The sequence below is a fragment of the Conexibacter arvalis genome, assembly GCF_014199525.1.
GTDB lineage: Bacteria > Actinomycetota > Thermoleophilia > Solirubrobacterales > Solirubrobacteraceae > Conexibacter > Conexibacter arvalis.
The window spans coordinates 1182202-1294413 of the sequence record NZ_JACHNU010000001.1; the positions used below are offsets into that span (position 1 = coordinate 1182202).

Genomic DNA, 112212 nt, shown 5'->3' on the forward strand with positions numbered 1-112212 from the left:
GAGGGTGTCGAGGATCGGCAACGTTCGTTGCTCAAGCCAGCGACGACGAGCGTCGCCCAGCGCCTCGTCGATCTTGTCAGCGTCCAAGCCGACCGACTCGAGTCGGTCGTAGAACGAAGCCAGCAGAGCGGGGTGGACCCCATTCATCATCGTGCTCACACCGTCTGCTTGCGCGAACGCCTTGACCAGCGCGTTACGCGGGCCGTGGCAGCCGCCTGTTGCGATCTCCCAGTAGCGGAGTCCTGGAATGCCCACGCCGTCGAACGTGAACTCGACGTATCTCGGCCAGAACGCGCCATCCGGGAAGCTGACCAGGACCAGCCCGCCTGCCGTCGGGGAACCGACGTCGTTGGGTGTGCGACGGGTCAGGGACAGCAACGCCACATCCTCGATCGCACGAGAGGTCGACGCGTCGACCGGCACGTCGGAGAGGACGTCTCGCCGGACATCGGCGATCAATCGCCGATGTCTCCTGTGGAGTGCGCTCTCGGCTGCGGCGTCGAGCCCGGGAAGTCGCTCGGACGCCCTCCACGCCCGTCGCTCGATCGCGACGATCTCTCTCAGCTGCTCGGCTACCCCAGCCGGCACTGGCTCGTCCGACTCTGCTTCCATCGATTCCTGCATGAAGCGGTCCTGCGCTTCGTGCAGAAGCGTCGTGACGAGGCCGGCCGTTCGTGCCCGGCGCAGTTCGGGCCCTGCCGTCGCGATCCGCTCGGCGAGGCGTGCGTCGAGGAAAGAGAGGAGATGCTCTGCCTGCTTCACGATGTCTTCGTGCGCGTCGCCACCGAACTTGTGGCGATACTCGCTGAGGAGCGTTCCCCACGGGACGTCGATGAGCGTCGCGAGACCGTAGACCAGCGCTGCGGTCGGCTCATTGTCCGAAAGCGGGTGGATCTTCTCGACGCCGGTGTAGACCTTCTGGCCGGCGGGACCCGAGATCGTGACCGCGCTATCGGCAGCAAGGACAGCGCAAGCAGAAGTCATGATCGCGACCTGTGCCGTCATCCAGGCGAACCTATCGACCTCCTGGGAGCGGCGTCGCATACAACAACACTTATCGGTGCAAAGGTGGCGCCGCCGTCGGCGCCACCGGGCCGCGGGCGTCGGCCATCGGCAGGCGCGGGTCGGTCGGCTGACCCTCCCAGCTGGCGCGGACCCAGGCGTGGGCCGGGTCGTCGAAGAAGGCGAGCGAGCGCGCGCCCGCGGGGCCGGCGAGGACGTTGAGGTAGTAGAGGTCGTAGCCGGGCAGCGCCACGCACGGACCGTGGTAGCCGCGCGGGATCAGGAAGGCGTCGCCGTGGCCGACCTCGACGGTCGCGTCGATCTCGCCGTCGGCGGTGTAGGTGCGGTGGAGGCCGACGCCGCCGGGCGAGCGCAGCTCGAAGTAGTAGATCTCCTCCAGCACCGCCTGGCCGCGGCCGCTCGGCTCGTCGTCGTCGTGCTTGTGCGGCGGGTAGGAGGAGGTGTTGCCCTCCGGCGTCAGCAGCTCGACGCAGGTCAGCCGGTCGGTCTCGAACGCGTCCGGGTGGAGGAAGTTGTTGACCTGGCGGGTCGCCGAGCCGGCGCCGCGCACCTCGACCGGCACCTCCTCGGCCGGGCCGTAGCGGACCGGCAGCCGTCTGCGCGCGTTCGCGTACGGCAGCGCCAGCCGCGCCGGCGCCGACCCGCGGTTGACGATCCGCGCCACGCAGTCGCGCGGGAGGTAGGCGAAGTCGGTCACGCGCGCGAACGGGTCGTCGCGGCCGATCAGCTCGATCCGCTCGCCGTCGGCCTCGACGACGATCGCGCCGCCGGCGAGCGGCAGCACGGCGTGCTCGTCGGCCTCGGTCTCCAGCGTGCGGGCCTCGCCCGGCGCCAGCTCGACGACGCGCAGGCCGCAATGGGCCCAGCCGGCGTCGGCCGGCGCGATGTGGAGCGGGTCGTCGCCGTCGCGGGCGCTGCCGGCGGGGCGGTGGAGGGGATGGGTCACAGGTGGGCCTCGACTTCCTCGGCGGTGGGCATGGCGGCGGCGCACAGGAGGCGGCCGGCGACGATCGCGCCGGCGGCCGAGGCGAAGCGCAGCACGCGCTCCAGCGGCCAGCCGGCGAGCAGTCCGTGGCAGAGCGCGCCGCCGAAGGCGTCGCCGGCGCCGAGGCCGCAGACGACCTCGACCGGCGTCGCCGGCAGCTCGACGACCTCGCCGGCGCGCGTCGCGCCGAGCACGCCGGCCGGTCCCTGCTTGACGATCGCGATCTCGGGACCGAGCTCCAGCAGCGCCTGCGCCTGCTCGCGCGGCGGCAGGTCGCCGACGGCGACGGCCGCCTCGGCGCGGTTGCCGACGACGACGGTCGCGTGCCTGACCGCCTCCGCGGACCAGTCGGCGTGGCGCTCGCCCTCCGGCCACAGCATCGGGCGGTCGTCGAGGTCGTGGACGGCCAGCCGGCGGCGCCCCTCGCCGGTGCGGAGGTCGAGCGCCGTCAGCACGGCGGTGCGGCTCGGTTCGCGCGAGAGCCCGGTGCCGGTCGTCCACACCAGCCCGGCGGCGGCGATCGCGTCGGGGTCGAGCTGCTCGACCGACACTTCGAGGTCGGGCGCCGTCGGCTCGCGGTAGAACAGCAGCGGGAAGTCGTCGGGCGGGTGGACCTCGCAGAAGGTGACCGGCGTGCGCAGCCGCGGGTCGGTGCCGACCCAGCGGGCGTCGACGCCGTACGCGGCGAGCGCCTCGCGGCAGTAGACGCCCCACGGGTCCTCGCCGACGCGCGTCACGACCGCGCTGCGGCGGCCGAGCCTCGCGGCGGCGACCGCGACGTTCGTCGCGCTGCCGCCGAGGCCCTTGCGGAAGCTCTCGACGTCGGCGAGGCGGCGGCCGTGCTGCTCGGGGTAGAGATCGACGCCGATGCGGCCGATCGCGATCACGTCGAGCGCGCTCACGCCGCCACCTCGCTCAGCAGCGCCCGCATCCGCTCGGCGCTGCGCCGCACGTCGACGACCGGGCCGCCGCCGGCCGGCGGCTCGGCGTCGAGCATCACGTCCTGCTCCAGCACGTACCAGCCGTCGTAGCCGGCGCCCTCCAGCAGCGCGACCAGCGCGGCGACGTCGACGTCGCCGTCGCCGAGCGGCCGGTAGATGCCGGCGCGGACGGCCTCCGAGTAGGGCAGCTCGCCGCCGGCGACGCGCGCCGCCAGCGCGGCGTCGACGTCCTTCACGTGCACGTGCGCGACGCGGTCGGCGGCGGCCCGCGCGAGCGCGACCGGGTCGGCGCCGCCGACCATCAGGTGGCCGGTGTCGAGGCACAGCTCGACCGCCGACCCCTCCAGCACGCGCTCGACCTGTTCGCGGCGCTCGACCAGCGTGCCGGCGTGGGGATGGAGCGCGCAGCGCACGCCGGCCTCCGCGCACAGCTCGCGGGCGGCGTCGAGGCCCTCCAGCAGCGCCGTCCAGCCGGCGTCGTCGAGCGCGCCGGCGGCGTCGTAGCCCTCCTCGCCGGTCGTTGCCGACAGCACCAGCATCCGCGCGCCGGCCTCGGCCAGCAGCGCGGCGGCGCGGCGGACCGGCGCCAGCCCGCCGGGCAGGTGGAGCGCCGCCGGCACGAAGGCGCCGACCAGCGCCATGTCGCCGCGCGCCAGCAGCGCGGCGGCGGCGCGCGGGTCGGTCGGCAGGAAGCCCTCCGGCCCGGCCTCGGTCGCGTGCAGGCCGAGCGCGCGCATCTCCTCCAGCACCCGCGCGGGCTCCAGCTGGACGCCCCAGCCGGGCACCTCGCAGACGCCCCAGGAGATCGGCGCCGCGGCGATCCGCTCGACGGCGCTCATGCGGCGCGCGCGAGGTCGACGACGGCCTTGACGACGCTGTCGCCGCGGACCGCCTCCAGCGTCGCCGGCAGCTCGTCGAGGCCGACCCAGTGGGAGATCAGCGGCGTGAGGTCGACGACGCCCGACTCCAGCAGCCGGATCGTCGCCGGGAAGGTGTGGTCGCCGATGTAGGTGCCGAAGACGACCAGCTCGCGGCGGGTGATCTCGACCTGCGGCACCTCGCCGTGGGCGCGCGCGTCCATCCCGAACAGCAGCACCCGTCCGCGCGGCGCGGCGTGCCCGATGGCGGCCGGCAGCTGGCTGCCGACGGCGTCGACGACGACGTCGGCGCCGACGGCGGTCCCGAGCGCGGCCTCCAGCGCCTCCGCGAAGCCCTCCGCGCGCGGGTCGAGCGCCGCGCTCGCGCCGATCCGCAGCGCGATCTCGCGGCGCAGCTCGCCCGGCTCGACGACCACGACGCGGCTGGCGCCGCCGGCGCGCAGCAGCGCCGCGAACATCAGCCCGATCGCGCCGGCGCCGAGCACGACGGCGGTCTCGCCGGGGACGAGGCGGGCCTGCTCGATCCCGTTGTAGACGCACGACAGCGGCTCGACGAGCGCGGCGACCCGCGCCGGGAGCGCGTCGGAGATCCGGTGGCAGGCGTGGGCCGGCGCGACGACGTGCGACGCCATCCCGCCGTCGCGGAAGATGCCGATCGTCGTGAACCGCTCGCAGTGGGCGAGCAGCCCGCGCTTGCAGGCGTCGCAGCCGCCGCAGTTGAGGTTGGGGGCGACGACGACGCGGTCGCCGACGGCGACGTCGAGCGCCTCCGGGCCGACCTCCGCGATCCGGCCGACCAGCTCGTGGCCGAGCACGCAGCCGGCCTTCGCCGGGTGGCCGGGCGGGTCGGCGAGGATGTGGACGTCGGTGCCGCAGACGCCGCACGCCTCGACCGCGATCAGCACCTCGTCGGGCGCCGCGATCGCGGGCACCGGCCGCTCGCCGAGCACCAGCCTGCCGGGGCCCTCGAAGATCGCGGCGCGCATCGTGCGCGCCGAGGTGGCGGTGGTCATCGGGCGACCTCTCTCTCGGTGGCGGTGGATCGGGCGGCGGCCGGTGCGGCGGCGGGCGGGGCCGGAACGGGGGCCGGCGGGGCGGCGTCGGCGGGCGGGGCGGCGGGGTCGGCGGCGGGTTCGGCCGCGTCGGGGCGCGAGGCGGTCCCGTCGGCCGGTGGGCCGTGGAAGCGCTGCAGGCGGGCGCGGTCGGCCTCGTACTCGGCCCGCAGCCGCTGCACGACGGGGTCGCCGGAGACCTCGGAGGGAGCGACGTCCCACCACACGCCGGCGCCCGGCAGGTCGACGTGCGGCAGCGTCTCGGCGACGACCACGGCGGAACCGTCGTGGGCGCGGGCGGCATCGAGCGCGGCGCGCAGCTCCCGCGGCGTCCGCGCCCGCCAGGCGCGCGCGCCGAGCCCCTCGGCGACGCGCGCGAGGTCGAGCGGCAGGTAGTCGCCGTCGAGGCGGCCGCCCGCCGTCGCGCCGCCGCTCGCCGCCGCGTCGCCCGCCGCCGCGCCGCCCCCGCTCGCCCCGTCGCGGGCGCGGAACTCGTTGCCGAACGAGCGGCCGGCCCGCATCATCTGCAGCCGGCGGATCACCTGGAAGCCGTGGTTCTCGCTGATCACGACGGTGATCGGCAGCCGCTCCTGCAGCGCCGTCGCCAGCTCCGAGGGCGCCATCAGGAAGGTGCCGTCGCCGATCAGCGCGATCACCTCGCCGGCCTCGCCCTGCGCCATCCGCACGCCGAGCGCCGCCGGCAGCTCGTAGCCCATGCAGGAGAAGCCGAACTCGATGTGGGCGTGGCGGCCGCCGGTCGCGTCCCACGCCTTCAGCACGTCGCCGGGCGGACCGCCGGCGGCGGCGATCAACGTGTCGCCGGGGCGGGCCGCCTCCTGCAGCACGCCGAGCAGCCGGCCCTGGCTCATCCCCTCCGGCCGGTCCTCGAACAGCGCCGCGGCGCGGGCCTGCGCCCACGCCGCGGCGCGTTCCTCGACGGCCGCTCGGTACGTCGCCGAGGGTGAGCGGCCGCCGTCGGCGAGCGCCGCGTTCAGCGCTCGCAGCGTGTCGCGGGCGTCGGACTCGAGCGCGAGCGCGCCCTGCTTATGCGCGTCGCGGCCGTCAACGTTGATTGCGACGAAGCGCACGTCGGGGTGCTGGAAGAGCGACTGCGACGCGGTCGGGAAGTCGGTCAGGCGGGTGCCGACGGCGATCACGAGGTCGGCCTCGGCGGCGACCGCGTTGGTCGCCGGCGTCCCCTCCAGGCCGATCCCGCCGAGCGCCCACCAGGCCGCCTCGCGCACGGCGCCCTTGCCGGCGAAGGTCTCGGCGACGGGGACGCCGAACCGCTCGCCGAGCTGCTCCAGCTCCGCCTGCGCGTCGCTGTAGAGGACGCCGCCGCCGGCGATCGCGAGCGGCCGCTCGGCCCGCGCGATCAGCGCCGCCGCCTCGGCGACCGTCGCCGGCTCGGGCTGCGGGCGGCCGATCCGCCAGGTCCGCTCGGCGAACAGCTCGGCGGGGAAGTCGTACGCCTCCGACTGGACGTCCTGCGGCAGCGACAGCACGACCGCGCCGGTCTCGCGCACGCTGGTCAGCACGCGCATCGCCTCCGGCAGCGCGGTCACGAGCTGCTCGGGGCGCTGGATCCGGTCGAACAGTCGCGCGACCGGGCGGAAGGCGTCGTTGACGGAGAGGTCGAGCGCGCTCGGCGCCTCGAGCTGCTGGAGGACCGGGCCCTGCCGGCGCGTCGCGTAGGTGTCGGAGGCGAGCAGCAGCAGCGGCAGCCGGTTGATCGTCGCCAGCGCGGCGGCCGTGACCATGTTGGTCGAGCCCGGGCCGATCGAGGCGGCGCACGCGAGCGTCTGACGGCGGCGGGTCGCCTTCGCGAAGGCGGTCGCGGCGTGGGCCATCGACTGCTCGTGGCGGGCCTGCAGGTAGGGGAGGCCGGCGCCGTGCTCCTCCAGCGCCTGTCCGAGGCCGGCGACGTTGCCGTGGCCGAAGATGCCGAACAGGGCCGGCACGAGGCGGCGGCGGTCGCCGTCGCGCTCGCTGTGCTGAGCGGACAGGTACCGCACGATCGCTTGGGCGGTGGTCAGGCGGACGGTGGGCACGACCGGTCTCTCCTCGGACGGGCGGGGTCAGTGACAGCTGACAACAGCTCTGGACAAAAACTAACACCATGATGTTCGGACGTGGTAGAAGTGTTGCGTCCATGTGAGAGAGATGTGGTCGGGCGCCGGGGCCGACCGGTCCGCGAAGGGAGATTCATGGAAGGTCGCTGGACAGTCGTACGGAGAGCCGGAGCGCTGGTCGCGCTCGGCGCCGCCGCTGCGCTGGCCGCCGCCGCGTCGCCCGCCGCAGCGGCGGAGGAGCCGGCGAAGCTCAACGCGATGTTCATCGGCGCCCACCCCGACGACGAGGCCGGCCTGCTGCCGACCTACGGCATCTGGGACGAGGCGTTCGGGGTCCGCACCGGCGTCATCACGGTGACGCGCGGCGAGGGCGGCGGGAACGCCGCCGGCCTGGAGGAGGGCGCGCCGCTCGGCATCCTGCGCGAGCGCGAGGAGCGCCGCGCGGTCGGCCGCGCCGGCATCCGCAACATCTACAACCTCGACCTGCAGGACTTCTTCTACACCTACTCGGTCCCGCTCACGAGACAGGTGTGGAACTACGACGTGGCGCTCGAGCGCACCGTCCGCGTGATCCGCCAGACCCGGCCCGACGTCGTCGTGACGATGAACCAGATGCCCTCCCCCGGGCAGCACGGCAACCACATCGCCGCCGCCTGGCTCGCCTACGAGGCCTACAACCTCGCCGGCGACCCCTCCGCCTATCCGACGCAGCTCCTCACCGAGGGGCTGAGACCGTGGCGGATCAAGGCCGTCTACCAGTCCGGCGGCACCGTCACCGGCTCGCCGGCGACCGGCCAGGCGTGCGAGACCACCTACACGCCGGCGCCCGGCAGCGAGGTCTACCGCGTCTGGCAGGGCCGTCGCTCGACCTCGCCCGACCCGCACAACAGAGGCAAGACGTGGGCGCAGATCGCCGTCGAGGGCAACCGCGAGTACGTCTCGCAGGGCCGCGCCGGCCGCGCCGACAACGCCAACCCGCCGGAGAGCCTTGGCTGCCAGCAGCTGCGGCTGATGGTCTCGCGCGTCCCGCACGACCCCGACGTGCGCCGCGCCGACGGCGCGCTCGTCGGCGCCGCCGTCGCGCAGCCGGGCGGCTTCCGCCTCGGCACCGAGCTCGAGCTCGACACGAGCAGCTACGAGGTGCTGCCGGGCCAGCCGTTCACGCTGACGGCGACGGTCCGCTCGACGCAGGAGCTCGACGACGCGCAGATCCGCCTCGAGCTGCCCGACGGCTGGAGCGGCGGCGCCGCGCAGGCCGTCGGCGCGCCCAACCGCGACGGCGAGTCGAAGGTCCGATTCACCGTGACGCCCTCCGACAGCGTCGCCGCCAACGCCACCACCCGCCTGTACGCGGTGATGGAGCAGGGCGGCCGCAGCGGCCGCAACGGCATCGTCGTGCGCGTCGCGCCGCCGGTGCGCGGCGAGCTGGAGCCGCGCAGAACGGTCGCCGACTACCGCGCGTGGCTGGCCGACCAGGACCTCGAGCAGCTCGGCGACACCGTCACGCCGGTCTTCTCGCTCGGCGTCGGCGAGTCCAAGACGGTGAACGTCAGGGTCCGCAACCACTCCGACCAGACCGAGTCGGGCACGGTCAGACTCGACGTGCCGGCCGGCTTCGCCGTCGATCAGGCGACCAAGCCCTACAGCGGCCTCGCCGCCGGCGAGGAGACCGCGGTCGCGTTCACCGTGACGAACACGGACACGTCGCTTCCGACCGGCAACGTCCGACAGGACGGCGAGTCGAGCGCGCCGTCGTACCCGCTCACGATCACGACGACCTCGACGGCGACGCCGGGGAGCGGCGAGATGAGCGGCGCGATCGACCTCGTCCCGGTCACGGTCGTGCCCAGAGCGGAGGTCGAGCCGACGCTCGACGGTGAGTTCTCCGCCGCCAAGTACCCGGGCCAGCCGATCGACCTCTCCAAGACGTGGGAGGGCTCGGCCGCCGCCGGCAGAACGAAGGCGAGAGGGGTCGCCCACGCCTCATGGCACGGCGACGCGCTGTACATGCACGTCAGCGTCGAGGACGACACGCTCGGCACCGTCCTCGCGCCCGAGGACGCCAAGCGCCACTGGCGCGCCGACGCGGTCGAGATCGCGATCGACCCGCAGCCGGAGTCGTTCGACACCGGCACGACGTTCAAGGTCGGCGTCTTCCCGACGACGACCGACGGCAGACCGGCCGCCTACCGCGACGCCGACGGCTACCAGGGCCCGATCTCCGAGACCGCGCCCGGGATGAGAGTCGTCTCCAGGATCGACACCGAGAACTACCGCGGCTACGAGCTGGAGGTGAAGATCCCGTTCGCCGACCTCCCGGCCGCCGCGCGCAGCGACTGGACCGGGCTGAACGTCTTCATCTACGACTCCGACACGCAGGACAAGGTCGGGCAGTCGCGCCAGGGCTGGTCGACGTTCGGCGGCGTCCAGGCCGACCCGTACCGCTGGGGCCACGCCAAGCTCGACGGCTACTCCGCGCCGCCGGAGCTGCCGACGACGCCGGTTGACCCGACGCTCGTTCTGGAGGCGGCGCAGAGCCTGCTGTCGCCGCAGTCGATCCTGCAGGCGGCCGTCGACGGGACCGGCCTCGGCGGCGCCAAGCGGGCGCCGAGCGACGCGACGCTGCGCGTCAGCGGCGAGCCGAAGCTCGTCGGCGACGAGGTCGTCGTCTCGCTGGTGGCGACCGGGCCCGGCACGGCGAACGTCTTCGTCACCGACGCCGGCGCCGGCCGTCCCGACCCGCGTGGGACCGACCCGAACCTCTACGGGGCGGAGAAGGTGCTCGGCTCCGAGACCGGTCTGCTCGTGCCGGCCGCCGGCCGCGTGATGCAGGTGCGGATCCCGCTCGACGCCGCCGCGCGCGACGCCGTCAGGGCCGAGGGCGCGCTCGTGCTGCTCTCCTACGAGGCGCGCGCGGGCGGCACGACGCCGCTGGCGATCGGCCTGCCGGCCGACGACGGCTCGGTCCCGCCGGTCGGCGAGCCGGGCCCCGAAGGTCCGCAGGGCCCGGCCGGCCCGGAGGGCCCGCAGGGTCCCGCCGGCCCGAGCGGCCCCGCCGGCCCGCAGGGCGATCCCGGCCCGGTCGGCGCGACCGGCCTGCAGGGCCCGGCCGGCCCGCAGGGCGCGACCGGCCCGCGGGGGCCGGCCGGCAGAGACGGCCGGAACGCCCCGCTGCCGAAGGTCACGTGCAGGCTGGTGCGCAGAAAGCGCGCGGTGACCGGCGTGCGCTGCACGGTCAAGGCGGCCCGCTCCGCGACGCGCGTCGTCGCCAAGCGCGGCAAGCGGACCGTCGCGAAGGCGTCGGCACGCAAGGGCGTCGCGCGGCTGACGCTGCCGGCCCGCTCCAAGCGGGTGACGTTCAAGGCGCTCGACCGCCGCGGCAAGGTCGTCGGCTCCGCGGGGGTGCGCGTCCGCCGCTAGACCGCCCGGTCACACGATCGCACCGGCCGGGCGCCCATGCGCTCGGCCGGTGCCCAACACTTTCGAACAGTTGCTTGTTGACCAGTGAATGAATCTGTGCCCATAGTCCCGCCCATGCTCCCCGCTCAGCGTCGTCAGAGAATCCTGCAGGCCGTCCGCTCCGGCAGCGCTCACGTCTCAGAGCTCGCCGGCACCTTCGGCGTCTCGGAGATGACGGTCCGCCGCGACCTGCGCACGCTCGAGCGCGAGGGCAAGCTCGAGCGCGTCCACGGCGGCGCGATCAACGCGACCGACGAGCGCCCCTTCGAGGAGATCGAGGTCGAGCGCTTCATGGCGAAGGACCGCATCGGCGCCGCCGCCGCCGCGCTCGTGCAGGACGGGCAGACGATCATGGTCGACATCGGGACGACGACGCTGCAGCTCGCGCGCCATCTCCACGGCCGCGACATCACCGTCGTCACCACCAGCCTCGCGGTCTACGAGGAGCTGGTCGGCGACGACGCGATCCAGCTGATCCTCCCCGGCGGCCTGGTCCGCCGCAACTACCGCTCGCTCGTCGGCGTGATCGCCGAGGACTCGCTGCGCCAGCTGAAGGCCGACGTGGCCTTCCTCGGCACCAGCGGCGTCGACGCCGAGCTCGGCGTGTGGGACACGACGATGGTCGAGGTCCCGATCAAGCGCGCCATGATCGCCGCCGCCGACAGCGCCGTGCTGCTGGCCGACGCGGCGAAGTTCTCGATGGGCGCCGTCGTGCGCGTCTGCGGCGCCCGCGAGATCGACCACATCGTCACCGACGCCCAGCCGCCCGCGGCCCACGCGGCGTCGATCACCGAAGCAGGAATCGAGGTAACCGTCGCATGAAGCTCACGATCGTCGGCGGAGGCGGGTTCCGCGTCCCGCTCGTCTACGGCGCGCTGCTGGACAAGGCCGAGCGCCTCGGGCTCGACGAGGTCGTGCTGCACGACGTCGACGAGGCGCGCATGGCCCGCATCGCCCCCGTCCTCCAAGGCCTGGAGGAGGAGCGCGGCGGCCGCCTGCCGTTCCGCGCCACGACCGACCTCGACGACGCGCTCGAGGGAGCCGACTTCGTCTTCTGCGCGATGCGCGTCGGCAACCTCGAGGGCCGCGTCGCCGACGAGTCGGTCCCGCTCGGCCACGGCGTGCTCGGCCAGGAGACGACCGGCCCCGGCGGCATCTGCTTCGCGCTGCGCACGATCCCGGTGATGGTCGAGCTGGCGCAGAAGATCCGCGAGCGGGCGCCCGGCGCGTGGCTGATCAACTTCACCAACCCCGCCGGCATGGTCACCGAGGCCGTCCAGCAGGTGATGGGCGACCGCGTCGTCGGCATCTGCGACTCGCCGTCGGGCCTCTGCCGCCGCGTCGCGACGGCCGTCGGCCGCGACGCCGGCGAGCTGTGGTTCGACTACTTCGGCCTCAACCACCTTGGCTGGCTGCAGGAGGTGCGCGACGGCGAGCAGCCGCTGCTCGACGGGCTGCTGCGCGACGAGGCCGCGCTGGCGACGTTCGAGGAGGGGCGCCTCTTCGGCGGCGACTGGCTGCGGACGCTCGGGATGATCCCGAACGAGTACCTCTACTACTTCTACTACGCCGCCGACACGGTCAACGCGATCAAGCAGAGCCCCCATTCGCGCGGCGCCTTCCTGCTCGAGCAGCAGGCCGCCTTCTACGCGCAGAACGGGCAGGGCCCGGCCGAGGCGCTCGCCGCCTGGCGCAAGACGCGCCACGACCGCGAGCGGACCTACATGGCCGAGGCGCGCAACGCCGCCGGCGACTGCGGCGAGCACGACCTCGACGAGAACGCCGGCTACGAGAGCGAGGCGATGGCGGTGCTGGAGGCGATCGCGCTCAACACGCGCGCGGTGCTGATCCTCAACACCGCCAACCGCTCGGCGCTGCCGTTCCTCGACGCGCGGGCGGTCGTCGAGGTGCCGGCGATCGTCGGCAGAAGCGGCCCGGTGCCGGTCGCGATCGGCGAGGTCCCGGCCCACGCCCGCGCGCTCGTGGAGACGATGAAGGACGTCGAGCGCACGACGATCGACGCGGCCCTCTCGGGATCGGAGGAGCTGGCGATCAAGGCGCTGGCGCTCCACCCGCTGGTGCCGTCGGTGACGACGGCGCGCGAGCTGCTGGCCGGCTATCGCGCGCGGATCCCCGAGCTGAAGCAGACGTTCGGGTCGTGAGCGCCGAGCCTCCGATCGATCTCGCCTGCGGCGAGCCCTCCTTCGTCGACCTGACCTTCGTCGGGCTCGACGCGGTGCCGGCCGCCGGCGAGGAGCGCCACGCGCACGACCTCGTGCGGGGCCCCGGCGGGGCGGCGATCACCGCGATCGGCGCCGCGCGGCTGGGGCTGTCGGTCGCGCTCGCCTCGCCGCTCGGCGACGACGCCGAGGGCGACTTCGTGCGCGCCGCGCTGGAGGCCGAGGGCGTCCGCTGGACCGGGCGGCGCGTGGCGCGCACGTCGCTGACGGCGGTGATGCCGGCCGGCGGCGAGCGCGCGATGGCGACCTTCGACAACGGCGCCGAGACCGGCGCCAAGGAGCTTGGAGCGGGCCGGCCGCGCGCTGTCGTGCTGTCGGTCGACCGGCTGGCGCTCGCGCCGGCCGGCGCCGCCGTCTACGCGACGGTCGGCGACGAGACGGCGCGCCGCTGCGGCGCCTCCGGCGAGCTGCCGGAGGAGGTCGCGACGGCGCGCGCGCTGCTCGTCAACGAACGGGAGGCGCTGCTGCTGAGCGGCGCCGACGACGCCGAGGCGGCGGCGCGGGCGCTCGCGACCCGCACGCCGCTGGTCGTCGTCACGTTGGGTCCGCGCGGCGCGCTCGCCGTCGCGGAGGGAGGAGAGCGAGCGGTGCGGGCCGAGGGCGTGCCGGTCGAGGCGGTCGACACGACCGGCGCGGGAGACCTCTTCTGCGCCGCCTACGTGTGGGCCGACCTCAACGGCGCGCCGCTGCCCGACCGCCTGCGGTGGGCCGTGCTGCACGCGGCCCTGTCGGTCCGCGTCGCGACCGCTGTGGCGGGCGCGGCGCCGCTGGAGGCGCTTGCCGAGGCGGGGATGCGACGGGGCCTGGTGCTGCCCGACCCGCGCGCGATCACATCGATGAAGGAGGAATGGTGAAGCTGACGAGGGCGATCATGCTCGCGCTCGCCGCGCTGGTCGCGGCGTTCGCGGTCGGCTGCGGCTCGCCGGGCGAGTCGTCGGACGACGCGGAGACGACCGCGACGACGAGCGCGACCGAGAGAGTCGACGTCGCCGCGGCCGGCGACGTCACCCTGACCGTGTGGGACCAGGAGGTCCGCGGCGGCCAGGACGCGCAGATCAGACGTCTCAACGAGCAGTTCCAGGAGAAGTACCCGAACGTCACGATCAGACGGGTCGCGAAGTCGTTCGAGGACCTCAACACGACGCTCAAGCTGGCCGTCTCGGGTCCGAGAGCGCCCGACGTCGTGCAGGCCAACCAGGGCCGCCCGGTGATGGGCTCGCTCGTCAGAGCGAGACTGCTGCGCCCGCTGACCGACTACGCCGAGGTCTACGGTTGGGACGATCGCTACTCGAAGCTGCTCATCGACCTCAACAAGTTCTCGGCCGACGGCAGGCAGTTCGGCACGGGCGACCTCTACGGCCTCTCGCAGATGGGCGAGATCGTCGGCGTCTTCTACAACAAGAGACTCGTGAGAAGACTGCCCGAGACGCTCGAGCAGTTCGAGGCGCAGCTGGCCGAGGCCAAGAGAGCCGGTCAGACGCCGATCCAGTTCGGCAACCTCGACAAGTGGCCCGGGATACACGAGTACGAGACCGTGCTCGGACGCTACGCCTCGCCGCAGGCGGTCTCCGACTTCGTCTTCGCGGCCGACGGCGCGTCGTTCGACACGCCCGAGTTCACCGAGGCCGCGAGCGCGATCCAGGGGTGGGCGAGAGCGGGCTACTTCACCGAGGACTTCAACGGCGTCGGCTACGACCCCGCATGGCAGCGCTTCACCAGAGGCGAGAGCCCCTACCTGATCGCCGGCACGTGGCTGGTCGCCGACCTCGCCAGAGCGATGGGCGACGACGTCGGCTTCATGGTCCTGCCGGGCCAGAGCGCCGACGACGAGCCGGTCGCGCTCGGCGGCGAGGGCCTGCCGTTCACGATCACGACCGCGTCGAGAAACCCGGACGTGGCGGCCGCGTACATCGACTTCATCACCGATGCCAACGCCGCCAGAGTGCTCGTCGAGACCGACAACCTGCCCGCGATGTTCGTGCCGGAGGGGGTCGCGCCGACCGACGGGCTGATCGGCGACGTCTTCGCGGCGTGGAGAGCGCTCAACGAGGCGAACGGGATCATCCCGTACCTCGACTACGCCACCCCGACGTTCTACGACGACATCTCCGGCGCGATCCAGGAGCTGCTCGCGGGCAAGCAGAGCCCGGAGCAGTTCACCGCCGGCGTGCAGTCGAAGTTCAGCGAGTTCACCGGCTCGCTCTGATCGGAAGGACCCCATGAGCGCCATCGAACCCGCCACGCCCACCTCGCCCGCCTCGGCGGTCGCGGGCGGCGCGGCGGGAGCGGAGGCCAAGCCGGACTGGCCGCTCGGCGGGACGCGCCCGGAGGCGCGCCCGCCGGGCGAGCCGCGCCGCGTCGGCTACCTCTACATCCTCCCGGCGTTCCTGATCCTCGCCGGGCTCATCCTCTATCCGCTCGGCCACGCCGTCTACCTGTCGCTGTGGCACTGGGACGGGCTCACGACCGGGACCTGGGCCGGGCTGGAGAACTACGCCGACGTCGTGTCGGACCCGGCGCTGCGCTCGTCGTTCGCGCACGCGCTGGTGCTGCTGGCCTTCTACGCGCTGCTGCCGGTCGCGATCGGGCTGCTGATCGCCGGCCTCGTCGCGCGGGCCCAGGTGCGCGGGCTGGCCTTCTTCCGCACCGTCATCTTCCTCCCGCAGGTGATCGCGATGGTCGTCGTCGCGGTCATGTGGCGGATGATCTACGAGCCCGAGAACGGCGCGCTCAACGAGCTGCTGCGGGCGGTCGGGCTCGGCTCGCTGACGCAGTCGTGGCTCGGCGACTTCGACCTCGCGCTGCCGTCGGTCGGCGGCATCGCGACGTGGGTCTACTACGGCCTCGCGATGGTCCTGCTGACCGCCGGGGTGCAGAAGATCCCGCAGAGCCTCTACGACGCCGCGCGCGTCGACGGCGCCGGCCCGGTGCGCGAGTTCTTCGCCGTCACGCTGCCGGGCCTGCGCGGCGAGATCGCCGTCGCGCTGACGCTGACGACGATCTTCGCGCTGCGCAACTTCGACCTCGTCTACATCACGACGAAGGGCGGCCCCGGCGACGCCACCTCCGTGCCGGCCTTCGAGGTCTACGACCGCGCCTTCCAGACCGGCCAGGTCGGCTCCGCGGCGGCGATCGGGATCTCGCTCGCCGTCGTCATCTTCCTCATCTCCGTCCTCATCAACCGCGTCGCCGAGCGAGGTGCACGTTGACCTCCAGAACCGAGCAGACGCTCACCTACACGATCCTTGGGCTGTTCTCGCTGCTGGCGCTGGCGCCGATCGTCGGGATCGTCTTCACCGCGCTGCAGAACCCCGACAACGTCAACGCGTTCGGCTCCTTCGACGGGATCCACCTCGGCAACTTCAAGGACGCCTGGGAGCAGGGCAACTTCGGCTCCTACCTGAAGTCGAGCGCGATCGTCACCGTGACGGTCGTGGTCGTCGCCGGAACGCTGTCGATCCTCTCGGGCTACGCCTTCGGGCTGATGCGCTTCCGCGGCTCGGGCGTGCTCTTCTACGTCTTCCTGCTCGGCCTGATGGTTCCGATGGAGGCGATGATCGTGCCGCTCTACTACGACCTGCGCGACCTCTCGCTGACCGACACCTACTGGGCGCTGATCCTGCCCCAGATCGCGACGTCGGTCGCCTTCGGCACCTTCTGGATGCGCGCCTTCTTCCGCTCGGTCCCGCGCTCGCTCGTCGAGGCGGCGCGGATCGACGGGGCCACCAGCTGGTTCACGCTCTGGCGCGTGCTGCTGCCGCTCGCCAAGCCGGCGGTGCTGACGATGACGGTGCTGCTGTTCATGTGGACCTGGAACGAGTTCCTGCTCGCGCTCGTGATGGTCACCGACGAGGGGCTGCGGACGGCGCCGCTGGGCCTCAGCTTCTTCCAGGGGCGCAACACGTCGAACCTGACATTGCTCGCCGCCGGCTCGGTGATCGTGGCGACGCCGGTCGTCGTCGTCTACATGTTCCTCCAACGCCATTTCATCCGGGGCATGCTCTCCGGTGCCGTGAAGGGATAGCCAATGGCCGAAGTTCGCTTCATCGACGTCGACAAGCGCTACGGCGGCGTGGACGCCGTGCGCGGCGTCTCGCTCGACATCGCCGACGGCGAGTTCATGGTCTTCGTCGGCCCCTCCGGCTCGGGCAAGACGACGGCGCTGCGGATGCTCGCCGGGCTGGAGTCGATCAGCGGCGGCCAGATCACGATCGGCGACCGCGTCGTCAACGACGTCGCCCCGCGCGAGCGGGACATCGCGATGGTCTTCCAGGACTACGCGCTGTACCCGCAGATGACGGTCTTCGACAACCTCGCATTCGGCCTGCGGCGCCGCAAGGTGCCCAAGGACGAGATCGCCAGACGGGTCGCGCGCGCCGCCGAGGCGCTCGACCTCGGCAGATACCTCCGGCGCAAGCCCGGCCAGCTCTCCGGCGGCCAGGCGCAGCGGGTCGCGCTCGGCCGCGCGCTGGTGCGCGACCCGCAGGTCTTCCTGATGGACGAGCCGCTCTCCAACCTCGACGCGAAGCTGCGGACGCAGACGCGCGGCGAGATCAAGCGGCTCCAGCAGGAGGTCGGCAGAACGACCGTCTACGTCACCCACGACCAGGTCGAGGCGATGACGATGGGCGACCGGATCGCCGTCATGAACGACGGCGTGCTGGAGCAGGTCGGGACGCCGGAGGAGCTGTACGAGCGGCCCGCCAACCGCTTCGTCGCCGGCTTCATCGGCAGCCCGGCGATGGCCTTCTTCGACGCCGACGTCGTCGCCGCCGACGGCGGCGCGCGCCTCCGCTGCGGCGCCGTCGACGTCGTCCTGCCGGGCGTCGGCGGCCTGCCCGCCGAGGTGACCGTCGGCGTGCGGCCCGAGTGCGCGCGGCCGTGGGAGGAGGGCGACGGGCGGCTGGTCGGGCCGGTGAGCGGCGTCGTCGAGTACGTCGAGGCGCTCGGCCGCGAGACCTTCGTCGGCGTCGACGCCGGCGGCGCCCGCGTCGTCGTCCACTGCGAGGGCCGCGCCGCGCTGCAGCCCGGCGACGCGATCGAGTTCGGGATCGCGCCGGCCGGCCTGCGCTTCTTCGCGTGCGACAGCGGGCTGGCGCTGCCAACCGCGGTCGAGGCGGCGCGATGAGCGCGCGTCGTTCTGCGTCCGCGAGCGGCGCCGAGCTGCTGCTCGACGAGATCCGCGAGCAGCCGGCCGCGTGGCGGCGGCTGCTCGAGCGCGAGGAGGAGATCGCCGAGCTGGGCGGCCGCCTCGCCGCCGCCGATCCGGTGCTGGTGCGGATCGCCGCCCACGGCACCTCCGACCACGCTGCGGCGTACGCGATGTACGCGCTGCGGCTGCTGTGCGGCTGGACGGCGATGCGCGACTCGATGTCGCTGCCGCTCTCCTACGGCGCAGCCGCCGCCGCGCCCGGCGAGCTGGCGATCGGGCTGTCGCAGTCGGGCGAGACGCCTGACGTCGTCGCGTGGCTGGAGGCGGCGCGCGCGGCCGGCGCGACCGCGGTCGCCGTCACCAACGCCGACGAGGGCTCGTCGCTGGCGCGCGCCGCCGACGGCGTCGTGTCGCTGAGCGCCGGGCCGGAGCGCTCGATCGCGGCGACGAAGACCTACACCTGCACGCTGGCGGCGCTCGCGCTGCTCGGCGCGCACGCGGCGGGCGGCGAGCGCGGCACGGCGCTCGCCGCGTCGCTGCGCGAGACCGCCGACCTCGCCGAGTCGGCGCTGCCGGCGCTGGAGGCGGCGGTGCTGCCGGTCGCCGACGTGCTCGCCGGCACCGAGCGCCTCTACTCGATAGCGCGCGGCCTCGAGCTGGCGACGGCGGCCGAGGTGGCGTTGAAGCTGACCGAGGTCGCCTACCTCTGCGCGAAGGCGCTGACGGCGACGTCGATGGCCCACGGGCCGGTCGCGGCGCTCGACCGCGCCTTCCCGGTGTGGGCGGTCGCGGCCGACGACGACACGCTCGCCGGGGTGCGGGAGGCGGTGCGGCGGGCCCGAGACGCCGGCGCGCCGGTGATCGCGACCGGGCCCGCCGCGGCCGCGCTCGAGGGCGCCGCCTTCACGCTGCCGACGCCGGCCGCGCCCGACCCGCTGCTGTCGCCGCTGCTGTCGGTCCTCCCCGGTCAGCTGTTCGCCCGCGCGCTGGCGCTGGCGAAGGGGATCGACCCCGGCGCCCCGCGCCACCTGCGCAAGGTCACGCTGGCGGCGTAGCGGCGGCGCACGGCGGCCGGCCGGCGCCGGCCGTCGCGGCGGGGCTCGGCGCCGGGCGGCTCAGCGGCCGGCGCTCGGCGGCAGCCAGCCGTCGCGCACCGGGCGGTCGTCGCGCGGAGGCGCCGCCGGGGCGGGGGCGGGCTCCGGAACCGGAGCCGGCTCGTGCGCAGCCGGCTCCTGCGGCGCGAAGGGCTCCTCGGCGGCGGGGAAGGCCGGCGCCGCCTCGCGCGCCGTGAACGAGCCGCCGGGATGGCCGGCGGTCGGCTCCAGCCGCACGACGCGCGTCTGCGCGACCTTGTCGTGCAGGCACTGTCTCGATCTGTCCCACAGCGGCCACAGGTAGTCGACGACCGCGTAGAAGCCGTAGGTGAAGGCGACCAGCAGCTGGCGCCCGATCACCTCGCGCAGGACCGCGTTGCCGAGCGTCACCTCCTCGCCGCTCTCGCGCACGACGCGGATTCTCATCACCTGCTTGCCGAGCGTCTGGCCGTTGCGGGCCCCTCTGCGCACCATCAGCAGCGGGGCGTAGGCGAGGCTGATCGGCAGCACGATCGCGACGCCGATCGTCTCGGCCGCCCGGCGCGCGTCGTCGGCGTCGCTCTCGACCAGCACGATCCCGAACGCGATCAGGACCGCGAGCGCGACGAAGACGAGCAGGTCGATCAGGTACGCCGCGGCGCGGACGCCCCAGGTCGCGAGCTCGTAGGTGACCGGGCCGCTGCGCGGCGCGGAGGCGAGCGAGCTCACCGCAGGTCGCCCACTCCCGGGGGCAGCTCGGGACGGCTGAGGTCGCCGCCGGGGCCGTGCCCGTTGGTGCCGGCGTCGTCGCGGTCGCGCGCGACCCGCTCGGTCCGCTCCGGCTCGGCCGGCGGCGCCGGGCGCATCTCCGGGAGGCCGGCCGCCTCGTAGGCGTCGGCCTCGTCGAGCGTCTCCCTGTCGAGCAGCGCCGCGACGAGCGAGTCGAGGTTCTCGCGGTGCTCCCTGAGCAGTCTCGTCACGTCGGCATGGGCGCCGTCGACGATCCGGCGGACCTCCTCGTCGACCAGCCGCTGCGTCGACTCCGACGTCTCCGCGACGCCCGGCAGCAGCGGCCCGGCGCCGTCGGAGGAGAGGACGGCGATCGGGCCGATCGCGGGGCTCATGCCCCAGCGGCCGACCATCTGGCGGGCGATCCCGGTCAGCTGCTGGATGTCGGACTCGGCGCCGGTCGTGAGATCGCCGTAGACGACCTCCTCGGCGACGCGCCCGCCGAGCGCGACCTTGATCTTGCCGACGAGGTAGCGCTCGTCGTAGTTGTACTTGTCGGCGTCGGGCGAGGAGAAGGTGACGCCGAGCGCCTGGCCGCGGGGGATGATCGACACCTTGCGGACCGGGTCGGCGCCGGGCGTGAGCATCCCGACGATCGCGTGGCCGGCCTCGTGGTAGGCGGTCCGGCGGCGGTCGTCGTCGCTCATCACGACTCTGCGCTCGGCGCCGAGCACGACCTTCTCGAGCGCGTCGGTGAAGTCGGCGCTCTGCACGGTTCTGTGACCGCGCCGCGCGGCGAGCAGCGCGGCCTCGTTGACGAGGTTGGCGAGGTCGGCGCCGACCATGCCGGGCGTCGTCGAGGCGATCGCCTCGAGGTCGACGTCGCCGGCCAGCGGGACCGAGCGCGTGTGGACCCTGAGGATCATCAGGCGGCCGTTGCGATCGGGCGGCGCGACCGTCACGCGGCGGTCGAAGCGGCCGGGGCGCAGCAGCGCCTGGTCGAGGATCTCCGGGCGGTTGGTCGCGGCGATCACGATCACGGCCGTGGAGGGCTCGAAGCCGTCCATCTCGGTCAGGATCTGGTTGAGCGTCTGCTCGCGCTCGTCGTTGCCGCCGAAGGAGCCGCGGCCGCTGCCGCGCGCGCGGCCGATCGCGTCCAGCTCGTCGATGAAGATGATCGCCGGGGCGGCCTCCTTCGCCTGTCTGAAGAGGTCGCGCACGCGGGAGGCGCCGACGCCGACGATCATCTCGACGAACTCGGAGGCCGACATCGAGAAGAACGGCACGCCGGCCTCGCCGGCGACGGCGCGCGCCAGCAGCGTCTTGCCGGTGCCGGGCTGGCCGCTCAGCAGCACGCCCTTCGGGATCTTGCCGCCGAGCCGCTGGTACTTGTCCGGGTTCTTGAGGAAGTCGACGATCTCGTTCAGCTCGGCCTCGGCCTCGTCGATGCCGGCGACGTCTCTGAAGGTGACCGGCGACTCCCCGCCCTCCGAGCGGCGGGCTCTCGAGCGGCCGAACGACATCATCCCCCCGCCGGCCGCGCCGGCCATCCGCCGGGAGAGGAAGACGAACAGCGCGATGATCAGGATCACCGGGCCGAAGCCGAGCAGGACCGACAGCAGCAGCGACGGGCCGTCGTCGGGCGGCTCGGCGTTGACGACGACGTCGTTCTCCTGCAGCAGCTTCGTCAGCTGGTCGGGGTCGGCGAAGGCCGGCACCTCGGTCGAGAACTTCGTCGCGGTGACCGAGTCCTCTCTCCCTCTCGGCGGGTAGGTGACGTCTCTCTTGAAGTCGCCCTGGATCGACGCGCCGGTCGAGAAGATCTCTCTGACGTTGCCGTCTCTGACCTCCTGGATGAAGTTCGGCGTCTCGGCCGAGCCGCTGTAGGGCACGCGGACCCGCTCGCTCGGCGACAGCGCGCGCGAGGAGATCCACCAGTTCAGCGCCAGCAGGACGAGGACGAAGATCAGGATCCCCCAGCGGCCGCCGGGCATCCGCGGCGGTCTGACGCCGCCCCGCTGCTGTCTTCTCGGCGGCGCGCCGCGCCCGTCGGGTGCGGGCGTCACACGCCAGTCGGGGGGCGAGCCGGCCCCTCTCGGGGCAGGCGGGCGCTGCGGCGAGCTCTCCTGCGGGGAGGTTCGCTCGGCTGGCAGTCGGTCGGCGCTCGGGCGGCGCTGAGGGGGATCGCCGGACATCTGGATGAGAATTCTGTCAGGGCGGGCTACACAACGGATAAAGCCGGACGCCGCCGGGCGACGACGACCGCCGCGCCGGCCTCCGGCGCCCACGTGATCGCGTGACGTCGGATCCGCTCCGGCGCCGGCCGCGCCGGCCGCAGCTCGGTCTCGCGCACGATCGTCGCGAGCACCGTCTTCAGCTCCAGCAGCGCGAAGCTGGCGCCGAGGCAGCGGCGCGGGCCGCCTCCGAACGGGAGCCACGTGTAGGTGCCCGCCGGGCGCTCCAGGAAACGTTCCGGCCGGAAGGCATGCGGGTCGGGGTAGAGGTCGGGGCGGCGGTGGGTCAGGTAGATGCACGGGGCGATCTCGGTGCCGGCCGGCAGCGTCCGCCCGCGCAGCTCGAACGGCTCGGCCGCCCAGCGCGCGACGATCGGCAGGATCGGCCGCAGCCGCAGCGTCTCCTTCGCGACCGCGTCGAGCCAGTCGCCGCCGGCGGGCTGCTCGGCCAGCTCGTCGCGCAGCCGCCGCAGCGCCGCGGGATGGCGCAGCAGCCGCTCGACCGCCCACGCGAGCGCGGTCGCGGTCGTCTCGTGGCCGGCGATCAGCAGCGTCACCAGCTCGTCGCGCAGCTCGGCGTCGGTCAGCGCGCCGCCCTGCTCGTCGCGCGCCTGGAGCAGCAGCGACAGCACGTCCTCGCGCGCGGCGAGCGCCGCCGGCGGCAGCGCGCGGCGGTCGCGCGCCTCGGCGTCGAGCAGCTCGTGGACCGGTCGCAGGACGGCGCGCAGCCCGCCGAGGCTGCGTGCTCTCAGCGGCGTCGCGGAGGCGAGCGCGAGCGCGATCAGCCGCCGGCGGTCGGCGCTCCAGTCGAGCAGCTCGCGCAGGCGCGCGCGCAGCAGCTCCAGCCGCGCGCCCTCCTCGACGCCGAAGACGACCCGCGCGATCGCCTCAAGGGTCAGCGCCTGCATCCGGCTCATCAGCGCCAGCGGCTCGCCGAGCGGCCACGACGCGACCTCGCGCACGGCGAGCGCTTCGATCGCGCCGCGCAGGCGCGCGATCCGCTCGCCGTGGAACGAGGGCAGCATCAGCCGCCGCTGGCGCAGGTGGCGCTCGCCGTCGAGCAGCAGCAGCGAGTTGGCGCCGAGCACCGGCTCCAGCAGCTGGTTGGCGACGCCGGCGCGCAGCACGCCGGGGTCGGCGGTGAAGACCTCGCGCAGCGCCTCCGGGTCGGAGACGAAGACCATCGGCGGGCTGTTCAGCAGCCGCACGGTGAAGGTGTCGCCGAAGCGGCGGGCCTGCTCTTCCATGAACGCGGTCGGACGGACGATCCAGCGGAGCGTCTGCGCGGCGCGCGGAAGGCGCGGTCCTGGCGGGAGCGGATCCATCGCGTCGCTCCACCGTAGCGGGCGCCTGGCGCGTTCTTCCAATCGCGACGGGAGCTGGCCGGGTACCGTCCGCGCCATGGAACGAAACGCTGACACGATCCCCGCCGCCGCGAGCGGCGCCGGCTACACCCGCGTCAACCTGGAAGCGGTCGAGGACAGCGCCGCCAAGCACGGCTTCGGCGACTTCGGCGAGGCCCGCTTCGCGACCGGCGACCTCGAGGCCGAGCGCACCGGCGTCAGCTTCCACCGCGTCCGCCCGGGCAGACGGCAGTCGTTCGGCCATCGCCACGAGCAGGCCGAGGAGGTCTACGTCGTGATCTCCGGCAGCGGCCGCGTGAAGATCGACGACGAGATCGTCGAGCTCGCGCCGCGCGACGCGATCCGCGTCAGCGCGACCTCCGCGCGCTGCTTCGAGGCCGGCGAGGACGGCATGGAGATGCTCGCCGTCGGCGCCCGCCACGAGGGCGACGGGGAGATCCTCCCCGGTTGGTGGAGCTGAGCTCCCGCCCCGGGCTCGATCTCGTCGCAGGCGGTCCCTGAGGGCTCGCGCTGCCGGCCGGTCGCGCTACGCAGCGGCCGGCGTCTCGACGGCCGTGACCGGCCGCTTCGCCTCGATCCCGTTGCGGGCGAAGGCGGCCCGCGCGGCGAGGCCGGCGGCGACGGCGACCGCGCCGCCGAGCGCGAAGGCCGCCCGCGGGCCGGCGGCGTTGGCCAGCCAGCCCATCAGCGGCGCGCCGATCGGCGTCGAGCCGAGGAAGACGACCGAGTAGAGCGCCATCACGCGCCCGCGCATCGCGGGCGCGACGGCGAGCTGGAGCGCCGAGTTGACGCTCGCCGAGAAGGCGACGCTGGCGGCGCCGATCGGCACGAGCGCGACGGCGGCGACCAGCTCGCTCGGCGCGCCGGCGAGCGCGACCATCAGCGCGCCGAAGGCGAGCGACGCGCCGACCAGCATCGCCGGCTTGACGCGGGCGCGCGCGCCGTTCGCGAGCGCGCCGGCTATCGCGCCGACCCCCATCGCCGTCGTCAGCGTCGCGTAGACGCCGGCGTCGCCGTGGAAGGTGAAGCTGGCCAACAGCGGCAGCAGGATCTGGAAGTTGAAGGTGAAGGTGCCGACGACGGCGGTCAGCGCCAGCGGGATCCACAGCTGCGGCGTCGCGCGCACGTAGCGCAGCGCGCTGCGCACCTGGCCGGGCGCCCGCTCGGTCACCGGCGCCGGGTTGAGCGCGCGGCGGTCCATCCGGCGCAGCGCGGCGATCATCGCGAGGAAGGAGAGCGCGTTGACCGCGAAGCAGGGCGCGACGCCGACGGTCGTGATCAGCACGCCGGCGATCGCCGGGCCGATGATCCGCGCCGAGTTGATCACCGCGCTGTTGAGGCTGACGGCGTTGAGGACGTTGTCGGGGCCGACCAGCTCGACGAGGAACGCCTGGCGGGCGGGGTTGTCGATCGCCAGCACGACGCCGCGGGCGAAGATCAGCAGGTAGAGCATCCACAGCGCGATCGCGCCGGTGGCGGTGAGCGTGAAGAGGGCGAGCGCCGGCAGCGCCATCGACAGCTGCGTGATCGTCAGCAGCCGCCGCTTCGGGAAGCGGTCGGCGACCGCGCCGCCCCATGCGCCGGCGAGCAGCATCGGCGCGAACTGGAGCGCGGCGGCGACGCCGACGGCGAAGCCGCTGTTGGTCAGCTGCAGCACCAGCCACGTCTCGGCGACCGTCTGGACCCAGGTGCCGGAGACCGAGACGATCTGGCCGCTGAAGTAGCGGCGGTAGTTGGGGATCGAGAGCGAGCTGAAGGAGCGCCGCAGCGCGCCGCTCACGGCGCCGGCTCCTCCAGCAGCCGCTCCAGCAGCTCGGCGGCTTCGGCGAGCGTCGCCTGCTCCTCCGGCGTCAGCCTCCGCAGGCGCTTCGCCAGGTACTCGCTCTTGCGCGAGCGGATCCGCTTCAGCAGCACCCTGCCGGCGCGCGTGATCTCGACGCGCGCGACGCGCCCATCGTCGGGGTCGGCGCTGCGCGAGACCAGCTCGCGCTCCTCCAGCTTCGCGACGATCCGGGTCGCCGTCGGGCGCTGGATGCGCTCCGCGTCGGCGAGCGCGCTCGGCGTCAGCGGGCCGCAGCGGTCGATCGTCGCGAGCGCCGCCGTCAGCGTCGGGGAGATCTCCGGCCCGACCACGCCCGCCTCCTGGCGCAGGCGCCGCGCCATGCGCGTCACCGCCAGGCGCAGGCGCGTGGCCAGCTCGGGATCGGATGTCGGTGCGGGAGGACGTGTCTGCTCGTCGGTCGCCATCGCAGGTCGTTAGCGAGGCTAGTTAGCGTTGCTAACCATTCTAGCAGCGCGGCCGCGGCCGCCCTGGGGGCGGCCGCGCGAGCGGGCGTCAGGCGGGTCGAGCGGCCCGCGGCGCCGCTATCTCTCGTCGAGCTCCAGCGCCGCGCTGTTGATGCAGTAGCGCATCCCGGTCGGCGCCGGCCCGTCGTCGAAGACGTGGCCGAGGTGGCCGCCGCAGCTCGCGCACAGCACCTCGGTGCGCACCATGAAGTGGCTCGTGTCACGCTCGGTCGCGACCGCCTCCTCGCCGGCCGGCGAGGTGAAGCTCGGCCAGCCCGAGCCCGAGTCGTACTTCGTCTCGGAGGAGAACAGCTCCGCGCCGCAGCCGGCGCAGCGGTAGGTCCCGGACGCTCTCTCGTTGACGTACCGTCCGGTGAAGGGGCGCTCCGTTCCCTTCTGGCGCAGCACGGCGTACTGCTCCGGGCTCAGCTGCTCGCGCCACTGGGCGTCGCTCTTGTCGACCTTGCTCGCCATCGTCACACCGTCCGTTCTCGAATCGCTCTGATTCGAGAGTAGCGGTGCGGCGGGCGAGCTCAGGAGCGGTGGGCCGAGGCCCAGATCATGAGCGCGTAGGTCGCGGCGGCGAGCACGGCGACGATCGCGCCCGCGACGGTGATGACTGCCTCTTCCATGCCCGGCATGATCGCCCGCCGCGCGCAATATGTGCTCAACGGCACATGAAGCGACGCTAAAGGGGTGTGCTGGACAGGCCGTCGCCGGCGTCCCGCGTGGCCGGTCTCGCCTGCGCGGCGAGCCGCATCCGCGCCAGCGCGGTCCGGATCAGGCGCGAGACGTGCATCTGCGAGACGCCGACGCGCTCGCCGATCTCGCTCTGCGTCAGGTCCTCCTCGAAGCGCAGCCGCAGGATCTCGCGCTCGCGCTCGCCGAGGCCGGCCGCCAGCGTCTCGAGCGTCGCGCGGTCGCGCACGCGCGCCAGCGCGTCGTCCTCGCCGCCGAGCGTGTCGACGATCGCCGGGCGCTCGTCGTCGGCGTTGCCGGTCGGCGCGTCGAGCGAGAGGGCGCGATGGGCGCCTGCCGCCTCGAGCGCCTCCAGCACCGACTCGACGTCGAGGCCGGTCTCGCGCGCCAGCTCCGCGGGCGTCGGCGCGCGGCCGCCGTGACGGGAGAGCGCCGCCTCGACCCTCAGCACCGCCTCCTTCAGGTCGCGCGGGACGTGCACCGACCAGCCGCGGTCGCGGAAGTGGCGCCGCAGCTCGCCGAGGATCGTCGGGACGGCGAAGGAGGTGAAGCTGGCGCCGTGGTCGGGATCGAAGCGGTCGACCGCCTTCAGCAGGCCGAGCGACGCGACCTGCACGAGATCCTCGAGCGGCTCGCCGCGATCGGCGTAGCGGCGCGCGAGATGGTGGGCGAGGCCGAGGTGGCGCTCGACCATCGCGCTCCGTTCGTCGCCATCCGAGCGCGGGTACGTTGACGATCGTCGATGCGACCGCTCTCGACCCAGCCGATCGAGTTCCTCTTCGTCATTGATCGCCAACGCGCATGCCCTCCGGCCGCAAGGAGCGCCGGGGGTCTGGGGCGCTGCGATGTGCCCGGCGTCGAGCGCCGAGCCGTGGAGCGGAAGTCTAGCCGGCCGTACAAGGGGAGTCGATCGCTGTGAGCGGCCGGACGCTGCGGATCCTGGTCGCCGACGAGGACCTGGCGGCGCTGGAGCGGCTGAGCCTGACCCTCCGCCAGCTCGGCCATCGGGTCGCGGCCTACGCGATCGAGGTCGGCGAGGTCGCGCGCAAGCTCGTCGGGGAGGATCCCGACCTCGCGATGGTGGTGCTGCACGCCGACGACGACCATGCGCTCGCGCTGATCGAGGAGATCGCCGCGTACGCGGCCGGGCCGGTGGTCGTGCTGACGCTGCGCGAGGACCCGGAGTTCGTCGCGCGCGCGGCGGAGCGCGGGATCGACGCGTACGCCCGGCCCGAGACCCCCGACGCGGTCCAGAGCGCGATCGAGCTGGCGCTGCGCCGCCGCAGCGAGCTGGAGCGCCTCACGACGAAGGTCGACCAGCTCGAGGGCGCGCTGGAGCGGCGCGCGGTGATCGAGCGCGCCAAGGGGATCCTGATGGAGCGCCACGGCATCGACCAGCTGACGGCGTTCGAACGGCTCCGCACGCACGCCCGCGCCGGCCGCCGCCGCGTCGTCGACGTCGCCCGCGAGGTCGCCGACGGGGTGCTGGAGCTGCCGTAGCCAGGGGGCCTCCGCAGGCCTCTGCTTGGCGCCCAGGGTCAACGCTGTCCCCAATCACGACGCCGACGAGAACGCGAGAGGGCCGCCCGCAGGCGGCCCTCTGGAACGACGTACGTCACGGCCCGCCCGCCGGGCGGTCAGGCCGTGCGCGCCGGCATCAACCGCAGCCGGTGTTGTTGCCGCAGCTCGAGCAGGTGTAGCAGGAGCCGGTGCGCTGCATCATGCCGCCGCACTGCTCGCAGGCGGGGCCGAGGTCGAGGCCGAAGTTCCCCTTCGTCATCCGCGCCGGGACGACCGGCGGCGTGTCGGTGAGGGCGGAGGCGGCCGGCTGGGCGGCGCCGTTGGCCGGCGCGGCGGCCTGGCCCGACGGCCCGGCGGTGTCGCCGCTGAGCGAGATCGCCGTCTCCTGCGCGCTCTTGCGGGCGCGCACGGCCGGGGTCAGGATGCCCAGCTCCTCCTGGATCTCCTCGTCGAGGAAGCGGGAGGCGAGCCAGCGCATGATGTAGTCGGGCATCGACTTCGCGAACGGGATCTCCGGGTTGGAGGTCATCCCCTCCGGCTCGAAGCGCATGTAGCTGAACTTCTGCACGAGCGTCTCGAGCGGCACGCCGTACTGCAGCGCGATCGAGACCATCGTCGCGAACGAGTTCATCATGCCGCGGAGGGTCGAGCCCTCCTTGCCGATGTCGGTCAGGAAGATCTCCCCGACCGTCCCGTCCTCGTAGAGGCCGGCGGTGATGTAGCCCTCGTGGCCGGCGAGCGAGAACTTGTGCGTCAGCGACTGGCGCTCGCGCGGCATCCGGCGGCGGGCCGGCGCCAGCTGCGCCCTCGTCTGCGCGACCGCCTCGGCGACCGCCTGCTCGAGCTCCTCCTCGGTGAACTTCGCGCCGGGCTTGGCGTCCTCGCCCTTCTGCGCGTCGGTCCGCAGCGCCTGCGCCGTCTTGGAGCCGTCGCGGTAGATCGCCAGCGCCTTGACGCCGAGCCGCCACGCCTGGATGTAGGCGTCGGCGATGTCCTCGACGGTCGCCGTCTGCGGCAGGTTGACGGTCTTGGAGATCGCGCCCGAGATGAACGGCTGGACCGCGCCCATCATCTTGATGTGGCCCATGTGCGAGATCGCGCGCTCGCCGACCGCCACGTCGAAGACCGGCAGGTGCTCGGCCGCGAGGCCCGGGGCGCCGACGATCGAGCCGTTCTCGTTGATGTACGCCTCGATCTGCTCGATCTGCTCGTCGGAGTAGCCGAGCGTCTGCAGCGCCTGCGGCACGGTGCGGTTGACGATCGTCATCTGGCCGCCGCCGACCAGCTCCTTGAACTTGACAAGCGAGAAGTCGGGCTCGACGCCGGTCGTGTCGCAGTCCATCAGGAACGAGATCGTGCCGGTCGGCGCCAGCACCGTCGCCTGCGCGTTGCGGTAGCCGTGCTCCTCGCCGAGCTCGACCGCCTCGTCCCACACGCGGCGGGAGGCGGCGAGCAGCGCCGCGTCGTCGAGCGAGGCCTCCGGGATCGCGTACGAGGCGTCGCGGTGCATCCGCATCACCTTGTTGTGCGGCTCGCGGTTCTCCTCGTAGCGCTCGAAGGTGCCGACGGCGGCGGCGATCTCGGCCGAGCGCTTGTAGGCGCGGCCGGTCATCAGCGCCGTGATCGCGGCCGCGGTGCCGCGGCCCGCGTCGGAGTCGTACGGCATGCCGTTCGACATCAGGTAGGCGCCGAGGTTGGCGTAGCCGAGCCCGAGCTGGCGGAAGGCGTTGGCGTTCTTGCCGATCTCCTCCGTCGGGTAGCTGGAGGCGCCGACGATGATCTCCTGCGCGAGGAAGACGACGTCGATCGCGTGCTCGAAGGTCTCGACGTCGAAGCTGCCGTCGGCCTTGCGGAACTTCATCAGGTTGAGCGACGCCAGGTTGCAGGCCGAATCGTCGACGTGCATGTACTCCGAGCACGGGTTGGAGGCGTTGATGCGCCCCGAGTTCGGGCTCGTGTGCCACTGGTTGATCGTCGTGTCGTACTGGACGCCCGGGTCGGCGCAGCGCCACGCCGCCTCGGCGATCTCGCGCATCAGCTCGCGCGCGTCGACCGACTTGACCGCTCTGCCGTCGGTGCGGGCGATCAGGTCCCAGCTCTCGCCCTTCTCGACCGCCTGCATGAAGGCGTCCGAGACGCGGACCGAGTTGTTGGCGTTCTGGTACTGGATCGAGGTGAAGCCGTCACCGTCGATCGACATGTCGAAGCCCGCGTTGCGCAGCGCCTCGGCCTTGTCCTCCTCCCTCGCCTTGCACCAGATGAACTCCTGGATGTCCGGGTGGTCGACGTCGAGCACGACCATCTTGGCGGCGCGGCGGGTCTTGCCGCCCGACTTGATCGTGCCGGCCCACGAGTCGGCGCCGCGCATGAAGGAGACGGGGCCCGAGGCGGTGCCGCCCTTTCTCAGCGGCTCCATCGACCCGCGGATGTTGGAGAGGTTGATCCCCGAGCCGGAGCCGCCGCGGAAGATCATCCCCTCCTTCGTGTTCCACGCGAGGATCGAGTCCATCGTGTCGTCGACCGAGAGGATGAAGCAGGCGGAGCACTGCGGCTGCTCCTCGAAGCCGACGTTGAACCACACGGGCGAGTTGAACGCGGCCAGCTGGTGGAGCAGGATGTGGGTCAGCTCGGCCTCGAAGGCGTCGCCGTCCTCGGCGGTGGCGAAGTAGCCGCGCTGGCGGCCCCAGTCGGCGATCGTGCCGGCGACGCGGCCGATCATCTGCCTGACCGAGCGCTCGCGCGCCGGGCTGTTGAGCTGGCCGCGGAAGTACTTCTGGGCGACGATGTTGGTCGCGTTCTGCGACCAGGCCTTCGGGAACTCGACGTCGCGCTGCTCGAAGGAGACCTTGTCGCCGTGGCCGATGCGGGCGTCTCGCAGCTCCCATTCGACCGCGTCGAAGGGATGCACCCCTGGAGTGGTGAAGTGGCGCTCGATGCGCAGCGCCTCACCCGAATGCGTGCCGATCGTGGTGGTCGGAGGGGTGTGCGAGAGATGTGCCATGCCTGCCTGCTCCTTGTGTTTCCCCGCTGTTTCCGCGAACTTCCCTCGGTCTCGGCCCGTCTGAGGGGGTAACAGCGAATCGTCCTACATGACCCGGACGGAACTTTGCCCGGGAGGCCGATCCGCCTGCGGCTCGGGGCGGCGCGCGACACGTCGGACCTGTCTCGAACATAGCGCTCCTCGCCCCCCTCGCGACGGGTCTTTCCCCGCTGTTTGCGGGATCTTCACGCCGATGCTGGACGGATGGCGCCGACGCGCCATCGCGGCGCCGGGAGCGGCGCTCAGCGGCCGAGCCGCAGCCAGTCGGAGAACTCGGCCCAGGTGCTCGTGACGCGGAAGCCGGCCTCGCCCCAGGCGTGCCGTGCGCGCGCCGCCCAGGTCGGGTCCCAGCCGCGCAGCCGCGCCCAGCCCCACACGAGCAGGACGAGCAGCAGCAGCGCTGCGAGCGCGGCGGCGCCGATCACCAGCGGGGTCGTCGAGCGCTTCTCGCCCGGCGGCTGGACGCCCGGCGTCGTCGTCACCTGCTGGGGCGCCTCCGCCGCCGGCGGCGTCGCCCCCGCGTCGGCCGGTGGAACGGCGCCCGCGTCGGCCGGTGGAGCTGCCCCCGCGTCGGGCGGGGGCGCGGCGCCGGCGCCGGCGTCGGCCGGCGGGACGGCCCCCGCGTCGGTCGGGGTCGTCGGCGTCGTCGTGGCGGGCGGCGTCTCCGCGGCGGCCGGTCCGCCGGTCGGCTCGATCCCCTCGCAGTCGCCGGCTCTGTGGGCGGCGATCCCGTCCTCTATCGCTCTTCTGAGGTCGGGGATGACGCCTTCGAACGCTCTCGGGATCCCGGCCAGCGCCGCCTCCAGGTCGGCCTGCGAGAACCAGCAGGCGTCGAGCTGGCCGGCGTTCTGCGAGTAGGCGTCCGAGACGCGGTCGTAGGTCGCGCGGTCGGCGAGCGCCGTCGCCGCCGGCAGCAGCAGGAGCGCGGCTGCGAGCGCGAGCACGCGAAGGATGCGGGCGCGGGACGTCATCGCGGACGGGGGATGCTAGATGATCGCCCGCGCCGCCCGCGCGGCCCGCGGTCCTCGTCGCCCCGCGGCACTCGCGATCGCAGGGGGCCGTGAGGCGCGTCTGTTACAAACCCGCCATGAAGCTTCTCGTCACCGGCGGCGCCGGCTACATCGGATCGATCGTCGCCCAGCAGCTGCTGGACGCCGGGCACGAGGTCGTCGTGCTCGACAGCCTCGAGCGCGGCCACCGCGAGGCAGTCCCCGCGGGGGCGCGCCTGCTGGAGATCGACCTCTGCGACGGGGAGGCCGTCCGCGACGGCGTCGCCGAGGGCTTCGACGGCGCGCTCCACTTCGCCGCGTACGCGCTCGTCGCGGAGTCGGTCGCCAGACCGGAGCTGTACTACCGCAACAACGTGCTCGGCACGCTCAACCTGCTCGACGGCCTGCGCGCCGCGGGCGTGCAGCGGTTGGTGTTCTCCTCGACCTGCGCCGTCTACGGCGAGCCCGAGGTCGTCCCGATGGACGAGCTGACCCCGACGAGACCGGTCAACGCCTACGGCGCCTCCAAGCTCGCCGTCGACGGGATGATCGCCGACGAGTGCCGCGCCCACGGGCTCGGCGCCGTCAGCCTCCGCTACTTCAACGTCGCCGGCGCCAGCGGCTGCCTCGGCGAGGACCACGAGCCGGAGACGCACCTGATCCCGAACGTGCTGCGCGCGGCCCAGGGGCTGCAGCCGGCGGTGAAGATCTTCGGCACCGACTACCCGACGCCGGACGGGACCGCCGTGCGCGACTACATCCACGTCGAGGACCTCGCGCACGCGCACGTGCTGGCGCTCGACGCGGCGCGGCCCTCCGAGCACCGGATCTTCAACCTCGGCAGCGGCGACGGCTACTCGGTCCGCGAGGTGATCGAGGCGGTCAGAGCGGTGACCGGGCTCGACGTCCCGGCGGAGGAGGCCGGCCGCCGCCCCGGCGACCCGCCGAGACTGGTCGCCGCGAACGGCAAGATCCGCGCCGAGCTCGGCTGGGCGCCGCGCAAGTCGCTCAGCGACATGGTCGCCGACGCGTGGGCGTTCGCCCAGCAGCACCCGCACGGCTACGCGGGCGCCGGCGCCGCCGCGCACTAGCCGGCGCCGGGCGGCGGGGCGCGTCGCCTCGCGGCGCGCCCGACGGCGAACCGCGTCAGCTCGCGCGCGCCCTCGAGTCGGCGTCGCCGCCGGCGCCGACCGGCGCCGTCACCGCGGCGGCGCCGTCGCGCTCGATCGCCGCCAGCATCGCGTCCTCGACCGGCGCCACGTCTCTGCGGCCGGCGCGGTCGAGCAGCGGCGACAGCGGCCCGCGGAAGAGCAGCGCGGCGCGCACCCAGCCGGGCACGGTGATCCAGCGACGGCGCCGCTCGATCCCGTCGACGACGCCGTCGACGCACTCCTCCAGCGACGACGTCTTGCCGAACGGCCCGGCGATCTTCTCGCGCATCCCGCCGAACTGGGCGCGCTCGTCGGCGCCGCGCACCATGTCGGTGTCGATCCACGAGAAGTAGGCGACGCCGACGTCGACGCCGTGGCGGGCGACCTCGGTCCGCAGCGAGTCGGCGAGCGCCTCGACCCCGGCCTTGCTGGCGCAGTAGGCCGACATGAACGGCGCGTGCGCGACGGCGGCGAGCGAGGCGATCTGGAGTACGTAGCCGCGCCGCGCGATCACGTGCGGGAGCGCGGCGCGGACCGTCCGCCAGGAGCCGAACAGGTTGACCTCGACGACCCGCTCCCACGCGGCCGGGTCGATCGAGCGGACGGTGCCGCCGGTCGCGATGCCGGCGTTGGCGATCACGACGTCGATGCCGCCGAAGCGCTCGACGGCGCCGGCGACCGCGGCCTCGACCTGGGCCGTGTCGGTGACGTCGGCCTCGAACCAGGCTGCGTCGGGGCCGCACTCGGCCGCGACCTTCGCCAGCTCGTCGGGCTCCAGCCCGACGAGCGCGAGCTTCGCGCCGCGCGCCGCGAGCGCGCGGGCGGTTCCGGCACCGATCCCGCGGGCGGCGCCGGTCACGAGCACGACCTGACCTGAGATGGGGCGTCTGGTAGCCATGCGGGGACGCTACCCAGGCGGCGCGGGCCGAGCGCCGGTCGCGGTGCGCTCCCGCGCGGCTCGGCGGCGTCCCGGTGCGCGCCGCCGGACCGCCGCGCGAGCGCGTGGGCTACCCTCGCTCGCGCATGACCGCGCTGGCCGGCACCGAGCACCATCCGAACGCGCGCGCGACGCTCGGCGCCGCGCTCGCCCCCGGCGGCCACGCCTCGCACGCCTACCTCTTCCACGGCCCGTCGGGCAGCGGCAAGCGGACCGCGGCGCGCGCCTTCGCGGCCGAGCTGCTGGCCGACGGCGCGCCCGATCCCGACGGCGTCCGCTCCCGCGTCCAGCACGGCACCCACCCGGACCTGACGTGGGTGACGCCGAGCGGCGCGCACGAGATGCTCGTCGGCGACATCGAGGAGCCGGTGGTCGCCGCGGCGGCGATGACGCCGTTCGAGGCCGCCAGGCGCGTCTTCGTGATCGAGCGCGCCGACACGCTGATCGATCAGGCCGCCAACAAGATGCTCAAGACGCTGGAGGAGCCGGCGCCGTTCGTCCACATCGTCCTGCTCAGCGACCGGCTCGCCGAGGTCCTGCCGACGATCCGCTCGCGCTGCCAGCTCGTCCGCTTCGACGCGCTGTCGGCCGAGCAGCTGGCCGAGCGCGTCGGCCGCCACGGGATCCCGCCCGAGCAGGCGCGGGCCTGCGCGCGGCTGGCGCTCGGCGACGGCGAGCGCGCGCTGGAGCTCGCGCTCGGCGACGGGCCCGCGCTGCGTGCCGGCGGCGAGCGGTTCGCGCGCGCCGCGCTGGCCGGCGAGGTCGGCGCCGCCAAGCCGTGGAGCGAGCTGCTGGCCGTCAAGAGACGGCGCGGGGAGGATGCGGTCGCGGCGCTGGAGGCGCAGCTGGCCGAGGAGCTCGAGGTCGTCTCCAGAAGAGAGAGACGGCGGCTGGAGAACGAATACGCGGAGCGGATCCGCCGCACGAGACGGCGCGTCGAGACCGGCGCCCTCGATCTCGGCCTGCAGATCGCCTCGCTGTGGTTCCGCGACGTCGCCTGCCTCGTCTGGAGCACCCCTGAGCTGCTCCACCACACCGACCGCGTCGACGCGCTCCAGCAGGACGCCGACGGCCGCAACGCGCAGAGACTGCGGGCGGCGGTCGAGCTGGTCGAGGAGACCCGGCGGCGCCTGCGCTCCAACGTCACCGAGGAGCTGGCGCTGGAGACGCTCGCCTACCGGCTCGAGGCGCTGCTGAGCTGAGCGGCGGACGTCGGGCGCCCTCCTGACGGAGCGCAGGCGCTCCGACGGGCGCGGCCGCTAGTAGTAGCCCTCCGGCCAGTGGCCGTGCTCGTCGTAGTAGCGGCGCGCGGCCTCCTCGCGCGAGCGCTCGTCGTTCGACCTGATGCTGAGCCGGAAGAGGAGGTTGAGCATCAGCACGATCACCGCCGTGCCGATGAGCATCACGCCGAGGCCGCCCCACTTGTCGGCCCGCGTCTCGAGCAGCCACACGCCGACCGCCGTCAACACGAGCGGGAGGACGTATCGCACCGCGGGGACGATGACGCGCATCACAGCGTGGAGGATGGCACGGACCGGCCCGGCCGCGACGCGCGGCGTCATCGCGCGACGCGCCGCGGCGGCCGCGTGGCGCGCGGCAGCGGCCGCCGACGCGGGAGCGCGCGGCTGGCGGCGGGCGTCGTGCCGGTCTGCTGTGATCCCGGGCGTGACCCAGCGCGCGGTCGAAGACGAACAGCTGCTCGACGCCGCGCGCGCCTGCGTGCTGGCGGTCGGCGTGCGCCGCACGACCGTGACCGACGTGGCGCGGCGGGCCGGCGTGAGTCGCATGACGCTCTACCGCCGCTTCCCCGACGTCACGTCGCTGATCCAGGCGCTGATGACGCGCGAGTTCTCCGCGATCATCGCCGAGGTCGACCGCGACGCCGGTCAGCTCGGAAGCGCCCGCGAGCGGCTCGTGGAGGGGGCGGTGCGCGGCTGCGACCGCCTGACCCGCAACCCGCTCTTCCTCCGCATCGTCGACGTCGACCCCGAGCTGCTGCTGCCGTACGTGACGACGCGGCTGGGCAGCTTCCAGAAGGCCGTCGTCGCGTCGCTGGAGGGCCAGCTGCGCGACGGCGTCGCCGACGGCTCGATCGCCGCCGGCGACCCGGCGATCGTCGCGCGGACGATCGAGCTCGCGCTGCGCGGCTTCGTGCTGCAGACGCTGGCCGAGGGCGCCGAGGCGGCGCGCGAGCCGGAGCTGGAGCAGCTGCGGCGGATGCTCGACCGCTACCTCGCGCCCTGAGCCGCCGCGGCGGCCTCCAGCGCCTCGCCCGCGGCCGCGAGCGCGCGCTCCCGCCGCTCCGGCACCAGCCCCATGCGGGTGCGCCGGTCGAGCAGGTCCTCCACGGTCAGCGCCAGCTCGTGCGCGACGGCGAAGTGCAGCTCGGCGCGGGAGACGGGGACGTCGGGCGCGATCGGGTCGAGCAGGCGCCGGTCGCCGTCGGCGAGCGCGGCGACGCGGCCGGCCTCGGCGCCGTAGCGGCGCACGAGCGGCGGCGGCAGCTCGCCGGCGGCCGGCGCGCTGCCGCGCGGCGGGGCGCCGACGAGCGGCAGGCGGCGGGTGACGCACGGGCCGGCGCTCGCGCCCGGGCGTGACGCGATCGCGTCGAGCACGTCCTGCGCCATGCGGCGGGCCGTCGTCAGCTTGCCGCCGACGACGGTCAGGACGCCGCCGTGGTCGAGCACGGCGTGGCGGCGGGAGAGGTCGGCGGTCGTCTCGTCGGCGGCACCGGCGAGCAGCGGGCGCAGGCCGGCGTAGCGGCCGACGACGTCGTCGGAGGCGAGCGGCCGGTCGAGCACCCGGCTGACGCTCTCCAGCAGGAAGCGCTCCTCGGCTGCGTCGACCCCGGGCGCGACCGGCGGGGAGCCGTCGCCGTCGTAGGGGTCGTCGGTGAGGCCGATCAGCACGAGGCCGTCGGGGCGCGGGGCCGCGAAGACGAGCCGCAGCCCGTCGTTGCCGGGGACCGGCGCGCTGATCGAGGCGCGCGGCTCGCCGAGGCGGTCGGCCCGCACGAGCAGGTGGGCGCCCTTGCTCGGCCGCAGCTCGATGCCGCCGCTCAGCTCGCCGGCCCAGACGCCGGTCGCGTTGACGACGTGGCGCGCCGAGATCGCGAGCCGGCCGCCGCCGTGCTCGTCGACGACGGTCGCGCCGTCGGCGGTCAGCCGCTCGGCGCGCGCGTAGGTGAGGATCCGCGCGCCGTGCGCGGCGGCGGTGCGGGCGACCGCGAGGACCAGCCGCGCGTCGTCCTCGATCTGGCCGTCCCAGTGGAGGATCGCGCCGCGCAGGTTGCGGTCGCTGAGCGCGGGCGCGAGCCGCCGCGCCTCCTCGCCGGAGATGCGCCGCATCGGCGGGAGCCGGCGGCGGCTCGTGCCCGCGGCGGCGCGCATCCGGTCGCCGATGCGGATGCCGGCCTCCAGCTTGGCGCCGGCGGCGCGGCCGATCGAGTCGCCGAGCGGCATCAGCATCGGCAGCGCCCGGATCAGGTGCGGCGCGCTGACGTCCATCAGGATCGCCCGCTCGGCGGCCGACTCCCACGCGAGCCCGAAGTCGAGGTGAGCGAGGTAGCGCAGCCCGCCGTGGGCGAGCTTGCTGCTCCAGCGGCTCGTCCCGCTCGCGAGGTCGCCCCGCTCGACGAGCGCGACCGACAGCCCGCGCGTCGCGGCGTCGAGCGCCGTCCAGGCGCCGGTGATCCCGCCGCCGACGACCAGCACGTCGACGCTCTCCCCGTCCGCCAGCGCCTCCAGCTCCCGCGCCCGCCGCCCGGCGTCGAGCGAGTCGGAGCCCGAGGCCGCCGGCAGCCGTGTGCGACGAAGTGACATTCTGAGTCGCACTGTAACACCGGTGTCCAGTGCCCGCGCAGGCTGCTCCGAGCGCCCGGCCCGGCTCTTCACCCTGCCGCCGCACGCGCCGGTCGGCTACCATGTGCGCCCCGCCGGGTCTGCGCCGGCTGGTCTGCCGACATAGCTCAGCTGGTAGAGCACTTCACTCGTAATGAAGGGGTCCCCGGTTCGAGTCCGGGTGTCGGCTCCTCAGACGAAAGCCCCGCTGCGGCGGGGCTTTCGGCGTTTTCGGGGCCGTGCTCTTTGACGCTCTAAGGGCGTTTTAGGGGCGTTGGGGCAACGGATGGGGCAACGCGGCTCGGTGCGAGAGGGCGAGGAGTCATCCCCTCCAACCCGTACGAGAAAGAAACCCACCCCCTCTGCGGCTGCCGATCCCCGGCGAGGGGGTTGGCCCCCACCTACGCCACGGGCGGAGACTCGACGACCTCAACGTCGATGATCGCCTCGGGCGGAACTGCCGTGCCGCTGCCGTCGAAGCCGCCGCATGATGAGAAACCGAGGGGTTCTCCGCTCAGCCGCGCGTGGAGGAAACAGAACGCCGTTTCGACATGCCATGCCGAGACGCACGGTGCCCAGAACTTCACGATGCAAGGCGTCGATGCTTCGACGAAGCGTGCTTCCAGGTCGGCGACCTCGTAGCAGCGAGAGATGTCTTGGACGATTTCGGGACAGCTCAGGTAGTCGTGGCTGCTCTGCGGAAGATCAACGTGTACCTCCCGCACGAGATGCGCCTGCGGACCGTGATGCATGGCGTCGTGAGTCTTCAGCCGATAGAGGTAGCCGTCGTGCCCTCCGCCGTCACTCTCAATGGTGGCTCGGAATGCCTCCCACTCCTTGTGCGACGCCTCGGCGAGAATGCGCAGCACCTGCCAAGTCTCGTCCAGCATCACATCGAGCGGCAGCAGCCCGCGCCGTCTGAACGTGCTCGGATTGACGACTCGCGTGCCGTGGAAGAAACAGGCGCCGTCGAAGCGCGCCTGGCTCAGGTCTGTTCCCAGATCCGTGAGCACCGAGAGGGCGACGTCTTCGTACGGGTAATCCGCGAGTCGCGCCGAGTCGTATCGGTGGATCGCGTCCGCCAGGTGGTCCGGTTCGACACCGATCGCCCGGCCGATTGATGCGAGCGTCGAAGCGCTGTCAAAGCAGTCGAGCAGGTGCATGAGGTGTTCTACATTGGCTGTGCCGTTCGCGACCTTGGAGGGCGATGGTGTGATCCTGCCTGGCCCTCCAACCTCCGGGTGGCGTCACGTTCGTTGCGAGCCAAGTCCATTCGGGCTTTTCAGGTTACCCGCCGGTATGGACGACATTCGGTCGTTTTCGGACTGTCTTCCGGGCCGTCTGGTGTGGCCGGTCGTCGAGCTACTCGAAGTCTGTTCCGTCTTTTCGGCTCTCGTAGAGACGCATCAGCTCGGACAGGCGAACTCCAAGGCCGTCGGCGAGCTTCGCGAGGTTGTCGAAAGACGGGCTGACCTCGCCGCGTTCGACCATGCCGACGAAGTTGCGCGAGAGATCGGCACGGTCGGCGACGGCTTCCTGTGAGAGGCGTTGGCGAGTGCGCATCTCGTAGACGGCTTGAGCGAGGCGCTCGCGCGCTGAGCGACTGGGGCGATTCATGCGCCTCGCAAACTCCCAGTGATCCGTTGTTGCCTCTACCCCAGTAGGTAGTCATTCTGACCATAGTCATAGGTACTTGGGTTGACACGGAGGTCAGGATGTCGCCTCGTGACCGAGGGTGTTCGGGCAGGCGCCCCGCTCGCGGGCGGGCGCTGGGGCTCGGCGGGGCCGTGCGCGTGCTGCGGGCTCGGCACGGGTTCAGTCAGGAGTCGTTCGGCTTCGCCGCAGGCTTGCACCGCAACTACGTGGGCGCAGTAGAGCGTGGGGAGGTCAGTCCGACACTGCCCACCTTGCAGCGAATCGCCGACGGCTTCTCGATCCCCGCCTCAGAGCTGCTCGCACTCGCCGAACGCTTGACGAAGGAGGCCGAGGAATGACGGTGCTACCGAACGCCGTCACTACCGCCTCGCAGGCTTCTCGCCATGCCGAATCCAGCGGACTTTCCCGACGACCTCCTCGAAGCTGCGGCCGCTCCCGTGGCGGACTTGGCTGCGGCGCGCGAGCGCGTGCAGACGCCTTGGCTGCGAGCGGAGGAGGCGGCCGAATACCTCCGGGCTCCCGTGTCGCGGGTGCGCAAGCTGACGATGATGGGCACCATCCCGCACGAGAAGGACGGGCGCCGCGTGCTCTACCACCGCGACGAGCTGGACGCCTTCCTGCGCGGCGGCGGTTCGTACTCTCCGTGACGATCCGGTTCGATGGCCGCTGAAGCGTCCGATCCGCGCCGGCTGGAGCCGACTGGCCATGCCGGCGTCTACCGGAAGCAGAACCGCTACATGGTCGTGTGGCGACATCGCGGGCGCCAGCGCAAGCGGAGCTTCCGTACGTTGACGGAGGCGCGCCGGTTCAAGGCGCAGACGGCGGTCGGCGGTACAGCGCCGACCTCGCGGGAGCCGTTCGTCGCTTTCGCGGAGCGCTGGCTCGACGGTTACAGGGGCCGCACCTCGAAAGGGCTCGCTCCAACTACGCGCACGAGCTACGCCGACGTGGTCGCGCGTGTGATCGTGCCCTACTTCCGGCGCGAACTGCCGACCCTGAAGCTCGACGAGCTGAGTCCGTCCGACCTGCGCGACTTCATTGCGCACATGGCCGGCGAGGGCCACGCGCCCGCGACCGTTCGGCGCTACTACGCCCCGCTGCGGGCAATGCTCGCGACGGCGTACGAGGATGGTCGCATCACGCGCAACCCGGCGGCCGGCATCCGTGTCGTCGTGCCCGGCGAGCGCGCTGCGCGCTCCAAGCGCCTCACGCCCGACCAGACGCGCGCCCTGCTCGCCGAGATGCCACCGGAGCATGCGGACCTCACCTACCTGCTCGCCGCGACGGGTCTGCGGATCGGTGAGGCCCTCGCGCTGACGTGGGGCGACCTCGGCCCCGACGACGCCGGACGCCTCGTCCTGCACGTGCGTCGCTCGAAGACGGTTGCCGGCATCCGCGCGGTCCCGCTTTCGCCGGAGACGCTGCGCCGCCTGACCCTCCGGCGCTCCTCCGTCGAGTGGGCTGGCGACGAGCACGCGATCTTCGCCAGCACCTTCGGCACCGCCCTCGATCCGCACAACTTCCGCCGCCGCGTCTTCAAGCCGGCGGCGAGACGCGCCGGCATCCCGTCAGCGACCCCGCACGGCCTTCGTCACGGCATGGCGAGCCTGATGGCCGAGCGCGGCTACTCTCCCGCACAGATCGCCGCCCACCTTGGCCACGCCGACGGCGGCGTCCTCGCGCTGCGCACCTACATCAGAACCGAGGCGATCGACACGCCGACGTTCGTGGATGAGGCGTTGGCCGCCGGCTAGCGGACCGGATCGTCGAGCAGCAGACTGAGCCCCGGCATTCCTGCGAAGTCGCTGTCCTCAGTAAGCAAGGGAAGTTTGTAGAGGCGAGCCGTAGCGGCAATCCAAGCGTCGTGCGCCTGCGCCTTCTGGCCGAGGGCATGGCCTGGACTCATGCCACGTGCCTCGTTGGACAGACGTGCCCATTCGTGGGCGAGGTCCTCGGTCGGTTGGACGACCACGGTGCCCGCGATGTCTGATTCGAGACGCCGTCTGCGGGCCACCCCGTACTGCTGCGCATACGCGCCCCGCCAAAGCTCCGCCACGCTAACGAAAGAGAGAACGACTCGCCGTCCTTCGACGTAGGGAAGGAAGCGCTGCGCTCTCTCCTGGCCTCGCGCGAGGTAGATAAAGACAGTCGTGTCCACAAGGACGTAGTCCTCATGTTCCCCAACGGCTACGATCGCCACAGCGGTTAGCTCTCGTCCTCGATCGCCGCGATGAGAGCATCGGCCTCATCGTCGTCGTACCAGTCGTCGTCCGCATCGCGTCGGCGGAACGCCTCCACGCCTTGAGCTGCGGCAAGCTCGGCGACGGACTCTCGTCTCCAAAACAGCTCGGTATCGAAGGTTGGCGTTTCGTAGACAACGGCGATGCTCGTTGCGTGCAATCTCCGAGGGCGCGACTCGCCTGGGAAGAACTCACCCATCCCCGAGACGCGGACGTACTTTCTCCCGTGGCCAGCGGCCCAGGCCGTTTCGCGGTCCTTCTCGTCGAAGTAGCAGCTCACTCTCTGAGTGGACGGTTGCTCGATGCGAAATTCCAGAGTCGAGTCGTCGACCATCCGTAAAGCACCTTCAACCGTCGCATGGGCACGATACGGACGTCTGACCAACTGTCTCGCCATCCGGAGACGCGTCGGATCGAGCTGGGTCGTCGTTTGGGAAACGCCGTGGACCGAGGTCGTGAAGACGATTCGATCGATCCCGTGACGGAACGTCTGCCGAAACCCGTCGATCGCCTTCAGCACGCCTCGGTCGTAGCCGCGCGGCAGTTCGACCGTGTCGTCAGACAAATGGTCTAACCCGTCGATAAACGCCCTGAGCGCCTCATCTCCCAATCGGGGATCTACATCTGGGATCAAGCCCTCTTGATCCGTGGTGGAGGCGTCAGGCGTTGCCATCTCCAGCACGAAGCTGCCGGCTCGGGCGCCGCCGATGACGTTGAGGTCAACGGATCGCTCGATGAAGCCTCTAACTCGCCCACCTCGACCACTGGGGCCGTAGTCAGTCAGGACGATCGCAATGCTCCGCAAGGTGCCACGCAGTCTTTCGGCGACACGCTGAAGCTCCGACAAAGGCAGCAGATGGTCTGCCACCGACGGGCCTTCGAGTCTGAGTCTCAGGTGCAGCGCATCCCGACCCTTCATATCCAAGAGCGTAGACGAGCCAGCAGCCCGACGGGCGCAATGCAAACGCGCTGGCACGCGCATCGTGGTTCAGCGCGATCTCCCGGCCTGTTCTGTGGCTGCAGTATCTCTCGCCCGGCCTTTCTCCGTCGAATGAACAAGCTGGGAGAAGAGAGGTCGCTCGTGCCTTCGGCATCGCACTCCATCCTCACCATCCTGCTGCCCGTGGCCATCTAGTCTCGTCGCGCAGCGTGGCTTCTCCCTGCACAGATCGCGGCCCATCTCGGCGACACCGACGGCGGCGTCCTCGCGCTGCGCACCTACATCAGAACCGACGTGATCGACACGCCGACGTTCGTGGATGAGGCGTTGGTCTGGCCTCTCCCGGAGACGACGTTCCGCTGCGATCCGCTTTGCCCTCCGGACGGCCAGCAATAATCAACCTCATGATGGAGTTTCAGGTCACCTGGATTACCGAGCACGATGGCACTCGACTTGCTTTTGCCGAAGCTCTTCGCGCCGTTGTGCCGGTGGGCGAAGACCTCCATGACGGCGAGAACGGCATGCCGTTCCTCCTTCATGAATGCGAAGACAAGACCGGCGCGCTGCACCTTGCCCGCCGCTATCGACTTGCCGCATGTGAGCGTGCGGGCATCGACCCCACGAACGTCGTCGATGACGCCAGAATCACATGGAGAGTCGTTCACGAGCTGATGCAGGACTTCCCGGACTATGGGGCGCAGGCGGCCGCCGCAGAGGAGCGGGCGTTGGAGTTGGCCGAGAGGTCCTTGTCCGAAGGATTGACGCCCGTCGAGCAAGAAGAAATGGCAGCGGCGTTTGCGGAGTCCAGCGTCTACGGAGAGATGGCGGTGGTATCCGGCATTTTGGATGCCAACACGTTCCGGTCGACGATCCAGTCCCAAAGCATGGAGATCGATGCTGACGCGATTGTGAACCTCACCTTGAAGAAGCGAGGCGGTTCCCGAGAGGCAGTCGAAGCTCAGCTCGAAGAAGCAATGCGGAGATCAGGGGGAGTGCGCGAGCGCGTTGGCGACCGTTGGATATACCGGGTCCCCCTCAGAGGCTGACATGTCCCGCATAACCCTCTGGGCAACCATCATCCTTGGGCTCGCCATGGCCCAACGGGTCAATGCGAAGGCTTGGGACGAAGCGAACCGCTCGGTGCAGGAAGCGGCAACGCTGTATGGAGAGCGGCTTCGCGAGCAAGACCGCCAGCAAGAGCGAATGATGATGCTCGCAGCACGACAGGTGCGCCTCGGATGGCTCGCACTGTTCGTCGCCGTCGGATCTCTGCTGCTGGCACTCGTAGCGTTGTTCGTCTAGAGGGCAACACCCGGGGCAACACCGCCCCCGAACTGCACCGAACGCCGAGCACACAAAATCGCCCGGCCCCACCGGCCTCACCGAACCCCAGCGAACCGCTCCGACAGCCCCGCCCAAATCTCGTAATGAAGGGGTCCCCGGTTCGAGTCCGGGTGTCGGCTCCTCAGACGAAAGCCCCGCTGCGGCGGGGCTTTCGGCGTTTCGGGATAGTCGCGCGACCGCTGCCGTCCGGTGGGCGATGGTCACGGCATGGCGAGCCTCACCGCCGAGCGCGGCTCCTCACCCGTGCGGTTCGCCGCCCATCTCGGCCACGCCGAGAGCGGCGTTCTCGTCCTTCGCGCCTACATCAGAGTCAAGCGATCGACACGACGGTCGTGGACGAGGCGCTGGCGAGTGATCGAGCTCCGGTCCGTCGCACCTGTTGCAATGCAGGCGTTGTCGGAACGACGCGGAAGTAGCTCGACAGGAAAGTAGGTGTGGGTAGGATTTCCTGTGCTATGGCGGCGGCACCATCAGCAATCGGCTACTACACGGCGGGCGATGTCGCCCGGCTCGCTGGAGTGACGCCTCAGCGAATCGGGCGCTGGGCGCGCGAGGAGCTGATCCTTCCTTCGGTCAGTCAGAGGCCGAACATCTACTCGTACGCGGATGCTGGCGAAGCAATTCTCGTGCACTACCTCGTGGAGCAAGGGAAGACGCCTGCGGAGATCAAGCAGGTGGTGCATGAGCTTCGGCGGTACTGCGGGCCTTGGCCGCTGGCGAATGCTCCGCTTGAACACGATGGATCGCTCGTGACGATCCGCGATCCTGACCGGGGCATCCACGTTTCGGTCGACAAGCCGAGGCACGACTTGATTCCCAAGACGCTTCCGGCTCTTAGAAAGATCCGCGATGCATTGTCGCGCGGCGGCTGGGTCGCCCTGGAGAGCCCCCGCGACCACATCGAAGTTGACCCCCAACGGCATTCCGGTGTACCGGTGATTCGTGGTCGGCGCATTCCCACCTCGCTTGTCGCTAGTCTCGCCTCCACCGATGGAGGCCGTGAGGCGCTGCGAGACGAATACGGACTCACCGACGGCGAGATAGATGACGCCGTCGGATACGAGCACGACATCGCCGCAGCCATCGCGGCCTGAGACGCGACGGCTCGTCATCGACGAGGACATCAGCCGCAAGCTGTCGTTCGAGTTGCAGCGCCGCGGTCGAGCAAACGCCATCGCGGTTCTCGACGCGAGATTGAACGGACGTAAAGACGGCGCGCTCTTCAAGGCGCTGATCGATTTTGAGCCGTGCGTGCTCGTTACCTACGACAACCGGATGCCGTTTGTTCATACCCGCGAGTTGGAACACCATGGAACCACGGTTGCCGTTGTCAGTCGGCGGGCATTTCGCCGCTCGTGGCACACGGTCGAAGACAATTACATACGGGATGTCGTGCATCGCTGGGCCCATGTGATCGAGATGCAGACCGCTGGGACCGTCCGTAGCTACGGCGACAAGTCGGTGACGCGGGCGAGAACGCCTCGCGCCTACGCGGATACGACGCGGCCCTGACGTTCGCATAGGCGGGGCGCCGCGTGGGGCAATGCACTTCCCGACCGCCCCGAACGCCAGCGCCACCGACGGCCCGACACACCGCCGGATCCGAACCCGACGAGATCGCGCCGAACACTCCGTCCAAACCTCGGAACGAAGGGGTCCCCGGTTCGAGTCCGGGTGTCGGCTCCTCAGACGAGAGCCCCGCTGCGGCGGGGCGTTCGGCGCTTCGCGGCGCGCTACTCGGCGACCGCGTCGAAGGTCAGCTGGCCGGCCATCGGCTCGGGCGGCGGCGGCTCCAGGACTCTGCGCTCGGCGTCGAACGCCTGGACTCTCGCGAGCTTGCGCTCCTTCGCCGCCAGCCTGCGCTCCAGCCTCGCGACCTTCTGGTTGAGCTGCCTGCGCTCGGCGTCGAGCCGGTCGACGTGGGCGATCGCCCCGTCGAGCGCGGCCGTCAGCTCGCGGCGCGCGGCCGTCCGAGCGGCCTCGCGCGCCGACGCCTCGGCCGCCTCTCGGCGCGTCGCCTGCTCATGCAGGCGCGTCAGCGCGAAGGCCGCGCCGCCGGCGGCGAGCAGGCCGACGACGACCGCCGGCAGGCTGAGCGAGACGACGCCGGTCAGCCCGCCGAGCGCGGCGAGCGCGAGCCCGCCGAGCAGCGTCGCGAGCACGTGCCCGGCCCAGCGGTCGGCGGCCGCGCGCACGGCCGGCCGCTCGCCGTCGGCCGCCCAGCGGTCGGCGGCGGCGCCGAGCGCGGCGAGATCGTCGTGGTGGTCGTCGGACATCGCGAGGGATCGTACGCGGCCACCCGGCGCTCCGCCGGCCGGCCGCGACCGCGCCGGACGGGGTGCGCGGAACGGCTGCTCGCGCGCCGCCTCGCGATGGCGGCCGCCTGCCGCCCCTACCCGTGCAGCACGTCCAGCCGCTGCGCGAGGCGGCTGTGGCGGCGGCCGGCGTCGGTCGTGCGGGCGGCGCGGGCGACCATCTCCGGCGTCCCGACGACGATCGTCGCGATCGTCGAGCGCGTGATCGCGGTGTAGAGCATCTCGCGGCGCAGGAAGCGGCCGCCCGCCGCGGGGTGGGCGACGACGATCGCGATCGGCAGCTCGATCCCCTGCCCGCGGTGGACCGAGCAGGCGTAGGCGAGCTGGAGCTGCCCGACCTCGGCCTGCGGGATCCGCACGACCGCGCCGCCGTCGACGCCGACCAGCAGGCCGCCGCCGTCGCCCCCTCTCGCCGCTCGCGCGCCGTCGCTGCCGCCCTCCTCCTCGCCGGGCTCGTCCTCGTCGTCGCGCTCGGCCGGCGCCAGCTCGTCGAGCAGGCGCAGCAGCGTCCCGTTCATCACGCCCAGCTCGTGCAGGTTGCGCCCGACGAGCATCAGCTTGTCGCCGATCCGGAGGCGGCCGTTGCCGACCTCTCTCCCGTCCGGGTTGAGCGCCGCCCGCAGTGATCTGTTGAGCGCGTCGATCCCCAGCTCGCCGCGATAGACCGGCGCGAACACCTGGATGTCGCCGTGGGGGTCGACGCCGTAGTGTCTCGGCAGCCGCGCGCTGACGAGCGAGACGATCTCCTCCCGCGCGGCGACCGGGTCGGCGCGCGCGATGAAGAAGAGGTCGTGGCGCATCCCCTCGGCGCGCACGAACGACGGCGCCCGACCCTCGCGGATCGCGTGCGCCCCCTGCACGATCATCGACCCGGCCGCCTGGCGGAAGATATGCTGCAGCCGCGCGGTCGGCACGCGGCCGGAGGCGACGAGCTCGGCGAACGGCTTGCCGGCCCCGACCGGCGCCAGCTGGTCGGCGTCGCCGACGAGCACGACGTGCGTGCCCGGCCCGATCGCGCGCAGCAGCGTCACGAGCAGCTCGAGGTTGGCCATCGACGTCTCGTCGACGATCACGAGGTCGCATCTGAGCGGCAGGTCCTCGTCGTGGACCGGGCCCTCGCCGGGGATCCAGCCGAGCGCCGAGTGGACGGTCGACGCGTCGAGCTGCGTCGCCGCCGTCATCCGCAGCGCGGCGCGGCCGGTCGGCGCCACCAGCAGCACGCTCGCTCTCTGCTCGCGCGCGATCTGGCCGATCTCGCGGATGCTGGCGGTCTTGCCGGTCCCGGGCCCGCCGGTGACGACCGAGAGACGGTGGACGAACGCGCCGCGCACGCCGGCCCATTGCTCCGGCGTCAGCTCGACGCCCTCGGCGCCGGCGTCGTCGGGCTCGACAGGATCTCTCAGCTTCGCCGACAGGTCGCTGGCGAGCAGCTCGGTGACGCGCTCCGCCAGCTCGCGTTCCAGCCGCGCCGTCTCGGCGCGGTAGACCCACACCGCCTCGTCGTCCTGCTCCAGCTCGACGTCGCCGTTGTCGGCCAGCTCGTTGAGGAAGCCCGCGGGCGGGGAGGAGCCGTCGAGCAGCTCGCGGGTGCGCATCAGCAGCGCGGCGGCCGGCTGACAGGTCGAGCCGTCGCGCTCGCCCTCGCCGAGCGCGTGCAGGATCGCCGCTCGCGCGCGGGCCGGGCTGTCGGAGGGCGCGCCGAGCCCGCGCGCGATCGCGTCGGCGGTCGCGAAGCCGACGCCGAAGACGCTCGTCAGCTCGTACGGCCGCTCGCGCACGACGCGGTACGCGCGGTCGCCGTAGTGCTGGTGGATGCGGCTCGCGAGATGGGCGAGCCCGTGCGGCGCGAGCAGCAGGTGCAGGCCGCGGGTGGCGCGCAGCGCGTCCCACGAGCGGGCCGCCTCGGCGGCTCGCTGCGGCCGCAGCCCGGCGCGCTCGAAGGCCGCTCTCGGGTCGTGGTCGATCGCGCTCAGCACCTCGCCGCCGAACGCGTCCAGCAGCGCGGCGGCGCGGCGCGGCCCGACGTGGCGGACTCTGCGCAGGTAGGCGGTCAGCGCGGCGTCGTCGACCGGCGTCACCGGATGGGCCTCGCGGACCTTCACCTGCGGCCCGTAGCGCGGGTCGATCGTCCAGCTGCCGGCGACGGCCGCGTGCTCGTTCAGCTCGAGGTGGACGAGCGGCCCGACCAGCACGATCCGTTCGCCGTCCCATTCGCCGTCGAGGACCGCGAAGCCGCTGTCCTCGTTCGCGAAGCGGCGGTTGCGGATGACGACCTCGCCGGCGAACTCCTCGCCTTCGGCGGGCGGCCAGCTGACGGGCGCGGACGGCATCGCCCGCCAGCGTAGTCGCTCGCCGCGTCGCCCCGGGCGCGCGGGCGGGCTCGCACGGCCGCAGGCGCGGCTGAGATGATGGCGGGGTGGCGGCAGAGTCTGAGCGGACCTGGGGAGGGCAGACGCTCGAGGATCGGCGGGCGGCGCGGCGCAGGCGCCTGCTCGATGCCGGCTACGACCTGGTCGGGACCGGCGGCGCGGCGCAGTTGACCGTGCGCGGCGTCTGCCGCGCCGCGAGACTGACCGAGCGCTACTTCTACGAGAGCTTCGCCGACCGCGAGGAGCTGCTGCTCGCCGTCCACACGCGCACGGCCGCCGAGGCGCGCGACGCGATCGCCGCCGCGGTCGCCGCCGCTCCGCCGGAGCCGGTCGCGGTCGCGACGGCGGCCGTCGACGCCTTCGTCGACCTGCTGCAGGACGACCCGCGCCGGGGCCGGGTGCTGCTGACCGAGGTCTTCGCGGACGAGCGGCTGACGAGAGCGGGCGTCGAGCTGATCCCGAGCTTCGCCGCGCTGCTGGTCGAGCAGATCCGCGCGATCTACGGCGACGGCGCGGAGGGCGGCCCCGACGCGGTCGACGCGCAGGTGACCTCGGTCGCGCTCGTCGGCGCGCTCGCCCACCTCTTCACGGGCTGGCTCGACGGGACGCTCTCGATCTCGCGCGAGCGGCTCGTCGCCCACGTCGTGCGGCTGATCCTCGCCGCCGCGCCCGTCAGCTCGCGGGACGCCTGAGCCGCCCCCCTCCATTTGACAGCGCGCGTTGTCACACCCTAAGCTGACAACGCACCATGTCACTTGCTGCGACAGCCGAGACGGGGGCGCGGGGCGCGGAGCGGGCCGCCGGGGACGAGCGGCCCGCTCCGCTGGGCCCTGACTCGCTCACCTGGCAGTGCTTCGGCGACCTGCGCGGCCTGCTGCTGATCGGCCGCGCGGGGATCCTCCAGAACATGCACCCGGCGATCGGCGCCGGCGTGGGGCAGCACTCCGACTACTTCGCCAACCCGTGGAACCGCCTGCTGCGCTCGGCCTCGCCGATCCTCGGCGTCGTCTACGACGGCGGCGGCGCGCTCGCCACGGGCGCGACCGTGCGCGACTACCACCGCGAGATCAAGGGCGTCGACCAGCACGGCGCGCGCTACCACGCGCTCCAGCCCGACGTCTACTACTGGGCGCACGCCACCTTCTTCGAGTCGCAGATCGTGATGCGCGAGCTGTTCGGCAGACCGCTGACCGAGGCCGAGCAGGAGCGGATCTACGCCGAGTCGGTCCAGTGGTACGCCCAGTACGGCCTCTCGATGCGCCCGGTGCCGCCCGACCTCCCCGCCTTCCGCGCCTACTGGAAGCGGACGGTCGAGGAGGTGCTGACGCTGACCGAGCCGGTCCGCTGGTCGCTCGACCCGGCGCGCCGGCGCGACATCGCGGCGCCGTACGACTGGATCCCGCGGCCGGTCTGGTGGGCGCTGCGCCCGCTCGTGATGGGCGGCTCGATGTGGTTGGCCGCCGGCACGATGCCGCCGGTCGCCCGGGCGAAGCTCGGCCTCGTCTGGACCGACCGCGACGAGCGTCGCCTGCGGCTCCTCGGCCGCGTCGTCAGGGCGCTGTGGCCGCTGCTGCCGGACCGCCTGCGCTGGTTCCCGCGCGCGCGGCGCGGCTGGGAGCGCGTCCGCCGCGAGCAGCGCGCCCGCTGAGCCTGCTCGCGGGTGGCGCGCCCGCTGAGTCACGGGCGCGCCGGCTGGTCAGCGCGCGTCCGGGCGAGGGCCAGCGCTCGCTAAGATGGTTGCGTACGCAATCATTCCGGAGGGTCGTGCCGATGACGTCCACCAGCGCCGCGCAGTTCCCGAGCGAGTCCGACGAGCGGGGCGCCTTCAGGCGCCAGGAGAGCCGCTTCCGCGACTGGGTCAGCGGCGACGGCTCGACGGGCTACCCGGCGGAGAAGGGCCGCTACCACCTGTACGTCTCGCTCGCCTGCCCATGGGCGTCGCGGGTGGTGATCGTGCGCAAGCTCAAGCGGCTGGAGGAGGCGATCGGCCTGACCGTCGTCGACCCGATCCGCGACGAGCGCGGCTGGCGCTTCCTGCCCAACGAGCCCGATCCGGTCAACGGCTTCGCCTACCTGTCGGAGGCCTACCTCGCCTCCGACCCGACCTTCGATGGCCGCGTCACCGTCCCAGTGCTGTGGGACAAGGAGCGCGGCCGGATCGTCAACAACGAGAGCGCCGACCTCGTCCGGATGCTCGGGTCGGCCTTCGACGCGTGGGGCGACGCGTCGGTCGACCTCTACCCGGAGCCGCTGCGCGAGCAGATCGACGCGATCAACGAGCGCGTCTACGAGACGGTCAACAACGGCGTCTACCGCGCCGGCTTCGCGACGACGCAGGAGGCCTACGAGGAGGCGTTCGACGCGCTCTTCGACTCGCTCGACTGGCTCGACGAGCGGCTGGCGCAGCGCCGCTACCTGCTCGGATCGGCGATCACCGAGGCCGACTGGCGGCTGTTCGTCACGCTCGTGCGCTTCGACGCTGTCTACGTCGGTCACTTCAAGTGCAACCGGCGGCGCATCGACGACTACCCGAACCTCTCCGGCTACCTGCGCGACCTCTATCAGCAGCCGGGCATCGCCGAGACGGTCGACTTCGACCACATCAAGCGTCACTACTACATGACCCATCCGCAGTTGAACCCGACGCGGATCGTGCCGAAGGGGCCGCAGCTCGACCTCGACGCACCCCACGGCCGCGAGCTGCTCGCCCCCGCCGCGGGCTGAGCCGCCGCGGCGCCCGCCACGCTTCGCCGGTCGGCTCTTCCCGAAAAAAGGGGCCGGCCGCGCCAGGGGGAGCGCGACCGGCCGGGGAGCCACGCGGGGCGGCGTGGCCCGTGACGACCTCGGGGGAGAAGCCGTCACGCTTTGAAAAACCCTCACAGGTGACCCGCGTTGGAATCACCGTGAGGGTTACAGTGTGGCGCTTTCCGCCGACGTTCGCATTCCGACAGTGAAGAGGTCTTCACCAATGCGGGCGTGTCGATCGATGTCAGCGCGATCGCCGACGTGGCGGGGCGAGCGCGGGTGCGCCAGCCCCGCCGAGCGGCGTCACGCCACCGACGCCGCGGCGACGGCGTCGAGCGCGCCGCCGATGCCGTCGGCGAGCACGCCCAGCTCCTCGCGCGTGATGTTGAGCGGCGGCGAGACGGCGATCCCCTGTCCGAGGGCGCGGACGAGCACGCCGCGCTCGCGCGCCGCGGCGAAGGCGGCGGCCGGCGCGCCGTTCGCCAGCGCCTCGGCGGTGAACTCGACCGCGGCGAGCAGGCCGACGCCGCCGCGCACCTCTCTCACGAGCGGGTTGGCCGCGAACGGCTTCAACCCGTCGAGCAGCACCGACTCCAGCTCCAGCGCGCCGGCGAGCATCCCCTCCCGCTCGAGCAGGTCGATGTTGGCGAGGCCGGCGACGCAGCAGGCGGCGTGGGCCGAGTAGGTCGCGCCATGGCGCAGCATGTTCCCGGGCTCGTCCCAGAACGGCTCGGCGACGCGCGCGGAGGCGACGACGCCGCCGAGCGGCAGGTACCCGCTCGTCACGCCCTTCGCGAAGGTGAGCATGTCCGGCGTGAGGCCGAAGCGCTCGGAGCCGAACCAGTGGCCGAGGCGGCCGAAGCCGCAGATCACCTCGTCGGCGACGAACAGGATCCCGTGCTCCTCGCAGATCGCCTGGACGCCCTGGAGGTAGCCCTCCGGCGGCGGCAGCACGCCGCCGGCGCCGATCACCGGCTCGGCGAAGACGGCCGCGACCCGGTCGGCGCCGACGCGCAGGATCTCCTCCTCCAGCGCCGTCAGCGAGTCCCACTGGACCTGGGAGGTCTGCGGCATCAGCGGCCCGAACCCGGAGCGGTTGGCCTCGATCCCGCCGATGCTGGTGCCGTAGCCGTTGGTGCCGTGGTAGCCGCCGGTGCGGCCGATGATGTGGACGCGCTCTGGCTTGCCCTTCGCATTCCAGTAGCGGCGGGCGATCTTCGCGGCCGAGTCGAGCGCCTCGCCGCCGCCGGTCGTGAAGAAGACGCGTGCGTCCTCGAGCGGCGAGAGGTCGGCGATCCGCGCGGCCAGCTCCTGCGCCGGCGGCGTCGTGAAGTCGCCGAAGGCCGAGTAGGCCTCGAGCTTGCCGAACTGCTCCATCACCGCGTCGGCGATCTCGCGCCGACCGTGGCCGACGTTCGCGTACCAGAGGCTCGCCGTGCCGTCGAGGTATCTGCGGCCCTCGTCGTCGAAGACCCACACCCCCTCTCCGCGCGTCAGCAGGAACTCGCTGCGGCGCACCGCGGCCATGTCGGAGAAGGGATGCCACAGCCGCGTGTCCGCGACCGCCGCATCGGAGCGATCGGTGGTCATGGCCTCGACTGTCTCAGCGCGAGCGCGGCGCGGCAAGACGCCAAGGGTCCAACGTCGTCGTCGCGCCTTGTGCACGATGGCAGAGCGCCGCGGCGCCGTCGGGCACGGCGGACGCGGGCGCGCGGCGCGTCCGGCCGTCAGACCGCGCTCGGGGCGGTGGTCGAGGCGCCGGCGCCACCCGCCGGCGTGCCGGTGCCCGAGGTCGGCTCGTAGCCGAGCTCGCGCGAGACCTCGAGCATCCGGCCGCGCACCAGCTCGCCGAGCTCGGAGAGGTCCTGCCGAAGCAGGCGCGCGGCGGGGCCCGAGACGCTGGTCGCGGCGAGCACCTCGCCGTTGGAGCCGAAGATCGGGGCGGCGATGCAGAGGACGCCGTCCTCGAACTCCTCGCGGTCGATCGCGTAGCCGCGCGAGTGGGCCCGCTGCAGCTCGACCTCCAGTTCCTCGGCGGCGGTGATCGTGTGGGGCGTCAGCGACGGGAAGGGGGCGCGCTGGCGCAGGTCGGCGAGCACGTCGGGCGACTCGAAGGCGAGCATCGCCTTCCCGGCGGCGCAGGCGTGCGCCGGCACGCGCCGGCCGAGCTCGGTGAACATCCGCACCGTGCGGCTGCTCTCGGCCTGGTCGACGTAGACGATCGTGAAGCGGTCGAGCACGCAGAGGTTGGTCGTCTCGTCGGTCGCGTCGCGGATCATCAGCAGGTGGGGGCGCACCGCGGTGCGCAGCCGCTGCATCCGGTGCTCCTGGCCGCCGGCCAGCTCGACGACCTTGTGGCTGAGCCGGTAGCGGCTGGTCTGCGGGTTCTGGACGACGTAGCCGCAGGCGATCAGGGTCGCCAGCAGGCGGTGGGTCGTGCTCGGCTGCAGGCCCGTGCGATGGGCCAGCTCTACGAGGCCGATCTCGTCCTCGGCGGCGACGGCTTCGAGCAGGTCGAAGCCGCGCGCGACGGACTGCACGATCGCGGGACTCTTCGCCTGCCTGGGAATCGCTGACCTCGTTTCCGGGATGCGGAACGACGACCGTACCAGAGCAGGGGCGATCGGCGGCAATGGTCCGACCAGTCGTCGGCGGAGTCCGCTCTCGCGCGCCCGCGTGCGCGCGACACCCGTCCCGCGTCCGGTTCCGCGTCCCGCGCGACACCCGTCCCGCGTCCGGCGCGACGCTGAAAGATGAGTATTCGTTTGTCAGGAACGCGAACAACCGCTACGACCGAGAAAGTCAGGAGGCGTCTGTATACAGAGTTCGATTCGGTGATCTGGACGTAATTAACGAGTTGACGCGGGCGTCCAGGCGCGTTAGCGTGCCCAACGCGAAACCTCGCGGCTGCGGCGGTTTCGAGTCGTGAGGGGATCGTGCCCGAGCGGGCATCTGATGAAGCGAAGCATGCTGGAAGCTCTTCGGTTATCCGAAGATTAATCATGGGATCGGAAACCGAGCCAAACCTGTCGATCGAGCATCTGCCCGGATGCGCGTCCGCCGCCTGCGCCCTCCTGCACGGGGCGTGCGACGGCGGGCGGCCCCGCGCCTGCGCGAGGTCCGATCGGCAGCGAACGGCGGCGCTCCGCGCGTCGCGCCACCCGCTGCGCAGATCCGGAGAGGCCGCGCCCTCGCACGCGCGCGGCCTCTTCTACCCCGGATCAGCGCGCGTGGCGCGGCGGCGGACGGTCGCCGCCGTCCGCCCGTAGGCCGCCTCGAATCGGCCCGCGGCTTCGGCGGCCACCGTGTGGGGGACACGGTGGCCGCCGATCAACTTGCCGGCGGCCGCGGCCGCTCGAAGCGCGCGAGGAAGTCGGCGGCGAGCGGGCCGTCGCCCTCGATCCGGAGGCCGTTCGAGCCGTCTCCCGGGCTCAGCGCGTGGACCCACTGCTCCTGCGAGCCGCTGATGCGGGCGGCCGGCGCGATCGCCCGACGGCGCTCCACGCGGGCGCGCCCGCCGACCTCGACGAAGGCGTAGTGCTCGGCGCCGTCGCCGTGCTCGATCGTCAGCCCCAGCTCACGCGGCGGGCCGGCGTCGTCGGGCATCGGGCGCAGGAACGGCGCGAGCCGGAAGCAGGCCGCGACGTCGACCCATTCGTCGGCGTGGGGACGCGACCACTGCGTGCGCAGCTCCCAGCGGGCGATCGCGCCGATCACGGGCAGCAGCGCCCGGCCGCGCTCGGTCAGCTCGAGGTCGACGCGCGGCGGCAGCGAGCGCATGCGGCGGCGGACGATCAGCCGCTCGTCGGCCATCTTCGCCAGGCGCGACTCGAGCGCGCCCGCCGAGATGCCGGGCAGCCAGCGGCGCAGCTCGTCCAGTCGCAGCGGGCCGGCCGCGAGGTCGCGCACGATCACCATCAGCCAGCGGTCGCCGACGACGTTCAGCGCACGCGCGTCGGGCGCCCACTGGCGGCGCGGCTTCCCACCGACGTCCGGTTGCGTCATATCGCCCTCCCCCAAGGCCGTCCCCGTCGCGCAGCAGCGGATGCCGGCGCGACGCCCCGAGCGGCCGTCGCAGTGTCTCGCGCTCTCGGCGCTTCGACGGCTCTGGAACACGGATGTTCCCAGGCCGCGCGAGAAGATACCAAAATCCCATCACTTGCTGGGACGATGCGGCGGAGCGGCGCCTGCGTTGGCGGGCCGCGCGCGCGGCGCGGCTAGCCGTATCTGAACGGCGCGCCGGTCAGCTCGGCGACCGTCACGAAGCGGTAGCCGCGCGCCTTCAGCGTGTCGATGATCCGCGGCAGCGCCGCGAGGCCCTGCGACCGCGGCCCGCCGCCGTCGTGCATCAGCACGATCGAGCCGTTGCGGACCCGGTTGACGACGCGCGAGTAGACGGCGCCGGCACCCGGCAGCTGCCAGTCGTTCGTGTCGACGTCCCACTGCACGGTCGTGAAGCCGAGCGTCCGCGCCAGCGACGTCAGCGCCCCGCTGACGGCGCCGTACGGAGCGCGGAAGTGGCAGGGCCGGAAGCCGGTCGCCGCCTGGATCGCGTTGGCGGTCGAGGTGATCTGGCTCGACGCCGCCGAGCCGCCGGCGGAGACGTTCGGATGGCTCCACGTGTGGTCGGCCAGCTCGTGGCCCTCCGCGAGCATCCGCCGCACCATCGCGGCGTTCGGCCCGACCTGCTGGCCGAGCATGAAGAAGGTGCCTCTGACGCCCTTGCGTCTGAGCACGTCGAGGAAGCCGGGCGTGTAGCTCGACGGGCCGTCGTCGAAGGTCAGCGCGACCAGCTTGCGCGCGCGCGGGCCGCTGGTGATGTACGCGGGGCCGGCCGGCGCGCAGCCGATCGGTCTCGGCAGTCTCAGCTGCAGGACGGCGCCGTCGCGCGGTCGCGCGGTGAAGCAGTCGCCCGCGCGGCCGACGTCGCAGCCGTCGGTGCTCGCGAGCACCCGCCAGCGGACGGTCGTCCCGTTCGGGATCCCGACGCGGTCGAGCGCGAAGCGCGCCGCCAGCGAGCGCGGGCTGGGCTTGCGCACGCGCGCGGTCAGCTCGTGCAGCGGTCCGTGGCCGCCGGAGCGCAGCACGCGCGCGAGCGTCAGCGTCGTCTTCGCGCCTCTGCGGCGGACGCAGACGTCGCGGGAGTTGACGGCGAAGGTCTCGTAGACGAGCCGCAGGCAGAGCGACTGCCTGTCGCGGCGCAGCGACGCCGGCGACCAGCGGGCGGTCGTCGCCGCTCTCCACACGAGGACGCCGCCGTCCTGCGTCAGCGACGCGCTCTGGAGCGCGAGCGGCGCCGGGCCGCTGACGACGCCGCCCTGCGCGCCGCCGCTCTGGGCGGCGCCACCCTGCCCGGCGCCACGCTGCGACGCGGTCACGGCGCCCTCGGCCTGGGCCTCGCCCAGCTGCGGTGCGCCGAGCACCGCGCTCGACGGCGCCGCGAGCGCGAGCGCGGACAGCAGGAGGAACTGGGGGAGGCGTCGGGGCATGCGCGTGACCGTAGTCATCGGCACCGGCGGCCGCGACCTGAGCAACGGTTCGTGCAGCGGCGGCCTGCGGCGCGCGGCCTCAGACCGGCGTCAGCGTCAGCTTCCCGCCGGCGATCGTGACCGCCCGTCTGCCGGCGAGCAGCTCCGCGACCTCCTCGCCGACCAGCTCCCGCCGCCAGCCGCCGAGCGCGCGCACGTCGGGCTCGGGGTCGCCGCGGCGGGCGGCGATCACGATCTGCTCGAGCTCGGCGCGGGAGGCGACCAGCTCGTAGGCGAGGCCGGCTTCGATCGCCCGCGCGCGGATGACCGCCTCGACGAGCGCGATCAGCGGGGCGTCGCCCTGCTCCCCGCCGGGCCTGCGCGCCTCGCGCGGGATCGGCTCGGCCTCCCTGCCGCGCGCGACGGCGTCGACGATCGCCTGCCCGCGGCGGCGCAGGTGGCCGCCGTGCAGGCCGCGGATCTGCTCCAGCTCGCGCGGGCTCGACGGCTTGCGCTTGGCGATCTCGACCAGCGCCGGGTCGGGCAGGATCGTGCCGACCGGCTTGTCCTCTGAGGAAGCCGTCCGCTCGCGCCAGGCGGCGAGCTCGCGCGCGACCGCGCGCGAGCGCGGGTCGAGCTGGCCGGAGCGCGGGAGCCGCTCGTAGACGGTCTCGGGGTCGCGCTCGTCGGTGGCGTCGTCGAGCCTGCGGCATTCCTCGCGCGCCCATTCGAGCCGGCCGCTGGCGCGCAGCTGCTCGTGCAGCCTGTCGCTCAGCTGCAGCAGGTAGACGACGTCCTCGCGAGCGTAGGAGAGCTGCTCCTCGGTCAGCGGGCGGGCGTCCCAGCGCGTGTAGCTGGCGGTCTTGCCGACGCGCAGCCCGAGCGCGGCGCCGAGCAGGTTGCCGTAGCCCGTCTGCGCGCCGTAGCCGGCGAAGCCGGCGGCGACCTGCGTGTCGAAGACGTTGCTGACGTCGGTGCCCCACGCGCGGCGCAGGATCGCGACGTCCTGGCGGGCGGCGTGCAGGACGATCTCGACGTCCGGGTCGGCGAGCGCCGCCGCGAGCGGCGCGAAGTCGAGCCGCTCGAACGGGTCGAAGAGCGCGATGCGGACGCCGTCGGGGGCGTCGGGGTCGGGCACGGCGACCTGGACGAGGCAGAGCAGCGCGCGGTAGCGGCCCTCCGACATGAACTCGGTGTCGATTCCGAGCCGGCCGCTCGCGTGCGCCAGCTCGGCGATGCGGCCGATCTCGTCTGCGCCGGCCAGCGCGGGAACAGATGCGTGTGGCACGTGGGGGACTATGCCCGAGCCGCCGGTCGGCCGTCGTCCGAGGAACACCGACCCCATTGGTAGGATTTGGACCATGATCTTCTCCTCCAAGGCGGAGTACGGCGTGCGCCTGATGGTCGAGCTGGGCCGGCAGGATCCGGGCCAGCCGGTCAGCCTGAAGGCGATCGCGGCCGCGGAGAACCTCCCGCTCGCCTACCTCGAGCAGGTGGTCGCGCGGCTGAAGAAGGCCGAGCTGGTCAGAAGCGCCCGCGGCGCGCACGGCGGCTATTGGCTGGCGCGTCCCGCCGAGGAGATCACGATGGACGAGGTCGTGCTCGCGCTCGAGGGCGCGATCGCGCCGATGGAGTGCTTCGTGAACGAGCAGACCGAGCGGGTGCTGTGCTCGCACCTGGAGCACAGAAGCCCCGACCACACGTGCGCGACGAAGCTGCTGTGGATGCGCGTGCAGGGCGGCGTCGTCCGCTCGCTGCAGACGACCTCGCTCGCCGAGCTGGTCGAGTTCTCGCGTCGCGAGGGCACCCCGCGTCCGCAGGCGGCCGCTTCCCCGGGAGCTCCGCTCCAGGTCGCCGCACCTGCCGCACCCGCCACGCCCGCGGCGTGACCGCCGCGTCCCCCAACCCAGAAACCCCGGAGACCATGGCCGAGCTCGAAATCCGCAACCTCCACGTCCGTGTCGGCGAGAAGGAGATCCTCAAGGGTCTCGACCTCTCGATCGGCAAGGGCGAGATCCACGCCCTGATGGGCCCGAACGGGTCCGGCAAGTCGACCCTGGCGAACGTGATCATGGGCCACCCCAACCTCGAGGTGACCGAGGGCCAGATCATCTTCAAGGGCGAGGACATCACGGAGGCGGAGACCGACGAGCGCGCCCGCGCCGGCCTCTTCATGGCCTTCCAGTACCCGGTCGCCGTCCCCGGCGTGACGGTGACGAAGTACCTGCGCACCGTCGTCAACGCCCATCGCGAGGCTCGCGGCGAGGAGCCGATCTCGCTGAAGGAGTTCCGCCAGACCGTTGAAGCGGCGATGAGACTGACCGAGGTGCCGAGACAGTTCTCGACGCGGTACCTCAACGAGGGCTTCTCCGGCGGCGAGAAGAAGCGGATGGAGATCCTCCAGCTCGCGCTCCAGAGACCGGACATGGCGATCCTCGACGAGACCGACTCGGGCCTCGACATCGACGCGCTGCGGACCGTCTCCAACGGCGTCAACGCCGTCGCTGGTGACCACATGGGCGTCCTGATCATCACCCACTACCAGCGGATCCTCCACCTCGTCCAGCCCAGCCACGTGCACGTCATGTACCAGGGCAAGATCGTCAAGGAGGGCGGCCCGGAGCTGGTCGCCGTGCTCGAGGAGAAGGGCTACGGCTGGATCAAGGAGGAGGTCGAGGCAGGCGCCGCCGCCTGACCTCGCGAGAGCCATGACCGCAAGCGCCGCCACCAGCTTCGACGCCGCCGCGGTGGCGGCGCAGTTCCCGATCCTCCAGCGCGACGTCGACGGGAAGCGGATCGTCTACCTCGACTCCGGCGCCACCGCGCAGAAGCCGGCGGCGGTGATCGAGACGATCGAGCAGTCGTTCCGGCTCCACAACGCCAACATCCATCGCGGCGTCTACACGCTCGCGCAGGAGGCGACCGACCGCTTCGAGGGCGCCCGCGCGACGATCGCGCGCTTCGTCGGCGCGCGTTCGCCGGAGACGATCTTCACGAAGAACGTGACCGAGGCGATCAACCTCGTCGCCTACTCGTGGGGCCGGGCCAACGTCGGCGCCGGCGACACGATCGTGCTCACGCCGATGGAGCACCACGCCAACATCGTGCCGTGGCAGCAGCTCGCGAAGGAGCGGGGCGCGAGACTGGCCTACGTCGAACTGACCGCGGACGGCCGGCTCGACCTCGACTCGCTCGACCGGCTGCTGGCGCTGGAGCCGAAGCTGGTCGCCGTCGCGCACATCTCCAACGTGCTCGGCACCGTCAACCCGGTCGAGGAGATCGTCCGCCGCGCCCACGCGGCCGGCGCGGTCGTGCTGGTCGACGGCGCCCAGGCCGTCCCGCAGCGGCCGGTCGACGTCGCGGCGATCGGCGCCGACTTCTATGGCTTCACCGGCCACAAGGTCTACGGTCCGACCGGCGTCGGCGTGCTGCACGGCCGCCGCGAGCTGCTGGAGGCGATGGAGCCGTTCCTGACCGGCGGCGACATGATCTCGCAGGTCGACTTCGACGGCTCGACGTGGAAGGAGCTGCCGTGGAAGTTCGAGGCCGGCACCTCCCCGTACGTCGAGGCGACCGGCCTTGGGGCCGCCGTCGAGTGGCTCGACGGCCTCGGCCGCGAGGCGGTCCACGCCCACGAGGCCGAGATCACCCGCTACGCGATGGAGCGGCTCGCCGAGGTCCCCGGCCTGACGATCTACGGCCCCGCCGCCGAGCACCGCGGCGCGCTCGTCTCGTTCGCGCTCGAGGGCGCCCACCCGCACGACGTCGCCGACATCCTTGGGCGCGACCAGATCTGCGTCCGCGCCGGACACCACTGCGCCCAGCCGCTGATGCGCCGCCTCGGCGTGCCCGCGACGACGCGCGCGAGCTTCGGCGCACACACGACGCGCGCCGACGTCGACGCGCTGATCGACGGCCTCCACGGCGTCCGCCGCATCTTCGGGCTGTAGAGCTTCGTGTGAGGCGCTCCGCGCCGGTTCGCCGGCCGGCGCGGAGCAGCCCCGAAAAGGCGACGGGGGGTGTGGTCGCGACACCCCCCGTCGGTTCGCCGCGTGCAAGCCCGCGTCCCCGCGAGCAGGTGGATGGCGGCAGGTCGGGCCGATTGCGGGGCGCGTGAGCGCCGCCTCGACCAGACGAGCGTCATACTAGACGCTCTTTCTACAGAAGTAAAGTGCATAGAGTGCGACGTCCGCGTCGACACTCGCGACCGGCGCCTCGCGGCAGCCCCGCTACGCTTCAGGTCTGATGGACGACCTCTATCGCGAGTACATCCTCGAGCATTACAAGCGGCCCCACAACTGGTCGCCGCCGGAGGCGGAGCTGGCCTCTCCCGATCTCGAGTTCGAGGACGCCAACCCGCTCTGCGGCGACACGCTGCGCGTCCAGATCGCCGTTGACGGCGACAACAGGGTCGAGCAGATCCGCTTCTCCGGCCACGGCTGCGCGATCTCGCAGGCTGCCGCCTCGATGAGCTCCGACGAGGTCATCGGGATGCCGGTCGACGAACTGCTGGCGCTCGACAAGTCGTTCGTGCTCGACCTGCTCGGCATCGACATCTCCGCGACGCGGATGAAGTGCGCGCTGCTGTCGCTCAAGGTGCTCAAGAGCGCGGCGCTCGGCGGCGCGGCCGCCTGGCCGGACGCCGACGACGAGGCCGCCTAGCGAGCCGAGCCCCGAGCGGCGGCGTTCGGCCGAGGACGAGGCCGCCTGGCCGCCTGGAGCCGCCGGGCCCGCGCGCGCGGGCCGCGGGGTCTCGGCGGGGTCCCCGCTACAATCGGACGGGCAAATCCGATCATCTGACTAGGACTTATCTCCCCCGTGCCGGAAACGATCACCGTCTGTCCACTCGCCGAGCTGCCCCCCGGAGCGATGAAGCTCGTCGAGCTGGACGACCTCGAGATCGGCGTCTTCAACTGCGCCGGAACGATCTACGCGATCGAGGACCGCTGCTCGCACGACGACGGGCCGCTCGTCGAGGGCCTGCTCGACGAGCAGGAGTGCACGATCGAATGCCCCCGCCACGGGTCTCTCTTCGACCTGAAGACCGGAGCGCCGCTCACGCTGCCGGCATATGTCCCGGTGGACACGTTCCCCGTGGTCATCGACGACAACGTGATCAAGCTGGAGGTTGACTGACATGGCCACTCCTGAAGTCATCGCCGAGCAGGAGGCGCTCAAGGGCATCAACGCCGACTACACCGAGCGCTTCGGCTTCCGCGATGCCGAGAACTACCTGTACAAGGCGCCCAAGGGCATCAACCGCGAGATCGTCGAGAAGATCTCCGAGTTCAAGTCCGAGCCCGCGTGGATGCGCGAGTTCCGGCTCAAGTCGCTCGAGCACTTCTTCGCCCACGGCATGCCGAGATGGTCGCCGCCGGCCTCGCCGATGCTCGACGAGGTCGACTTCGACAACATCCACTACTTCGTGCGCGCCTCCGAGCGGGCCGAGCGCTCGTGGGACGACGTGCCCGAGGACGTCAAGAAGACCTTCGACCGCCTCGGCATCCCGGAGGCGGAGCGCAGATTCCTCGCCGGCGTCGGCGCCCAGTACGAGTCCGAGGTCGTGTACCACCAGGTGCGCGAGGACCTCGAGAAGCAGGGCGTGATCTTCGTCGACATGGACTCGGGCCTGCGCGAGCACGAGGAGCTGGTGAAGAGATACTTCGCCACGGTCATCCCGGCCAACGACAACAAGCTCGCCGCGCTCAACTCCGCGGTCTGGTCGGGCGGCTCGTTCGTCTACGTCCCGCCGGGCGTCCACGTCGAGATGCCGCTGCAGGCCTACTTCCGCATCAACACGGAGAACATGGGCCAGTTCGAGCGGACGCTGATCATCGCCGACGAGGGCTCCTACGTTCACTACGTCGAGGGCTGCACCGCGCCGACCTACTCGTCGGACTCGCTGCACTCGGCCGTCGTCGAGCTGATCGCGCTCAGAGGGGCGCGGATCCGCTACACGACCGTCCAGAACTGGTCGCAGAACGTCTTCAACCTCGTCACCAAGCGCGCGATCGCGCACGAGGACGCGACCGTCGAGTGGGTCGACTGCAACCTCGGCTCGAAGCTGACGATGAAGTACCCGTCCGTCTACCTGATGGGCGAGCGGGCGCACGGCGAGATCCTCTCGATCGCCTTCGCCGGCGCCGGCCAGCACCAGGACGCCGGCGGCAAGATCGTCCACGTCGCGCCGAACACGACGTCGAACATCTTCGCCAAGTCGATCTCCAAGGACGGCGGGCGCGGCTCCTACCGCGGTCTGCTGGAGGTCGCGAAGGGCGCCCACGGCGCCAAGTCGAAGGTCGTCTGCGACGCGCTGCTGCTCGACGAGCAGTCGCGCTCGGACACCTATCCGACGATCCGCATCGGCGAGGACGACGTCGACGTCGGACACGAGGCGACCGTCTCGAAGATCGGCGAGGAGCAGGTCTTCTACCTGCAGTCGCACGGGATCGACGAGGAAGAGGCGTCGAAGCTGATCGTGAACGGCTTCATCGAGCCGATCACGAAGGAGCTGCCGATGGAGTACGCGGTCGAGATGAACCGCCTGATCGAGCTGCAGATGGAGGGTTCCATTGGCTAGTGCGACGATCGAGCAGCCGAGCTGGCTGGCGGAGCGCCGTGCGCGCGCCGCCGGCCTGACCGAGCGGCTCGACCTTCCCACCTACAAGGGCAGACCGGGGTGGGAGTTCACCGACATCTCCGCGCTCGACCTCGGCGCCTACGCGCCGGCCTCCGCCGGCGCGGCCGGCGCCGTCGCCGGAGCCGACGCGCTGTTCGTCGGCCTGGAGCAGCCGATCGTCGTCACGCAGGTCGACGCGGCGACCGTCGAGGTCACCGGCGAGCTGCCGGAGGGCGTCGTCGTCAGCTCGCTCGAGCAGGCGGCCGCCACCCATCCGCAGCTGGTCGAGCAGCACCTCGGCACGATCGTCGCCGGCGAGGACGCCTTCGTCGCGCGCAACGAGGCCGGCTTCGCCGGCGGGCTGTTCGTCCACGTCGGGCGCGGCGTCGCGCTGGAGCGCCCGGTGCTCGTCACCGTCGTCCAGGACAGCGACAAGACGGCGCTCAACTGGCGCTCGCTGATCGTGGTCGAGGAGGGCGCCCAGGCCGAGGTGTGGGAGCAGTACCTGTCGGCCGGCGCCGACCGCGACGGTCTCTTCAACACCGTCGTCGAGCTGGTCGTCGGCGACAACGCCAACCTGCGCTTCGTCAACGGCCAGAACCTGTCGGAGAAGAGCTGGATCTTCGGCTCCCAGCGCGCCGAGGTCGGCCGCGACGGGGCGCTCGACTGGGTCTCGCTCGGCTTCGGCTCGGCGCGCGGCAAGGTCCGCACCGAGACCAAGCTCGCCGGCCAGGGCGCCGACGGCAGAGTGACCGGCGCCTACGCCAGCCACAAGCGCCAGCACATCGACTACGACACGACGCAGGAGCATGCCGCTCCGCACACGACCTCCGACCTCGCCTTCCGCGGCGTGCTGCAGGGCCGCTCGGAGGCCGTCTGGCGCGGCAACATCATCGTCGACCCCGGCGCGCAGCAGACCGACGCCTTCCAGGAGAGCCGCAACCTGCTGCTGTCCAAGAGAGCGCACGCCGACGCGATCCCGGGCCTCGAGATCCAGGCCAACGACGTCCGCTGCACCCACGCGGCCGCGATCGCCCAGATCGACGCCGACCAGCTGTTCTACCTGCGCTCGCGCGGCCTCAAGGAGGACGTCGCGAAGCGGCTCGTGATCGAGGGCTTCCTCGCCGAGCTGGTCGAGCGCTTCGAGGAGGGCCCGGTCCGCCAGGTCCTCGGCGGCGCGCTGGAGCGCCGCCTCGCGCTCATCCTCGACGCCTGAACCCGGCACCGCCCGTCACGAACGCGGCGCGAGCGTCCCGAGGACGCTCGCGCCGCGTGTCGTTTCGGGGGCCGGCCGCCGGCCCGGCCGGCGAGAGGTCGGCCGACCAGGCGGCCGCTCGGCCCGGGCGCGTCGGCCCGGCCGGTCCGCTACGGCCGCGTCAGCTCGCGGTAGCCGCGCGCGGGCGGGAGGTCGCTGCCCTGCAGCTGCGCCTCGAGTCTCGCCAGCGCCGCGATCCGCTTCTCCAGCGGGGGATGGGTCGCGAACAGGCCGGCGATCGCCTTGCGCGGGGACGCGGGCAGGATGAAGAAGGCGTTCATCTCGCTGGCCGCGCGCAGGTCGCGCTGCGGGACGCGGCTCATCGAGCCGCTGATCTTCATCAGCGCCGAGGCGAGCGCGCTCGGACGGCCGGTGATGATCGCCGCGCCGCGGTCCGCGGCGAACTCGCGGTAGCGCGACAGCATCTGCATCAGCAGGAACGAGACGGCGTAGACCGCGAAGGAGACCGCGATCAGGGGCAGGATGCCCGGGCTCTCGCGGTTGTTGCCGCCGAAGAAGAAGCCCCACTGCATGATGAAGGCGGCGATGCTCGCGAAGAACGAGGCGATCGTCATGATCATCACGTCGCGATGCTGGACGTGCGCGAGCTCGTGGGCCATCACGCCCTCCAGCTCGTGCGGCTCCAGCAGGTCGATGATCCCCGTCGTCGCGCAGACGGTCGCCGTCTTCTGCGAGCGGCCGATCGCGAAGGCGTTCGGCACGCTCGTCTGGGCGATCGCGATCTTCGGCTTCGGCAGATCGGCCTGGACGCAGAGCCGCTCGACCATCGCGTGCAGCTGCGGCGCCTCCTGCGGGGAGACGACCTTCGCGTGCATCGCGCGCAGCGCCAGCTTGTCGGAGGCGACCAGCTGAACGAAGAAGAGTCCGCCCGCGATCGCGATCGCCGATGCGATCCCGAGCCCTGAGGCGGCGACGGCCGCCATCAGCACGACGTAGACCGCGCCGAGCAGGAACATCGTGAGGATCATCCGGGCTTGGAGGCCCGGGTCGCGGCCGAACGTGGACGGACTGCGCATCGTGGGGTACCGGCTCCTGTCTTCTGAGCAAACGGCCCGCGCGGCGCGCCGGGAGTCAGAGATGGGGCCGGCGCGCCGCGTGGCCTTGGAGGCGCCGGTGGCGCGTCAGGCCCCGACGCGTTGCCCCACCGGCGTGCAATCACTATGCGACACCGCGCGAGCGGCGAGCACGGGTCGAGCGTCGCGAGCTGCGACGGGTTCGCCCCCTTCGATCGCACCCCCGCCGATCGGAGGGTGAGGCCGTCGGCGCGCCGACGTGACGGCACGCGAACGCGCCAGAACGAGGCCCCGGAGCTGCGCCTCCCGCGTGGGATGGCCGATCATCTGTGTGTGGGGGACGCCACGATCGATCGCGGGAGCGCGGGCGAGCCGCTGCACGACGGGACGCCGCAGATGCTGCGGGCGCACAGCGACGTCCACGAGCTGATGGTGCACGAGGCGCCGCTGTCGCAGGTGCTGTCCGAGCTCGTGCTCGCGGTCGAGCGCCAGAGCGACGGCCTGCTCGGCTCGCTGCTGCTGTTCGACGCCGAGCGGCGCACGCTCCACCACGGCGCGGCGCCGAACCTCCCGAGGGAGTACGTCGAGGCGGTCGACGGCGCGCGGGTCGGCCCCGACGTCGGCTCCTGCGGCAGCGCCGCCCACCACGGCAGAGAGGTGATCGTCGTCGACATCGAGCGCGACGACCGCTGGCGCGCCTTCCGCGACCTCGCGCGCGTCCACGGCCTCGGCGCCTGCTGGTCGGTCCCGGTGCTCGACGCCGGCGGCGCGGTGCTCGGCACCTTCGCGTTCTACTGCAGATCGCCGCGAGCGCCCAGCAACGCCGAGCTGCTGCTCGTCCGTCAGGCGAGCCGGCTCGCCGCACTCGCGATCGAGCGCCATCGCGCCCACGCCGAGCTGCGGCGGCTCGCGACCCGCGACCAGCTCACCGACCTGCCCAACCGCGCGCTGCTGCTCGATCGGCTCATCCACACGCTCGCCCGCTCGCTGCGCACCGGCAGCGAGGTCGCGGTCGTCTGCCTCGACGTCGACGACTTCACGCTGTTCAACGACTCGATGGGCCATGAGATGGGCGACTGGGTCCTGCGCCAGGTCGCGCAGCGGCTGTCGACGACGGTCCGCCCGGGCGACACCGTCGCGCGCTTCGGCGGCGACGAGTTCGTGATCGTCGCCGACGGCGTCGACGCCGGCGGCGCGCGCAGGCTCGCCGACCGCCTCCATGCGGCGCTCGTCGCGCCGCTCGTCCATCCGGACGGCAGCGAGCACGTCGTCTCCGCGACCCTGGGCGTCGCGCTCGCCCGCGCCGGCAGCGTCGCCGCCGACGCGATCCGCCGCGCCGACAGCGCGCTGTACGACGCCAAGCGGACCGGCGTCCCGACGCGGCTGTACAGCTCGGAGCTGCGCCGCCGCGCGACCGCTCAGCTGCAGCTCCACGGCGCGTTGCGGCGGGCGCTCGCGCGCGAGGAGATGCACCTCGCCTACCAGCCGGTGCTCGACCTCGTCGACGGCGGGATCGTCGCGTTCGAGGCGTTGATGCGCTGGGACAACCCGCAGCTCGGCCGCGTGCCGCCGAGCCGCTTCATCCCGGCTGCCGAGGAGACCGGCCTGATCATCGAGCTGGGCGACTGGGCGCTCGCCGCGGCCGCCGCGCAGGGACGGCGCTGGGCGGATCTCGGCGCGCCGGTCGCGGTCGCCGTCAACATCTCCAGCCGCCAGCTCGCCGACGCGGCGCTGCCGGCGCGCGTCGAGCGGATCGTCGCCGACGCGGGGCTCGATCCCGAGTACCTCGTGATCGAGATCACCGAGACGGCGCTGATCGAGCACGACGAGCAGGCTGCGCGGTCGCTGTCGGCGCTGAGCGACCTGGGCGCGGCGATCGCGCTCGACGACTTCGGCACCGGCTACTCGAGCTTCGCGCGCCTGCGCCGGCTGCCGATCGGGATCATCAAGATCGACCGCGAGTTCGTCGCCGGCCTCGGCGCCGACCCCGACGCCGACGCGATCGTGACCGCGATGGTCGGGCTGGCGCAGGGGCTCGGGCTGCTCGTCACGGCCGAGGGCGTCGAGACCCCGGAGCAGCTGTCGGCGCTGTCGGAGCTCGGCTGCACGCACGTGCAGGGCCACCTGCTCGGGCGCCCGCAGTCGGCGGCCGAGGCGACGCGGACGCTGCTGAACCAGAGCGCCCTGCCGCCCGGCTGATACAAACGCACGTGTGAGCGCTTCCCCTCCCCGCGTGCGCGTGCTCGTCGCCGACGACCACCCGCTCTTCCGCGAGGCGATCGTGCGGACGATCCGCGAGCGGCCCGAGTTCGAGCTGGTCGCCGAAGCGGCCGACGGGCGGGCGGCGCTGGAGGCGATCCGCGACCTGCGCCCGGACGTCGCCGTGATCGACGTGAAGATGCCCGAGCTCGACGGCCTCCAGGTCGTCGCCGCGATCAGACGCGACGAGCTGGAGACGCGCGCTCTGCTGCTGAGCGCGTACCTCGACAGCGCGATCGTCTTCCAGGCGGTCGGCGCCGGCGCCGCCGGCTACCTCTCCAAGGAGGCCGACCGGCGGGTGATCGGCGACGCGATCGCCGCGGTCGCGCGCGGCGAGACCGTGCTCTCGCCGGAGGCGCAGGCCGGGATCGCCGCCGAGGTTCGCTCGCGCCAGAGCGACGAGCGGCCGCTGCTGACCCCGCGCGAGCGCGAGGTGCTCGCGCACGTCGCGGCCGGGCGCGGCGCGCCGGAGATCGCGCGGCTGATCCACCTCAGCCCGGCGACCGTCAAGGGGCATCTGCAGAGCCTCTACGAGAAGCTCGGCGTCTCCGACCGCGCGGCGGCCGTCGCGGAGGCGATGCGCCGCGGCCTGCTGGAATGAGCGGAGCGCGGCGGTCTGCGGCCCTGCCTTCCGCCGGGCGGGCCCGCCCGGCGGCTCGCTCGCCCAGGGGGACGCGGTGACCGGCGCGCCGCTGCCGCGCGCCCACCGCCGCGAGGCGGTGCGGGTGTGGGCGCTGATCCGCCTGGCGGCGCTGCCGGCGATCTTCCTCGGCGAGCGGCTGGTCGCGCATCCGAGCCCGCGCAGCGACCCGTTCGTCCCGCTGATGATCGCGGCGACGGTCTATGCGCTGATCGCGTGCGTCGTCGCGTTCGCGCCGCGGGCGCGGCAGCTCCCGCCGCAGCTGCTGGCGACCTTCGACCTCGCCTTCATCTGGGCGCTGACCTACACCTCCGGCGGCCCCTTCTCGCAGCTCCGCTACGCCTTCTTCCTGCTGCCGATCGGCGCGGCGCTGCTGCTGCGGCCGCCGCTGACGGCGTGGGCGTCGCTGGGGATCGTCGTCGGCTACGTCGCGATCGCGCTGCTCTACCCGACCGAGGACGCCGCCGACTTCGAGCTGACGCAGGGGCTGTACCTCGTGTGGATGGGGATCGTCGCGGTGCTGCTGTCGCGCCTGCTCGCCCGTCGCGCCGACGAGGTCGAGCGGCTCGCCGCCAGCCGCGGCAGGCTCGTCGCGCAGGCGCTCGACGCCGAGGACCGCGAGCGCAGCCGGCTCGCCGGAGCGCTCCACGACGAGGCGGTCCAGAACCTGCTCGCCGCGCGTCACGAGCTGGCGGCCGGCGGCGACCTCGGCTTCGTCCAGCAGGGGCTCGACCGCACGATCGGCCAGCTGCGCGACGCGATCTTCGACCTCCACCCGGCCGCGCTCGACCACGCCGGCCTCGCGGCGGCGCTCGACGCGGTCGCCGAGCACGCCGGCAGGCGGGCCGGCTTCGGCTGGCGGGTCGTGGTCGAGCCGGACGCCACCGGCATGCACGACCAGCTGCTGTTCTCGCTGGCGCGCGAGCTGATCCTCAACGTCGCCGAGCACGCGCGCGCGAGATCGCTGACCGTGCGGGTGCGGCGGACGCCGGCGGAGCTGGTGCTGGAGGTCGCCGACGACGGCGTCGGGCTCGACCCCGAGCGCCTGCGGGACGCGCCGCTGGCCGGCCACATCGGGCTCGCCTCGGCGACCGAGCGGGTCGAGGCGCTCGACGGGCTGCTGGAGATCGCCGCCCGTCCCGGCCAGGGGACGCTCGTGCGCGCCCGCATCCCGGTGACCTCGGCCGAGGCGACCCGCCGCGACGCCGGCGCCGCCGCCGACCCATCCTGAATTCACACCGCCGCTCGGGATACGCTGCCGGCAACGCCCCGGGACGACCGGTCCGCGTGCACGGAGGTCGCACGCGGACCGGTGGGGCGGTCCCTCCGGCTTCAGTAGGCTCGCTCGCGACGAGAGGAGCCGCATGGAGCAGCTGATGCTGACGCCACGCCCGCGCAGAGCGCCCGCCGCCACCCGCGACGCCCTCTGCCCGACTTGGCGCCGGCGGCTCGCCATGCATCTGGCCTGAGCCGACCGGTGAACGGGTAGTCCGTCACTGCGACCAGTGAGCGGACCAGAGACGAGGAGGACCGGTGAAGTTCAACCGCATCGCCGAGAAGGCCAAGCAGGCGATCGACAGACGCGGCGGCATCGACGCGCTGAAGGAGGACCTGCAGGAGGTGAAGGACGCGGCGACCCGGAGAGGGAGCTTCAAGGACAAGGCGAGAGCGGCGGCCGACGCGGTCAAGACACCGGGCAGAAACCCGGACCGCGCGAGAGCCCCGTCGGATCAGACGCCTCCGAGCCCGCCGCCGGCGGCCTGACGGGGTTGCGACGGGGTCGTCAGCAGGGCGCGGCTTCGACCGCCGCGGTGAGCGCGTGCTCCAGCGCGTCGCGCTGGAACGGCTTCAGCACGTGCGCGACCGGCTCGAGCCCCTGCAGCTGCGGGCTCGGCGGGAAGATGCTGCAGATCACGATCGGCAGCTCGGGATGCTCGGCGCGCAGCGTCCGCGCCAGCTCGAGCCCGCCGTTGAAGGCCGGCTCGAGCAGCAGCACGTCCGCGTTCTCCGCAGCCGCGGCGGTGTGCCGGTCGTGGACGACCGGCTCGTGGCCCAGCCGGACGATCGAGCGCTCCAGCAGCGCCCGCACGTCGGCGGACGGTTCGGCGATCAGGACCCGAGCCATTGAAGGATCATCCGGTGATCGCGTGGCGGGCGTGCATGAATCCGGTATGGACATGGAGGTGAGCCATGGCTGATGTGCTCGTCGTCGAGGACGAGGAGGACGTCCGCCGGCTGGTGCGGGTCCTGCTCGAGCGGGCCGGGCACTCGGTCGCCGAGGCCGGCAACGGGATCGAGGCGCTCGCGCTCGTCCAGGCCGACGCGCCCGACCTCGTCGTGCTCGACGTGACGATGCCCGAGCTCGACGGCTGGCAGACGCTGGAGCGGATCCGCGACCTGTGCGAGGTCCCGGTGCTGATGCTGACGGCGCGCGCCGGCGAGCTCGACAAGGTTCGCGGGCTCAAGAGCGGCGCCGACGACTACGTCACCAAGCCGTTCGGCCGCCAGGAGCTGCTCGCGCGCGTCGAGGCGCTGCTGCGCCGCACCTCGGGCCCCCCGGAGGTCCGTCCCGCCTACAGAGACGCCGCCGTGACGGTCGACTACGTCAGCCGAGAGGTGCAGGTCGGCGGGCGCCCGGTCCAGCTGACCCCGCTCGAGTTCAAGCTGCTGTCGGCGTTCGTGCGCCATCCCAACGAGACGCTCGGCCGCGACCGCCTGCTGGAGCTGGTGTGGGGCGACAGCGAGGGCTTCGGCGGCGACCAGGTGAAGCTGTACGTCGGCTACCTGCGCCGCAAGCTCGGCTGGGACGCCGCCGCGCCGTCGCCGATCGAGACGGTGCGCGGCTTCGGCTACCGCTACCGACCGCCGGAGCGGCGCAGCGGCCAGGCCGCTCAGCCGTCGGCCGAGTAGTCGCCGTCCTCGGGCGGGCGGTCGCGGTAGGCGACCGGCGCGAGGACCCTGCCGTCCGGGCGACGCGAGGTGGTCAGCGGCAGGCGCACGGTGAAGGTGGTGCCGACGCCGACCTCGCTGGAGACGGCGATCTCGCCGCCGTGGGCCGCGACGATCGCGCGCACGATCATCAGCCCCAGGCCGACGCCGGGCACCGCTCTGGCGGTCGCGTTGGAGGCGCGGAAGAAGCGGTCGAAGAGGCGCGCCTGCTCCTCGGCCGGGACGCCGACGCCGGTGTCGGAGACTTCGATGCGCGCCTGGCCGCCGTCGCTGCTGAGCCGCACCTCGACGTGGCCGTCGGAGGGCGTGAACTTGAGCGCGTTCGAGATCAGGTTGTCGAACACCTGCGCGATCCGGTCGCGGTCGCCGACGCACGGCTCGACGGGCTCGATCTTGGCGCTCAGCAGGATGCCGGCGTCCTCGGCGCGCGGCCGCGCGCCCTCGACCGCCTCGCGCGTGATCTGGGGGAGGTCGACGATGCCGGGGTCGAGCAGCAGCGAGCCCGACTCGACCTGCGCGGCGAACAGCAGGTCGCCGACGAGCCGCAGGAGGCGATGGGCGTTGCGCTCGACGATCTGGAGATGGCGGATCTGCTCCTCGTCGGCGGCGTCCTCGCGCGCGTGCTCGCCGAGCACCAGCTCGACGTACCCAAGGATCGCCGTCAGCGGCGTCCGCAGCTCATGCGAGACGAGCGCGAAGAACTCCTCCTTGACGCGCTCGGCCTCGCGCTCGCCGGTCACCTCGCGCAGGACGAGCAGCCGGCCGATCAGCCGCCCGTGGCTGTCGTGGACCGGAGCGGCGTAGCGCGCGAAGGCGCGGCGCGTGCCCAGCAGCGTGATCTCGTCGCGGGATTCGCCGGCCTCGTGACCGAGGTCGAGCGGCAGCAGCGTGCCGTGCTGGTCGATCGCGGTGGCGCGCGGCCCGAACGCCTTGCGGACGGCTCGCATCGGCGGGTTGTCGACGATCGGGACGCCGTTGGAGTCGAGCAGCGCGATCGCGTCCGGCGTCGCGTCGAGCACCGCGCGCAGGACGCTGGCGCCCTCCCGCGCGGAGCGGACCGCGTCGACCAGCTCGGCGCCGCGGTTCTCCAGCTCGGCGTTCTGCCGCTCGAGGCGGCTGCGGCTCTCCTGCAGCGACGCTCCCATCTGGTCGAAGGTCTGCGCCAGCTCGGCGACCTCGCCGGTGCCGCCGTGCTCGGCGCCGACGCGCGCGTTGAGGTCGCCGGCGGCGATCGCGCGCGCCGTGTCTGCGACGCGGCCGAGCGGCCCCAGCACGGCGCGCCGCATGTACAGCAGGCAGCCGACGACGAGCAGGATCGTCGCGACGATGCCGACGACGCCGACGTACTCGGCCAGCTCCGCGAGGCGGCCGGTCCTCTCGCGCCGCGGCAGCAGCGTGTCGCGCTGACCGTCGACGAGCTGGCTGAGACGGACGCCGGTCCGCTCGGCCGCCTCCTCTCTGACCGCGAGCTCGCCGACGGTCGGCAGGTTCGACGGCGCCAGCGCCAGGATCGGGCGGGCGGTCCCGTGGACGTAGCGCTGCGCGTCGACCAGCTCGCGCCGGATCGCGGCGGTGCCCGGCTCGGGGTGGCTGTCGATCGTCTCTTCGGCGAGCGTCAGCCGGCGGTCGAGCGTCGCGACCAGCCGGGTCAGCACCGCGCGGTTGCGCAGGCTCGGGTCGCGCACGTAGTCGCGCAGCACCGGCTCCAGCGCCTGCAGCGCGCCCTGGACTCTGCTCGTCGCGACGACGACCCTCGCGGTCTGCGCCGCCCGCTCGTCGGTGCCGCGCAGCTCGCGTATCGCGACGAGCATCACGACGAGCACGGCGAGGAAGAGGACCGTCATCGTGCCGATCCCCGCGAGAAGCCTCCTCCGCAGACCTCCGGTGCGGCGCATGCACGCCACACCGTAGCGCGCATCGGGCGCCTTGCCGAGCGGCCGCGTACGATCGTCGCATGGCGGGAAGCGCCGAAGACGTGAAGGTGCGCGGAATGCACGCGGCGATCGAGCGCGACGGCGTCCGCGACTACGTCGCGGTCGAGGAGCCGCTCGAGATCCGGGTCGACGGCCGTCCGCTGGCGGTGACGATGCGGACGCCCGGCGACGACGAGCGGCTCGCCGCCGGCTTCCTGCACGGCGAGGGGCTGATCGACCGCTGGCCGCCGATCGGGCCGAGCGGCGACCTCGCCGCCAACGTCGTCGAGGTCGCGGGGCCGCTGCTGCGCGACCCGGGCGCGCGCAGCTTCTACACGACCTCCTCGTGCGGCGTCTGCGGCAAGGGCGCGATCGACCAGGTCGCCGTCGACGCGCCGCCGCTGCCGCTCGACGCCGACCTGCCGCCGCTGCCGCGGGCGCTGCTCGCCACCCTGCCCGAGCGCCTCGTCCAGCCGGAGTTCGCCCGCACCGGCGGCCTGCACGCGACCGGCCTCTTCGACCGCGACGGCGGGCCGCGCTGCGTGAGAGAGGACGTCGGCCGCCACAACGCCTTCGACAAGGTCGTCGGCTGGGCGCTGGAGCGCGGCGAGCTGCCGCTGCGCGACGCGCTGCTGTGCGTCAGCGGGCGGCTCTCGTTCGAGCTGGTGCAGAAGGCGGTGCTGGCCGGTGCGCCGGTGCTCGTCGGCGTCGGCGCGCCGACCTCGCTCGCGGTCGCGCTCGCCCGCGACCGGGGCCTCACGCTGTGCGGCTTCGCGCGCGGCGGTCGGGTCAACGTCTACAGCGGAGAGGAGCGGGTGGCGTGACGCGCATGCTGCTGCGCCAGGTGATCCACGACGACCTCGGCTGCGCCTCGTACCTCGTGGGCGACGCGGGCGCCGGCGTTGCCGCCGTCGTCGACCCGCGCTACGACGTCGGCGAGTACCTGTCGCTCGCGCGCTTCCTCGGCGTCCGCATCGCCCACGTGCTGGAGACGCACACCCACGCCGATCACGTCTCCGGCCACGGCCGGCTCGCCGCCGCGACCGGCGCGACGATCCACATCCACCGCCTCGCGCAGGCGCGCTTCGAGCACGTGCCGTTCGACGACGGCTGGGAGCTGGAGCTCGGGGAGCTGCGCGTGCGGGCGCTCCACACCCCCGGCCACCGGCCCGAGCACACCGCCTTCACGCTCCACGACGTCGGTCGCGCCGACGAGCCGTGGGCGGTGCTGACCGGCGACAGCCTGTTCGTCGGCGACGTCGCGCGGCCCGACCTCGCGATCGAGAAGCGCGACGGCGCCCGCGGGATCTTCCGCTCCCTGCACGAACGGCTGCTGACGCTGCCGGACATGACGGAGGTGTGGCCCGGCCACCTTGGCGGCTCGATGTGCGGCGGCCCGGGGATGGACCTCAAGGTCGCCTCGACGATCGGCTACGAGCGCCGCCACAACGCCCGGCTGCAGGAGCGCGACGAGGAGCGGTGGGTCGAGCAGGCCGTCGCCGGGCTCGGTCCGCAGCCGCCGAACTTCGAGGCGATCGTCGCGCTCAACAACGGGCCGCTGCTCGCCGGCGGGGCCGAGCTTCCGCCGCTGGAGCCGCACGAGGTCGAGCGCCGCGCCGGCGCCGGCGCGCTCGTCGTCGACGTGCGCACCGACGTCCAGTTCGACGACGCCCACATCCCCGGCGCGGTCTCGATCCCGATCCAGCATGCCGGCTTCGGCACCAAGCTCGCGTGGGTGCTCGCGCCCGACCAGCCGCTGGTGCTCGTCGGCCGCGACGACGACGACGCCGAGCACGCCGCCGCGCTCGCGCTGGCGGTCGGCGTGCGTCGCTTCGACGGCCGGCTCGCGGGCGGGATGACGACCTGGCGCGCCGACGGGATGCCGGTCGCGCGGATCGAGCGGGTGGCGGCCGAGCGGCTGCCGGAGCGCCGCGCGAGCGACCCGGAGCTGCAGGTGCTCGACGTGCGCGAGCGGAGCGAGTGGGAGGCGGGGCGCCTCCCCGGCTCGCTGCACGCGCCGTATCACGAGCTGAGGGAGCTGCCGGAGGCGATCGACCCGCGCCGTCCCGTCGCGGCGATCTGCGCGAGCGGGCAGCGCAGCGGCGTCGCGGCGAGCCTGCTCGCGCGGCTCGGCGTGCGCGAGGTCGTCCACGTCGTGAGAGGCGGCGTCGGCACGCTCGAGCGAGCCGGCGTGCCCTTGGAGCGCTGAGGCGACCGCGGCCGTTGCCTGCGCGCCGCTCGCGGGCAGACTGGGAGTGATCCGCGTCCCCGCGGCCGCCCGCATCGGAGGTGCCCGCCATGACGGAGCCCGCTCGCATCCTGCTCGTCGCCAATCGCACCGCCTCGACCGAGGGGCTGCGCGAGGCGGTGCGCGCCCGCGCCGCCCGCGGCCCGGCGACCTTCCACCTCGTCGTCCCGGCCCATCCGCACGGGCTGCACCGGGTCGTCGACCCGCAGGAGGGAGACGCGGGCACGGCGCAGCATGTTCTCGACGAGGCGCTGCCGGGGCTCTCCAAGGCGGCCGGCACGCCGGTCACCGGCAACGTCGGCGACGCCGAGCCGCTGATGGCGATCGCCGACGCCGTCAACCGCGACCGCTACGACGAGATCGTGATCTCGACGCTGCCGCGGCGGATATCGCGCTGGCTCCACCTCGACCTGGTCAGCAAGGCGAGAGGCCTCGGTCTGCCGGTGACCCACGTCGAAGCGGTCGACCGGGAGGTCCCGGCCGGGTGAGGCCGCGCGGCGAGCGGGGCCGCGGCCAGGCCCCGCGGACGCTCGGCCGCAGCGGGCCGCTCAGTGCTTGTCGATCACGCGGTCGATCAGGCCGTACTCGACGGCCTGCTCGGGCTTGAAGAAGCGGTCGCGCTCCATGTCTGCGTGGACTCTCTCCTCGCTCTGCCCGGTGTGGTAGGCGTAGATCTCGTCGATCCGCTTGCGCGTCTTGAGGATCTCGTTGGCGTGGATCTCGATGTCGGTCGACTGGCCCTCGAAGCCGGCGGAGGGCTGGTGGATCAGGATCCGGCTGTTGGGCAGCGACATGCGCTTGCCTCTCGCGCCGCCCATCAGCAGCAGCGAGCCCATCGACATCGCGATCCCGACGCAGATCGTCTGCACGTCGGGCTTGATGAACTGCATCGTGTCGTAGATCGCGAGGCCGGCGTAGATCGAGCCGCCCGGCGAGTTGATGTAGATCGAGATGTCCTTGTCGGGGTCGCTCGACTCGAGATGGAGGAGCTGGGCCACGATCAGGTTCGCGATCTGGTCGTCGACCGGCTGCCCGAGGAAGATGATCCGCTCGTTGAGCAGGCGGCTGTAGATGTCGAACTCGCGCTCGCCGCGCGCGGTGCGCTCGATGACCATCGGGACGAGGGGCATGTGCGGGTCGGACCTCCTTGGTGGCGCGGCGTGGTGGGAACGGCGGTGCTGCTGTCTTCCACTCTGGCAGATCGGCGGCGGCGACAGCCGCTCAGGCGACGCGCAGCACGGCGGCGCCCTCGAAGGCGCCGGTGCGCAGGTCGGCGAGCGCCCGCTCTGCGGCGTCGAGCGGGTAGGTCGTGATCTCGGTGCGCAGCGGCACCGCGGGCGCGAGCGCGAGGAACTCCTCGCCGTCGGCGCGCGTCAGGTTGGCGACCGATCTGATCGTCCGCTCGCCCCACAGGTCGAGGTACGGGAACGAGGGGATGTCGCTCATGTGGATCCCGGCGCAGATCACGCTCCCGCCGCGCACGACGTTGCGCAGCGCGATCGGCACGAGCGCGCCGACCGGCGCGAAGATCAGCGCCGCGTCGAGCGGCTCCGGCGGGCGCTCGGCGCTCGCGCCTGCCCAGACGGCGCCGAGCTCGCGCGCGAAACGCTGACCGGCGGCGTCGCCCTCGCGCGTGAAGGCGAAGACGTCGCGGCCCTCGTGGACGGCGACCTGGCAGATCAGGTGGGCGGCGGCGCCGAAGCCGTAGATGCCGAGGCGCGCCGCGTCGCCGGCCATCCGCAGCGCGCGGTAGCCGATCAGGCCCGCGCACAGCAGCGGCGCGAGCTGCTCGTCGGAGACTGGATCGGTCGCGGCCTGCCGGCCGCCCGCCGCGGCCGCGGCCTCGCGACCGGCCGCCGCGCCCGCGCCGCCCGCCGCGCCCGCGCCGCCGCCGCGATCGGGCAGCGGGAAGCAGAAGCGGGCGTCGGCGGCGGTCAGCTCGGCGTACCCGCCGTCGCGGTCGCAGCCGGTGAACTGCGCCCTGGCGCAGAGGTTCTCGCGGCCGCTGGTGCAGTAGGCGCAGAGGCCGCAGGTCCAGCCCAGCCACGGCACGCCGACGCGCGCGCCGACCGCGGCCCGCGCGCCGGCCTCGACGTCGCCGCCGATCACCTCGCCGACGATCTGGTGGCCGAGCACGAGCGGGCTGCGCCCGGCCGCCAGCTCGCCGTCGCGCAGGTGCAGGTCGGTGCGGCAGACGCCGCAGGCCCGCACGCGCAGCAGCAGCTCGCCCGGACCGGGCTCCGGATCGGGCAGCTCGGCCGCTCGCAGCGGCCGGTCCGGGGCGTCGAGCACCATCGCGCGCACGCCCCGATCCTGCCCTGCTCGCCTACGCCTTCAACTTCTTGCCGGTCGCGAACAGCCAGCTGCTCCAGGCGATCATCACGGCCGCGAGCACGGCCATCACGCCGAGCGACAGCCAGACGTTGACGTCGCTGACGCCGAGGAAGCCGTGGCGGATCGCGTCGATGACGAAGAACAGCGGGTTGACGTGGGAGATCTCCTGCCACGGCGACGGCAGCGTCTCGACCGAGTAGAAGGTGCCGCCGAGGAACGAGAGCGGGACGATCACGATGTTCTGCACGAAGCTGGCGTGGTCCCACGACTGCGCGTAGACGCCGACGATCACGCCGAGCGAGGAGAAGATCGTCAGCGCCAGCACGACGGCGAGCGCGAGCACGAGCGGGTCGTGGACGGGCACGTCGACGATCGGCAGCGCCAGCAGCACGAGCACGAGCGCGATGATCAGCGCCCGTACCGCGCCGCCGAGCGACAGGCCGAGGTTGACCTCCCAGCTCTTCATCGGCGAGGCGAGCACGTCGTTGATGTAGCGGTCGAAGCGCGCCTGGAAGACCGACGAGGAGTTGTTCGAGTACGCGGCCTGCACCATCGCCATCGTCACGAGGCCGGGGACGATGAAGACGTCGTAGTCGACCCCCGCGATCCCGCTGATGCGGCTGCCGAGCGACAGGCCGAAGACGAGGATGAAGAGGAACGAGGAGATGACCGGCGCGGCGATCGTCTGCTGCCACAGCTTCATCACGCGCGCGACCTCGCGGCCGGTCAGCGCGATCAGGCCGCGGTGGCGGTCGCGCAGGCCGCGCGCCTCCGCCGGCTCTGGGAGAGCCGGGCTCTGCTGCTCGACGACGCTCACGCCGTCGCTCCGTCGCGGGAAGAACGAGCCCCCTGGGCGAGGTCTTCCGACCGAGTCCAAGGCCTCCGGCCGCCGGACTCGGCCATCGCCTTGACGTACACGTCGGCGAGCGTGCCGACGCCGTAGTGGGCGCGCAGCCCGTCGGCCGAGTCGCGCGCGAGCAGCCTGCCGCCGCGGATCAGCGCGATCTCGTTGCACAGCTCCTCGGCCTCTTCGAGGTAGTGCGTCGTCAGCAGGACGGTCGTCCCCTCGCCGTGGAGGCGGCGGATGTACTGCCACAGGTCGAGCCGCAGCTCGAAGTCGACGCCCGCGGTCGGCTCGTCGAGGATCAGCAGCGGCGGCTCGTGCATCAGGGCGCGGGCGATCAGCAGCCGCCGGCGCATGCCGCCCGACAGCATCGGCGCGCGCGTCTGGGCCTTCGAGCTGAGGTCGAAGATCTCCATCATCTCCTTCGCCCGCCGCTTCGCGTGGGCGCGCTCCATGCCGTAATAGCCGCCGTGGTAGAGCAGCGTCTCCTCGACGTTCAGGAAGCGGTCGAGGTTGATGTCCTGCTCGGCGAGGCCGATCAGGCGGCGCGCGCCGGGGACGCGGTGGTCGTGGCCGAAGATGCGGATCTCGCCGTCGGTCGTGCGGATCAGGTTGCAGACGGCGCTGATGAGGGTCGTCTTGCCGGCGCCGTTGGGGCCGAGCAGCCCGAAGAACTCGCCGGCCGGCACGGTCAGGTCGAAGCCCTCCAAGGCCAGGAACCCGTCGTCGTAGCGCTTCGTGAGCCTCCGCAGCTCGAGCGCCGGCGGGGAAGTGGTTGCGTGATCCATCACCTTCGAGGCTAGTACACGTGCGCGGTACGCTCCGTGGCCCCGTGTTCCCGGTCAACGTCCCCAACGTCCTGACGCTGCTTCGCATCCTGCTGGTGCCGGTGCTGGTCGTGGCGCTGCTGGGGGAGACGCCCAACGGGGACCTGCTGGCGGCGGCCGTCTTCGCCGTCGCGTCGCTGACCGACATGCTCGACGGCTACCTCGCCCGCTCGCGCAACGCGATCACGACGTTCGGGAAGCTGATGGACCCGATCGCCGACAAGCTGCTGGTGATCGCGGCGCTGGTCTCGCTGGTCTCGCTCGGGCGGGTCGCCGCGTGGGTCGCGATGGTCGTGATCGCGCGCGAGTTCGCGGTCACCGCGCTGCGGATGGCGGCGACCTCGCAGGGCGTCGTGATCTCGGCCAGCTTCTTCGGGAAGCTGAAGACCTGCTTCCAGATCGCGATGGTGATGGCGCTGATCCTCGCCGGCAGCGCGCTGTGGGTCGACCTGCTCGTCTACGCGACGGTCGCCGTCACGGTCGCCTCGGGCGCCGACTACTTCTTCGGCCTGCGCCGGACCCTCGGCGCGCGCGACCGCGCCAAGGCGAAGGCCGCCGAGCGCGCGGCGTCCCGCGGCGGCGCCGAAGGCGCCTGAGCGCTGGGGAGAAGGAGCCTCTGGCGAGTTCTCCGGACCGAATCCGAGCCGCTGGGCGAAGGATTCGGCGCCTTGAGCGCTGGGGAGAAGGAGCCTCTGGCGAGTTCTCCCGACCGAATCCGAGCCGCTAGGCGAAGGATTCGGCGCCTTGAGCGCTGGGGAGAAGGAGCCTCTGGCGAGTTCTCCCGACCGAATCCGAGCCGCTAGGCGAAGGATTCGGCGCCGTCGAGCCAGGCGCGGCGCGAGACGTGCGTCGGCGAGTGCTCGCCGGTCTCCAGCTCGCGCCGGACCTCACCGAGCAGCCCGAACCGCTCGGCGTCGACGTTGTGCTGGTGGATCGTCTCGAGGTTCTTCTGGTGGGCGGAGAAGAAGGTGTCGTCGCCGAGGTGGGCGAACCGGTCGACGACGCCGCGGACCATCTCGCGCACGCAGTCCTCGACGAAGCGCGGGCGGCGGTGGGCCTTCTCGACGACCGACCCCTCGTCGGTCCGCTTCATCAGCTCGTAGATCTCCGACGACATCGAGTTCTCGACGATGTCGAGCAGCGTCTGCGCCGGGACGTCCTCGTCGCTGTGCTCGGGCAGCCCGATGTGGAGCGTGCCGAGGCCGCGCTGGTTGTGGGTCGCGACCGGGACGTGGTCGAAGATCCGCTCGATCTCGTCCTCGCTGAAGCCGTCGGCGAGCAGCCGCTCGCGCGAGGAGCCCTGGACCAGCTGCTGCGCGCACGGGCAGGCGGTCATGCCGGCGGCGGCGACGCCGACCAGCCGGCGGGTGCCCTGCTCGGAGGCGACCGCGGAGCCGAACAGCGTGTAGATCTCCTGCGTCTGGATGCCGGAGACCGGCGCCGGCTTGTGTTCCGGATAGCGCGCCTCGATCGTCACCTCGGCGCGGCGGGCGCCCTGGCGCTCGCGCACGCGCTCGGCGACGTGTCGGGCGAGCGTCTCGGCGCGGAAGGTCGCCTCGCCGAGGATCACCTCGCCGATCGCGTCGTTGACGACCTCCTCGAAGCGCGACATGTGGGCGCCCTTCTGGCGGGGCCCGAGGTCGACGTAACATTCGAGTCTCGCGGAGAAGAGCTGTTCCGCGCCATCTTGCTTGATGCGGATGACCTTCTCGACGCCGGTGACGCCCACGCGCGAGAGGCTGACCTCGAGCGCGGGGAGCTGCGCCTGGACGTCAGGCGCCTGGATGCTTGCGGTGCGCGATTGCGACATGAGAGGCCTGAAGGGTAGCGGGGTGGAGGCGCTCGCTCCCCTCGCCGCCGAGAAAGGGTTGGGGATCGGCTCGGCGTGTGGTATCAATCCGCACCTGGCTGGAAGCCTGCCTCCACGCTTGAGGGCGGGAGAGCGTTGAATGGCTCAGCCCATCGCGACTGCCGTCGCGGACGTAGCGTTCAGTTACGAGGTGCATTGAGGAGAGGGGGGCCTGCTGCGCAGGTCCGAATCGCGTCTCGATAGGAACGGCTTATCGTGAGGGAGAAGGCTGCAGTTCTGTTGGCGGACGAGGCTCCGATCGCGGAGATGGAGGAGTTCCGTCAGCTGATCGCGGAAGGTCAGGAGCGCGGATACCTGACCTTCGAGGAGATCGCCACCACGCTGGAAGAGGTGGAGGTCACGAAGGAGCAGGTGCAGGAGCTGCACGCGCACCTGGAGGAGAACGGCATCGACGTCGTCGAGGCCGACGGCAAGCCGGCCGTCTCCGCGGCGGGGTCCGCGGAGGGGGAGCGGCCGGACACGCGGCGCGGCAACGCGTCGAAGCGCCCGGAGATCGACCTGACCGTCGAGCCGAGCCTCGACTCGCTGCGCCTCTACCTGCGCTCGATCGGCAGAGTCAGCCTGCTGACCGCCGAGCAGGAGGTCCACCTGGCGCAGCGCATCGAGCGCGGCGACATGCAGGCCAAGCAGCAGATGATCGAGGCGAACCTGCGGCTCGTCGTCTCGATCGCGAAGGGCTATCTCGGTCGCGGGCTGACCTTCCTCGACCTGATCCAGGAGGGCTCGCTCGGCCTGATCCGGGCGGTCGAGAAGTTCGACCATCGGCGCGGCTTCAAGTTCTCGACGTACGCGACCTGGTGGATCCGTCAGGCCGTGACGCGCGCGATCGCCGACAAGGGGCGGACGATACGCATCCCCGTCCACATGGTCGAGAAGCTCAACAAGGTCGTCCACGTCGAGCGGCAGCTGGTCCAGTCGCTCGGCCGCGAGCCCTCGCCCGAGGAGATCGCGGCGGAGCTGGAGTGCACGGTGAGGGAAGTCCGGGACATCCTGCGGATGGCCCAGCAGCCGGTGTCGCTCGAGAAGCCGATCGGCGAGGAGGAGGAGTCGGAGCTGGGCGACTTCGTCGAGGACCAGACGGCCGAGTCGCCGTTCGAGCTCGCGTCGGAGAACCTCCGTCGCGACAACGTCCGGCGGGCGCTGCAGGCGCTCCCGCAGCGCGAGCGCGAGGTGATCGAGATGCGCTTCGGCCTCGGCGGCGGCAGGCCGCGCACGCTGGAGGAGGTCGGCCGCGCGTTCAACGTCACGCGCGAGCGGATCCGCCAGATCGAGAACCACACGCTCAAGAAGCTCGAGGCGCTGCCGGAGGCGCAGCGCCTGCGCGACGCGTCATAGGCGTTCGCGAACGATCGGCCCGGTTCGCCGTCCCACACGTGGGGCGGCGGCTTCCGGGCGGCCTCGCTACACTTCGCCAGCCTGAATCGCTCGATGGGCGGATGTCCGAGTGGTTAAAGGAGACGGGCTGTAAACCCGTTGGCTATGCCTACGCAGGTTCGAATCCTGCTCCGCCCACTCTCACGAAGGCCCGGCTTCGCGCCGGGCCTTCGGCGTTCGGGGCGCGGCACGGTCGCCCGCCTGCCACACTGCGGTCGATGAAACAGCTCGCGCGCATCGCCATCGACGACTCGCGGTACGAGCCGCGCCTCTGGGAGATCCTGGAGGCGACCGGCCTCGACCGCGACGACTTCGAGGGGCTCGACTACTACAGCCTGCTGCCGTTCTTCGTGCTGGCCGGCGCCTCCGTCAGATCGCACGTCCACCTGCACGACGACCACAGCCACTTCGAGGCGGTCACGCTCGAGATCGACGAGCAGCTGGAGGAGGCCTTCTACGGCGTCCTGCCGGAGCTTCTCGCGCAGCTGACCGAGGATCACGACCACGAGCACTGAACGTCCATTCCTCTCGCTCCAGGTGGGCGGACCGATGTATGCTCGCCGGCAGGCGGGAACCGGTACGCGGGGGCGACGAGGTTGAACGACGAGGAAAGGGCGGTCGCGACGCGATCGCGCGAAGGTGAGGCCGCGGCGATGTCGATGGGCTTCCCGGTGCAGCTGCTGCTGGTCGAGGACGACGTCGGCGACGCGCTGCTCGTGCGCGAGCTGCTCGCCGACGCGGCGCCCCAGATGGAGGTCGTCCACGTCGGAACCCTCCGCGAGGCCGAGGAGCTGCTGCCCGGCGGCGTCGACTGCGTCCTGCTCGACCTCGGCCTCCCCGACGCGATCGGCATGGAGCCGGTCGAGCGGCTGCGCGCGACCGCGCCGGACGCGGCGCTCGTGGTGCTGACCGGCCACGACGACGAGCACCGTGGGATCGAGGCGCTCTCCTCGGGCGCCCAGGACTACCTCGCGAAGGCCGGCGTCGAGGGCGCGATGCTGGCGCGCGCGATCCGCTACGCGATCGAGCGGCGGAGGCTGGAGCGTTCGCGGCGCGAGTTGCTCGAGGCGCGCCTGCAGGCGCGCGAGAACGCCCGCCTGGAGCGCAGCCTGCTGCCGACGGCGCTCGTCCGCGACGAGCGCGTCGCGCTCACGACCGGGTACCGCCCGGGCCGCCGGCGCGCGCTGATCGGCGGCGACTTCTACGACGCCGTCGAGCTGGCCGACGGCACGCTCCACGTACTGATCGGCGACGTCAGCGGCCACGGCCCCGACGAGGCGGCGCTCGGCGCCTGCCTGCGGATCGCGTGGCGCAGCCTGACGCTCGCCGGCCACCGTCCCGGCGAGGTGCTCGCCGGCATGCAGGAGATGCTGCGCCACGAGCGCCACGAGCCCGACATGTTCGCGACGCTGTGCGTGCTGGTCGCCGACCCGGATCGTTCGCGCGCGCAGGTCTTCCTCGCCGGCCACCCGCCGCCGGTGCTCGCCGACGACGCCGGCGTGCGGCTCGTCGACGCGGAGCTGGTCAGCCCGCCGCTCGGCTTCGCCGACCCCGACGGATGGGCCGGCAACCCGGTCGAGTTCGCCGGCGACTGGACGCTGCTGCTGTACACCGACGGCTTGATCGAGGGCCGGATCGGCCGCGGCTCCGAGCGTCTCGGGCCGGAGCGGCTTGTGGAGATGCTGGTGCGCCAGCGGCTCGGCGAGGTCGCGCGCAACGGCGGCGACGCCGGGCCGCTGCTCGACGAGCTGGTCGCCGAGGTCGAGACGCTGCACGGGGGCGAGCTGACCGACGACCTCGCGATGGTGCTGGTCGCGACGCGGCGCAGCAGGTGACGATGGCGCGCGGAGGCGACCGGGAGCCGTCGACGCCGCGCCCGCCGCTGGTGAGCCGGCTGACCGTCAGCCAGTGGTTCACGTGGGCGGCGATCGCGATGGGTGTCCTGACCGCGATCAGCATCGTGCTCGGCGTGATCGCGATCCTGCGCCTGTCGGATGCCCGCGCGCTGGTGGTCGAGCGCAACGGACCGGCGCTGACGGCGTCGCTGCAGCTCTCCAACGGTCTCATCAACCAGGAGACGGGCGTCCGCGGCTTCTCGCTCAGCGGCGAGGACACCTTCCTCGTCCCCTACAGACGCGGCCGCCGCGAGGCGGCGGCCGCGATGAGAGAGCTGCGCGCGGTGACGACGATCGACGAGCACGAGGCGATCCGTCGCGATCTCGACGAGATCGAGCGGCGCGTCGCGGCATGGCAGGACAGCTACGCCGAGCCGACGATCGCCGCCGTGCGCGCCGGCGGCCCGAGATCGCCCGACAAGCCCGACCCCGAGCTCGGCCGCAGGCTGTTCGACGCGGTGCGCGACGCGCTCGACGCCGAGCAGGCCGACATGCTCGAGGTCCGCAACGCCGGCCGCGCCGACCTCGACACCGCCGCCAACTTCCTGACGGCGACGTTCATCGTGATCGCGGTGCTGATCGTGGTCGGGATCGGCGGCGTCGTGGTGGCGCTGCGGAGCTTCGTGAGCCGTCCGATGCGCGGCGTCGGCCGCGCCGTCCGCCGCACCGCGCGCGGCGACTTCGAGCACGAGATCGCGGGCGAGGGACCGCGCGACATGGTCGACCTGGCCGGCGACGTCGACGTGATGCGCCGGCGGATCCTCTCCGAGCTGGAGGAGATCAAGGAGGCGCATCGCCAGCTCGACGAGCAGACGCGCGAGCTGCAGCGCTCCAACGCCGAGCTGGAGCAGTTCGCCTACGTCGCGTCGCACGACCTGCAGGAGCCGCTGCGCAAGGTCGCGAGCTTCTGCCAGCTGCTGGAGAAGCGCTACAAGGGTCAGCTCGACGAGCGCGGCGACCAGTACATCGAGTTCGCCGTCGACGGCGCCAAGCGGATGCAGCAGCTGATCAACGACCTGCTCGCCTTCTCGCGCGTCGGCCGGATCACGAGCGAGCAGGAGGCGATCGAGAGCGAGGCGGTGCTGCAGCAGGCGCTGACGAGCCTCGCGACCGCGATCGAGGAGAGCGACGCGGAGATCGTCGTCGCGCGGCCGCTGCCGCGGGTGCGCGGGGAGGCGTCGCTGCTCGCCGGCGTCTTCCAGAACCTCGTCGGCAACGCGCTGAAGTTCCGCGGCGAGGGGCGTCCGCGGATCGCCGTCGCCGCCGAGCGCGACGGCGAGATGTGGCGGTTCACGGTCACCGACAACGGCATCGGGATCGAGCCCGACTACGCTGAGCGGATCTTCATGATCTTCCAGCGCCTCCACGCGAAGGACGTCTACGCCGGCACCGGCATCGGCCTCGCGATGTGCCGCAAGATCATCGAGTACCACGGCGGACGGATCTGGCTCGACACCGAGTCGACCGAGGGCACGACCTTCCGCTTCACCCTCCCCGCCCTCCCGGAGGACGCATGAGCACACCGCAGATCATGGAACCGATCGACGTCCTGCTCGTCGAGGACGATCCCGGCGACACGCTGATGATCCGCGAGGCGTTCGAGGACAACAAGGTCCGCAACACGCTCTCGTGCGTGACCGACGGCGTCGAGGCGATGCGCTTCCTGCACAGGGAGGGCGAGTACGCCGACGCGCCGCGACCGGACCTGATCCTGCTCGACCTCAACCTGCCGCGCAAGGACGGGCGCGAGGTGCTCGGCGAGATCAAGGGCGACCCGTCGCTCGCGACGATCCCCGTCGTCGTGCTGACGACCTCGCAGGCGGAGGAGGACGTGCTGCGCAGCTACGCGCTGCACGCCAACGCCTACGTCACCAAGCCCGTCGACTTCGACCGCTTCATCGAGGTCGTCCGCCAGATCGACGAGTTCTTCGTCACCGTCGTGAAGCTGCCGAAGCCGTAACGGCGGGGCGCGGCCGACTCCCGATAGGCTGCCGCCCATGTCGCCGACGTGGATCTGGATGCAGATCGCGATCGTCATCTGCGTGCTCGCGGGGATCGTGATCGCGATCGTCAAGCTGCTCTGACCTGCGGGCGACCGGCTCGGACCCGCCCAGCGCGGGGATATGATGCGCGCGCGCCCGATCAACGGAAAGGGAGGGAGGCGCGTGTTCGGCTCGATCGTCGTGGGAACCGATGGCTCCGATACGGCCCAGGAGGCCGTCAAGCAGGCGATCGAGCTCGCTCGGATCGCTGACTCCGCGCTCGAGGTCGTGAGCGCCTACGAACCGGTCTCGGCGCAGCGTCTCCGCGACGAGGCGGTCGAGGCGCCGAAGGACCTGCAGTGGTCGATCAGCCCGCGCGAGGACGTCGACGCGACGCTCCGCGAGGTCGAGGAGCAGGCGAAGGCGGCGGGGGTCGGGACGGTCCGCACCTTCGCCCGCCAGGGCGACCCGGCCGACGCGATCCTCGACGTCGCCGAGGAGCAGGGCAGCGGCCTGATCGTCGTCGGCAACAAGGGCATGACCGGTGCGAAGCGCTTCCTGCTCGGGTCGGTCCCGAACAAGGTCTCGCACCACGCGCCCTGCTCGGTCCTGATCATCCGCACGACGTAGCGGCGGGTCCTCGCCGCCCGAGCGGGCGGGCCGCTGCGGCGTCGGGCGCGACGGCTGCTGAGCGGGAGCCGGCCCCCGTCGTGCGTGGAGGCCGGCTCCGCCCGCTTTCGGCACGCAGGCGCGGAGCGCTCGGTCCTGAAGAGCGCTCTGCACACCCGCGCCTTCCCCCATCGGCGGCCGCGCCGGCTGCGCTGGATCCCGGGCGGTGAGCGGCGCAATCGGCACCCCCTCGCACCGACCCCCTCTGCGCCGCTCACGGCCCGGTATCCCGGCGCGCCTTCCCCCTCGGACACGCGGCCGTACCCAAACCTATGTCGGCTGGCTCCCCGGAGTCAACCCCGATATGGAAGCGATGTTCCGAAGCGGACAGCTGCACGCCGCCGATCGGTGGAGGTAGCCCGTCAGGTTGGTCCTGACGCGGACACGCGAGCCGTGACGGTTGGGCGCCGGCTGCCACTTCGTCACGCGTCGGCGCGTGCGCAGGGGGGCCTCCGAGGCCCCGGGCCGCTCAGCGCGGGTTCGCGCGCGCCGCGCGCGACATGCAGCTCGGCGAGGCGACGGTCGGGGAGGTCGCGGCGCCGGCGTCGACGAGCCCCCAGCCGTAGATGCGGTTGGGGCCCGGGATGCCGAGCCTGCGCGCGGTCGCCTTTATGCGGCACTCGACCTGGGCCGGCGTCGGTCTGGCGCCGAGCACCTTGCTGGCGATCACGAGCGCCGCGGTGGCGGAGACGTGCGGTGCGGCCATCGAGGTGCCGTGGTAGCCGGAGGGGAGGCCGAACCTGCGGACCGAGTTGGTGTAGGTCATCTGGTAGATGTCGCGGCCGCGGTGGCCGGCGACGCAGGCCGGATCCTGCGCCAGCTGCGCGTCGTTGCCGCCGCCGGGAGCGACGATGTCGAGCCCGACGCCGTCGTTGGAGTAGCTCGCGAGGCAGGCGTTGTCGGTCGTCGCCCCGACGGAGATGACGATCCCCGCGCGCGCGGGGTAGGCGACGCGGGCCTCGCCCTCGTTGCCGGTGCTGCCGACGACGACGGCGCCGCGCTTGTTGGCGTAGCGGATCGCGGCGAGGATGTCGGGTATCTCCGACGCGCGCACGCTCGTGGAGAACTCCAGGCTCAGGTTGATGACCTTGGCGTTGTGCCGCGCGGCGTAGCGGATCCCCTTGGCGATCGTCGCGGCGTCGCCGTAGCCGTTGGAGTCGAGCACGCGGATCGGGATCACCGTCACGCCCCACGCGAGGCCGGTCACGCCGATGCGGTTGTTGGTCGACTCGGCGATCGTACCGGCGACGTGGGTGCCGTGCCCGTTGCGGTCGACGACCTCTCTCCTGCCGTCGACGAAGTCGTAGGGGGCGACGAACTTCGTGTTGGCGAAGTCGGGCGAGCGCTTGAAGCGTCCGACGTTGCGGTACGCGACGCCGGTGTCGAGCACGGCGACACGCACGCCGCGACCGCCCGGCGCGCCGGCGGCGGCGACGTTGCCCCATGCCGCGAGGGCGTTGACCCCGTTGGGGCCGAAGAAGTTCCACTGCACCCCGGCGAGCCCGCCGGGGAAGCCGCGGATGCCGACGTCGTCGGGCATCGCGGGCTCCTGGCTGGCGCGGGCGATCGGGTTGGGGGCGGCGTAGGCGACGCCCGGCATTCTCCGCAGCTTCGCGACGGTCGCGCGGACCTTCCCGGGCTTGACGTGAAGGACGCGCGTGCGCGTGCTCGGCGCCGTCCCGGCACGCGCGCCGACGGCCTTCGCCGCGGCGGCGCGGGCGCCCGAGCCGGTCCCCGACTCGTAGCCGACGACGACCTCGCCCGGGACGTATGCGGGCGCTCCCCCGTTGGAGGCGGCGGTCGCGCTGCCGACGCCGAGGCCGAGCGCGACGCAGGCGGCGCTCAGCACGCCGGTGAGGCGCCGGCGGGCGGGATGACGGTGCGGGTGAGGGGTGGGCAAGCGGTCGGGCGTCGGGGAGGCGGGGAACGGCGCAGCCTCAGAAAGCTTGCCGCACGATTCTTAAGACATCATCGGCAGGGGAAAGTTTCCCCGAACCAACCCCTTCCTTCGCGCTCATGGGCGCGCAGACCTCCATGTCCGCTCGCTTCTTTCCCCGTGACGAGTACTTCATGCGGCTCGCGATCCGCGAGGCCGACCTGGCGCTCGAGCACGACGACGTCCCGGTCGGCGCCGTCGTGGTCCATGAAGGCGAGGTCGTCGCGACCGGTCACAACGAGCGCGAGCTGCGCCAGGACCCGACCGCCCACGCCGAGGCGATCGCCCTGCGCGAGGCGGCGAGGCACCTCGGCAGCTGGCGCGTGCTCGACGCGGTCCTCTACGTGACGCTCGAGCCGTGCGCGATGTGCGCCGGCGCGATCGTCCTGTCGCGGGTCCCGCGCGTCGTCTTCGGCACCTGGGACCCGAAGGCCGGCGCGGCCGGCAGCGTCCTGAGCATCCTCGACCACCCGCAGCTGAACCACCGCCCCGAGGTCGCCGGCGGCCTGCTCGCCGACGAGTGCGCCGCGCAGTTGCGCGCCTTCTTCGCCAGCCGCCGTTGAGGCCGGTTCGCACGTCGCCGCCGGCCCGAACCCGCTACCCTCTGCGATCCACCCTGGAGGGGTGGCAGAGCGGTTGAATGCGGCGGTCTCGAAAACCGTTATAGGCCGGACAGGTCTATCGAGGGTTCGAATCCCTCCCCCTCCGTCAGCAGCGCCACGCTCCGATGCCGTCATGCGGCGCGGAGCACCGTTCGCGCGAGTGCCCCGGTAAGCAGTCCACTTTGTGGTACGTTCGGCGCTCCGCGTCAGAGGGGGTCACATGGGGACCGGGGGCGAAGCGCGCCTGTTGGGACGGTCATGCGCATAGCGTTCATCGCCGATCCGTCGTTGCCCGGCGCCTGGTACCGGGCAATAGGGCCGCTCGTCGCAATGGCGGCGCATGGGCATGAGATCCGGCAGGTCGAGCGGCCTGGAAGATCGCGGCGCAGCGAGCTGATCGACGGTTGCGATGTGCTGCACGTCCATCGCTATCACGACGCGGAGACGCTGCGGCTGGTCAAGCGGGCGAGAGCCGCTGGGACGGCGGTCCTGTGGGACAACGACGACAACCTCGTCGCGATCCCGAAGGGCAGCCCGCACTACCGCGACCTCGGTGGTCTCGCCTCGCTGCGGACCACGACGGATCTGCGGCGGATGGTCCAAGCCGTCGACGTCGTCACGACGCCGAGCCGGCGGCTCGCGGAGATCTTCGAAGGCTTCGGAGCGCGAACGGCGGTCGTCGTCGAGAACTTCGTCCGCGACGAGCTGGTGGACGTGCCGAGAGCGACGCGCTCGGGCGACGGCGTGGTGATCGGCTGGCTCGCCGGCGCCGAGCATCAGTTCGACGCGGAGCGGATCCCCTTGCGCGACGCCTTCACGCGGTTGCTGGATCGACATGCCGACGTCCGGCTGCGGACGATCGGCGTCAGCATGGGGATGAAGCACGATCGCTACGAGCGGATACCGAGCGTGCCGTTCGTCGATCTGCCGCGCGCGATGGTCGACTTCGACGTCGGGATCGCCCCGCTGGCGGAGGTCCCGTTCAACGAGGCCCGTTCGAACGTCAAGGTCAAGGAGTACGCCGTGCTCGGCATCCCGTGGCTGGCGTCCGCGGTCGGTCCTTATCGGGACCTCGGCGAGCGGGAGGGCGGGCGGCAGGTCGCTGACGCCGACGGCTGGCTCGACGCGCTGGAGCGGCTCGTGACGAGCGGCCGCGAGCGCAGGAAGCTTGGCAAGCGCGCGTCACGCTGGGGGCGCAAGCAGACCATCTCGCGCAATCTCTCCCATTGGGTCGCCGTGTACGACGCGCTGCTGTCGCGCTGACCGGAGGCTCAGCCGCGCAGGCGTGCGCGGGCGCGTTCGCTGGCGTCGAGGTAGGCCTTCTCCCACGCCGCGATCTGCTTTCCGATCGTCTGGCCTTTCGCCCACTTCGAGGCGCGCTTCGCGAGCTTCCGGCGCTCGCGCGCGTGGGTGATCAGGCGATCGAGCGCGGCGTGCCAGCCGTCGTCGGGGACGAGGTGTCCGCCCTCGCGCTCGCCCATCCCCAGGTATCCGCCGACCGGCGATGCGAGCCAGGCCAGCCCGGCAGCGCCGTACTCCTTCAGCTTCACGTTCGAACGCGCTTGGTTCCAGGGGATGTCGACGAGCGGCGCGATCCCGATGTCGGCGCGCGACAGGAACTTCGGGATCTCGAAGAAGTCGATCTGCTTGACGTGCTCGTACCGGTCGCTCTCGAGCCCGAGACCCAGGCCTATGCTGGAGATGCGCAGGTCGGCATGGGCGTCGAGCAGCCGGTCGAGCGTCTCGCGCAGGCGAAGCGACTGGTAGTCGACCTGGTGCTCGAGGCCGGCGAGCCAGGCGACGACGACGCCGTCGTGCCGGACCGATGCGGTGCCGGGAAACGCGTCGGGGAGGTAGTTCTCGATCACGCGCACGTCATCCGCGCCGCTGGCCCTGAACGATGCGGCGAGCCGTTCGCTCGGCGTCGTCACGACGTCGGCGGCGCGGACGATCGAGCCGATCGCACGGGCGACGGCCGCTCCGCGAGCTCCGCTGTACTTCGCGTACTTGGGGTTCGATCTGGGGACGTTCGTGAGGTCGTCGTCGTTGTCCCAGACGATGCCGACGCCTCGCTCTCGGAGCTGGTCGACCAAGCGCTGCATCTCCCCGCCGCGGTAGCGGTGGATGTGAACGACATCGCTCTGAACGATCTCCGAGAGACGGAACAGCGGCTCCCCTCTGCGGTTGTAGGAGACGTGATGGCCCTGCCCCATCAACGTCGCCATCGGCTGATAGGCGCGGTAGTTCGAATTGACGCCGTCCGGATCGGAGATGTAAGCGATGCGCACGCTCTCACCATCTCGGATCGAGGGCGGTCCTCGCAAGGGCGAGGCGTCGGAAGGCGAGAAACTCGCTCATCGATCAACAAACGTCTGGTAGTTTGGATCGTGTCGTCGAAGGGGAGCCGGCGGAGCGGCTGGGCCGCTGCCGACGGGGGAGGACGTCGTGAAGATCGCCTATCTCGCCAATCCAGAGAGCCCGAACGGCTGGTACCGCGGGATAGGGCCGATGTCCGCGCTGAAGCGCAGGGGGCACGAGATCCGGCAGGTCATAGGCCTGGGCGGCAGATTCAAGCCGGAGCTGGTGCAGGGCTGCGACGTCGTCCACATCCACAGGGAGCACGACCGCCCCACGTTGCAGGTGGCCCGGTACGCCAAGGAGAACGGGATCGCCGTCTGGTGGGACAACGACGACGACCTCACCTCGATCCCGAAGAACAACCCGTCGTACAGGAGCAGCTACGGCGGCGCCAAGGGCGCCCGCGCCGCGGTCGAGATACGGAAGATGCTGGAGGCCGCGGACGTGGTGACGACGCCGAGCCGCCGCCTCGCCGAGCTCTACCGAGAGATGGGGGCCGCGCGCGTCGAGGTGATCGAGAACTACGTCCGCGACGAAGCCGCCGCGAGCGGCTCGAAACGACCGGCCGACGGCAGAGTCGTCGTCGGCTGGGTCGCAGGCAAGGAGCACCATCTCGACGTCGAGCGTCTGCCGATACGAGCCGCGCTCGCCGAGCTGCTCGAGCGCCGGCCGGAGGTGGAGATCGTCACCGTCGGCGTCGGGCTTGGCCTGCGCAGCGACCGCTACCGCCACATCCCCGCCGTCCGCTTCTTCGACCTGCCGGCGGTGACGCGCGAGTTCGACCTCGGTCTCGCCCCGATCGCCGACATCCCGCTCAACCGCTCACGCTCCAACGTCAAGCTCAAGGAGTACGCCGCCGCCGGCGTCCCCTGGCTCGCCTCCCCGATAGGCGCGTACGCCGCGCTCGGCAAGCGCGAGGGCGGCCGCCTCGTCGCCGACGACGACTGGCCCCGCGCCCTCGACGAGCTGATCGACCGCAAACGCGACCGGCGAAAGCTCGCTGGCCGCGCATTCAAATGGGGCAGTGGCGAGACGGTCTCCGCGAACGTCGGTCGCTGGGAGCGGTTGCTCGGAGACGTCGTGGGTTTGGCGCGACCGGAAAGTGATTCAGTGAGACGTCGCATATCGCCGCGCCTTCGTTGAACGCCCTGTTGGCAGTTGCTGTCGCCGGTGGAGGCGAACGCTGGGCTGCCTGCGGGTCGGGCGCTCTCGACGTGAAGAGGAGGTGGCGGCACGCGGCCGCCACCTCCCGGTCTCTACCTAACTGCTCGTGAGGCTAAACTAGCGTGATGATCGGCGGAGTGCCTAGGACGGTCAGCGTGCCTCTTATGTTGCCGGAGGCGGGGCAGAATATGCTGTTGCCCGCAGCCCCGGGGAGGTTGTTCGTGTTGAACGTCGCGCCGGTGACGTTCCCGCCCGACACGTTGAATCTTATGCCGATCAGTCTTCCACCATATAGGCAGCTTCCTATTATCGTATTGAGTAGGAAGCCGGCTGGATTGGCGTAGACGTTTATTTCCGTTATGCCAGTCGGTAGCACGCCGTCCCAGGAAGAGAAGAGCACCGGTATCGGCGCTGCGGCAGTGGCTAGCACTTGGCCGCTGGTGGCGAGATTGTTGCAGTTGGTGATGGTTCCGCCTGTCACGCCGCCGACGCGGGTATCGATGACCTTCGCTATGGAAGCAGCGGTTGTGAGCGTGAGTAGCACGTCGCAGACGGTGTCGCCGTCGTTGAGCGTCAATCTGCCGCCCGCGCCTATAGATGTTCTGTTGATCGAGACGCCTCTAGAAGCCTGGGCGACTGACGTGCTGAACGCGACCGTGGCCAGCGCCGCGAGGGCCACGAACAGCAATCGAAGATGCTTGGACATGATTTCTCCTGATTAGGTTGATGAACTGTTGCGCGAATGGCTCCGTTCGCGAGCCCGCGCAGGTACGACCGTGTATTGGTGAAGTAGAGGCCCCCTTCCCCAGAGTTGACGGCTGGCCATGGCGCTATCCCTCTGTGCGTCCACGTCGTGCGTGATACGCGGGGCTTCGGTGCGCAGCGTCACGCGACGCTCCAGCAACAGGCGTAAAATACAACAGGGAAACAGAAGAATGCAAGTCGTCTGTCTGGGCGCTGGCACTGGCCCCGTCGCTGTCGGGTCCAGGGTGGTGGGCCTGGTCTCCAGTTCGGGGCGCCCTTGCATCGAGAGTCATCAGCGTTTATTGTGGGATATCGTAGCTCCACAATGAGGAGAGGTAGAGCTGTGGAATCTGTGCTTGCGCGCGGGCGAGGTCGCGCTGCGGCGGTTGCGGCGGCAGCCGCGCTGGCAGCCGTGCCGTTCGCCGGTCCGTTCGACTGGCTGGTTGGCGAGGGCTACGCGCTTCCGCCTGGAAGCGCGTACGAGAAGGTCAGTTCGGAGGACAAGGGCGACGGTGACGTCTGGTACCGGTTCTCGACGCTCCGCTCGTCCGCGGACGGGACGCGGGCGATCTACAGCACGCCGACCGGTTCTGAGGACGCCGAGGGCGTTCCGCTCCCTGTCGAGCATCTCGCGACGCTGAGCAGCAGCGGCTGGGAGGCGCGGAGCATCGCGCCGCCGTACAGCGACAGCGCAGGCGTGCTCACCGATCTCCGGCTCGGCTATCAGTGGTATTCGACCGATCTCGCGCGCGGGGTCGTCCTGCCGGGGTTCTCTCAGCTGACGCCGGACGCATCGGGTGAGGTGCGCAATCTCTTCCTGCGAGAGTTCGGGACGCCCGGATACGCGCTGCTCACCCCAGAGCCGACGGCGCCGGTGAACCCGTTGATCGCGTTCACGTCAGCTCCTGCAGTCGCGGGAGCATCGCGCGACCTCCGCCATGTCGTGTTCGAGAGCCCGTTCCAACTGCTGCCGGACGCGATCGTTCCCGGCAACAGACGTGACGCTTACGAATGGGCAGACGGCACGCTGCGGAACGTCGGCATCCTCCCGAATGGAACAGTCGCGCCTGGCGGTGCGGCCATCGGCGGGGGTGCTGGCGTGTCGAAGATAGCCCAGCAGCGCAATCGCGGGGCCATCTCGGAGGACGGGTCGAGAATCGTCTTCACGACTCCGTGGAGAAGTGGTGGCGGAGACACGGCCGCTTCCGGGGAACTGTACTTGCGGGTCAACGGCACCACGACGGTACCGATCTCAGCGTCCCAGCGGACGGTGCCGGAGGAGATGCAGCCGGCGACCTTCCTCGCGGCGACACCCGACACGTCGAGGGTGTTCTTCAAGAGCTGCGAGAAGTTGACTGACGACGCCACGGCTGAGTGCGGGGTCAGTGAAGACCTCTACATGTTCGACGTCGCGTCGGGAGATTTGACCGACCTCACCGCAGGGCTCGACCTCAGAGTTGCGAACGTCGTCGGGATCTCGAACTCCGGTGACCACGTCTACTTCGGTGCGACCGGAGCCACGACCGGTGTGTACCTGTGGCACGACGGCACCGTTGTGTCGGTTGTCGGAGGCCTCCAGGGAGGGGACACCACCGCCAATTGGTCGTTCGGCATCGGGTCCAGGTCCTCGGCGGTGTCAGACGACGGCCGGTTGTTGGTCTTCTCGACTGATCTGCCGCTCGGCGGCGCGAACACCGGCGGTCTGCGGCAGCTCTTCCTCTACGACGCAGCAACGAGAGGGACGAGGTGCATGTCGTGCGTCGCTCCAGGGAGAACGACCCTCGGAGAGGCTGTCATCCAACCGTTGCAGAGCTCCACCGCCGTCTATCGTGCATACGATCCCCGGACGATCAGCGCGGACGGGAGCAAGGTCTTCTTCGAGACCGCCAATCGGCTCGTGCCCGAGGACATCAACGGAAGAATCGATGTCTACCAGTACGACACCGCTGCCGGAACGGCGACGCTCGTCTCGAGCGGCGTCGGCGAGTACGACTCACACGTCGGCGATGCCAGCGAGAACGGCGACACGGTCTTCTTCGTCACGCGCGAGCAGCTGATCCCCGATCTCGACCGAGACAGACTGGACGATCTCTACGTCGCCCGTGCCGGCGCGAAGCCGTACGTCCCGCCGGCCCGGAGAGATCCGTGCGTAGGCGATGCCTGTCAGGGGGACCTTCCCGCACCGCCCCACGACGACGTTCCCGGCACGGTCGTGTTCACCGGGCCTGGTGACGTCGAGGACGACGGTGGCTCGGCCACTGAGCCGGTCTTCTCGGTGCGTCCCCTCACGGGCAGACAACGGAGAGCCTGGGCACGGACGGGTCGCGTCAGGTTGACCGTGCGCGTCTCGGAAGCAGGAAGGGTGCGAGGCAGGGTCACCGCGCGACTCGGCAAGAAGCGAGTCGTCGTCGCGCGGGCGTCGAGGACCGCGAGGGACGGCGGGCCTGTGGCGCTGACGCTCCGCTTGTCGGCCGCGGCACGCAAGTCGTTGAAGCGGAACGGGCGGCTCACCGTCCGGATCATCGTGACGTATGGCCCGAGCGCCGGTGAGAGGCAGGCGGCGACGACGACGTTGCGCACCGTGCGGGGCTCGCGCGGCGCGCAGAACCGGAGCGGAGGCAAGCGATGAGGCCGTACCCGATGAGGAACGCGACCGCGGTCGCCGGAAAGGAAGCCTGGAAGCGGCGATGGCTGCTCCTCGCAGCCGCGACGCTGCTTGCGATCACCGCCTCCGCCGTCCCCGCCGCGGGCGCCGGGTTTGGGATAACGCGCTTCGACGGTGACGTCGTCAACCGAGACGCGCTCGGCGTCGTGACGGCGGCGACCCAGGCCGGTTCGCACCCGGACGAGGTCACGGCGTACATCGACTTCGCGACACGCAGCGGAGCGCTGCCAGGTCTCGTCGTGCCGGAGGAGGACGCCAAGGACATCCGGGTCGATCTGCCCGTTGGCTTCGTGGGGAATCCGCAAGTGGTCACGAAGTGCCGGGAACCCGAGCTCGAAAGCGTCCAGATCGGAACGGATTGTCCGCGCGACAGCCAGGTCGGCGTCGCACACGTGATCACCACGTCGACCGCACCGCAGACCGTGCCGGTGTTCAACATGGAGCCGCCGCCGGGCGTTCCCGGCGCCTTCGGGTTCAGAATCGCCTCGGTGCCGATCCACCTGCGGGCGGTCGTTCGCAGCGACGGCGACTACGGACTGTCGATCCTCGTTCCACGGCTCAGCCAGGCTGCGCCGATCCTCAGAACCTCGCTCACCTTCTGGGGGGTCCCGGCAGATCCCAAGAACGATGCTGATCGTGGCTGGGTCGTCGACTCCGGCACTCGTGTGGTCTGTGCCGATACGTCGGATCCGAGCTGTTCGACGACGTCAGGACTGCCGCCGCAGGCGTTCCTGACCAACCCGATGACGTGCAACGGCCCGGTGGAGACGAGACTCAGCGTGACCAGTTGGCTGGGCAGCAGCGCTCACGCCAGCTTCTTCACGCATCTGCCCGCTCCCGACCAGGAGACGCTGGTCGGGCCCGAGGGCTGCGATCGGGTGCCGTTCGACGCCAGACTCACCGGCACGCCTGTGAAGGCCAGAGCATCGTCGCCGAGCGGGTTCTCGTTCGATCTGTCGGTGCCGCAGAACGGCAATCCGACGGGCATCGCGCAAGGCCATCTGAAGAAGGCCGTCGTCAGACTGCCCGAGGGGATGTCGGTCAACCCGTCCTCCGCATCTGGCCTCGCGGCGTGCGGCGACGCGCAGATCGGGCTCGGCACGCTGCAGATGCCGAGCTGTCCCGACGGCTCCAAGATCGGGACGCTGACGATCGACACGCCGCTGCTCTCGGACCCGCTGACCGGGGCGATCTATCTGCGCGATCCGCTGCCCGGGAACCTCTTCCGGCTGCTGCTCGTCGCGGAGGGGTCGGGCGTGCTGATCAAGCTTCCGGGCACCGTCACTCCGGACCCGGTCACCGGTCAGCTCACCGCGACGTTCGACAACAACCCGCAGCTGCCGTTCTCGAACCTGCATCTCGAGTTCAAGGACGGGCCGCGCGCGCCGCTGACGCTGCCGCCCGCGTGCGGGACGCACACGATCGTCTCCGACCTCACGTCGTGGAGCGGGAAGACGACCACCTCGTCGAGCAGCTTCAACGTGTCGCGGGACGGCAACGGCGCGCCCTGTCCGCCGCGCGGATTCAACCCGACGGTCGTCGCCGGCCTCGCGAATCCCGTGGGCGGCAGCTCGTCCGCGTTCTCGTTGACGTTCGCCCGCGGCGACGCGGACCAGACGCTGCGCGACATCACGGTCGACATGCCCGAGGGGCTGACCGGCGTGATCGCGAGCGCGGATCTCTGCGACGACGCGGCGGCCAACGCCGGGACCTGCGGCGAGTCCTCGCGGATAGGCTCGACCACCACCGGCGCCGGGACGGGCGAGAATCCGTTCTTCCTGCCGGGACGGGTGTACATCACCGGTCCGTACAAGGGCGCGCCGTTCGGCATGTCGATCGTCGTGCCGGCGATCGCCGGGCCGTTCAACCTCGGGACCGTGGTCGTGCGGGCGGCGATCTTCGTCGACCGCGAGACCGCGAAGCTGAGAGTGGTCTCCGAGCCGCTCCCGACGATTCTCGAGGGCGTGCCGCTGCTGATCCGCACGGTCAACGTCCGGATCGACAAGCCCGGCTTCATGGTCGCTCCGACGAGCTGCGCGCCGAAGAGCATCGCGGCGCGCGTCGGGTCCAACGAGGGCGCGTCGGCCGACCGCAGCGTCCGCTTCCAGGTCGGCAGCTGCGCGTCACTTCCCTACAAGCCCAAGATGACGATCAGAATGGGCAAGAGAGGGCGGACGAAGGGGCGCATCACCGCTCCGCTCGAGGTCAGACTCGACATGACGCCAGGGCAGGCCAACAACAAGTCGGTCGCCGTGACGCTGCCGCGCAACGTCAACGCTCGGCTCGAGGTGCTGAACAGATACTCCTGCACGCTCGAGCAGTTCAAGAGCGAGACGTGCCCGAAGTCCAACCGCCTCGGGACCGCGGTCGCCGTCACGCCGCTTCTGCGAGATCCGCTGGTCGGCGACGTCTTCTTCGTCAGAAATCCTGCGCGGAGAATCCCGGACGTCATGGTCGGCCTTCGCGGTCAGGTCGCGTTCGACCTCGCCGGCAGAGTCACGATCCCGCGGAACCTGACGCTCCGCACCAACTTCGACCTGGTGCCGGACGTCCCGATAACGAAGTTCACGCTGAGATTCGTGGCCGGTAGGAAGGGCCCGGTCGGCTTCGTCGAGAACGCCTGCACGAAGGCGGCGAGACGTGAGAGAGCGAAGCTCGTCTTCCGTGCGCACAGCGGCAAGGTCGTTCGCGTGCAGCAGAGACTGAAGATCGTCGGCTGCGGCAGAAGAGCCGTCACAAGAGCGAGAGGCAGAAGAGGCGCGAGAAGAGGCGGCAAGGCGAAGAAGGGCAGAAGAGGAGCGGCCAAGAGGAAGTAGCTCGAGGAGAGAGCCCACAGGACGACGGGGCGGTGCCGTGAGGCGCCGCCCCGTCGTCGTTGAGGAGGCCGTCAGGTAGGAATTCCGGAGGATCTCGGCGCCGGTTCCCGGTGGTTCCGTTGCTCTCCGCACAAACCCGGGTAACCCGCCGCCATGAGGAGGAGCGCGTCCGGAGGGTCGCTGGCCTCGCTGCGCGACCGCAACCGGGGACAGATCGTCGCGGAGCTGCGGACAGCCGGTCGGCTCAGCCGCGCCGAGCTGGCGCGGCGCACGGGCCTCAGCCGCTCCACCGTCTCGACGCTCGTCGCCGAGCTGCAGGCGCGCGGGCTCGTCGGTGAGCGGGAGGTCGACGGCGCCGGACCGCAGGGCGGGCGGCCGCCGGTTCTGCTCGGGCTCGAACGAACCGCCGGGGCCGTGCTCGGGATCGACTTCGGCAAGCGGCACGTGCGCGTCATCGTCGTCGACCTCGCGCACGCCGTGCTCGCGGACCTCGAGCGGCCGATGGCGACCGAGCAGAGCGCGACCGAAGGCTTCGACGCCGCCGTCGACCTGACGGAGCAGGCCCTCGCGGAGGCCGGCGTCGCACCGGGCGAGCTGATCGGCGCCGGCATGGGCGTCCCCGGTCCGATCGAGAGCGCGTCCGGCGAGGTCGGCTCCTCCGCGATCCTGCCCGGCTGGGTCGGCGTGCAACCCACCGACGAGCTCCAGCGGCGCCTCGAGCTCCCGGTCGCGACCGCCAACGACGCCAACCTCGGCGCGCTCGCCGAGCTGACCTGGGGCGCTGGGCGCGATGTCGCGGACTTCCTCTACGTCAAGGTCGCCAGCGGGATCGGCGGCGGGCTCGTGCTCGGCGGCGAGCTCTACACCGGCGCCGGCGGGATCGCCGGCGAGATCGGTCACACGATGGTCGACGAGCACGGCGCCGTCTGTCGCTGCGGCAACCGCGGCTGCCTGGAGACGGTCGCCTCCACGCGCGCGATCGTCGACCTGCTCGAACCGGCTCGCGGCGAGCGGCTGGCGATCGAGCAGGCGGTCGCGCTCGCGCGTGGCGGCGACCGCGCCTCGCAGCGGGTGATCGGCGATGCCGCACGCGCGATCGGCGTCGTCGTCGCGCAGGTCTGCAACATCCTGAATCCGGCGAAGGTGATCGTCGGCGGCGACCTCAGCGCGGCCGGGGACGTGCTCCTCGACCCGTTGCGCGACGAGGTCTCACGCCACGCCGTCCCCGCCGCCGGCGGCCGCGTCGAGATCGTGCCGGGCGTCCTCGGGCGGAGGGCCGAGGTGCTCGGCGCCGCCGCGCTCGTCCTGCGCGACGTCGACGGCTTCAGCTTCGAGAGGGCAGGGGAAGCACAGCAGCAAGCCGGGTAAATCCAACGGCAGGAGGAGGTACGGAGCATGCAAAGCAGGTACGTCCGCATCCTTGCGCTGATCGCCGCGGCGGTCCTGAGCGTCGGCGTGCTCGCCGCGTGCGGCAGCGACGACGACGACAACGGCACCACCGCCGGCGGCGGCGCTGCAGCCACCACGTCCACCGGAGGCGGTGCGAGCGGCACGGTCGCGCTCCTCCTGCCCGAGAACAAGACCGCGCGCTACGAGTCCCAGGACCGGCCGCTGTTCGAGGCGAAGATGAGAGAGCTCTGCCCCGACTGCGACATCATCTACTCCAACGCCGAGCAGGACGCCGCCAAGCAGCAGTCGCAGGCCGAGGCGGCGATCACCAACGGCGCCAGAGTGCTCGTGCTCGACCCGGTCGACGGCAGAGCCGCGGCGGCGATCGCCACGCGCGCCAAGCAGTCCGACATCGGCGTGATCGCCTACGACCGCGCGATCGAGAACGCCGACATCGACTACTACATCTCCTTCGACAACGAGGAGGTCGGGAGACTGCAGGCGAGAACGCTGGTCGAGGGCCTCAGAAGAATGGGGAGAGACAGCGGCGACCTCGTGATGATCAACGGCGCGCCGACCGACCCCAACGCCGCCCTGTTCAAGAGAGGCGCCCACAGCGTCCTCGACGAGAGCGACTTCAGAATCGCGAAGGAGTACGACACGCCCGACTGGTCGCCTGACAGAGCGCAGACCGAGATGGAGCAGGCGATCACCGCGGTCGGCAGAGACGGCTTCGTCGGCGTCTACGCCGCCAACGACGGCACCGCCGGCGGCGCGATCGCGGCGATGAGATCGAACGGCGTCGACCCGTCGAGCCGCCCGACCACCGGCCAGGACGCCGAGCTCGCCGCGATCCAGCGGATCGTCGCCGGCGACCAGTACATGACCGTCTACAAGGCGATCAAGCCCGAGGCCGAGCAGGCGGCGCAGCTCGCCTTCGACCTGCTCAACGGCAACACCGAGAGCGACCTCGTCAACCAGAGAATCGACAACGGGACGAAGGAGGTCCCCTCGGTGATCCTCACGCCGGTCGCGGTGCTCAGAGACAACATCAGAGACACCGTCGTCAGAGACGGCTTTTGGAGCGTCGACCAGATCTGCACGCCCGCCTACGCGGACGCGTGCAGAAGACTCGGCCTCACGTAACCCGGGGAGGGAGCACGCATGAACGGATGCCCGACATGACCGCGACCGAGACCGCTACGACGACGCCGCTGCTCGAGCTGCGTGGTGTCAGCAAGAGCTTCGGCGCCGTCCAGGCGCTCTCCGGCGTCGACTTCGACATCCACGCCGGAGAGGTCGTCGGACTGGTCGGCGACAACGGCGCCGGCAAGTCGACGCTCGTGAAGGTCATGTCGGGCATCCACCTGCCCGACGCCGGGCACTACCTCTTCGAAGGGCGGGAGCGGAAGGTCTCCGGCCCCAACGACCCGTACGCCTTCGGCGTCGCGACCGTCTACCAGGACCTCGCGCTCTGCGACAACCTCGACGTCGTCGCCAACCTCTTCATCGGCCGCGAGGAGATCTCCAGAGGGCCGGCCGCGCTGATCCGCGAGCTCGACGAGCCCGAGATGGAGAAGCAGGCCGGCGAGCTGCTCAGGACCTTCTCGATCAACATCCCGTCGCTGCGAGCCGAGGTCGGGACGATGTCCGGCGGCCAGCGCCAGTCGATCGCGATCGCCCGCTCGCTCGTCGGCGACGCGAGGGTCGTGCTGCTCGACGAGCCGACCGCCGCGCTCGGCGTCGCTCAGACCGCCCAGGTGCTCGCGCTCGTCAGACGGCTGCGCGAGCAGGGGCTCGGCGTCGTGGTGATCTCCCACAACCTCGCCGACGTCTTCGAGGTCTGCGACCGCATCTACGTCATGCGGCTCGGCAGAAAGGCCGGCGTCTACCAGGCCGCCGACTCGACGCCGGAGGAGATCGTCGGCGCGATCACCGGCGGCAGAGGAACCGTCAGAACGCAGGCCGCCGCGGCCGCGGCGCAGGCCGGCGACGACGGGGAGGAGGCGACGCGATGAGCACCACCGCCGCACCCGAGACGCAGCCGACGCCGTCGCCGCCGTCGCGCGAGCCCTCCGGCGGGCGCTTCGGCTTCATGCAGCGCTTCGGCGCGGGCGAGCTCGGCTCGCTGCAGGTGATCGTCGCGCTGATCGTGATCTGGACCGTCTTCACGATCGCCAACGACCGCTTCCTCACCGCCACCAACCTCGTCAACCTCTCGCTCCAGATCGCCGGCATCGGCCTGATCTCGGTCGGCGTCGTGATGGTCCTCCTGCTGGGCGAGATCGACCTCTCGGTCGGCATCGTCTCCGGTCTCTGCGCCGCGGTCATGGCCGTCCTCAACGTCCAGCACGGCTGGGACCCGTACCTCGCGATCGCCGCCGGCCTCGCCGTCGGCGCGGCGATCGGCATCTTCCAGGGGACGGTCGTCGTCGCCTTCGGCATCCCGTCGTTCGTCGTCACGCTCGCGGGCCTGATCGGCTGGCAGGGCGCGCTGCTGTGGGTGCTCGGCGACACCGGCACCGTCAACCTCACCGATCCGAAGATCATCGGCCTCGCCGGCACCTTCTACGGCGGCACGACCGCATGGATCATGGGCGCGGTCGTCGTCGGCCTGTTCGCGCTCGCCTGCCTCAACGCCCGCCGGCGCCGGCTGAAGGCCGGCGTCCCCGCCGCCACGCCGCTCGTCGTCGCACTGCGCGTCGCCGGCGTCGCGCTCGTCACCGCCGTCGTCATCGCCGTGCTGACCGACGACCGCGGCGTGCCGCTTGCGATCCTGATCCTGATCGGCGCGGTCGTGCTGTTCGACTACATCGTGCGGCGAACCCGCTTCGGGCGTCACGTGCTCGCCGTCGGCGGCAACGAGGAGGCGGCCCGCCGCGCCGGCATCCACGTCAGAAGAGTCCGCGTCGCCGTCTTCATGGTCGCCGGCACGATGGCCGCGTGCGGCGGCATCGTGCTCGCCTCGCGCCTGCTGGCGGTCAACCAGGGCTCGGGCGGAAGCGACCTGCTGCTGCTCGCGATCGCCGGCCCGGTGATCGCCGGCACGTCGCTGTTCGGCGGCCGCGGCACCGTCTGGTCGGCGCTCCTCGGCGCGCTCGTGATCGGCTCGATCTCCAACGGCATGGACCTGCTCGCCTTCCCGTCGTCGACCAAGAACATGGTCACCGGCGCGGTCCTGCTGGCTGCGGTCATCGTCGACGCGACGGCCCGCAAGCGGCGGAGGCAGTCCGGGCGGGTCTAGGCGCGTCGGCCGTCGGCTCGCCAGATGACGCTTGCTTGATACACCAAAGAACGGGTAGTCATCCCGCCCTCGGTGTGGGATGCTCCCCGCCATGCTCCGAGAGCTGGTCGATGCCCGGGTCCCGATCCTCGCCGGCACGGAGATCGAGAGCGCGCTCGCGTCCCGTTGCGGTGACAAGCTCGATCCCCGACTGGACGGTGCCGGCCTGCTCGGCGCCGAGCCCGGCCGGGAGGCGCTGCGAGCGCTCTACGCCGAGCACGTCGACGTCGCGTGGCTCCACGGGCTGCCCGCGGTGGTCGGCACGCCGACCTTCCGCGCCAGCCGCCGTCACGTCGAGCGCGCACGGTGCGGCGGCGAGGCGGTGCGACGGCTGAACGCCGAGGCGGTCGCGCTCGTCGACGAGGTCCGCGCCGCGGGCGAGCACGAGCCGGTCTTCGTCGCCGGGGTCGTCGGGCCGCATGGAGACCCCTACCAGCCCGGCGATGCGCTGGCCTACCGTGCCGGCGCCGAGTACCACGCGGAGCAGGTCGCCGCGCTCGTCGACGCCGGCGTCGACCTGCTGGTCGCACGGACCTTCCCGTCGATCGAGGAGGCGCACGGCGCCGCGATCGCGATGTCGACCGCGGGCCTCCCGTACGCGGTCGACTTCGTGCTCGACGACCGCGGCCGCCTGCTCGATCGGACGTATCTCCACGCCGCGATCACGCGGATCGACGAGTGCGTGGTGCCGGAGCCGGCGTACTACTCGGCCTCGTGCCTCCACCCGGCCGTCGCGCGCACCGCGCTCAACAACCTCTTCGTCTCCTCCTCCAGCGCCGCCGCGCGGTTGCGCGAGGTGAAGGCGAACGCCGCTGACGCACCCGAGGCGTTCGGAGCGGCGATGCACCGCCTCGGAAGAGACTTCGAGATCCCCATCCTTGGCGGCTGCCGCGGAGCCAGCGCACAGCACCTGACAGCGCTCGCGCGTCGGCTCGAGGCACGCGCCGCATAGGAACGGGGTAACGGAGCGGGACGCGCGCCACCAGCGCCCGGCGCGCGTTCTCGCTGCCCTCATACCGCCGCGCGGGTACCATCGGAGCGTGCGCGACGACCTGATCGAGACGGTCCGCGGCGAGATCGCCGAGCTGGCTGCCAAGCGGCCGAAGCTGCGCGGGGTCTCGCATCAGTGGGCGGCCGTCGCAGCACTGGTCGCCGGAGCGCTGCTGGTGTGGAGAGCGCCGACCGGTCGCGCCACCTTCGTCGCGGTCGTCTACGCCGTCTCGATGGTCGGCCTCTTCGCCGTCAGCGCCGTCTATCACCGCATCACGTGGCGCCCGAACGTCCGCCGCTGGATGCGCCGGCTCGACCATTCGATGATCTACGTCTTCATGGCCGGCAGCGCGACCCCGGTCGCGCTGCTCGTCGTCGGCGGGACGCTCGGCACCATCCTGCTGTGCGTCGCGTGGGGCGGCGCCGCGCTCGGCGTCGCGCTCAACCTCGCCTGGATCGACGCGCCGAGAATGCTGAAGGCGATGGGCTACGTCGCGCTCGGCTGGGTCGGCATCCTCGCGCTGCCGAAGATCGTCTCGGTGCTCGGCGCCGTGCCGACCGCCCTGTTCCTCGGCGGCGGGGTCTTCTACACCGTCGGCGCCGTCATCTACGCCAAGCGCCGACCCGACCCGGTGCCGAGAATCTTCGGCTACCACGAGGTCTTCCACGCGCTCGTGATCCTCGCCGCGGCCGTCCACTTCGTCGCCGTCGCCGGCTTCGTCGTGCCGCGCGGCTGAGCGCCCGGCGCGATGACGTGCGTCGGGGCGCCGGGCGCGTCGCCGATGACCGAGTCACGGGCTGCAGGTCGGGATGCCAAGCGCCGTCGCGGATCTGCTGGCTGCGGACACCGCACGGACGTTCTCTCTCCCGGCTCTGATCGCCTCCGATCTCGTTCCCTCCGCGAGCGTCGTCGCCAAGCCGCTGGTCTGGTCTCGTACGACCTCCAGTCGCTCGATCAGCTGCTCGAACTCGGCATGCTGCGCGGCTGGCGGGCTCAACGCGGCCAGCCGCGTGATCCGTTCGTCCTGTATCTGCGCTGATCGCTGGCCCCACGCCGCGAACTCGGACGTTCTGGTCGGGGGCCTGTCTGCGCGGATTCTCGCGCCCGTCGCTCTGCAGATCGCGTTTGCCTGGGATCTGAACGCCGCCGGCGTCAACGTTCCCGCTGTGGTCTTGTCGTCGTCGGAGCTGGAGCTCCCGCATCCAGCCGCGCCGGCAGCGACCACGATCGCGACCATCCCGGCCGCGAACCGCCTGCTCCCCATGGTTCCCCCTCTCGGATGATGAGCCTGGCTACTCTAGCTTCAGGCTTGGCGATGATGTGAAAAGAGGTGCGGCCTGTGGTCGGTTCCCATCGCCGACCTTCCCGTTCCGCCTCCGCGCCGCTCAGCCCGCCGCGTCGAGCCCCAGCCGGTGGGCGACCGCCGCGGCCTGGGTACGCGTGCGGACGTCGAGCTTGGCGAGGATGCGGGAGACGTGGACGCTCGCCGTCTTCTCGGCCATGAACAGCGTCGAGCCGATCTCGCGGTTGGTCGCGCCGGCGGCGACGAGGGCGAGCACCTGGCGCTCGCGCGGGGTGAGGCCGAAGGGGTCGTCGTCATGCTCCGCGTCCGCGGTCGGCGCGGGTGCCAGCGGCAGGCGCGCCCGCGCCGCCAGCGCCTCGATCTCGCGCTCCAGCCATCCCGCGCCGAGCGCCCGCGTCACGACGACCGCGTCGGTCGCGGCGCTCGCGGCCCGGGTGCGGTCGCCGGCAGCCGCGGCCGCCTCGGCCTCGCGCCAGCGCGCGTAGGCGCCGAAGTACGGACGCTCCAGCTCGTCCCACGCCGCGGCGGCAGCGGACCACCGCTCCGGATCGTCGACCCCGCGCGCCCGCGCCTCCTCGGCCCGTGCCGATCGCAGCTCGGCGACGAGCGGCGCCCGCTCCAGCTCGGCGCCGGCCTCGACGCGCGCGAGCAGCAGCTCGCAGCGCAGCAGCGCCTCGCGCTCGGCGGCGACATCGTCGCGGTCGCGCGCCTGCTCGGCCGCGTCGGCCTCGACCCGCAACCCGACGCTCGCGACGCCGGTCACCTGCGTGATGTCGTCGGAGCAGAACTCGATCCGGTCGAGCGCCTCGTCGACCGCCGCGCGCGCCGCCGGCAGATCGCCGCTGCGCCGCTCCAGCTCGGCCCGCAGCGCGCCGAGCGGCCCGAGGAACTGCGGCTCGGTCGCGTCCTCCGCCTGGAGGGCGGTCGCGTCGAGCTCGGCGCGCGCGGTCTCGTGGTCGCCGAACGCGAGCGCGAGCTCCGCTCTGCGCAGGCGCCGGTGCATCAGCGTCGTGCCGTAGTGGCGGCGGTCGAGGCCGGCGAGGTCGCGCGCGGCGCCGTTCCAGTCGCCGATCGCGATCGCGTACTCGACCGCGTCGAGCGCGAGCCAGTCCATCTGCCGGCCGAGCGGCACCAGCTCGTCGCGCCCGCGACGGGTCGTCTCCAGCGCCTCGCGCGTCCGTCCCGTCGCGTGCAGGACGTCGGCGAGGTTGCCGTACGCGGTGCCGGTCTCGTCCAGCAGCCCGCGCTCGCGCGCGATCGACAGCGCCTCGCGCAGCCGCGCCTCCCCGCCCGCCGCGTCGCCGAGGCCGACCAGCGAGATCCCGAGCGCGTTGCGGACGCGGCTCGCGACCGCGTGGTCGCCGGCCGCGTTCGCGAGCGCCAGCGTCTCCTCCGCCAGCTCGACGGCCTCGCGGAAGCGCGACTGGAGCATCCGCGCCCGCGCCTTCGCCGCGAGCAGCGCGATCCGCTCGGCGCCGCGGTCGTCGGCCGGCAGCAGCGTCAGCGCGCGGTCGATCGTGGCGATCGCCGCCTCCGGCTGGTTGAGGTGCCACTGCGCCCGCGACAGCCCCTCCAGCAGCATCGCCGCCCGCCGCGGCTCCTCATGCTCGGAGACGAGCGACAGCGCGTGGCGCAGCAGCGCCTCCTGGCGCTGGAAGTCGCCTTCGCCGTCGGCGACGAAGGTCGCGGCGCGCACGAGCAGGTCGACGCGGTCGAGCCCGGCCGGCCGCTCTCGCTCCGGGACGCGCTCCCACAGCTCCAACGCCCGCTCCAGCAGCGCGGCCGCCTCGCCGAAGGCGTTGACGCGCTCGGCCGCCGCCGCGGCGCGGACGCTCGCGGCGAGCGCCGCGGGCTGATCGCCGGCATGCAGCCAATGATGGGCGACCTGGGCCGCGAGATGGGCGTCGGGACTCGCCTCGGCGGCGAGGCGCTCCTCCAGCGCCCGCGCCAGCGTGCGATGCAGCTCGGTCCGCTCGCCGGGCAGCAGGTCGTCGAGCAGCACCTCGCGCAGCAGCGCGTGGCGGAAGCGGTAGCGGTCGTCGTCGCCGGTCACGACGATGTGGCTGGCGACCGCCTCGCGCAGCGCATCGCGCAGCTCGCGCTCCTCCAGCGCGCTCGTCCGCACCAGCAGCTCGTGGTCCATCGGCGTTCCGACCAGCAGCCGCAACAGCTCCTGCGCCGGCTGCGACAGCCGCTCGATCCGCACCATCAGCGCATCGCGCAACGTCTGCGGCAGCGCTCCGCGGCCGTCGAGGCCGGCGGCGAGGATCTCCTCGGTGAAGAGCGCGTTGCCCTCGCTGCGGACGAGCACGCGCTCGACCAGCTCGGCGTCCGGCGCCGAGCCAAGGATCTCGGCGAGCTGCTCGGTCAGCTCCGCGCGCGTGAACGGCGCGAGCTCCAGCCGGCGCGTGCGCGGGTCGCGCTCCAGCTCGGCGAGCAGCGGTCGCAGCGGATGGCGCCGGTGCAGCTCGTCGGAGCGGTAGGTGGCGACGACCGCGACCCGCTCGGAGCAGAGCGTGCGCGCCAGGAACATGAGGAAATGGCGGGTGGAGCGGTCGGCCCAGTGCAGGTCCTCGATCACGAGCAGCACCGGCCCGTCCTCGCCGAGCCGGTCGAGCAGCTCCAGCAACGCCTCGAACAGACGCGCCTGCGCGGCGCCGTCGGCGTCGGTGCGGGCGGCGCCGAGCGCCGGCAGGATCGCGGCCAGCTCGCCGCGCAGCGCCGGCGGCAGCGCGTCGACCGCGGGGTCGCCGTCGCGCACCAGCGGGCGCAGCGCGCCGACCAGCGGCGCATACGGCAGCTCCCCCTCGCCCAGCTCGACGCAGTCGCCGCTGAGCACCCGCGCGCCGTCGTCGCGCGCGCGGCGGATCAGCTCGTTCGCGAGCCGGGTCTTGCCGACTCCCGACTCGCCGGCGACGAAGGCGAGCGACGGGCGACCTGCCCCGGCATCGCGCACGACCGCTTCCAGCTCGGCAAGCTGCGCGGCGCGCCCGACGAGCCGGGCGCTGGTCATGCGCGTCGTCGTCGCCATCACGCTCCATGGTGGCACGCGATCCGGAATTCAGGCGGGCGCTCTGCTAGGTTCGCCTCGCCAGTGACCTCAATCAGTACGCAGAAGCAAGTCGAGCGTTGGCTCGCGCGCCGCAGCTACCGATCGGAGGACTATCCGCTGCGGCGGCTGGCGGAGCTGCGCCGTGCCTCGGACGCGGCCGGCCGCGGCGGCGTCAGCGTCGTGCTGCCGGCGCGCGAGGTCGCCGCGACGATCGGGTCGATCCTCGACTCGCTCGCGGCGCTGAGGGAGGCCGGCGTGGTCGACGAGCTGGTCGTCGTCGATGCCGCTTCGGCCGACGGCACCGCCGCGATCGCGGCCGAGCATGGCGGCCGGGTCGTGCAGGAGTCGGAGCTGCTGTCAGCGCACGGACCGGCCCGCGGCAAAGGGGACGCGCTGTGGCGCTCGCTCGTCGCGACCGCCGGCGAGGTCGTCGTCTTCGTCGACGCCGACACCGAGAACTTCGACGACCGCTTCGTGCGCGGCCTGATCGGGCCGCTGCTGGAGGAGTCGGCCGTCGCATTCGTGAAGGGGGCCTTCCGGCGGCCGTTCAAGCTCGGCGAGACGACCGTCCCCGACGCCGGCGGCCGCGTCACCGAGCTGGTCGCGCGTCCGCTGCTCAACCTCCACGTGCCCGAGCTGGCCGGCTTCCGCCAGCCGCTGGCCGGCGAGTTCGCCGCCCGCCGCGCGCTGCTGGAGCAGCTCCCGTTCCCGGTCGGGTACGGCGTCGAGATCGCGACGCTGATCGACGCCTACCGCGTCGCCGGCCTCGACGCGCTCGCGCAGGTCGACCTCGGCGAGCGCCAGAACCGCCACCAGCCGTTGCGGGCGCTCAGCGCGATGGCGTTCGCCGTGCTGATCGCCGCCGAGCGGCGCGTGCGCGCCGACTCGCTGGCCGCGCTGCCCGACGCGCGGCCGATCGCCTTCCCGACCGCCGACGGCGTGGAGCTGCGCACCGTCGCCGTCGAGGAGCGGCCGCCGCTGGCGCAGGTCCGCGCCGCGTCGGGGCCGGAGGCGGCCGGCGAGGGGCGCCGCTCGTAACCGCTGCACCGCCTCGCGTGAGGCCAGACATCCATGGAGCGCTGGGTGGCGATCTGTGGAATTTCGGCAAGCCGCTCTTGACAGGTGTGTCTGCAGGTTTTTAGGGTTGCGATGCACTTGTCAGGTGTGCGACGTTGCGCCTGAAAGAGTGCAAGCGCAAGGCGGCTCAGGGGGACGTGCCGGTGACCGGGCACGCGCGTTCACACTTGCCCGGCCTCGAATCGCCTGCGAGCAAACGACCGACTGCACGTGTGGAGAGCGCGTGCGAGAAAGGTAGGTGCTTGCATGAAGTTGACCAAGCGTCTCGTCGGGCTGGGCGCTGGCGCCCTTGCGGCGGCGACACTGCTCGGTTCGGGTACCGCGGCTGCGGTATTCCCGGACTTCACCGGTTGTCAGACAGCCGGCGCGTTCGCCTGCATCGACATCCAGTCGAGAGACGGATCGATGACGATCAAGGGCACGACCGTGCCGATCGGCGAGTCGCTCGCCATTCGCGGCGCGCTCTCGCCGACCGCCGAGTTCATACCGCCGGCCGGCACGACGGGCATCTTCTCGAGACCGATTCAGGTGCCCGGCGGCTTGCTCGGCATCGACTTCCCGATCCCGGGCAACGCGGTGACCGCGACGACCGAGCTCGCGGGGCCGGTCTCGTCGGTGAGAATCAACCCGGGCACGCTCGGCGTCGCGATGCCGATCAAGCTGAAGCTCAGCAATCCGATACTCGGCCCCTGGTGCCACATCGGATCCAACAGCGATCCGGCCAACCTCAACATGATCATCGGCACGACGAATCCGCCGCCGCCGAACACGCCGATCAGCGGCAGAAAGGGCAGAGCGTCGTTGGTGAACGGCGACACCGCCGTGTACGACGACAACGTCAACGTCGACAACTCGTTCGCCGTTCCCGGCGCGTCGGTCTGCGGCATCGGCCTCGGCCTCGTCAACACGCTGATCAACGCCAAGCTGCAGATTCCGTCCGCGGCCGGCAACAACACGCTCATCATCGTCAACGACGTGGCGTTGAAGGTGCTCTGACAGACGACGCTCACGCCATCGTCAGATGGTTTCGTGACCGCCTGCGAACGCAGGTCGAGGCACGCTCCGGGAGTCCGACTCCCGGGGCGTGTCTGTCGTTTCGGCGCACATCCTCGCGGGTGCTGCGGGGCCGCGACCGCCGAGGAGTCGGCGAGGCGTCAGCCGGAGGAGGACGAGGCGGCGAGCGTCTCGGGCGTGACGCCCTGGTCGATCGCGCTGAAGAAATCCTCGGCGATCGGCGCGGCGACCTCGCCGCCGGCGCTGCCGCCCTCGACCAGCACCGCGACCGCGACGTCGTCGCGATAGGCGACGAACCAGGCGTGCGTCGGGAGCGGGTCGCCTCTGCCGTACTCGGCCGTGCCGCTCTTGCCGTGCGGCTCGCC

At 72.1% G+C, this 112212-nt stretch carries 102 protein-coding genes and 3 tRNA genes (2 of these 105 cut by a window edge); 62 read left to right on the forward strand and 43 right to left on the reverse strand.

Annotated elements, in window-relative coordinates:
* The 6 genes in view from BDZ31_RS05525 to iolD are tightly spaced (at most 49 nt apart) and all read right to left on the reverse strand, a layout consistent with a single transcriptional unit that may run on beyond the window.
* Positions 1-1005 carry the 5' portion of a hypothetical protein gene (locus BDZ31_RS05525; RefSeq protein ID WP_183339768.1) on the reverse strand. Its footprint begins 177 nt before the window's first position, so 1005 of the gene's 1182 nt are visible here — the first part of the coding sequence; it begins with the start codon at positions 1003-1005; the stop codon falls past the left edge of the window.
* A gap of 49 nt (positions 1006-1054) precedes the next feature.
* Positions 1055-1969 carry a 5-deoxy-glucuronate isomerase gene (gene iolB, locus BDZ31_RS05530; protein WP_183339770.1) on the reverse strand — a complete coding sequence of 305 codons (915 nt, stop codon included), beginning with the start codon at positions 1967-1969 and terminating at the stop codon, positions 1055-1057.
* Positions 1966-2910 (reverse strand): 5-dehydro-2-deoxygluconokinase, encoded by a 945-nt coding sequence (gene iolC, locus BDZ31_RS05535; RefSeq protein ID WP_183339774.1) that lies wholly within the window; start codon positions 2908-2910, stop codon positions 1966-1968. Before iolC ends, iolB begins: the two co-directional genes overlap by 4 nt.
* A complete protein-coding gene (locus BDZ31_RS05540; RefSeq protein WP_183339777.1) occupies positions 2907-3788 on the reverse strand; it encodes a TIM barrel protein in 882 nt (293 codons plus the stop codon). Before BDZ31_RS05540 ends, iolC begins: the two co-directional genes overlap by 4 nt.
* Entirely contained in the window at positions 3785-4840 is a 1056-nt protein-coding gene (locus tag BDZ31_RS05545; RefSeq protein ID WP_183339779.1) for an alcohol dehydrogenase catalytic domain-containing protein, read from the reverse strand. Before BDZ31_RS05545 ends, BDZ31_RS05540 begins: the two co-directional genes overlap by 4 nt.
* Positions 4837-6930: a 3D-(3,5/4)-trihydroxycyclohexane-1,2-dione acylhydrolase (decyclizing) gene (gene iolD, locus BDZ31_RS05550; protein WP_183339781.1), complete on the reverse strand. Its 2094-nt coding sequence runs from the start codon at positions 6928-6930 to the stop codon at positions 4837-4839. The genes BDZ31_RS05545 and iolD overlap by 4 nt, the downstream gene beginning before the upstream one ends.
* 156 nt (positions 6931-7086) lie before the next feature.
* Between iolD and BDZ31_RS05555 the strand changes: the two genes are divergently transcribed.
* The 9 genes from BDZ31_RS05555 to BDZ31_RS05595 all read left to right on the forward strand — a co-directional run bounded on the left by BDZ31_RS05555 (position 7087) and on the right by BDZ31_RS05595 (position 18857).
* Positions 7087-10371, forward strand: coding sequence for a sugar-binding protein (locus BDZ31_RS05555; RefSeq protein WP_183339783.1), 3285 nt, complete (start codon positions 7087-7089; stop codon positions 10369-10371).
* A gap of 114 nt (positions 10372-10485) precedes the next feature.
* On the forward strand, positions 10486-11232 hold the full coding sequence (locus tag BDZ31_RS05560; protein WP_183339785.1) for a DeoR/GlpR family DNA-binding transcription regulator: 747 nt from the start codon (positions 10486-10488) through the stop codon (positions 11230-11232).
* Entirely contained in the window at positions 11229-12572 is a 1344-nt protein-coding gene (locus BDZ31_RS05565) for a 6-phospho-beta-glucosidase (RefSeq protein ID WP_183339787.1), read from the forward strand. The genes BDZ31_RS05560 and BDZ31_RS05565 overlap by 4 nt, the downstream gene beginning before the upstream one ends.
* Positions 12569-13504 (forward strand): PfkB family carbohydrate kinase, encoded by a 936-nt coding sequence (locus tag BDZ31_RS05570; RefSeq protein ID WP_183339789.1) that lies wholly within the window; start codon positions 12569-12571, stop codon positions 13502-13504. The genes BDZ31_RS05565 and BDZ31_RS05570 overlap by 4 nt, the downstream gene beginning before the upstream one ends.
* Positions 13498-14856, forward strand: a complete 1359-nt coding sequence (locus BDZ31_RS05575) for an extracellular solute-binding protein (protein ID WP_221242814.1) — start codon at positions 13498-13500, stop codon at positions 14854-14856. The genes BDZ31_RS05570 and BDZ31_RS05575 overlap by 7 nt, the downstream gene beginning before the upstream one ends.
* A 13-nt stretch (positions 14857-14869) precedes the next feature.
* Positions 14870-15859: a carbohydrate ABC transporter permease gene (locus tag BDZ31_RS05580; protein ID WP_183339792.1), complete on the forward strand. Its 990-nt coding sequence runs from the start codon at positions 14870-14872 to the stop codon at positions 15857-15859.
* On the forward strand, positions 15856-16674 hold the full coding sequence (locus tag BDZ31_RS05585) for a carbohydrate ABC transporter permease (RefSeq protein WP_183339794.1): 819 nt from the start codon (positions 15856-15858) through the stop codon (positions 16672-16674). The genes BDZ31_RS05580 and BDZ31_RS05585 overlap by 4 nt, the downstream gene beginning before the upstream one ends.
* Positions 16675-16677: 3 nt before the next feature.
* Complete coding sequence (locus tag BDZ31_RS05590) at positions 16678-17778, forward strand: ABC transporter ATP-binding protein (RefSeq protein ID WP_183339796.1); 1101 nt, start codon at positions 16678-16680, stop codon at positions 17776-17778.
* Positions 17775-18857 (forward strand): SIS domain-containing protein, encoded by a 1083-nt coding sequence (locus tag BDZ31_RS05595; protein WP_183339798.1) that lies wholly within the window; start codon positions 17775-17777, stop codon positions 18855-18857. Before BDZ31_RS05590 ends, BDZ31_RS05595 begins: the two co-directional genes overlap by 4 nt.
* A 60-nt stretch (positions 18858-18917) precedes the next feature.
* Here the strand turns inward: BDZ31_RS05595 and BDZ31_RS05600 are convergent, their stop codons facing one another.
* The 3 genes from BDZ31_RS05600 to BDZ31_RS05610 are packed head-to-tail and all read right to left on the reverse strand — an operon-like array spanning position 18918 to position 23163.
* Complete coding sequence (locus BDZ31_RS05600; RefSeq protein WP_183339800.1) at positions 18918-19604, reverse strand: RDD family protein; 687 nt, start codon at positions 19602-19604, stop codon at positions 18918-18920.
* Positions 19601-21799 (reverse strand): ATP-dependent zinc metalloprotease FtsH, encoded by a 2199-nt coding sequence (gene ftsH / locus BDZ31_RS05605; protein WP_183339802.1) that lies wholly within the window; start codon positions 21797-21799, stop codon positions 19601-19603. The genes BDZ31_RS05600 and ftsH overlap by 4 nt, the downstream gene beginning before the upstream one ends.
* 26 nt (positions 21800-21825) lie before the next feature.
* Complete coding sequence (locus BDZ31_RS05610) at positions 21826-23163, reverse strand: cytochrome P450 (protein ID WP_183339804.1); 1338 nt, start codon at positions 23161-23163, stop codon at positions 21826-21828.
* Between the two features lie 76 nt (positions 23164-23239).
* Here BDZ31_RS05610 and BDZ31_RS05615 point away from each other — a divergent pair, with 76 nt between their 5' ends.
* A complete protein-coding gene (locus tag BDZ31_RS05615; RefSeq protein WP_183339806.1) occupies positions 23240-23662 on the forward strand; it encodes a cupin domain-containing protein in 423 nt (140 codons plus the stop codon).
* 66 nt (positions 23663-23728) lie between these two features.
* Here BDZ31_RS05615 and BDZ31_RS05620 read toward each other — a convergent pair whose 3' ends face one another.
* The 4 genes from BDZ31_RS05620 to BDZ31_RS05635 form a co-directional block, all read right to left on the reverse strand.
* Complete coding sequence (locus BDZ31_RS05620) at positions 23729-24982, reverse strand: MFS transporter (protein WP_183339808.1); 1254 nt, start codon at positions 24980-24982, stop codon at positions 23729-23731.
* Positions 24979-25449: a MarR family transcriptional regulator gene (locus tag BDZ31_RS05625; RefSeq protein ID WP_183339810.1), complete on the reverse strand. Its 471-nt coding sequence runs from the start codon at positions 25447-25449 to the stop codon at positions 24979-24981. Before BDZ31_RS05625 ends, BDZ31_RS05620 begins: the two co-directional genes overlap by 4 nt.
* A 117-nt stretch (positions 25450-25566) precedes the next feature.
* Positions 25567-25962, reverse strand: a complete 396-nt coding sequence (msrB, locus tag BDZ31_RS05630; protein ID WP_183339812.1) for a peptide-methionine (R)-S-oxide reductase MsrB — start codon at positions 25960-25962, stop codon at positions 25567-25569.
* A 214-nt stretch (positions 25963-26176) separates the two neighbouring features.
* Positions 26177-26881: a SigB/SigF/SigG family RNA polymerase sigma factor gene (locus BDZ31_RS05635; RefSeq protein ID WP_246344433.1), complete on the reverse strand. Its 705-nt coding sequence runs from the start codon at positions 26879-26881 to the stop codon at positions 26177-26179.
* Positions 26882-27102: 221 nt separating this feature from the next.
* On the opposite strand from BDZ31_RS05635, the gene BDZ31_RS25425 reads away from it, so the two are divergent.
* The gene (locus tag BDZ31_RS25425; RefSeq protein ID WP_183339814.1) at positions 27103-27687 is read left to right on the forward strand and encodes an ANTAR domain-containing protein; all 585 of its coding nucleotides are present in this window, start codon (positions 27103-27105) and stop codon (positions 27685-27687) included.
* Positions 27688-27844: 157 nt separating this feature from the next.
* On the opposite strand, the gene BDZ31_RS05645 is transcribed toward BDZ31_RS25425, so the two are convergent.
* Both BDZ31_RS05645 and BDZ31_RS05650 read right to left on the reverse strand, forming a co-directional pair.
* Entirely contained in the window at positions 27845-30709 is a 2865-nt protein-coding gene (locus tag BDZ31_RS05645; protein ID WP_183339816.1) for a vitamin B12-dependent ribonucleotide reductase, read from the reverse strand.
* Positions 30710-30990: 281 nt separating this feature from the next.
* The gene (locus BDZ31_RS05650; protein WP_183339818.1) at positions 30991-31719 is read right to left on the reverse strand and encodes a hypothetical protein; all 729 of its coding nucleotides are present in this window, start codon (positions 31717-31719) and stop codon (positions 30991-30993) included.
* A gap of 116 nt (positions 31720-31835) precedes the next feature.
* Between BDZ31_RS05650 and galE the strand changes: the two genes are divergently transcribed.
* Positions 31836-32828: a UDP-glucose 4-epimerase GalE gene (gene galE / locus BDZ31_RS05655; protein ID WP_183339820.1), complete on the forward strand. Its 993-nt coding sequence runs from the start codon at positions 31836-31838 to the stop codon at positions 32826-32828.
* A gap of 55 nt (positions 32829-32883) precedes the next feature.
* Here the strand turns inward: galE and BDZ31_RS05660 are convergent, their stop codons facing one another.
* Positions 32884-33786 (reverse strand): SDR family oxidoreductase, encoded by a 903-nt coding sequence (locus tag BDZ31_RS05660; protein WP_183339822.1) that lies wholly within the window; start codon positions 33784-33786, stop codon positions 32884-32886.
* A gap of 125 nt (positions 33787-33911) precedes the next feature.
* Here BDZ31_RS05660 and BDZ31_RS05665 point away from each other — a divergent pair, with 125 nt between their 5' ends.
* The gene (locus BDZ31_RS05665; protein ID WP_183339824.1) at positions 33912-35027 is read left to right on the forward strand and encodes a DNA polymerase III subunit; all 1116 of its coding nucleotides are present in this window, start codon (positions 33912-33914) and stop codon (positions 35025-35027) included.
* A 57-nt stretch (positions 35028-35084) separates the two neighbouring features.
* On the opposite strand, the gene BDZ31_RS05670 is transcribed toward BDZ31_RS05665, so the two are convergent.
* Positions 35085-35336: a hypothetical protein gene (locus tag BDZ31_RS05670; protein WP_221242816.1), complete on the reverse strand. Its 252-nt coding sequence runs from the start codon at positions 35334-35336 to the stop codon at positions 35085-35087.
* Positions 35337-35490: 154 nt separating this feature from the next.
* Here BDZ31_RS05670 and BDZ31_RS05675 point away from each other — a divergent pair, with 154 nt between their 5' ends.
* Positions 35491-36069 (forward strand): TetR family transcriptional regulator, encoded by a 579-nt coding sequence (locus BDZ31_RS05675; protein WP_221242817.1) that lies wholly within the window; start codon positions 35491-35493, stop codon positions 36067-36069.
* On the opposite strand, the gene BDZ31_RS05680 is transcribed toward BDZ31_RS05675, so the two are convergent.
* Entirely contained in the window at positions 36054-37646 is a 1593-nt protein-coding gene (locus BDZ31_RS05680; RefSeq protein ID WP_183339830.1) for a glycerol-3-phosphate dehydrogenase/oxidase, read from the reverse strand. The genes BDZ31_RS05675 and BDZ31_RS05680 overlap by 16 nt on opposite strands.
* A 135-nt stretch (positions 37647-37781) precedes the next feature.
* Here BDZ31_RS05680 and BDZ31_RS05685 point away from each other — a divergent pair.
* A tRNA-Thr gene (locus tag BDZ31_RS05685) sits at positions 37782-37854 on the forward strand.
* Positions 37855-38065: 211 nt separating this feature from the next.
* On the opposite strand, the gene BDZ31_RS05690 is transcribed toward BDZ31_RS05685, so the two are convergent.
* Positions 38066-38827 carry a hypothetical protein gene (locus tag BDZ31_RS05690; protein WP_183339832.1) on the reverse strand — a complete coding sequence of 254 codons (762 nt, stop codon included), beginning with the start codon at positions 38825-38827 and terminating at the stop codon, positions 38066-38068.
* Between the two features lie 199 nt (positions 38828-39026).
* Entirely contained in the window at positions 39027-39281 is a 255-nt protein-coding gene (locus tag BDZ31_RS05695; RefSeq protein WP_183339834.1) for a helix-turn-helix domain-containing protein, read from the reverse strand.
* A gap of 170 nt (positions 39282-39451) precedes the next feature.
* On the opposite strand from BDZ31_RS05695, the gene BDZ31_RS05700 reads away from it, so the two are divergent.
* From BDZ31_RS05700 to BDZ31_RS05710, 3 genes are read left to right on the forward strand one after another with little or no spacing between them, the layout of a single operon-like run.
* Positions 39452-39658: a helix-turn-helix domain-containing protein gene (locus BDZ31_RS05700; protein WP_343075526.1), complete on the forward strand. Its 207-nt coding sequence runs from the start codon at positions 39452-39454 to the stop codon at positions 39656-39658.
* 45 nt (positions 39659-39703) lie between these two features.
* The gene (locus tag BDZ31_RS05705) at positions 39704-39967 is read left to right on the forward strand and encodes a helix-turn-helix domain-containing protein (RefSeq protein ID WP_183339838.1); all 264 of its coding nucleotides are present in this window, start codon (positions 39704-39706) and stop codon (positions 39965-39967) included.
* A 12-nt stretch (positions 39968-39979) separates the two neighbouring features.
* Positions 39980-41074 carry a tyrosine-type recombinase/integrase gene (locus BDZ31_RS05710; RefSeq protein WP_183339840.1) on the forward strand — a complete coding sequence of 365 codons (1095 nt, stop codon included), beginning with the start codon at positions 39980-39982 and terminating at the stop codon, positions 41072-41074.
* On the opposite strand, the gene BDZ31_RS05715 is transcribed toward BDZ31_RS05710, so the two are convergent.
* Entirely contained in the window at positions 41071-41520 is a 450-nt protein-coding gene (locus tag BDZ31_RS05715; protein ID WP_183339842.1) for a PIN domain-containing protein, read from the reverse strand. The genes BDZ31_RS05710 and BDZ31_RS05715 overlap by 4 nt on opposite strands.
* 5 nt (positions 41521-41525) lie before the next feature.
* On the reverse strand, positions 41526-42479 hold the full coding sequence (locus BDZ31_RS05720) for a hypothetical protein (RefSeq protein WP_183339844.1): 954 nt from the start codon (positions 42477-42479) through the stop codon (positions 41526-41528).
* A gap of 428 nt (positions 42480-42907) precedes the next feature.
* Here BDZ31_RS05720 and BDZ31_RS05725 point away from each other — a divergent pair, with 428 nt between their 5' ends.
* The 4 genes from BDZ31_RS05725 to BDZ31_RS05740 all read left to right on the forward strand — a co-directional run bounded on the left by BDZ31_RS05725 (position 42908) and on the right by BDZ31_RS05740 (position 45356).
* A complete protein-coding gene (locus tag BDZ31_RS05725) occupies positions 42908-43546 on the forward strand; it encodes a hypothetical protein (RefSeq protein WP_183339846.1) in 639 nt (212 codons plus the stop codon).
* 1 nt (position 43547) lies between these two features.
* Entirely contained in the window at positions 43548-43802 is a 255-nt protein-coding gene (locus tag BDZ31_RS05730; protein ID WP_183339847.1) for a hypothetical protein, read from the forward strand.
* 497 nt (positions 43803-44299) lie between these two features.
* Complete coding sequence (locus BDZ31_RS05735) at positions 44300-44938, forward strand: DUF433 domain-containing protein (protein ID WP_183339849.1); 639 nt, start codon at positions 44300-44302, stop codon at positions 44936-44938.
* Complete coding sequence (locus tag BDZ31_RS05740; protein ID WP_183339851.1) at positions 44889-45356, forward strand: hypothetical protein; 468 nt, start codon at positions 44889-44891, stop codon at positions 45354-45356. Before BDZ31_RS05735 ends, BDZ31_RS05740 begins: the two co-directional genes overlap by 50 nt.
* Before the next feature lie 221 nt (positions 45357-45577).
* Here the strand turns inward: BDZ31_RS05740 and BDZ31_RS05745 are convergent, their stop codons facing one another.
* Positions 45578-46120, reverse strand: coding sequence for a hypothetical protein (locus BDZ31_RS05745; RefSeq protein WP_183339853.1), 543 nt, complete (start codon positions 46118-46120; stop codon positions 45578-45580).
* Positions 46121-46236: 116 nt separating this feature from the next.
* A complete protein-coding gene (gene recD2 / locus BDZ31_RS05750; protein WP_183339855.1) occupies positions 46237-48489 on the reverse strand; it encodes an SF1B family DNA helicase RecD2 in 2253 nt (750 codons plus the stop codon).
* A gap of 86 nt (positions 48490-48575) precedes the next feature.
* Here recD2 and BDZ31_RS05755 point away from each other — a divergent pair, with 86 nt between their 5' ends.
* The 3 genes from BDZ31_RS05755 (at position 48576) to BDZ31_RS05765 (ending at position 51252) form a co-directional block, all read left to right on the forward strand.
* Positions 48576-49220, forward strand: a complete 645-nt coding sequence (locus BDZ31_RS05755; RefSeq protein WP_183339857.1) for a TetR family transcriptional regulator — start codon at positions 48576-48578, stop codon at positions 49218-49220.
* Positions 49221-49276: 56 nt separating this feature from the next.
* On the forward strand, positions 49277-50176 hold the full coding sequence (locus BDZ31_RS05760; protein ID WP_183339859.1) for an oxygenase MpaB family protein: 900 nt from the start codon (positions 49277-49279) through the stop codon (positions 50174-50176).
* Between the two features lie 122 nt (positions 50177-50298).
* Complete coding sequence (locus BDZ31_RS05765; protein ID WP_183339861.1) at positions 50299-51252, forward strand: glutathione S-transferase family protein; 954 nt, start codon at positions 50299-50301, stop codon at positions 51250-51252.
* 324 nt (positions 51253-51576) lie between these two features.
* On the opposite strand, the gene BDZ31_RS05770 is transcribed toward BDZ31_RS05765, so the two are convergent.
* The 5 genes from BDZ31_RS05770 to BDZ31_RS05790 all read right to left on the reverse strand — a co-directional run bounded on the left by BDZ31_RS05770 (position 51577) and on the right by BDZ31_RS05790 (position 58029).
* Positions 51577-52863, reverse strand: coding sequence for an aminotransferase family protein (locus BDZ31_RS05770; RefSeq protein ID WP_221242818.1), 1287 nt, complete (start codon positions 52861-52863; stop codon positions 51577-51579).
* 137 nt (positions 52864-53000) lie between these two features.
* Positions 53001-53813: an IclR family transcriptional regulator domain-containing protein gene (locus tag BDZ31_RS05775; protein ID WP_183339863.1), complete on the reverse strand. Its 813-nt coding sequence runs from the start codon at positions 53811-53813 to the stop codon at positions 53001-53003.
* Positions 53814-54603: 790 nt separating this feature from the next.
* Positions 54604-55278 carry a winged helix-turn-helix transcriptional regulator gene (locus tag BDZ31_RS05780; RefSeq protein WP_183339877.1) on the reverse strand — a complete coding sequence of 225 codons (675 nt, stop codon included), beginning with the start codon at positions 55276-55278 and terminating at the stop codon, positions 54604-54606.
* 212 nt (positions 55279-55490) lie between these two features.
* A complete protein-coding gene (locus tag BDZ31_RS05785; RefSeq protein ID WP_183339879.1) occupies positions 55491-56762 on the reverse strand; it encodes a polysaccharide deacetylase family protein in 1272 nt (423 codons plus the stop codon).
* Positions 56763-56841: 79 nt separating this feature from the next.
* Positions 56842-58029 carry an HRDC domain-containing protein gene (locus BDZ31_RS05790; RefSeq protein WP_183339881.1) on the reverse strand — a complete coding sequence of 396 codons (1188 nt, stop codon included), beginning with the start codon at positions 58027-58029 and terminating at the stop codon, positions 56842-56844.
* Between the two features lie 73 nt (positions 58030-58102).
* Between BDZ31_RS05790 and BDZ31_RS05795 the strand changes: the two genes are divergently transcribed.
* From BDZ31_RS05795 to sufD, 7 genes are all read left to right on the forward strand, one after another.
* Positions 58103-58630 carry an RrF2 family transcriptional regulator gene (locus BDZ31_RS05795; protein WP_183339883.1) on the forward strand — a complete coding sequence of 176 codons (528 nt, stop codon included), beginning with the start codon at positions 58103-58105 and terminating at the stop codon, positions 58628-58630.
* 35 nt (positions 58631-58665) lie between these two features.
* Positions 58666-59436: a Fe-S cluster assembly ATPase SufC gene (gene sufC, locus BDZ31_RS05800; RefSeq protein ID WP_183339884.1), complete on the forward strand. Its 771-nt coding sequence runs from the start codon at positions 58666-58668 to the stop codon at positions 59434-59436.
* A gap of 13 nt (positions 59437-59449) precedes the next feature.
* Positions 59450-60691 carry a SufS family cysteine desulfurase gene (locus BDZ31_RS05805; RefSeq protein WP_183339887.1) on the forward strand — a complete coding sequence of 414 codons (1242 nt, stop codon included), beginning with the start codon at positions 59450-59452 and terminating at the stop codon, positions 60689-60691.
* A gap of 295 nt (positions 60692-60986) precedes the next feature.
* A complete protein-coding gene (locus BDZ31_RS05810) occupies positions 60987-61403 on the forward strand; it encodes an iron-sulfur cluster assembly scaffold protein (RefSeq protein WP_183339889.1) in 417 nt (138 codons plus the stop codon).
* Between the two features lie 156 nt (positions 61404-61559).
* Positions 61560-61877 carry a Rieske 2Fe-2S domain-containing protein gene (locus BDZ31_RS05815; protein WP_183339891.1) on the forward strand — a complete coding sequence of 106 codons (318 nt, stop codon included), beginning with the start codon at positions 61560-61562 and terminating at the stop codon, positions 61875-61877.
* A gap of 1 nt (position 61878) precedes the next feature.
* Positions 61879-63321: a Fe-S cluster assembly protein SufB gene (gene sufB, locus BDZ31_RS05820; RefSeq protein ID WP_221242820.1), complete on the forward strand. Its 1443-nt coding sequence runs from the start codon at positions 61879-61881 to the stop codon at positions 63319-63321.
* The gene (gene sufD / locus BDZ31_RS05825) at positions 63314-64576 is read left to right on the forward strand and encodes a Fe-S cluster assembly protein SufD (protein ID WP_183339893.1); all 1263 of its coding nucleotides are present in this window, start codon (positions 63314-63316) and stop codon (positions 64574-64576) included. The genes sufB and sufD overlap by 8 nt, the downstream gene beginning before the upstream one ends.
* A gap of 149 nt (positions 64577-64725) precedes the next feature.
* Here sufD and htpX read toward each other — a convergent pair whose 3' ends face one another.
* Entirely contained in the window at positions 64726-65652 is a 927-nt protein-coding gene (gene htpX, locus BDZ31_RS05830; RefSeq protein ID WP_183339895.1) for a zinc metalloprotease HtpX, read from the reverse strand.
* A 330-nt stretch (positions 65653-65982) separates the two neighbouring features.
* Between htpX and BDZ31_RS05835 the strand changes: the two genes are divergently transcribed.
* The 4 genes from BDZ31_RS05835 (at position 65983) to BDZ31_RS05850 (ending at position 70312) form a co-directional block, all read left to right on the forward strand.
* Positions 65983-67848 carry an EAL domain-containing protein gene (locus BDZ31_RS05835; RefSeq protein ID WP_183339897.1) on the forward strand — a complete coding sequence of 622 codons (1866 nt, stop codon included), beginning with the start codon at positions 65983-65985 and terminating at the stop codon, positions 67846-67848.
* A gap of 13 nt (positions 67849-67861) precedes the next feature.
* Positions 67862-68509 (forward strand): response regulator, encoded by a 648-nt coding sequence (locus tag BDZ31_RS25840; protein ID WP_425492717.1) that lies wholly within the window; start codon positions 67862-67864, stop codon positions 68507-68509.
* 76 nt (positions 68510-68585) lie between these two features.
* The gene (locus tag BDZ31_RS05845; RefSeq protein WP_183339899.1) at positions 68586-69779 is read left to right on the forward strand and encodes a sensor histidine kinase; all 1194 of its coding nucleotides are present in this window, start codon (positions 68586-68588) and stop codon (positions 69777-69779) included.
* Positions 69780-70081: 302 nt separating this feature from the next.
* The gene (locus BDZ31_RS05850) at positions 70082-70312 is read left to right on the forward strand and encodes a hypothetical protein (protein ID WP_183339901.1); all 231 of its coding nucleotides are present in this window, start codon (positions 70082-70084) and stop codon (positions 70310-70312) included.
* A gap of 19 nt (positions 70313-70331) precedes the next feature.
* On the opposite strand, the gene BDZ31_RS05855 is transcribed toward BDZ31_RS05850, so the two are convergent.
* On the reverse strand, positions 70332-70673 hold the full coding sequence (locus tag BDZ31_RS05855; protein WP_183339902.1) for a DNA-binding transcriptional response regulator: 342 nt from the start codon (positions 70671-70673) through the stop codon (positions 70332-70334).
* Between the two features lie 65 nt (positions 70674-70738).
* Here BDZ31_RS05855 and BDZ31_RS05860 point away from each other — a divergent pair, with 65 nt between their 5' ends.
* The gene (locus BDZ31_RS05860; RefSeq protein ID WP_183339904.1) at positions 70739-71458 is read left to right on the forward strand and encodes a response regulator transcription factor; all 720 of its coding nucleotides are present in this window, start codon (positions 70739-70741) and stop codon (positions 71456-71458) included.
* On the opposite strand, the gene BDZ31_RS05865 is transcribed toward BDZ31_RS05860, so the two are convergent.
* Positions 71440-73341, reverse strand: a complete 1902-nt coding sequence (locus tag BDZ31_RS05865) for a HAMP domain-containing sensor histidine kinase (protein WP_183339906.1) — start codon at positions 73339-73341, stop codon at positions 71440-71442. The genes BDZ31_RS05860 and BDZ31_RS05865 overlap by 19 nt on opposite strands.
* Before the next feature lie 146 nt (positions 73342-73487).
* On the opposite strand from BDZ31_RS05865, the gene fdhD reads away from it, so the two are divergent.
* The 3 genes from fdhD (at position 73488) to BDZ31_RS05880 (ending at position 76146) form a co-directional block, all read left to right on the forward strand.
* Complete coding sequence (fdhD, locus tag BDZ31_RS05870) at positions 73488-74234, forward strand: formate dehydrogenase accessory sulfurtransferase FdhD (RefSeq protein ID WP_183341021.1); 747 nt, start codon at positions 73488-73490, stop codon at positions 74232-74234.
* Positions 74235-74239: 5 nt separating this feature from the next.
* Positions 74240-75619 (forward strand): MBL fold metallo-hydrolase, encoded by a 1380-nt coding sequence (locus BDZ31_RS05875; RefSeq protein WP_183341023.1) that lies wholly within the window; start codon positions 74240-74242, stop codon positions 75617-75619.
* 89 nt (positions 75620-75708) lie between these two features.
* Positions 75709-76146 (forward strand): hypothetical protein, encoded by a 438-nt coding sequence (locus BDZ31_RS05880; protein WP_183339908.1) that lies wholly within the window; start codon positions 75709-75711, stop codon positions 76144-76146.
* 60 nt (positions 76147-76206) lie between these two features.
* On the opposite strand, the gene clpP is transcribed toward BDZ31_RS05880, so the two are convergent.
* The 4 genes from clpP to BDZ31_RS05900 all read right to left on the reverse strand — a co-directional run bounded on the left by clpP (position 76207) and on the right by BDZ31_RS05900 (position 79624).
* Positions 76207-76788 carry an ATP-dependent Clp endopeptidase proteolytic subunit ClpP gene (clpP, locus tag BDZ31_RS05885; RefSeq protein WP_183339909.1) on the reverse strand — a complete coding sequence of 194 codons (582 nt, stop codon included), beginning with the start codon at positions 76786-76788 and terminating at the stop codon, positions 76207-76209.
* A gap of 91 nt (positions 76789-76879) precedes the next feature.
* Entirely contained in the window at positions 76880-77962 is a 1083-nt protein-coding gene (locus tag BDZ31_RS05890) for an alcohol dehydrogenase catalytic domain-containing protein (RefSeq protein ID WP_183339912.1), read from the reverse strand.
* A 22-nt stretch (positions 77963-77984) separates the two neighbouring features.
* A complete protein-coding gene (locus tag BDZ31_RS05895) occupies positions 77985-78809 on the reverse strand; it encodes an ABC transporter permease (protein ID WP_343075527.1) in 825 nt (274 codons plus the stop codon).
* Positions 78806-79624: an ABC transporter ATP-binding protein gene (locus tag BDZ31_RS05900; protein ID WP_246344438.1), complete on the reverse strand. Its 819-nt coding sequence runs from the start codon at positions 79622-79624 to the stop codon at positions 78806-78808. The genes BDZ31_RS05895 and BDZ31_RS05900 overlap by 4 nt, the downstream gene beginning before the upstream one ends.
* 44 nt (positions 79625-79668) lie before the next feature.
* On the opposite strand from BDZ31_RS05900, the gene pgsA reads away from it, so the two are divergent.
* Entirely contained in the window at positions 79669-80259 is a 591-nt protein-coding gene (gene pgsA / locus BDZ31_RS05905) for a CDP-diacylglycerol--glycerol-3-phosphate 3-phosphatidyltransferase (protein ID WP_183339914.1), read from the forward strand.
* A 203-nt stretch (positions 80260-80462) separates the two neighbouring features.
* On the opposite strand, the gene mptA is transcribed toward pgsA, so the two are convergent.
* Positions 80463-81473 carry a GTP cyclohydrolase MptA gene (gene mptA, locus BDZ31_RS05910; RefSeq protein WP_183339916.1) on the reverse strand — a complete coding sequence of 337 codons (1011 nt, stop codon included), beginning with the start codon at positions 81471-81473 and terminating at the stop codon, positions 80463-80465.
* 306 nt (positions 81474-81779) lie between these two features.
* Here mptA and BDZ31_RS05915 point away from each other — a divergent pair, with 306 nt between their 5' ends.
* The 7 genes from BDZ31_RS05915 to BDZ31_RS05945 all read left to right on the forward strand — a co-directional run bounded on the left by BDZ31_RS05915 (position 81780) and on the right by BDZ31_RS05945 (position 87414).
* Positions 81780-82868 carry a sigma-70 family RNA polymerase sigma factor gene (locus BDZ31_RS05915; protein ID WP_183341027.1) on the forward strand — a complete coding sequence of 363 codons (1089 nt, stop codon included), beginning with the start codon at positions 81780-81782 and terminating at the stop codon, positions 82866-82868.
* Positions 82869-82963: 95 nt separating this feature from the next.
* Positions 82964-83045: transfer RNA gene (locus BDZ31_RS05920), tRNA-Tyr, on the forward strand.
* 80 nt (positions 83046-83125) lie between these two features.
* The gene (locus BDZ31_RS05925; protein WP_183339918.1) at positions 83126-83422 is read left to right on the forward strand and encodes a hypothetical protein; all 297 of its coding nucleotides are present in this window, start codon (positions 83126-83128) and stop codon (positions 83420-83422) included.
* 138 nt (positions 83423-83560) lie between these two features.
* Positions 83561-84742, forward strand: a complete 1182-nt coding sequence (locus BDZ31_RS05930; protein ID WP_183339919.1) for a PP2C family protein-serine/threonine phosphatase — start codon at positions 83561-83563, stop codon at positions 84740-84742.
* 2 nt (positions 84743-84744) lie between these two features.
* Positions 84745-86319: a sensor histidine kinase gene (locus BDZ31_RS05935; RefSeq protein WP_183339921.1), complete on the forward strand. Its 1575-nt coding sequence runs from the start codon at positions 84745-84747 to the stop codon at positions 86317-86319.
* Positions 86316-86762, forward strand: coding sequence for a response regulator (locus tag BDZ31_RS05940; RefSeq protein ID WP_183339923.1), 447 nt, complete (start codon positions 86316-86318; stop codon positions 86760-86762). The genes BDZ31_RS05935 and BDZ31_RS05940 overlap by 4 nt, the downstream gene beginning before the upstream one ends.
* 205 nt (positions 86763-86967) lie before the next feature.
* Positions 86968-87414 (forward strand): universal stress protein, encoded by a 447-nt coding sequence (locus BDZ31_RS05945; protein WP_183339925.1) that lies wholly within the window; start codon positions 86968-86970, stop codon positions 87412-87414.
* Positions 87415-87922: 508 nt separating this feature from the next.
* Here BDZ31_RS05945 and BDZ31_RS05950 read toward each other — a convergent pair.
* The gene (locus tag BDZ31_RS05950) at positions 87923-89353 is read right to left on the reverse strand and encodes a S8 family serine peptidase (protein WP_183339927.1); all 1431 of its coding nucleotides are present in this window, start codon (positions 89351-89353) and stop codon (positions 87923-87925) included.
* Positions 89354-89487: 134 nt separating this feature from the next.
* On the opposite strand from BDZ31_RS05950, the gene tadA reads away from it, so the two are divergent.
* From tadA to BDZ31_RS05965, 3 genes are all read left to right on the forward strand, one after another.
* Complete coding sequence (gene tadA / locus BDZ31_RS05955) at positions 89488-89952, forward strand: tRNA adenosine(34) deaminase TadA (RefSeq protein WP_183339929.1); 465 nt, start codon at positions 89488-89490, stop codon at positions 89950-89952.
* Between the two features lie 55 nt (positions 89953-90007).
* A tRNA-Ser gene (locus BDZ31_RS05960) sits at positions 90008-90097 on the forward strand.
* Between the two features lie 305 nt (positions 90098-90402).
* Positions 90403-91254, forward strand: coding sequence for a glycosyltransferase family protein (locus tag BDZ31_RS05965; protein ID WP_183339931.1), 852 nt, complete (start codon positions 90403-90405; stop codon positions 91252-91254).
* Positions 91255-91262: 8 nt separating this feature from the next.
* Here BDZ31_RS05965 and BDZ31_RS05970 read toward each other — a convergent pair whose 3' ends face one another.
* On the reverse strand, positions 91263-92279 hold the full coding sequence (locus BDZ31_RS05970) for a glycosyltransferase (protein WP_183339933.1): 1017 nt from the start codon (positions 92277-92279) through the stop codon (positions 91263-91265).
* 157 nt (positions 92280-92436) lie between these two features.
* Between BDZ31_RS05970 and BDZ31_RS25845 the strand changes: the two genes are divergently transcribed.
* The gene (locus BDZ31_RS25845; RefSeq protein ID WP_183339935.1) at positions 92437-93492 is read left to right on the forward strand and encodes a glycosyltransferase family protein; all 1056 of its coding nucleotides are present in this window, start codon (positions 92437-92439) and stop codon (positions 93490-93492) included.
* 133 nt (positions 93493-93625) lie between these two features.
* On the opposite strand, the gene BDZ31_RS05980 is transcribed toward BDZ31_RS25845, so the two are convergent.
* A complete protein-coding gene (locus BDZ31_RS05980; protein ID WP_183339937.1) occupies positions 93626-94219 on the reverse strand; it encodes a hypothetical protein in 594 nt (197 codons plus the stop codon).
* Positions 94220-94600: 381 nt separating this feature from the next.
* Here BDZ31_RS05980 and BDZ31_RS05985 point away from each other — a divergent pair, with 381 nt between their 5' ends.
* From BDZ31_RS05985 to trhA, 8 genes are all read left to right on the forward strand, one after another.
* A complete protein-coding gene (locus BDZ31_RS05985; protein ID WP_183339939.1) occupies positions 94601-96886 on the forward strand; it encodes a TolB-like translocation protein in 2286 nt (761 codons plus the stop codon).
* An 11-nt stretch (positions 96887-96897) separates the two neighbouring features.
* On the forward strand, positions 96898-99738 hold the full coding sequence (locus BDZ31_RS05990) for a hypothetical protein (protein ID WP_246344439.1): 2841 nt from the start codon (positions 96898-96900) through the stop codon (positions 99736-99738).
* A gap of 153 nt (positions 99739-99891) precedes the next feature.
* Positions 99892-101106, forward strand: a complete 1215-nt coding sequence (locus tag BDZ31_RS05995; RefSeq protein WP_183339941.1) for an ROK family transcriptional regulator — start codon at positions 99892-99894, stop codon at positions 101104-101106.
* A 27-nt stretch (positions 101107-101133) separates the two neighbouring features.
* Positions 101134-102273: an ABC transporter substrate-binding protein gene (locus BDZ31_RS06000; protein WP_183339943.1), complete on the forward strand. Its 1140-nt coding sequence runs from the start codon at positions 101134-101136 to the stop codon at positions 102271-102273.
* Between the two features lie 26 nt (positions 102274-102299).
* Positions 102300-103145, forward strand: coding sequence for an ATP-binding cassette domain-containing protein (locus BDZ31_RS06005; protein ID WP_183339945.1), 846 nt, complete (start codon positions 102300-102302; stop codon positions 103143-103145).
* Positions 103142-104371 carry a sugar ABC transporter permease gene (locus tag BDZ31_RS06010; RefSeq protein ID WP_183339946.1) on the forward strand — a complete coding sequence of 410 codons (1230 nt, stop codon included), beginning with the start codon at positions 103142-103144 and terminating at the stop codon, positions 104369-104371. The genes BDZ31_RS06005 and BDZ31_RS06010 overlap by 4 nt, the downstream gene beginning before the upstream one ends.
* 91 nt (positions 104372-104462) lie before the next feature.
* Positions 104463-105362, forward strand: a complete 900-nt coding sequence (locus BDZ31_RS06015; protein ID WP_183339949.1) for a homocysteine S-methyltransferase family protein — start codon at positions 104463-104465, stop codon at positions 105360-105362.
* Between the two features lie 88 nt (positions 105363-105450).
* Positions 105451-106137: a PAQR family membrane homeostasis protein TrhA gene (gene trhA, locus BDZ31_RS06020; protein WP_343075528.1), complete on the forward strand. Its 687-nt coding sequence runs from the start codon at positions 105451-105453 to the stop codon at positions 106135-106137.
* Between the two features lie 54 nt (positions 106138-106191).
* Here trhA and BDZ31_RS06025 read toward each other — a convergent pair whose 3' ends face one another.
* Both BDZ31_RS06025 and BDZ31_RS06030 read right to left on the reverse strand, forming a co-directional pair.
* A complete protein-coding gene (locus tag BDZ31_RS06025; protein ID WP_183339951.1) occupies positions 106192-106665 on the reverse strand; it encodes a hypothetical protein in 474 nt (157 codons plus the stop codon).
* Positions 106666-106786: 121 nt separating this feature from the next.
* Complete coding sequence (locus BDZ31_RS06030) at positions 106787-109735, reverse strand: helix-turn-helix transcriptional regulator (RefSeq protein WP_183339953.1); 2949 nt, start codon at positions 109733-109735, stop codon at positions 106787-106789.
* A gap of 63 nt (positions 109736-109798) precedes the next feature.
* Between BDZ31_RS06030 and BDZ31_RS06035 the strand changes: the two genes are divergently transcribed.
* On the forward strand, positions 109799-110794 hold the full coding sequence (locus BDZ31_RS06035; protein WP_221242823.1) for a glucosyl-3-phosphoglycerate synthase: 996 nt from the start codon (positions 109799-109801) through the stop codon (positions 110792-110794).
* Between the two features lie 285 nt (positions 110795-111079).
* Positions 111080-111829 carry a hypothetical protein gene (locus BDZ31_RS06040; protein WP_183341034.1) on the forward strand — a complete coding sequence of 250 codons (750 nt, stop codon included), beginning with the start codon at positions 111080-111082 and terminating at the stop codon, positions 111827-111829.
* Positions 111830-111987: 158 nt separating this feature from the next.
* Here BDZ31_RS06040 and BDZ31_RS06045 read toward each other — a convergent pair whose 3' ends face one another.
* On the reverse strand, positions 111988-112212 hold the 3' end of the coding sequence (locus tag BDZ31_RS06045; RefSeq protein ID WP_183339955.1) for a penicillin-binding transpeptidase domain-containing protein. The gene runs 1800 nt beyond the window's last position; 225 of the gene's 2025 nt are visible here — the last part of the coding sequence; its start codon lies beyond the right edge, outside the window — the gene reads right to left on this strand; it ends in the stop codon at positions 111988-111990.

Bases quoted from the DNA above. Each gene is read 5' to 3' on its own strand.
- BDZ31_RS05540 (WP_183339777.1), bottom strand. From the start codon at position 3,788: ATGAGCGCCGTCGAGCGGATCGCCGCGGCGCCGATCTCCTGGGGCGTC.
- BDZ31_RS05545 (WP_183339779.1), bottom strand. From the start codon at position 4,840: ATGACCACCGCCACCTCGGCGCGCACGATGCGCGCCGCGATCTTCGAG.
- BDZ31_RS05555 (WP_183339783.1), top strand. From the start codon at position 7,087: ATGGAAGGTCGCTGGACAGTCGTACGGAGAGCCGGAGCGCTGGTCGCG.
- BDZ31_RS05560 (WP_183339785.1), top strand. From the start codon at position 10,486: ATGCTCCCCGCTCAGCGTCGTCAGAGAATCCTGCAGGCCGTCCGCTCC.
- BDZ31_RS05565 (WP_183339787.1), top strand. From the start codon at position 11,229: ATGAAGCTCACGATCGTCGGCGGAGGCGGGTTCCGCGTCCCGCTCGTC.
- BDZ31_RS05575 (WP_221242814.1), top strand. From the start codon at position 13,498: ATGGTGAAGCTGACGAGGGCGATCATGCTCGCGCTCGCCGCGCTGGTC.
- BDZ31_RS05580 (WP_183339792.1), top strand. From the start codon at position 14,870: ATGAGCGCCATCGAACCCGCCACGCCCACCTCGCCCGCCTCGGCGGTC.
- BDZ31_RS05590 (WP_183339796.1), top strand. From the start codon at position 16,678: ATGGCCGAAGTTCGCTTCATCGACGTCGACAAGCGCTACGGCGGCGTG.
- BDZ31_RS05595 (WP_183339798.1), top strand. From the start codon at position 17,775: ATGAGCGCGCGTCGTTCTGCGTCCGCGAGCGGCGCCGAGCTGCTGCTC.
- ftsH (WP_183339802.1), bottom strand. From the start codon at position 21,799: ATGTCCGGCGATCCCCCTCAGCGCCGCCCGAGCGCCGACCGACTGCCA.
- BDZ31_RS05610 (WP_183339804.1), bottom strand. From the start codon at position 23,163: ATGGATCCGCTCCCGCCAGGACCGCGCCTTCCGCGCGCCGCGCAGACG.
- BDZ31_RS05615 (WP_183339806.1), top strand. From the start codon at position 23,240: ATGGAACGAAACGCTGACACGATCCCCGCCGCCGCGAGCGGCGCCGGC.
- BDZ31_RS05625 (WP_183339810.1), bottom strand. From the start codon at position 25,449: ATGGCGACCGACGAGCAGACACGTCCTCCCGCACCGACATCCGATCCC.
- msrB (WP_183339812.1), bottom strand. From the start codon at position 25,962: ATGGCGAGCAAGGTCGACAAGAGCGACGCCCAGTGGCGCGAGCAGCTG.
- BDZ31_RS05635 (WP_246344433.1), bottom strand. From the start codon at position 26,881: ATGGTCGAGCGCCACCTCGGCCTCGCCCACCATCTCGCGCGCCGCTAC.
- BDZ31_RS05645 (WP_183339816.1), bottom strand. From the start codon at position 30,709: ATGGCACATCTCTCGCACACCCCTCCGACCACCACGATCGGCACGCAT.
- BDZ31_RS05650 (WP_183339818.1), bottom strand. From the start codon at position 31,719: ATGACGTCCCGCGCCCGCATCCTTCGCGTGCTCGCGCTCGCAGCCGCG.
- galE (WP_183339820.1), top strand. From the start codon at position 31,836: ATGAAGCTTCTCGTCACCGGCGGCGCCGGCTACATCGGATCGATCGTC.
- BDZ31_RS05660 (WP_183339822.1), bottom strand. From the start codon at position 33,786: ATGGCTACCAGACGCCCCATCTCAGGTCAGGTCGTGCTCGTGACCGGC.
- BDZ31_RS05665 (WP_183339824.1), top strand. From the start codon at position 33,912: ATGACCGCGCTGGCCGGCACCGAGCACCATCCGAACGCGCGCGCGACG.
- BDZ31_RS05670 (WP_221242816.1), bottom strand. From the start codon at position 35,336: ATGCGCGTCATCGTCCCCGCGGTGCGATACGTCCTCCCGCTCGTGTTG.
- BDZ31_RS05680 (WP_183339830.1), bottom strand. From the start codon at position 37,646: ATGTCACTTCGTCGCACACGGCTGCCGGCGGCCTCGGGCTCCGACTCG.
- BDZ31_RS05690 (WP_183339832.1), bottom strand. From the start codon at position 38,827: ATGCACCTGCTCGACTGCTTTGACAGCGCTTCGACGCTCGCATCAATC.
- BDZ31_RS05695 (WP_183339834.1), bottom strand. From the start codon at position 39,281: ATGAATCGCCCCAGTCGCTCAGCGCGCGAGCGCCTCGCTCAAGCCGTC.
- BDZ31_RS05705 (WP_183339838.1), top strand. From the start codon at position 39,704: ATGCCGAATCCAGCGGACTTTCCCGACGACCTCCTCGAAGCTGCGGCC.
- BDZ31_RS05710 (WP_183339840.1), top strand. From the start codon at position 39,980: ATGGCCGCTGAAGCGTCCGATCCGCGCCGGCTGGAGCCGACTGGCCAT.
- BDZ31_RS05720 (WP_183339844.1), bottom strand. From the start codon at position 42,479: ATGAAGGGTCGGGATGCGCTGCACCTGAGACTCAGACTCGAAGGCCCG.
- BDZ31_RS05725 (WP_183339846.1), top strand. From the start codon at position 42,908: ATGGAGTTTCAGGTCACCTGGATTACCGAGCACGATGGCACTCGACTT.
- BDZ31_RS05730 (WP_183339847.1), top strand. From the start codon at position 43,548: ATGTCCCGCATAACCCTCTGGGCAACCATCATCCTTGGGCTCGCCATG.
- BDZ31_RS05735 (WP_183339849.1), top strand. From the start codon at position 44,300: ATGGCGGCGGCACCATCAGCAATCGGCTACTACACGGCGGGCGATGTC.
- BDZ31_RS05740 (WP_183339851.1), top strand. From the start codon at position 44,889: ATGACGCCGTCGGATACGAGCACGACATCGCCGCAGCCATCGCGGCCT.
- BDZ31_RS05745 (WP_183339853.1), bottom strand. From the start codon at position 46,120: ATGTCCGACGACCACCACGACGATCTCGCCGCGCTCGGCGCCGCCGCC.
- recD2 (WP_183339855.1), bottom strand. From the start codon at position 48,489: ATGCCGTCCGCGCCCGTCAGCTGGCCGCCCGCCGAAGGCGAGGAGTTC.
- BDZ31_RS05760 (WP_183339859.1), top strand. From the start codon at position 49,277: ATGTCACTTGCTGCGACAGCCGAGACGGGGGCGCGGGGCGCGGAGCGG.
- BDZ31_RS05765 (WP_183339861.1), top strand. From the start codon at position 50,299: ATGACGTCCACCAGCGCCGCGCAGTTCCCGAGCGAGTCCGACGAGCGG.
- BDZ31_RS05770 (WP_221242818.1), bottom strand. From the start codon at position 52,863: ATGACCACCGATCGCTCCGATGCGGCGGTCGCGGACACGCGGCTGTGG.
- BDZ31_RS05780 (WP_183339877.1), bottom strand. From the start codon at position 55,278: ATGACGCAACCGGACGTCGGTGGGAAGCCGCGCCGCCAGTGGGCGCCC.
- BDZ31_RS05785 (WP_183339879.1), bottom strand. From the start codon at position 56,762: ATGCCCCGACGCCTCCCCCAGTTCCTCCTGCTGTCCGCGCTCGCGCTC.
- BDZ31_RS05795 (WP_183339883.1), top strand. From the start codon at position 58,103: ATGATCTTCTCCTCCAAGGCGGAGTACGGCGTGCGCCTGATGGTCGAG.
- sufC (WP_183339884.1), top strand. From the start codon at position 58,666: ATGGCCGAGCTCGAAATCCGCAACCTCCACGTCCGTGTCGGCGAGAAG.
- BDZ31_RS05805 (WP_183339887.1), top strand. From the start codon at position 59,450: ATGACCGCAAGCGCCGCCACCAGCTTCGACGCCGCCGCGGTGGCGGCG.
- BDZ31_RS05810 (WP_183339889.1), top strand. From the start codon at position 60,987: ATGGACGACCTCTATCGCGAGTACATCCTCGAGCATTACAAGCGGCCC.
- sufB (WP_221242820.1), top strand. From the start codon at position 61,879: ATGGCCACTCCTGAAGTCATCGCCGAGCAGGAGGCGCTCAAGGGCATC.
- htpX (WP_183339895.1), bottom strand. From the start codon at position 65,652: ATGCGCAGTCCGTCCACGTTCGGCCGCGACCCGGGCCTCCAAGCCCGG.
- BDZ31_RS05855 (WP_183339902.1), bottom strand. From the start codon at position 70,673: ATGGCTCGGGTCCTGATCGCCGAACCGTCCGCCGACGTGCGGGCGCTG.
- BDZ31_RS05860 (WP_183339904.1), top strand. From the start codon at position 70,739: ATGGCTGATGTGCTCGTCGTCGAGGACGAGGAGGACGTCCGCCGGCTG.
- BDZ31_RS05865 (WP_183339906.1), bottom strand. From the start codon at position 73,341: ATGACGGTCCTCTTCCTCGCCGTGCTCGTCGTGATGCTCGTCGCGATA.
- fdhD (WP_183341021.1), top strand. From the start codon at position 73,488: ATGCACGCGGCGATCGAGCGCGACGGCGTCCGCGACTACGTCGCGGTC.
- BDZ31_RS05875 (WP_183341023.1), top strand. From the start codon at position 74,240: ATGCTGCTGCGCCAGGTGATCCACGACGACCTCGGCTGCGCCTCGTAC.
- BDZ31_RS05880 (WP_183339908.1), top strand. From the start codon at position 75,709: ATGACGGAGCCCGCTCGCATCCTGCTCGTCGCCAATCGCACCGCCTCG.
- clpP (WP_183339909.1), bottom strand. From the start codon at position 76,788: ATGCCCCTCGTCCCGATGGTCATCGAGCGCACCGCGCGCGGCGAGCGC.
- BDZ31_RS05900 (WP_246344438.1), bottom strand. From the start codon at position 79,624: ATGGATCACGCAACCACTTCCCCGCCGGCGCTCGAGCTGCGGAGGCTC.
- mptA (WP_183339916.1), bottom strand. From the start codon at position 81,473: ATGTCGCAATCGCGCACCGCAAGCATCCAGGCGCCTGACGTCCAGGCG.
- BDZ31_RS05915 (WP_183341027.1), top strand. From the start codon at position 81,780: ATGGAGGAGTTCCGTCAGCTGATCGCGGAAGGTCAGGAGCGCGGATAC.
- BDZ31_RS05925 (WP_183339918.1), top strand. From the start codon at position 83,126: ATGAAACAGCTCGCGCGCATCGCCATCGACGACTCGCGGTACGAGCCG.
- BDZ31_RS05930 (WP_183339919.1), top strand. From the start codon at position 83,561: ATGTCGATGGGCTTCCCGGTGCAGCTGCTGCTGGTCGAGGACGACGTC.
- BDZ31_RS05935 (WP_183339921.1), top strand. From the start codon at position 84,745: ATGGCGCGCGGAGGCGACCGGGAGCCGTCGACGCCGCGCCCGCCGCTG.
- BDZ31_RS05940 (WP_183339923.1), top strand. From the start codon at position 86,316: ATGAGCACACCGCAGATCATGGAACCGATCGACGTCCTGCTCGTCGAG.
- tadA (WP_183339929.1), top strand. From the start codon at position 89,488: ATGTCCGCTCGCTTCTTTCCCCGTGACGAGTACTTCATGCGGCTCGCG.
- BDZ31_RS05980 (WP_183339937.1), bottom strand. From the start codon at position 94,219: ATGTCCAAGCATCTTCGATTGCTGTTCGTGGCCCTCGCGGCGCTGGCC.
- BDZ31_RS05990 (WP_246344439.1), top strand. From the start codon at position 96,898: ATGAGGAACGCGACCGCGGTCGCCGGAAAGGAAGCCTGGAAGCGGCGA.
- BDZ31_RS05995 (WP_183339941.1), top strand. From the start codon at position 99,892: ATGAGGAGGAGCGCGTCCGGAGGGTCGCTGGCCTCGCTGCGCGACCGC.
- BDZ31_RS06000 (WP_183339943.1), top strand. From the start codon at position 101,134: ATGCAAAGCAGGTACGTCCGCATCCTTGCGCTGATCGCCGCGGCGGTC.
- BDZ31_RS06005 (WP_183339945.1), top strand. From the start codon at position 102,300: ATGCCCGACATGACCGCGACCGAGACCGCTACGACGACGCCGCTGCTC.
- BDZ31_RS06010 (WP_183339946.1), top strand. From the start codon at position 103,142: ATGAGCACCACCGCCGCACCCGAGACGCAGCCGACGCCGTCGCCGCCG.
- BDZ31_RS06015 (WP_183339949.1), top strand. From the start codon at position 104,463: ATGCTCCGAGAGCTGGTCGATGCCCGGGTCCCGATCCTCGCCGGCACG.
- BDZ31_RS06025 (WP_183339951.1), bottom strand. From the start codon at position 106,665: ATGGGGAGCAGGCGGTTCGCGGCCGGGATGGTCGCGATCGTGGTCGCT.
- BDZ31_RS06030 (WP_183339953.1), bottom strand. From the start codon at position 109,735: ATGGCGACGACGACGCGCATGACCAGCGCCCGGCTCGTCGGGCGCGCC.
- BDZ31_RS06040 (WP_183341034.1), top strand. From the start codon at position 111,080: ATGAAGTTGACCAAGCGTCTCGTCGGGCTGGGCGCTGGCGCCCTTGCG.